The 115,343-nt window shown below is 56.1% G+C and carries 101 protein-coding genes (2 of these 101 cut by a window edge); 43 read left to right on the top strand and 58 right to left on the bottom strand.

Annotation, left to right across the window (positions count from 1 at the left end; translation table 11 throughout):
* The 8 genes from tolA to ruvC form a co-directional block, all read right to left on the bottom strand.
* A protein-coding gene (gene tolA / locus CFI10_RS08520) for a cell envelope integrity protein TolA (RefSeq protein ID WP_206841350.1) crosses the window boundary here: on the bottom strand, positions 1-447 show its 5' end (the start). Its footprint begins 453 nt before the window's first position; only the first 447 of its 900 coding nucleotides appear in the window; its start codon is at positions 445-447; its stop codon lies off the left edge, out of view.
* 10 nt (positions 448-457) lie between these two features.
* The gene (gene tolR / locus CFI10_RS08515) at positions 458-874 is read right to left on the bottom strand and encodes a protein TolR (RefSeq protein ID WP_091824478.1); all 417 of its coding nucleotides are present in this window, start codon (positions 872-874) and stop codon (positions 458-460) included.
* 11 nt (positions 875-885) lie between these two features.
* The gene (gene tolQ, locus CFI10_RS08510) at positions 886-1,563 is read right to left on the bottom strand and encodes a protein TolQ (protein ID WP_091824481.1); all 678 of its coding nucleotides are present in this window, start codon (positions 1,561-1,563) and stop codon (positions 886-888) included.
* Positions 1,563-2,027, bottom strand: coding sequence for a tol-pal system-associated acyl-CoA thioesterase (ybgC, locus tag CFI10_RS08505; protein WP_341868550.1), 465 nt, complete (start codon positions 2,025-2,027; stop codon positions 1,563-1,565). The genes tolQ and ybgC overlap by 1 nt, the downstream gene beginning before the upstream one ends.
* A gap of 41 nt (positions 2,028-2,068) precedes the next feature.
* A complete protein-coding gene (locus CFI10_RS08500) occupies positions 2,069-2,476 on the bottom strand; it encodes a TraR/DksA family transcriptional regulator (RefSeq protein WP_206841348.1) in 408 nt (135 codons plus the stop codon).
* Positions 2,477-2,539: 63 nt separating this feature from the next.
* Positions 2,540-3,547 (bottom strand): Holliday junction branch migration DNA helicase RuvB, encoded by a 1,008-nt coding sequence (gene ruvB / locus CFI10_RS08495; RefSeq protein WP_206841346.1) that lies wholly within the window; start codon positions 3,545-3,547, stop codon positions 2,540-2,542.
* 10 nt (positions 3,548-3,557) lie between these two features.
* Positions 3,558-4,187 (bottom strand): Holliday junction branch migration protein RuvA, encoded by a 630-nt coding sequence (gene ruvA / locus CFI10_RS08490; RefSeq protein WP_206841344.1) that lies wholly within the window; start codon positions 4,185-4,187, stop codon positions 3,558-3,560.
* Positions 4,188-4,210: 23 nt separating this feature from the next.
* Positions 4,211-4,723, bottom strand: a complete 513-nt coding sequence (gene ruvC / locus CFI10_RS08485) for a crossover junction endodeoxyribonuclease RuvC (protein ID WP_091824495.1) — start codon at positions 4,721-4,723, stop codon at positions 4,211-4,213.
* Between the two features lie 197 nt (positions 4,724-4,920).
* On the opposite strand from ruvC, the gene CFI10_RS08480 reads away from it, so the two are divergent.
* Complete coding sequence (locus CFI10_RS08480; RefSeq protein WP_206841342.1) at positions 4,921-6,072, top strand: IS4 family transposase; 1,152 nt, start codon at positions 4,921-4,923, stop codon at positions 6,070-6,072.
* A 62-nt stretch (positions 6,073-6,134) separates the two neighbouring features.
* On the opposite strand, the gene CFI10_RS08475 is transcribed toward CFI10_RS08480, so the two are convergent.
* The 3 genes from CFI10_RS08475 to CFI10_RS08465 form a co-directional block, all read right to left on the bottom strand.
* On the bottom strand, positions 6,135-6,872 hold the full coding sequence (locus tag CFI10_RS08475; protein ID WP_206841340.1) for a YebC/PmpR family DNA-binding transcriptional regulator: 738 nt from the start codon (positions 6,870-6,872) through the stop codon (positions 6,135-6,137).
* Between the two features lie 67 nt (positions 6,873-6,939).
* Complete coding sequence (gene aspS / locus CFI10_RS08470; protein ID WP_206841339.1) at positions 6,940-8,703, bottom strand: aspartate--tRNA ligase; 1,764 nt, start codon at positions 8,701-8,703, stop codon at positions 6,940-6,942.
* A 109-nt stretch (positions 8,704-8,812) separates the two neighbouring features.
* Positions 8,813-9,259 (bottom strand): HIT domain-containing protein, encoded by a 447-nt coding sequence (locus CFI10_RS08465; RefSeq protein WP_206841337.1) that lies wholly within the window; start codon positions 9,257-9,259, stop codon positions 8,813-8,815.
* 68 nt (positions 9,260-9,327) lie between these two features.
* Between CFI10_RS08465 and CFI10_RS08460 the strand changes: the two genes are divergently transcribed.
* Complete coding sequence (locus CFI10_RS08460) at positions 9,328-10,473, top strand: GNAT family N-acetyltransferase (protein WP_206841334.1); 1,146 nt, start codon at positions 9,328-9,330, stop codon at positions 10,471-10,473.
* 3 nt (positions 10,474-10,476) lie between these two features.
* On the opposite strand, the gene CFI10_RS08455 is transcribed toward CFI10_RS08460, so the two are convergent.
* Entirely contained in the window at positions 10,477-11,790 is a 1,314-nt protein-coding gene (locus CFI10_RS08455; RefSeq protein WP_206841331.1) for a Na+/H+ antiporter family protein, read from the bottom strand.
* Between the two features lie 85 nt (positions 11,791-11,875).
* A complete protein-coding gene (locus CFI10_RS08450) occupies positions 11,876-12,493 on the bottom strand; it encodes a flavin reductase family protein (protein ID WP_206841326.1) in 618 nt (205 codons plus the stop codon).
* A gap of 222 nt (positions 12,494-12,715) precedes the next feature.
* Between CFI10_RS08450 and CFI10_RS08445 the strand changes: the two genes are divergently transcribed.
* Positions 12,716-13,000, top strand: coding sequence for a hypothetical protein (locus CFI10_RS08445; protein ID WP_091824514.1), 285 nt, complete (start codon positions 12,716-12,718; stop codon positions 12,998-13,000).
* Positions 13,001-13,059: 59 nt separating this feature from the next.
* On the opposite strand, the gene CFI10_RS08440 is transcribed toward CFI10_RS08445, so the two are convergent.
* The 4 genes from CFI10_RS08440 to CFI10_RS08425 form a co-directional block, all read right to left on the bottom strand.
* Positions 13,060-13,863 (bottom strand): ABC transporter permease, encoded by an 804-nt coding sequence (locus tag CFI10_RS08440; RefSeq protein WP_206841323.1) that lies wholly within the window; start codon positions 13,861-13,863, stop codon positions 13,060-13,062.
* Positions 13,850-14,467, bottom strand: coding sequence for an ABC transporter ATP-binding protein (locus CFI10_RS08435; RefSeq protein ID WP_206841320.1), 618 nt, complete (start codon positions 14,465-14,467; stop codon positions 13,850-13,852). Before CFI10_RS08435 ends, CFI10_RS08440 begins: the two co-directional genes overlap by 14 nt.
* An 84-nt stretch (positions 14,468-14,551) precedes the next feature.
* Complete coding sequence (locus CFI10_RS08430; RefSeq protein WP_091824520.1) at positions 14,552-15,481, bottom strand: electron transfer flavoprotein subunit alpha/FixB family protein; 930 nt, start codon at positions 15,479-15,481, stop codon at positions 14,552-14,554.
* Entirely contained in the window at positions 15,481-16,230 is a 750-nt protein-coding gene (locus tag CFI10_RS08425) for an electron transfer flavoprotein subunit beta/FixA family protein (protein ID WP_206841317.1), read from the bottom strand. The genes CFI10_RS08430 and CFI10_RS08425 overlap by 1 nt, the downstream gene beginning before the upstream one ends.
* 265 nt (positions 16,231-16,495) lie before the next feature.
* Here CFI10_RS08425 and CFI10_RS08420 point away from each other — a divergent pair, with 265 nt between their 5' ends.
* Positions 16,496-18,130, top strand: coding sequence for an electron transfer flavoprotein-ubiquinone oxidoreductase (locus CFI10_RS08420; RefSeq protein ID WP_206842050.1), 1,635 nt, complete (start codon positions 16,496-16,498; stop codon positions 18,128-18,130).
* Between the two features lie 1,173 nt (positions 18,131-19,303).
* Positions 19,304-21,019 carry a group II intron reverse transcriptase/maturase gene (ltrA, locus tag CFI10_RS08415; RefSeq protein WP_206841315.1) on the top strand — a complete coding sequence of 572 codons (1,716 nt, stop codon included), beginning with the start codon at positions 19,304-19,306 and terminating at the stop codon, positions 21,017-21,019.
* A 181-nt stretch (positions 21,020-21,200) separates the two neighbouring features.
* Here ltrA and CFI10_RS08410 read toward each other — a convergent pair whose 3' ends face one another.
* The 10 genes from CFI10_RS08410 to CFI10_RS08365 all read right to left on the bottom strand — a co-directional run bounded on the left by CFI10_RS08410 (position 21,201) and on the right by CFI10_RS08365 (position 33,366).
* The gene (locus CFI10_RS08410) at positions 21,201-22,037 is read right to left on the bottom strand and encodes an ion transporter (RefSeq protein WP_206841312.1); all 837 of its coding nucleotides are present in this window, start codon (positions 22,035-22,037) and stop codon (positions 21,201-21,203) included.
* Between the two features lie 60 nt (positions 22,038-22,097).
* Positions 22,098-24,038 carry an alkaline phosphatase D family protein gene (locus CFI10_RS08405; protein WP_206841310.1) on the bottom strand — a complete coding sequence of 647 codons (1,941 nt, stop codon included), beginning with the start codon at positions 24,036-24,038 and terminating at the stop codon, positions 22,098-22,100.
* 59 nt (positions 24,039-24,097) lie between these two features.
* Positions 24,098-24,283 (bottom strand): hypothetical protein, encoded by a 186-nt coding sequence (locus CFI10_RS08400; RefSeq protein WP_091827026.1) that lies wholly within the window; start codon positions 24,281-24,283, stop codon positions 24,098-24,100.
* A gap of 119 nt (positions 24,284-24,402) precedes the next feature.
* Complete coding sequence (locus CFI10_RS08395; RefSeq protein WP_206841308.1) at positions 24,403-25,503, bottom strand: malate dehydrogenase; 1,101 nt, start codon at positions 25,501-25,503, stop codon at positions 24,403-24,405.
* Positions 25,504-25,741: 238 nt separating this feature from the next.
* Positions 25,742-27,631, bottom strand: a complete 1,890-nt coding sequence (locus tag CFI10_RS08390; RefSeq protein ID WP_206841306.1) for a propionyl-CoA synthetase — start codon at positions 27,629-27,631, stop codon at positions 25,742-25,744.
* Between the two features lie 94 nt (positions 27,632-27,725).
* Positions 27,726-28,619: a 3-hydroxyisobutyrate dehydrogenase gene (gene mmsB, locus CFI10_RS08385; RefSeq protein ID WP_206841304.1), complete on the bottom strand. Its 894-nt coding sequence runs from the start codon at positions 28,617-28,619 to the stop codon at positions 27,726-27,728.
* Positions 28,620-28,672: 53 nt separating this feature from the next.
* Positions 28,673-29,770: an enoyl-CoA hydratase/isomerase family protein gene (locus CFI10_RS08380; protein WP_091827022.1), complete on the bottom strand. Its 1,098-nt coding sequence runs from the start codon at positions 29,768-29,770 to the stop codon at positions 28,673-28,675.
* Between the two features lie 23 nt (positions 29,771-29,793).
* On the bottom strand, positions 29,794-30,570 hold the full coding sequence (locus tag CFI10_RS08375; RefSeq protein WP_091827021.1) for an enoyl-CoA hydratase: 777 nt from the start codon (positions 30,568-30,570) through the stop codon (positions 29,794-29,796).
* Positions 30,571-30,607: 37 nt separating this feature from the next.
* Positions 30,608-31,762: an acyl-CoA dehydrogenase family protein gene (locus tag CFI10_RS08370; RefSeq protein ID WP_206841301.1), complete on the bottom strand. Its 1,155-nt coding sequence runs from the start codon at positions 31,760-31,762 to the stop codon at positions 30,608-30,610.
* A 110-nt stretch (positions 31,763-31,872) separates the two neighbouring features.
* Complete coding sequence (locus CFI10_RS08365) at positions 31,873-33,366, bottom strand: CoA-acylating methylmalonate-semialdehyde dehydrogenase (protein WP_206841299.1); 1,494 nt, start codon at positions 33,364-33,366, stop codon at positions 31,873-31,875.
* Positions 33,367-33,575: 209 nt separating this feature from the next.
* On the opposite strand from CFI10_RS08365, the gene CFI10_RS08360 reads away from it, so the two are divergent.
* Positions 33,576-34,481 carry an AraC family transcriptional regulator gene (locus tag CFI10_RS08360; protein ID WP_206841295.1) on the top strand — a complete coding sequence of 302 codons (906 nt, stop codon included), beginning with the start codon at positions 33,576-33,578 and terminating at the stop codon, positions 34,479-34,481.
* Here the strand turns inward: CFI10_RS08360 and CFI10_RS08355 are convergent.
* From CFI10_RS08355 to CFI10_RS08325, 7 genes are all read right to left on the bottom strand, one after another.
* Entirely contained in the window at positions 34,464-35,756 is a 1,293-nt protein-coding gene (locus tag CFI10_RS08355; protein ID WP_206841292.1) for a sensor domain-containing diguanylate cyclase, read from the bottom strand. The two genes, CFI10_RS08360 and CFI10_RS08355, sit on opposite strands and share 18 nt — an antisense overlap.
* A 94-nt stretch (positions 35,757-35,850) precedes the next feature.
* A complete protein-coding gene (gene hemH, locus CFI10_RS08350) occupies positions 35,851-36,936 on the bottom strand; it encodes a ferrochelatase (RefSeq protein ID WP_206841289.1) in 1,086 nt (361 codons plus the stop codon).
* A 181-nt stretch (positions 36,937-37,117) separates the two neighbouring features.
* Entirely contained in the window at positions 37,118-38,044 is a 927-nt protein-coding gene (locus tag CFI10_RS08345) for a branched-chain amino acid ABC transporter permease (RefSeq protein ID WP_091827039.1), read from the bottom strand.
* Between the two features lie 10 nt (positions 38,045-38,054).
* Positions 38,055-38,942, bottom strand: coding sequence for a branched-chain amino acid ABC transporter permease (locus tag CFI10_RS08340; protein WP_206841287.1), 888 nt, complete (start codon positions 38,940-38,942; stop codon positions 38,055-38,057).
* Between the two features lie 114 nt (positions 38,943-39,056).
* Positions 39,057-40,256 carry an ABC transporter substrate-binding protein gene (locus CFI10_RS08335; RefSeq protein ID WP_206841284.1) on the bottom strand — a complete coding sequence of 400 codons (1,200 nt, stop codon included), beginning with the start codon at positions 40,254-40,256 and terminating at the stop codon, positions 39,057-39,059.
* Between the two features lie 48 nt (positions 40,257-40,304).
* Positions 40,305-41,015, bottom strand: a complete 711-nt coding sequence (locus tag CFI10_RS08330) for an ABC transporter ATP-binding protein (protein WP_206841281.1) — start codon at positions 41,013-41,015, stop codon at positions 40,305-40,307.
* Entirely contained in the window at positions 41,012-41,833 is an 822-nt protein-coding gene (locus CFI10_RS08325; RefSeq protein WP_206841277.1) for an ABC transporter ATP-binding protein, read from the bottom strand. The genes CFI10_RS08330 and CFI10_RS08325 overlap by 4 nt, the downstream gene beginning before the upstream one ends.
* A gap of 299 nt (positions 41,834-42,132) precedes the next feature.
* Here CFI10_RS08325 and CFI10_RS08320 point away from each other — a divergent pair, with 299 nt between their 5' ends.
* The 9 genes from CFI10_RS08320 to CFI10_RS08280 all read left to right on the top strand — a co-directional run bounded on the left by CFI10_RS08320 (position 42,133) and on the right by CFI10_RS08280 (position 52,381).
* Positions 42,133-42,534 carry a MerR family transcriptional regulator gene (locus CFI10_RS08320; protein WP_206841274.1) on the top strand — a complete coding sequence of 134 codons (402 nt, stop codon included), beginning with the start codon at positions 42,133-42,135 and terminating at the stop codon, positions 42,532-42,534.
* A 34-nt stretch (positions 42,535-42,568) separates the two neighbouring features.
* A complete protein-coding gene (locus CFI10_RS08315) occupies positions 42,569-43,735 on the top strand; it encodes an isovaleryl-CoA dehydrogenase (protein ID WP_091827010.1) in 1,167 nt (388 codons plus the stop codon).
* A 74-nt stretch (positions 43,736-43,809) separates the two neighbouring features.
* Positions 43,810-45,420 carry a carboxyl transferase domain-containing protein gene (locus CFI10_RS08310; protein WP_206841272.1) on the top strand — a complete coding sequence of 537 codons (1,611 nt, stop codon included), beginning with the start codon at positions 43,810-43,812 and terminating at the stop codon, positions 45,418-45,420.
* A 28-nt stretch (positions 45,421-45,448) separates the two neighbouring features.
* Positions 45,449-46,249 (top strand): enoyl-CoA hydratase/isomerase family protein, encoded by an 801-nt coding sequence (locus tag CFI10_RS08305; protein ID WP_091827008.1) that lies wholly within the window; start codon positions 45,449-45,451, stop codon positions 46,247-46,249.
* Positions 46,250-46,255: 6 nt separating this feature from the next.
* On the top strand, positions 46,256-48,250 hold the full coding sequence (locus CFI10_RS08300; RefSeq protein ID WP_206841270.1) for an acetyl/propionyl/methylcrotonyl-CoA carboxylase subunit alpha: 1,995 nt from the start codon (positions 46,256-46,258) through the stop codon (positions 48,248-48,250).
* Complete coding sequence (locus CFI10_RS08295; protein ID WP_206841267.1) at positions 48,250-49,176, top strand: hydroxymethylglutaryl-CoA lyase; 927 nt, start codon at positions 48,250-48,252, stop codon at positions 49,174-49,176. The genes CFI10_RS08300 and CFI10_RS08295 overlap by 1 nt, the downstream gene beginning before the upstream one ends.
* A gap of 16 nt (positions 49,177-49,192) precedes the next feature.
* Positions 49,193-49,771 (top strand): peroxidase-related enzyme, encoded by a 579-nt coding sequence (locus tag CFI10_RS08290; RefSeq protein WP_206841265.1) that lies wholly within the window; start codon positions 49,193-49,195, stop codon positions 49,769-49,771.
* Positions 49,772-49,824: 53 nt separating this feature from the next.
* Positions 49,825-51,513, top strand: coding sequence for an AMP-binding protein (locus tag CFI10_RS08285; protein ID WP_206841263.1), 1,689 nt, complete (start codon positions 49,825-49,827; stop codon positions 51,511-51,513).
* Positions 51,514-51,565: 52 nt separating this feature from the next.
* Positions 51,566-52,381, top strand: coding sequence for a class I SAM-dependent methyltransferase (locus tag CFI10_RS08280; RefSeq protein ID WP_206841262.1), 816 nt, complete (start codon positions 51,566-51,568; stop codon positions 52,379-52,381).
* A 77-nt stretch (positions 52,382-52,458) separates the two neighbouring features.
* Here CFI10_RS08280 and katG read toward each other — a convergent pair whose 3' ends face one another.
* The 3 genes from katG to CFI10_RS08265 form a co-directional block, all read right to left on the bottom strand.
* Entirely contained in the window at positions 52,459-54,645 is a 2,187-nt protein-coding gene (katG, locus tag CFI10_RS08275) for a catalase/peroxidase HPI (RefSeq protein WP_206841260.1), read from the bottom strand.
* A gap of 292 nt (positions 54,646-54,937) precedes the next feature.
* On the bottom strand, positions 54,938-56,134 hold the full coding sequence (fabV, locus tag CFI10_RS08270; protein WP_206841257.1) for an enoyl-ACP reductase FabV: 1,197 nt from the start codon (positions 56,132-56,134) through the stop codon (positions 54,938-54,940).
* A 100-nt stretch (positions 56,135-56,234) separates the two neighbouring features.
* Positions 56,235-56,888, bottom strand: a complete 654-nt coding sequence (locus tag CFI10_RS08265) for a TetR/AcrR family transcriptional regulator (RefSeq protein WP_175527657.1) — start codon at positions 56,886-56,888, stop codon at positions 56,235-56,237.
* A 205-nt stretch (positions 56,889-57,093) separates the two neighbouring features.
* Here CFI10_RS08265 and CFI10_RS08260 point away from each other — a divergent pair, with 205 nt between their 5' ends.
* Complete coding sequence (locus CFI10_RS08260; RefSeq protein ID WP_091826989.1) at positions 57,094-58,296, top strand: multidrug effflux MFS transporter; 1,203 nt, start codon at positions 57,094-57,096, stop codon at positions 58,294-58,296.
* A 1-nt stretch (position 58,297) separates the two neighbouring features.
* Here CFI10_RS08260 and CFI10_RS08255 read toward each other — a convergent pair whose 3' ends face one another.
* Both CFI10_RS08255 and CFI10_RS08250 read right to left on the bottom strand, forming a co-directional pair.
* On the bottom strand, positions 58,298-59,506 hold the full coding sequence (locus CFI10_RS08255) for a YbfB/YjiJ family MFS transporter (RefSeq protein WP_206841254.1): 1,209 nt from the start codon (positions 59,504-59,506) through the stop codon (positions 58,298-58,300).
* Positions 59,507-59,594: 88 nt separating this feature from the next.
* On the bottom strand, positions 59,595-61,373 hold the full coding sequence (locus CFI10_RS08250; protein WP_206841252.1) for an acyl-CoA dehydrogenase C-terminal domain-containing protein: 1,779 nt from the start codon (positions 61,371-61,373) through the stop codon (positions 59,595-59,597).
* 203 nt (positions 61,374-61,576) lie between these two features.
* Here CFI10_RS08250 and CFI10_RS08245 point away from each other — a divergent pair, with 203 nt between their 5' ends.
* The gene (locus tag CFI10_RS08245) at positions 61,577-62,008 is read left to right on the top strand and encodes a MaoC family dehydratase (protein WP_091826986.1); all 432 of its coding nucleotides are present in this window, start codon (positions 61,577-61,579) and stop codon (positions 62,006-62,008) included.
* A 37-nt stretch (positions 62,009-62,045) separates the two neighbouring features.
* On the opposite strand, the gene CFI10_RS08240 is transcribed toward CFI10_RS08245, so the two are convergent.
* Both CFI10_RS08240 and CFI10_RS08235 read right to left on the bottom strand, forming a co-directional pair.
* Positions 62,046-62,405, bottom strand: coding sequence for a hypothetical protein (locus tag CFI10_RS08240; RefSeq protein WP_091826985.1), 360 nt, complete (start codon positions 62,403-62,405; stop codon positions 62,046-62,048).
* A gap of 136 nt (positions 62,406-62,541) precedes the next feature.
* On the bottom strand, positions 62,542-64,179 hold the full coding sequence (locus CFI10_RS08235; RefSeq protein ID WP_206841249.1) for an acyl-CoA synthetase: 1,638 nt from the start codon (positions 64,177-64,179) through the stop codon (positions 62,542-62,544).
* Positions 64,180-64,334: 155 nt separating this feature from the next.
* Between CFI10_RS08235 and CFI10_RS08230 the strand changes: the two genes are divergently transcribed.
* Together CFI10_RS08230 and CFI10_RS08225 are read left to right on the top strand one after the other, a co-directional pair.
* Positions 64,335-65,852 (top strand): PAS domain-containing sensor histidine kinase, encoded by a 1,518-nt coding sequence (locus CFI10_RS08230; RefSeq protein ID WP_206841247.1) that lies wholly within the window; start codon positions 64,335-64,337, stop codon positions 65,850-65,852.
* A complete protein-coding gene (locus CFI10_RS08225; RefSeq protein ID WP_206841245.1) occupies positions 65,849-66,457 on the top strand; it encodes a response regulator transcription factor in 609 nt (202 codons plus the stop codon). Before CFI10_RS08230 ends, CFI10_RS08225 begins: the two co-directional genes overlap by 4 nt.
* 3 nt (positions 66,458-66,460) lie before the next feature.
* Here CFI10_RS08225 and CFI10_RS08220 read toward each other — a convergent pair whose 3' ends face one another.
* From CFI10_RS08220 to CFI10_RS08210, 3 genes are read right to left on the bottom strand one after another with little or no spacing between them, the layout of a single operon-like run.
* Complete coding sequence (locus CFI10_RS08220) at positions 66,461-67,264, bottom strand: alpha/beta fold hydrolase (protein WP_206841243.1); 804 nt, start codon at positions 67,262-67,264, stop codon at positions 66,461-66,463.
* Positions 67,261-67,680, bottom strand: a complete 420-nt coding sequence (locus CFI10_RS08215; protein WP_091826981.1) for a PaaI family thioesterase — start codon at positions 67,678-67,680, stop codon at positions 67,261-67,263. The genes CFI10_RS08220 and CFI10_RS08215 overlap by 4 nt, the downstream gene beginning before the upstream one ends.
* A gap of 22 nt (positions 67,681-67,702) precedes the next feature.
* Positions 67,703-69,349, bottom strand: a complete 1,647-nt coding sequence (locus CFI10_RS08210; protein ID WP_206841241.1) for an AMP-binding protein — start codon at positions 69,347-69,349, stop codon at positions 67,703-67,705.
* Positions 69,350-69,614: 265 nt separating this feature from the next.
* Here CFI10_RS08210 and CFI10_RS08205 point away from each other — a divergent pair, with 265 nt between their 5' ends.
* The 4 genes from CFI10_RS08205 (at position 69,615) to dmeF (ending at position 74,618) form a co-directional block, all read left to right on the top strand.
* A complete protein-coding gene (locus tag CFI10_RS08205) occupies positions 69,615-71,171 on the top strand; it encodes a methyl-accepting chemotaxis protein (RefSeq protein WP_206841240.1) in 1,557 nt (518 codons plus the stop codon).
* Between the two features lie 84 nt (positions 71,172-71,255).
* Positions 71,256-71,732 carry a 2-thiouracil desulfurase family protein gene (locus CFI10_RS08200; protein WP_091826977.1) on the top strand — a complete coding sequence of 159 codons (477 nt, stop codon included), beginning with the start codon at positions 71,256-71,258 and terminating at the stop codon, positions 71,730-71,732.
* A 76-nt stretch (positions 71,733-71,808) separates the two neighbouring features.
* Positions 71,809-73,521: a proline--tRNA ligase gene (locus CFI10_RS08195; protein ID WP_206841238.1), complete on the top strand. Its 1,713-nt coding sequence runs from the start codon at positions 71,809-71,811 to the stop codon at positions 73,519-73,521.
* Positions 73,522-73,643: 122 nt separating this feature from the next.
* The gene (gene dmeF, locus CFI10_RS08190) at positions 73,644-74,618 is read left to right on the top strand and encodes a CDF family Co(II)/Ni(II) efflux transporter DmeF (RefSeq protein WP_206841236.1); all 975 of its coding nucleotides are present in this window, start codon (positions 73,644-73,646) and stop codon (positions 74,616-74,618) included.
* Between the two features lie 52 nt (positions 74,619-74,670).
* Here the strand turns inward: dmeF and CFI10_RS08185 are convergent, their stop codons facing one another.
* Positions 74,671-75,222 carry a TetR/AcrR family transcriptional regulator gene (locus tag CFI10_RS08185; RefSeq protein ID WP_206841222.1) on the bottom strand — a complete coding sequence of 184 codons (552 nt, stop codon included), beginning with the start codon at positions 75,220-75,222 and terminating at the stop codon, positions 74,671-74,673.
* Between the two features lie 114 nt (positions 75,223-75,336).
* On the opposite strand from CFI10_RS08185, the gene CFI10_RS08180 reads away from it, so the two are divergent.
* Entirely contained in the window at positions 75,337-75,978 is a 642-nt protein-coding gene (locus CFI10_RS08180) for a glutathione S-transferase family protein (RefSeq protein WP_206841217.1), read from the top strand.
* A 70-nt stretch (positions 75,979-76,048) separates the two neighbouring features.
* Here the strand turns inward: CFI10_RS08180 and trpA are convergent, their stop codons facing one another.
* Together trpA and trpB are read right to left on the bottom strand one after the other, a co-directional pair.
* Positions 76,049-76,876, bottom strand: a complete 828-nt coding sequence (gene trpA, locus CFI10_RS08175) for a tryptophan synthase subunit alpha (protein ID WP_206841214.1) — start codon at positions 76,874-76,876, stop codon at positions 76,049-76,051.
* Positions 76,877-76,886: 10 nt separating this feature from the next.
* Positions 76,887-78,101: a tryptophan synthase subunit beta gene (trpB, locus tag CFI10_RS08170; protein ID WP_206841212.1), complete on the bottom strand. Its 1,215-nt coding sequence runs from the start codon at positions 78,099-78,101 to the stop codon at positions 76,887-76,889.
* A 106-nt stretch (positions 78,102-78,207) separates the two neighbouring features.
* Here trpB and CFI10_RS08165 point away from each other — a divergent pair, with 106 nt between their 5' ends.
* A complete protein-coding gene (locus tag CFI10_RS08165) occupies positions 78,208-79,095 on the top strand; it encodes a LysR family transcriptional regulator (RefSeq protein WP_206841211.1) in 888 nt (295 codons plus the stop codon).
* Here the strand turns inward: CFI10_RS08165 and CFI10_RS08160 are convergent.
* The gene (locus CFI10_RS08160; RefSeq protein WP_341868549.1) at positions 79,085-79,366 is read right to left on the bottom strand and encodes an acylphosphatase; all 282 of its coding nucleotides are present in this window, start codon (positions 79,364-79,366) and stop codon (positions 79,085-79,087) included. The two genes, CFI10_RS08165 and CFI10_RS08160, sit on opposite strands and share 11 nt — an antisense overlap.
* Positions 79,366-80,607 carry a YihY family inner membrane protein gene (locus CFI10_RS08155; protein ID WP_206841209.1) on the bottom strand — a complete coding sequence of 414 codons (1,242 nt, stop codon included), beginning with the start codon at positions 80,605-80,607 and terminating at the stop codon, positions 79,366-79,368. The genes CFI10_RS08160 and CFI10_RS08155 overlap by 1 nt, the downstream gene beginning before the upstream one ends.
* Positions 80,608-80,689: 82 nt before the next feature.
* Between CFI10_RS08155 and arsC the strand changes: the two genes are divergently transcribed.
* The 5 genes from arsC to CFI10_RS08130 are packed head-to-tail and all read left to right on the top strand — an operon-like array spanning position 80,690 to position 84,636.
* Positions 80,690-81,040 carry an arsenate reductase (glutaredoxin) gene (arsC, locus tag CFI10_RS08150; protein ID WP_091826967.1) on the top strand — a complete coding sequence of 117 codons (351 nt, stop codon included), beginning with the start codon at positions 80,690-80,692 and terminating at the stop codon, positions 81,038-81,040.
* Positions 81,037-81,639, top strand: a complete 603-nt coding sequence (gene wrbA, locus CFI10_RS08145) for an NAD(P)H:quinone oxidoreductase (RefSeq protein WP_206841207.1) — start codon at positions 81,037-81,039, stop codon at positions 81,637-81,639. Before arsC ends, wrbA (CFI10_RS08145) begins: the two co-directional genes overlap by 4 nt.
* On the top strand, positions 81,639-82,025 hold the full coding sequence (locus CFI10_RS08140) for a DUF2069 domain-containing protein (protein WP_206841204.1): 387 nt from the start codon (positions 81,639-81,641) through the stop codon (positions 82,023-82,025). The genes wrbA (CFI10_RS08145) and CFI10_RS08140 overlap by 1 nt, the downstream gene beginning before the upstream one ends.
* A complete protein-coding gene (locus CFI10_RS08135; protein ID WP_206841200.1) occupies positions 82,022-83,689 on the top strand; it encodes a SufS family cysteine desulfurase in 1,668 nt (555 codons plus the stop codon). The genes CFI10_RS08140 and CFI10_RS08135 overlap by 4 nt, the downstream gene beginning before the upstream one ends.
* Positions 83,690-83,721: 32 nt before the next feature.
* Positions 83,722-84,636 carry a LysR family transcriptional regulator gene (locus tag CFI10_RS08130; RefSeq protein ID WP_091826964.1) on the top strand — a complete coding sequence of 305 codons (915 nt, stop codon included), beginning with the start codon at positions 83,722-83,724 and terminating at the stop codon, positions 84,634-84,636.
* A 63-nt stretch (positions 84,637-84,699) separates the two neighbouring features.
* Here CFI10_RS08130 and CFI10_RS08125 read toward each other — a convergent pair whose 3' ends face one another.
* Both CFI10_RS08125 and CFI10_RS08120 read right to left on the bottom strand, forming a co-directional pair.
* Positions 84,700-86,133 (bottom strand): aldehyde dehydrogenase family protein, encoded by a 1,434-nt coding sequence (locus tag CFI10_RS08125; protein WP_206841197.1) that lies wholly within the window; start codon positions 86,131-86,133, stop codon positions 84,700-84,702.
* A gap of 90 nt (positions 86,134-86,223) precedes the next feature.
* Positions 86,224-88,173, bottom strand: coding sequence for a DNA topoisomerase III (locus CFI10_RS08120; protein WP_206841195.1), 1,950 nt, complete (start codon positions 88,171-88,173; stop codon positions 86,224-86,226).
* 228 nt (positions 88,174-88,401) lie between these two features.
* Here CFI10_RS08120 and CFI10_RS08115 point away from each other — a divergent pair, with 228 nt between their 5' ends.
* The 3 genes from CFI10_RS08115 to wrbA (CFI10_RS08105) all read left to right on the top strand — a co-directional run bounded on the left by CFI10_RS08115 (position 88,402) and on the right by wrbA (CFI10_RS08105) (position 90,514).
* Complete coding sequence (locus tag CFI10_RS08115; protein ID WP_206841193.1) at positions 88,402-88,848, top strand: DoxX family protein; 447 nt, start codon at positions 88,402-88,404, stop codon at positions 88,846-88,848.
* A gap of 64 nt (positions 88,849-88,912) precedes the next feature.
* On the top strand, positions 88,913-89,896 hold the full coding sequence (locus tag CFI10_RS08110; RefSeq protein ID WP_206841192.1) for a glutathione S-transferase family protein: 984 nt from the start codon (positions 88,913-88,915) through the stop codon (positions 89,894-89,896).
* An 18-nt stretch (positions 89,897-89,914) separates the two neighbouring features.
* Complete coding sequence (wrbA, locus tag CFI10_RS08105; RefSeq protein WP_206841190.1) at positions 89,915-90,514, top strand: NAD(P)H:quinone oxidoreductase; 600 nt, start codon at positions 89,915-89,917, stop codon at positions 90,512-90,514.
* On the opposite strand, the gene CFI10_RS08100 is transcribed toward wrbA (CFI10_RS08105), so the two are convergent.
* Positions 90,494-91,768 (bottom strand): YbfB/YjiJ family MFS transporter, encoded by a 1,275-nt coding sequence (locus tag CFI10_RS08100; protein WP_206841188.1) that lies wholly within the window; start codon positions 91,766-91,768, stop codon positions 90,494-90,496. The two genes, wrbA (CFI10_RS08105) and CFI10_RS08100, sit on opposite strands and share 21 nt — an antisense overlap.
* 116 nt (positions 91,769-91,884) lie before the next feature.
* On the opposite strand from CFI10_RS08100, the gene CFI10_RS08095 reads away from it, so the two are divergent.
* On the top strand, positions 91,885-92,676 hold the full coding sequence (locus CFI10_RS08095) for an AraC family transcriptional regulator (RefSeq protein ID WP_206841186.1): 792 nt from the start codon (positions 91,885-91,887) through the stop codon (positions 92,674-92,676).
* Between the two features lie 393 nt (positions 92,677-93,069).
* Positions 93,070-93,930 carry a LysR substrate-binding domain-containing protein gene (locus CFI10_RS08090; protein ID WP_206841185.1) on the top strand — a complete coding sequence of 287 codons (861 nt, stop codon included), beginning with the start codon at positions 93,070-93,072 and terminating at the stop codon, positions 93,928-93,930.
* Between the two features lies 1 nt (position 93,931).
* Here the strand turns inward: CFI10_RS08090 and CFI10_RS08085 are convergent, their stop codons facing one another.
* Together CFI10_RS08085 and CFI10_RS08080 are read right to left on the bottom strand one after the other, a co-directional pair.
* Entirely contained in the window at positions 93,932-96,436 is a 2,505-nt protein-coding gene (locus CFI10_RS08085; protein ID WP_206841183.1) for an APC family permease, read from the bottom strand.
* A gap of 78 nt (positions 96,437-96,514) precedes the next feature.
* Positions 96,515-96,994, bottom strand: a complete 480-nt coding sequence (locus tag CFI10_RS08080; RefSeq protein WP_206841181.1) for an Lrp/AsnC family transcriptional regulator — start codon at positions 96,992-96,994, stop codon at positions 96,515-96,517.
* 210 nt (positions 96,995-97,204) lie between these two features.
* Here CFI10_RS08080 and leuA point away from each other — a divergent pair, with 210 nt between their 5' ends.
* The gene (gene leuA / locus CFI10_RS08075; protein WP_425270436.1) at positions 97,205-98,917 is read left to right on the top strand and encodes a 2-isopropylmalate synthase; all 1,713 of its coding nucleotides are present in this window, start codon (positions 97,205-97,207) and stop codon (positions 98,915-98,917) included.
* A gap of 73 nt (positions 98,918-98,990) precedes the next feature.
* Here leuA and CFI10_RS08070 read toward each other — a convergent pair whose 3' ends face one another.
* Complete coding sequence (locus CFI10_RS08070; protein WP_206841179.1) at positions 98,991-99,869, bottom strand: DMT family transporter; 879 nt, start codon at positions 99,867-99,869, stop codon at positions 98,991-98,993.
* Between the two features lie 147 nt (positions 99,870-100,016).
* Between CFI10_RS08070 and CFI10_RS08065 the strand changes: the two genes are divergently transcribed.
* The 3 genes from CFI10_RS08065 to hmpA all read left to right on the top strand — a co-directional run bounded on the left by CFI10_RS08065 (position 100,017) and on the right by hmpA (position 105,498).
* Positions 100,017-101,207: an MFS transporter gene (locus tag CFI10_RS08065; protein WP_206841177.1), complete on the top strand. Its 1,191-nt coding sequence runs from the start codon at positions 100,017-100,019 to the stop codon at positions 101,205-101,207.
* A 91-nt stretch (positions 101,208-101,298) separates the two neighbouring features.
* Complete coding sequence (locus CFI10_RS08060; protein WP_206841175.1) at positions 101,299-104,229, top strand: transporter substrate-binding domain-containing diguanylate cyclase; 2,931 nt, start codon at positions 101,299-101,301, stop codon at positions 104,227-104,229.
* Positions 104,230-104,313: 84 nt separating this feature from the next.
* On the top strand, positions 104,314-105,498 hold the full coding sequence (gene hmpA / locus CFI10_RS08055; RefSeq protein WP_206841172.1) for an NO-inducible flavohemoprotein: 1,185 nt from the start codon (positions 104,314-104,316) through the stop codon (positions 105,496-105,498).
* Between the two features lie 78 nt (positions 105,499-105,576).
* Here the strand turns inward: hmpA and CFI10_RS08050 are convergent, their stop codons facing one another.
* The 3 genes from CFI10_RS08050 to CFI10_RS08040 form a co-directional block, all read right to left on the bottom strand.
* Entirely contained in the window at positions 105,577-105,774 is a 198-nt protein-coding gene (locus CFI10_RS08050; protein WP_091826950.1) for a putative motility protein, read from the bottom strand.
* Positions 105,775-105,863: 89 nt separating this feature from the next.
* Positions 105,864-108,725: an RNA polymerase-associated protein RapA gene (gene rapA, locus CFI10_RS08045; protein WP_206841170.1), complete on the bottom strand. Its 2,862-nt coding sequence runs from the start codon at positions 108,723-108,725 to the stop codon at positions 105,864-105,866.
* Positions 108,726-108,803: 78 nt separating this feature from the next.
* Entirely contained in the window at positions 108,804-109,379 is a 576-nt protein-coding gene (locus tag CFI10_RS08040; protein WP_206841168.1) for a uracil-DNA glycosylase family protein, read from the bottom strand.
* A 132-nt stretch (positions 109,380-109,511) separates the two neighbouring features.
* On the opposite strand from CFI10_RS08040, the gene CFI10_RS08035 reads away from it, so the two are divergent.
* The 4 genes in view from CFI10_RS08035 to CFI10_RS08020 are tightly spaced (at most 53 nt apart) and all read left to right on the top strand, a layout consistent with a single transcriptional unit that may run on beyond the window.
* Positions 109,512-110,144, top strand: coding sequence for a histidine phosphatase family protein (locus CFI10_RS08035; protein WP_206841167.1), 633 nt, complete (start codon positions 109,512-109,514; stop codon positions 110,142-110,144).
* 5 nt (positions 110,145-110,149) lie between these two features.
* A complete protein-coding gene (locus CFI10_RS08030; RefSeq protein ID WP_206841166.1) occupies positions 110,150-112,303 on the top strand; it encodes a putative bifunctional diguanylate cyclase/phosphodiesterase in 2,154 nt (717 codons plus the stop codon).
* A gap of 53 nt (positions 112,304-112,356) precedes the next feature.
* Entirely contained in the window at positions 112,357-113,406 is a 1,050-nt protein-coding gene (locus tag CFI10_RS08025; protein WP_206841164.1) for an efflux RND transporter periplasmic adaptor subunit, read from the top strand.
* Positions 113,403-115,343 carry the 5' portion of an efflux RND transporter permease subunit gene (locus tag CFI10_RS08020; protein ID WP_206841162.1) on the top strand. Its footprint extends 1,281 nt past the window's final position, so the window shows 1,941 of its 3,222 coding nt (coding positions 1-1,941); it begins with the start codon at positions 113,403-113,405; its stop codon lies off the right edge, out of view. Before CFI10_RS08025 ends, CFI10_RS08020 begins: the two co-directional genes overlap by 4 nt.

Here is a 115,343-nt window from a genome sequence, read left to right as displayed (position 1 = left end):
CTTAGCCTGTTCCTGCGCCTTGCGTTTCGCCGCTTCTGCCTCCGCTTTCTTGCGAGCAGCCAGCTCAGCCTGACGCTTTTGTTCTTCCGCTTTTTGTCGCGCCTGCTCTTGCTGTCGTTTCTGTTCGGCCTGCTGCTCCGCACGCTTACGTGCGTCGGCTTCTGCCTGCTTGCGTGCAAGTTCTTGCTGGCGCTGTTCAACCGCCTCACGTTCGCGACGCTGACGGGCCTCTTCCGCCTTGCGCTTTTGCTCAGCCTGCTGGCGAGCAATCTGCTCCTGTGCCGCCTGCTGCTGAGCCAGAGCCTTGAGGTCTATCATCTCCGCCTGGATATGACGGGGAGCTGAACGTACCGGCTCAGCCGGCCGATCCCAGTTCATGCTGATCAGTGAAAATGCTGCCGCATGCACAACAAAAGCCAGCATAAAGGGCAAAATATAGCTTCGCATCTCCACCGCGCTATTCCGTCACCAGGCCAACACTGGTTGCCCCTTCCTGCTGCAGCAATACCATCAGTTGCACTACCTGATCATAGCTTGCGTCCCGATCACCTCTTACCAGCAACAGTTTTCGTGGTGCGCTGGCCAGCACTTTTCCGACACGGCTGGCCACCTCCTCACGGCTAATTGGGACCCGGTCATCACCTCCCACGTTGATGTAATACTGTCCTTCACGATCAACCGTCAGCACCAGAGGCTCTTCGTCTTCCGTTTCCACTGGCTCGGCACCGGCCTGAGGCAGATTCACATCTACCCCTTGAGTCAACATTGGCGAAGTCAGCATGAAAATGACCAGTAGTACGGTCATCACCTCAATATAAGGGACAACATTGATTTCCGCGTTGATTTTGCGTTGCTTGCGTGGACGCCAATCCATAGATTAAAACCTCAGACGGAGTGCACACGCCGGTAGAGAATGCTGGAAAACTCATCGGCAAAGGTTTCATAGTTACTCAACAGAGACTCGGCTTGGGAGGCAAAACGGTTATAGGCCACCACCGCCGGTATTGCGGCAAACAGACCGATCGCAGTAGTGATAAGAGCCTCAGCAATACCCGGCGCCACTACCGAGATGGCGGCATGTTGAACGGTTGCCAGTCCACGGAAGGCGTTCATAACCCCCCAAACGGTACCGAACAGCCCCATATACGGAGCGGTTGAACCCACGGTGGCCAAAAACGGCAAATGACGCTCCAGCTTTTCTTCTTCACGCGCCATGGCAACACGCATGGCGCGCTGAACACCGTTCATCACTACATCCGGCTCACGGTTGGCCTTCTGAGTCAGCCGAGTAAATTCCTGCAGACCCGCACGAAAGATATTCTCCGCCCCACAGATCGTATTGGGAGACTGGTTCACATCACGGAACAGCTGAGCCAGATCCACTCCCGACCAGAAGCGATCCTCAAACTGACGCATGGAGCGGCGTGCCTTGCGCAGCACCTGGTGGCGCTGAAAAATCATCACCCATGAAATAAACGAGGCCAGGAACAGCAGCACCATAATGAATTGAACGGTGAGGCTCGCATTTTCAACGAGACTCCAGATTGGCAGTTTGCCTTCCATTATTTCTCCTCGACAGCAGGCAGTGACTTGGTAACAGTTTTCATGGATTGAAGCAGGTTATCAGGCCATCGTGTCGGCTTCATGTCTGAAGCGCGCACACAGGCAACATCCACATCAGCCTCACACAGCAGACGATTATCCGCCTGGCAGACAATACGCTGCTGAAAGGATACCCTCACCCTGCTCGCCCGTTCGATACTCACTTCGACCAGAAGTTCATCATCCAGACGTGCAGGGGCCAAGTAACGGCACTCGGTTCGTGTTACGACAAAAATGATATCGTCAGCCATCAGCGCCTGCTGAGAGCCACCACATTGCCGCAGCAGCTCAGTGCGCGCACGCTCCATGAACTTCAGGTAATTAACGTAGTAGACAATACCACCGAGATCGGTATCTTCGATGTAGACACGTAGCGGCCACTGAAACGGCATGCCGTCGACCTGATCAGGTTGCAGATGGCACACAACAATAGCAGCCGCAGATTTTAATACAAGGGGGGGAGGCGCTACTCCTGACAAGTCAGGCAGCACTCCGTGAGTGGATCAGCCCTGAGACGGTTCAGCTCGATTGTTTCGCCACAGCGACAGCAGCTGCCGTAGCGACCTCGATTGATACGCTCCAGTGCTTCGTTGCAGCGCCCAATGACATCGAGATGATGGCGCAGATGCTCCAAGTCCAATCGCCTGGCGACTTCAAGTGTAGCCTGCAGCTCGGTCTGCCCGGGAGGGATCGATCTAAGAAGCTGACGCACATGCTCGATATCATGCAACTCATCACGGACCTCTTCCTGCATGGACGTAAGCAGCTCATGCAGCTCCTCAGAGAAGCCTTCCAGCTCATGATGATTCAGTACGGCCGACATGATGATGATCTCCGCTAGTGGACTGTCATCATCGTAGACGGACAGGCACATTGCCGACTTGATCTTTATCAGTCAGTTGTTTGAGAGACTAAACACATCAATAAACTATTGATATCAGTCAGGCCTTTCAATCCCGAAGTGGACATAGGCATGGTCAGTGACTACGCGCCCACGCGGGGTGCGCATCATGAATCCCTGCTGGATCAGATAGGGCTCCAGCACATCCTCGATAGTATCGCGTTCTTCACTGATTGCGGCTGCAAGACTGTCGATCCCCACCGGACCACCACCGAACTTTTCGATCATCGCCAGTAAAAGACGACGGTCCATATGGTCAAAGCCACGCTCATCCACATTCAGCATGTTCAGCGCCAGATCGGCAATATCCTTGGTAATGCGGCCATCACCCTTCACCTCGGCAAAGTCGCGTGCCCGGCGCAACAGTCGGTTGGCGATACGCGGCGTGCCGCGTGATCGTCTTGCCACCTCTCGAGCTCCGTCTTCATCGATATGGGTACCCGACAACTGCCCCGAGCGCATTACGATACCGGTCAGATCCTGAATCGAGTAGTACTCAAGCCGTTGTACTATCCCAAAACGGTCCCGCAAGGGAGAAGTGAGCAAACCCGCCCGAGTGGTGGCACCCACCAGGGTAAAAGGCGGCAGATCCAGCTTGATTGAACGCGCCGCCGGCCCTTCACCGATCATGATATCCAGTTGGTAGTCTTCCATCGCCGGATAGAGTACTTCTTCAACATTGGGGCTTAGTCGGTGTATTTCGTCAATAAACAGCACGTCACCAGCTTCAAGGTTGGTCAACAAGGCTGCCAGATCACCGGCCTTCTCCAGCACCGGGCCGGAAGTGGTGCGGATCTGCGCGCCCATCTCATGAGCGATGATATTGGCCAGTGTAGTTTTACCAAGCCCGGGCGGGCCGAAAATCAGCGTATGATCCAGCGCTTCGTTCCGGTTGCGTGCCGCATGGATAAAAATTTCCATCTGCTCACGTACCACAGGCTGCCCTTCATAATCCTTGAGCAGCTTGGGGCGTATGGCACGATCCTGAACCTCTTCGGCAGGCGCCGCCATGGGCGTAATAAAACGGTCGGCTTCAATTCTCATAGCATTTGTCTCAACCCACCATAGTACGCAGGGCATGGCGTATCAGCGTTTCGGTGACCGCATCTTCTCCCAGTGCCTGTACTGCCTGTTCAATCGCGCGTGTGGCTTGCTGCGGCTTGTAACCCAGTGCGATCAGCGCGCTTTCGGCTTCCGCACGGTGGTCCGCTTCCGGAACCAAAACCGTCTCGGACTGGTTGCCACTGCTCAGCTCCAGCTCGGTCAAGGTCGGCAGCTGCAGCTGACTGAGGCGGTCTTTCATTTCAACAATCAAACGTTCCGCCGTCTTTTTGCCCACTCCCGGCACCCGCACCAGCGCCGTTGTGTCTTCGTTGTGCACACTGCGGATAAAGTCATTGGCACTGATACCGGACAGTATAGAAAGCGCCAGTTTAGGGCCTACACCGTTCACCTTGATCAATGAGCGGAACAGAAGTTTCTCCTGCTGATCGGCAAAGCCGTACAACAGCTGGGCGTCTTCGCGCACCACAAAGTGGGTGTGTAGTGACACTTCGGCTCCCACTTCCGGCAATTTGTAAAAGGTGTTCATCGAGGCTTCGACCTCGTAGCCCACACCGTTAACATCCAGCAGCATCCAGGGCGGCTGTTTTTCCAGAATTCGACCTCTGAGGTGTCCGATCACGCGCTTTGCATCTCCAAGATAAATCAGTAACGCCAGCGCCCGGCCGTTTTGCCGCGCGCTTGCTGAATTTGCCCCGCACAGGTATGAGCATGGCAGAGCGCGATGGCCAGCGCATCTGCCGCATCCGCCTGGGGCAGCCCCGGCAACTTCAGCAGGTGCATCACCATGTGCTGCACCTGCGCCTTGTCGGCACCACCATTGCCTACCACCGATTGTTTGACGCGACGGGCCGCATACTCGGATACCGGCAGCAGGCGGTTGGCACCGGCCACGATCGCCACCCCCCTCGCCTGGCCCAGCTTAAGCGCCGAATCCGCATTGCGCGACATGAACACCTGCTCAATGGCCATTTCCTGAGGCTGATAGCGCTCAATGACTTCAGTCACGCCGGCATACACCTGCTGCAGTCGATCTGCAAGAACGTCACCACTGATGCGGATGCAGCCACTGGCAACGTACTCGGTACGAGGACCCGCCACGCGAATGACACCATAGCCGGTAATTCTTGAGCCGGGATCGATCCCCAATATCAGCATGGACCTGCCTCGAAACTCCAGTAAAGGTTTAAGCGACTATATCTGTATATTTATACACCAAAGCAAGGTGTTTTGCTCAAAAAAAACCGGGGTTGCCCCCACTGCTGTCCCATAAATGGCAGCAAATGAGAAAGCCTGAATCCAAGTGAGTAAAATGAGAGTGCGACCAAACACTCTACTCACAAAGGATTCAGGCTTTGTCTCATCATAACACCGCGTTTCATCAGTTGCTCCAGCCTTTGTCCAGACACGATTTTGAGCGAACGGCTCGTGAGCATCATGTGGGGCAAAAGCTCCGTTCAGCTTCACGCTGGGATCAGTTCATTGGCATTGCGATGTCCCAGATTTCTGGCCGACAAAGTCTTCGCGACATCGAGTCTAGCCTCGCCAGTCAGCGGCATAAGCTCTACCACCTCGGAGCCAAGCCGATTGCTCGCTCAACCCTCGCCCGCCTCAATGAGCAGCAGCCTGCCGAGCTCTATGAGGCCATCTTTTATAAGCTTTTGCAGCGCTGTTCTGTGCGTTCAAATGCGCATAAATTTCGCTTCAAAAATCCACTTTATTCACTCGATGCCAGCACCATCGATCTGTCATTGAACATTTTCCCCTGGGCAAAAATCCATCAGTCAAAAGCTGGTGTAAAGCTGCATACTGGCCTGAACAACGCCAGCTTAATTCCCGAGTTCGTTGCGCTCAGTGATGGACGGGAAGGCGATTTGATTCAGGGGCGCCAGATCACCTTCCCGGCAGGCAGTATCGTGGCTTTTGATAAGGGCTATGTTGATTACCGCTGGTATGGAGAGCTAACAAAACAAAAGGTTAGCTTTGTCACGCGACTGAGACCCAAAGCTGTTTATCAGGTGCAGAAATCGAATCCAGTACGTGCCGAGACGTCGGTTGAGTACGATCAAGTGATTGAGTTGAGCAGTCAGCACGCGCAAAAACAGGGCGCACCCACGCTTCGATTGGTGGGGTATAACTGCCCGGAAAGCGGTAAACACTTCCGCTTTATCACCAACAACTTCAAGCTGGCCGCGACGACAATTGCGTCGATCTATAAGGATCGTTGGCAGGTGGAACTCTTCTTCAAAGCACTCAAGCAAAACCTGAAGATAAAGGCGTTTTTAGGTAACAGTAAGAATGCTGTGCTGACGCAGATCTGGATCGCCATGATCTGCTATCTACTGCTCTCGTTTGCTCGCCACAGCGCCCGGCAAGGCTGGAGCGTACAACGCATAATGCGAACACTTCAGGTGAGCTTGTTCGAACGCATACCCCTTTGGGCGCTACTTAATCCTCCTTCACTAAAGCCAGAAAAAAGGGACCCTCAAATGAGGATCCCTTTATGATCAAAAACTATGGGACAGCAGTGGGGTTGCCCCCGGTTTCCATCAGCCATCATGCTGCGCGTTTATTCCATCGCTTCTTCGGGGATTTCGGCATTGTGATACACGTTCTGGGTATCATCGAGATCCTCCAGCGCGTCGATCAACTTCAGCGCTTTCTGACCGCTTTCCACATCCAGCTCAACCGTAGTGGACGGAATCATGCCAACCTCGGCATAAACCGGCTCGAACCCGGCATCTACCAGCGACTGTTTCACGTCCATGAACTCCTGCCAAGGCGCAAACACGTCGATGGAGCCGTCTTCGTTGGTGACGACGTCATCAGCCCCCGATTCCAGCGCCGCTTCCATGATCGCGTCTTCATCAGCGCCTTCACCGAAGCTGATCTGACCTTTTTTCTCGAACAGATAGGCAACCGAACCGTTGGTACCCAGGTTGCCACCCGCCTTGTTGAAGGCAGCCCGCACCTGAGACACGGTACGGTTGACGTTGTCGGTCATGCACTCGACCAGAATGGCCACGCCGTTGGGGCCGTAGCCTTCGTAGGTCAGCTCATCGTAGTTGTCACCCTCGCCACCGCCTGCACCACGCTGAATCGCCTTTTCGATGGTGTCCTTCTTCATGTTGGCGCCCAGCGCCTTGTCCATCGCCGCACGCAGACGCGGGTTGTCTTCCGGAGTGCCACCACCCTCTTTGGCGGCGACGGTCAACTCACGAATCAGCTTGGTGAAGATCTTGCCGCGCTTGGCGTCCTGAGCCGCCTTGCGGTGCTTGATGTTAGCCCACTTGGAATGACCTGCCATACAACATCCTCAAATATCGGTCGTGTAAACAAATGGGGCGACACTGATGGTCGCCCCGGGTGCGCAATCAGGGAGTTTTGCGCAGCTTGATATTCAGTTCGCGCAGCTGCGCGGCACTCACCTCACCCGGTGCATCGGTCAGCAGACAGGCAGCACTCTGGGTTTTCGGGAAGGCAATCACTTCACGAATTGAAGTGGAACCGGTCATCAGCATCACCAGACGATCAAGACCAAACGCCAGGCCACCATGAGGCGGTGCGCCGTGCTTGAGTGCATTCAACAGGAAGCCGAATTTCTCGTCCGCTTCCTCATCGGAGATACCCAGCACCTTGAATACGGCTTTCTGCATGGTCTGATCATGGATACGGATGGAACCGCCACCCAATTCGGTGCCGTTCAGTACCATGTCGTAGGCACGGGAAAGCTTGCCTTCGGGCTCGGCGATCAGTTCTTCCGGGCTGCAGCTCGGCGAAGTGAACGGGTGGTGCAGCGCGGTCATGGAGCCATCGCTGTTCTCTTCGAACATCGGGAAGTCGACCACCCACAGCGGCGCCCACTCGCGTTCGATCAGGTTCATATCTTCGCCGACCTTGATGCGCAGCGCACCCAGGGCTTCGTTGACAACCGTCGCTTTGTCGGCACCGAAGAACACGATGTCGCCGTTTTTGGCTTCCAGGCGCTGCATGACCTTCATGGCCACGTCTTCACCCAGGAATTTCACAATCGGAGATTGCAGGCCTTCGGCACCCTTCTCCAGCTCGTTGACCTTGATCCAGGCCAGACCCTTGGCACCGTAGATACCGACAAAACTGGTGTACTCGTCGATGATCTTGCGGGTCAGTTCGGCACCACCCGGTACCTTCAGTGCCGCTACGCGACCTTTCGGGTCCTTGGCAGGACCGGCAAATACCTTGAATTCAATATCCTGAAGCAGGTCAGCAACGTCCACCAGCTCCAGCGGAATACGCAGATCCGGCTTGTCGGAGCCGTAGCGGTGCATCGCTTCTGAGTATGGCATGCGCGGAAAGTCGCCCAGATCCACGTCCAGCAGTTCGATAAACAGCCTGCGGATCATGCCTTCGGTCAGGCCCATGATCCCTTCCTCGTCCATGAACGAGGTTTCGATATCGATCTGGGTGAATTCAGGCTGACGGTCAGCACGCAGGTCTTCATCACGGAAGCACTTGGCGATCTGATAGTAGCGATCGAAACCGGACACCATCAACAGCTGCTTGAACAACTGAGGCGACTGCGGCAGGGCAAAAAAGCTGCCTTCGTGAGTACGGCTTGGCACCAGATAGTCACGCGCACCTTCAGGGGTTGCGCGGGTCAGAATCGGGGTCTCGATATCGAGAAAACCGTTGTCTTCCAGATAGTTGCGGATGTTATGCGTGATTTTGGAGCGAAACCGCAGCTTGCGCTGAATTTCCGGACGACGCAGGTCGATATAGCGGTGACGCAGGCGCACATCCTCACCCACTTGCTGGTGTTCGTCCAGCTGGAACGGCGGGGTTTCAGACTTGTTCAGAATGACCAGTTCCTTGCCCAGCACTTCGATTTCGCCGGTGCCCATCTCCTTGTTGATGGTGCCTTCCGGACGCCCACGCACGGTACCGCGCACTTCAACCACGTATTCGTTGCGGACGCTGTCAGCCAGATTGAAGCTTTCTTCACGATCCGGGTCAAACACCACCTGAGTGATGCCTTCACGGTCACGCAGGTCGAGAAAAATCACTCCACCATGGTCACGGCGACGGTGTACCCAGCCGCAGAGTGTGACATCTTCACCGATATGTTCTGATCTGAGATCGCCGCAATAATGGCTACGCATACTGTCCTGTTCCTGTATCCGGGTGCATCAAGGAAAATGAAAGGCGGGAATTATAACCGATTTAGCCGGGCCTGACAGGCCCGGCGGCAGGGATAAGACCGGTAAAAGCTCAGTTATGTGGTTCGAATGCCATTTCTCCGTCAAGCAAAGCTTCCAGCTTGCCTCGGACCCGATCAAGCTGTTCCTGCGTATAGGCAACAGCAGGGACCTTACCCCAGACGGGGCCGGGCCAGGCTGCATCGCTCTCCTTTCGGACAATCACATGCATGTGCAGCTGTGGCACCATATTGCCCAGGCAGGCGACATTCATCTTGCGTGCCTGAAACATATCCGCCAGTGTTTCAGCCAGGTCGCTGGCCTCATGCATGAGCTGTTGCTGCTCATTGGCCGGCAGATGGTACAGTTCCGTGACACCGGCCCGGCGGGGCACCAGAATGAACCAGGGGTACTGGCTGTCATTCATCAGCAGCAAGCGACAGAGAGGATAGTCACCAATGGCAATCGTATCGGTGATCAGACGGGGATCAAGCTCAAACTCCAGCTCCAGTTCATCCATTGCCCTGCTCCTTGAATCGTTAAATATGCTTTTTAATCCAACAGTTACACTGATTAGTATAGGTCGACATGGCTAAAGTCAATCTGCATCAAAGTATAGAGTCGATCGGTCAGCCGCGCTGGAATGCACTCTGCGGCATCCAATATCCGTTTCTGCGTTACGAGTTCCTACATGCACTGGAAGCCTCCGGCAGCGTCAGCACAGCTACCGGCTGGCAGCCCATGCATGCAGAACTGCTCGATGACGATGGTAATCCGCTGATGCTGATGCCGCTGTATCTGAAAACCCACTCCTGGGGCGAATATGTGTTCGATTGGGCATGGGCCGACGCCTATGAACACCACGGACTCAACTACTACCCGAAGCTGCTGACTGCAGTACCCTTCACGCCCGCCACCGGACCACGTTTTGGCACCCATCTCAGCCCCGCTGAAGTAATGCAGCAATTGCCCGCGCTGGTACAGTCGGTGTGCAGCCAGACACACGCCTCTTCATGGCATGGCCTGTTCTTGCCACAACCGGAGCTGCGGTGCGCACCGCAACCATTACTTCACCGTCTGGGTGTGCAGTACCACTGGTTCAACCGGGATTATCGTAATTTTGATGATTTTCTCGATCGTTTCAGCTCACGCAAGCGCAAGGCGGTTCGACGTGAACGCAAGAAAGTCGAACAACAGGGCATCAGTCTGCGGCGAATCCGGGGCAAGGCGATCACTCGCGAGCAACTGGATCTGTTTTACCGCTTTTACCAGATGACCTACCTCAAGCGTGGTCGACAGGGGTATCTGGCACCGGACTTTTTTCACCGCTTGCATCAGAGCATGCCCGAACAACTGCTGTTGATACTGGCCGAGCTTGAAGGCAATGCCATCGCCGCTGCACTCTGCTTCATTGGTGAAGATACGCTTTATGGCCGTTACTGGGGCTGCATGGAGGAATATGACTGCCTGCATTTCGAGGCCTGCTACTATCAGGGTATCGAATTTTGCATTGAGCAGGGCCTTGCTCGCTTTGACCCGGGCGCCCAGGGGGAGCACAAAATCCAGCGCGGCTTTGAGCCGATTGCGACCGGGTCATTGCACTGGATCGCACACCCGGGGTTTGAAGCGGCGATTCGTAACTTCCTGCAGCAGGAGTCTCCCGCCATGCAGGAACAGATGGAGGCATTGCACAGCTGGCTGCCATTCAAACAGCCTGACGTGCAAGCTCAGTAAGGCTCAGAGAATCATTGCTGCGGCCCAGCCCGCCGCCAGCAGCGGAAGGTTGTAATGCAAGAAGGTGGGCACCACCGTATCCCAGATATGGTGATGCTGACCGTCCACATTCAGCCCCGCAGTGGGTCCCAGCGTGGAGTCTGAAGCCGGTGAACCTGCATCACCCAATGCCGCAGCAGTACCGACCAGCGCCACAATGGCAAGCGGACTGAAACCCAACGACAACGCCAGCGGCACATAGATCGCCGCAATGATCGGAATGGTCGAAAAAGACGAACCAATGCCCAGCGTGATCAGCAGCCCCACCACCAGCATCAACAGCGCAGCCAGCGCTTTATTCTGGCCAATCAGCTCGGCGCTGCTGCTCACCAGCGTGGTAATTTCACCGGTTTGGCGCAGTACTTCGGCAAAACCCGCCGCCGTGATCATGATAAAGCCGATCATCGCCATCATTTTCATGCCGTCGATCAGTACTCCATCGGCTTGTTTCCAGCGCACGATACCGGTGACGGTACAGATCATATAGCCTGCCAACGCGCCCAATACCATTGAGCCTGTCCAGAGTTGAATACCAAATGCCGCCAGCATCGCGACAATGACCGCTACCAGGCGAGTGGAACTGTATTCAACCTTTACTCTCTCCACCTGCTCCAGTGGTGCCAGGTCATAATGACGCTTGCGACCATAACTGACCATCGCCAGCAGCAGCCCCGCTACCATGCCGGCTGCCGGGATCCACATGGCGGACATCACATTGATGCCTTCCATTGTGAGGCCATTATCGGCAATGTTTTTCAGCAGAATATTGTTGAGAAAAATTCCGCCAAACCCCACCGGCAGGAACATGTAAGGTGTCACAAGGCCGAAAGTCAGCACGCAGGCAATCAGACGGCGGTCCAGCTGCATTTTGCTCATCACCAGCAACAATGGTGGAATCAGCAGGGGAATAAATGCGATATGAATCGGTATCAGGTTCTGAGAGGAGATGGCTATCGCCAGAATCACCAGTACCAGTGCATATTTTATAACTCGCGTATTGCCATTATCTTGCCCCAGCTTGCGCTGCACCAGATCAGCCATGGCATGAGGCAAGCCCGACTGGGCAATGGCAACGGCAAAACCACCCAGCATGGCATAGCTCAGGGCCACTTCGGCGCCACCACCAATACCTCCGCTGAACGCTGCCAATGTCTGCTCAAGCCCCATCCCCGCCAACAGGCCCGCACTCAAAGCCCCCAGAATCAGCGCCACCACCACGGGTGTACGCACCAGACTCAGCACCAGCATCACCAGCACTGCGGCCACTACGGCATTCATCAGTCAGTTTCTCCTGCAGCGTTTACTGCTCAAGGTAGACGAAAAAAGCGCGCACTCTGCAGCAGTGACGGATTGATGTCAAACCTCAGCTGCGGCGGATGCTGAACAGCTCACCCAGTGTTGCGTACTCGGTACCGCCCAATCGTGCCAGCGGCTTGATTCTGTCTGCCTCAAATCTCATCCGCCCTTTCGCATCCCGTCCGCATACAGCGTCATCGATCCAGATTCGCTCCACTTCCACCAGCAACAGATTCTGGGGTCGATTGCCCACCTCAATGTGTTGATGCAGCCGACAGGCAAGCGCAACCGGCGCATCCGGCAATCGCATCAATCCGGTGCCATCGAAAGGCATTAGCGTCTGCCCCGTCAACGTCAGTTCCGACTCGCCTCGGGCCAGTTCAGCCGCGCTGTCGCTGACCATCTGCGCCTGATGATTGGCTGCGATATGAATCACACAACGCTTGTATTCCAACAGGTTATAACAGGTATCTTTCATACTGCCGTCACTTTTGCTGCCGATGGAAAGCATCAGGATGGGTGGATCACTGCACACCACATTGAAAAACGAAAACGGCGCAAGATTATGACTGCTGCCTGCCTCATCATTAGGGCTCAGCACCCAGGCTATAGGGCGCGGAATAATGACTTGGGTCAAGGTGTGATAGATCTCGGTCGAACTTACCTGATTTGCTTCGATGATCATTATTGCTCCTGCTCAAGCCGTTAAAGGGCCACAGCATACCATTCAGCGCCATTGGCACCCATTTTGATGCGCAGGTGCAACATGAACAACAGTGCAGAAATCGGCTTGAAGGATGAAAATCTTGCAGCCAGACACCCTCGTAAACCTGTGCCAAAAGCCTAAACTGAAACTCCCGCTATCGGGTGACCCCTTCATAAAACCTCAAATGCGAGGAGGATTGGTATGCTGACGTACGAAGAATGCCTGGAGATGAGTGACCTCTCGGCTGACGAAATCGCCGCCATCGCCGAACATGAACATATGGACCCGATGATAGCTGTTGCCCTTGGGCATTATCTCGTAACACATGATGGCGAAAAGCGTATTCAGAGTTTCATTCTGGATGATATTGAACGTGCACGCCGCTGTGGTGACCACCAAAAGCAGGCACTTCTGGCGGGCGCTTTGCGTCACTTCATCGCCAGCCACCCGGTAAAAAAGGCACAAGAGCAGATGCTGGCTTCCTGATCAGGTGATGCCAGAGCCTAAGTATTTCCTGCTGTGCAGGGCCACTTACCCACGAAGGGTTACTCGGCCCGCTTCACCAGTCGATCCATTCGCAAGCGCTGGCGCTGATCAAACAGGCGCCAGCTGCCTGCCACCACGGCCAACATCACCCCGAAGCCACTGCCCAGCGTTATGATCAGCATGATCAAAATCTGGTATTTGACCGCCAGTGCCGGTGCCGTACCTGCGAGAATCTGCCCCGTCATCATGCCCGGCAAGCTTATGACGCCCGCTGCCGCCATCGCATTGATGCTGGGCATCATGCCTGCACGCATTGCATCACGCTGAATGGGACCCAAGGCCTGCTTCCAGTTTTGCCCCAGCATCAGGCGGTTTTCAATCTGCGCACGTTGCTGCCACGCTGTTTCAGTGAGCCGATCCAGACTGAGCGCCACACCGGTCATGGTATTGCCCAGCAGCATACCCAACAGCGGGATGGCATATTGTGGCCGATACCAGGGATCTGGCCCCACTAGCACCAGAAGTGTGATCACCGCAACACTGAAGGATGATACAAACATTGACGCGGTGCCGATGCAATAAGCCCAGCCGCCGCTGAAGCGGCGCTGCTGCCTCGCCATTACCTCGCGCCCGGCCAACAACAGCATCACCAACGCCATCAAACTCACCCACAACAGTGTCCCAACAGAAAAAAGCAACTCCAGCACAAGGCCGATCAAAAACAGTTGCGCTACAGTACGTGCGCTTGCGACCAGCAAACTGCGACTGATCCCCAAGCGGGCCTGCCAGGCCAGTAATGCCAGCACCAGTACCAGCCCTGCGGCCAGTGACAGTTGCCACCAGCTGATATCAATCACGCTCATCGGTCACCTCAACCAACTGCTCATGCCTGATTTGGAACCGGTAATCCGCCACGCGTTGCATCTGGGCAGCATCGTGTGCGACCCAAAGTACTGGCCAGCCCTCTGTTTGAATGCGATCCAGCAGCATTGCCTCCACTCGCAGGGTGGTTTCAGGATCCAAGTTGGCGCAGGGCTCATCCAACAATAGTACCTGCAAGGGAAAAGCCAGTGCGCGCAGCAAGCCCAATCGCTGTTTCTCACCGGATGATAGTCGCATTACATCCCATTCCTGGGCTTCAACCGGCAGGCCCAAGGTTTCAAGATCCTCGCCATTAAACTCTGCAGGAAAGTGGTCCCCCACGCGCTCACTCCACCACTGGCTTTCGGCCGGGACGAGGCGTACCCGTTGCCGCCACAGATGTGCCGGCAGCTGCTGCTGTTCCAAGCCATCCAGCGACACCTCGCCTGAGTGTGGCTCCAAATCAGCAACGGCACGCAGCAGGCGGCTTTTGCCGCTGCCGGACTGCCCACTGATACAACATATTTCTCCGGGCCCGATCGAAAGATCGAACGGCTGAATCAGTTCATTTGAAAGTCGTTTGAGGTGTAGCGTAACGGGCGACAAAATCGACCCCCTGAAAGCAGAAAACCGGAGCCAGCTTAGCAGCTGGGCTCCGGTTTGGGCATTTTGGACTACGCTTTTCGTGGATTAAAGTGCACTGTCCAATTCAGGTAACGCGGTGAACAGATCAGCCACCAGACCATAATCAGCTACCTGGAAAATCGGTGCCTCTTCATCCTTGTTAATAGCGACAATTACTTTGGAATCTTTCATGCCTGCAAGGTGCTGGATTGCGCCGGAGATGCCTACAGCGATGTAGAGCTCTGGCGCAACGATCTTGCCAGTCTGCCCTACCTGCATATCGTTGGGTGCAAAGCCAGCGTCGACAGCCGCACGGGAAGCGCCAACAGCGGCACCCAACTTGTCGGCAACCTTTTCCAGCAGGTGGAAATGTTCGCTGTCTGCCATGCCGCGCCCCCCGGCAATAACGACACGCGCCGACGTCAGTTCAGGACGATCAGACTTCGCCATTTCTTCACCGATAAACTGGCTAAGTCCGGTATCTTCCACCTGGCTCAGAGTTTCAACGGCTGCACTGCCACCTTCCGCCGCCACCGCGTCAAATGCGGTACCGCGAACGGTGATCACCTTGACCACATCCAATGACTGAACGGTTGCAATGGCGTTACCGGCATAAATTGGACGGGCAAAAGTATCGGCGGACTCCACCTTGATGATATCCGAGATCTGCCCCACATCCAGCAATGCAGCAACCCGCGGCATAAAGTTTTTACCGTTGGCGGTCGCCGGTGCCAGAATATGCGTGAATCCTTCAGCCATGGATACGATCAGGGCTGCCATGTTTTCAGCAATTTCATGGTCATACGCCGGATTGTCCGCCAGCAGCACCTTACTGACGCCTGACGCCTTGGCTGCGGCATCAGCGGCAGCGGCACAACCGTTGCCAGCGACCAGCAGGGTAACGTCACCGCCGATCTGTGCGGCAGCAGCCAAAGTGCTTAGAGTGGAAGGCTTCAGCACCTGATTGTCATGTTCAGCAATTACCAGAATACTCATCAGATCACCTTCGCCTCGTTCTTGAGTTTATCGATCAGCTCGGCCACATCAGCCACTTTGATACCGGCTGAACGTTCAGCTGGCGGCTCTACCTTAAGCAGTTTCGTGTGAGCCTTGATCGCAACCCCCAGATCTGCCGGCGTAAGCGTTTCCAGCGGCTTGCGCTTGGCTTTCATGATGTTTGGCAACGAAGCATAACGCGGTTCATTCAACCGTAGGTCTACCGTCACCACTGCAGGTGTATTAACTGCAACGGTCTGCAGACCACCATCAACTTCGCGCGTGACAGTGACCTTGTTGCCATCAATTTTTACTTCGGACGCAAAGGTTCCCTGTCCCATACCCGTCAGTGCCGCCAGCATCTGACCGGTCTGATTATTGTCGGAGTCGATCGCCTGCTTGCCCATCAATATCAGATCAGGCTTCTCATTTTCGACTACCTTGGCCAGCAATTTTGCCACCGAGAGAGACTCCAGCGGATCATCGCTCTGAACCAGAATGGCCCGATCGGCACCAAGAGCCAGCGCCGTGCGCAGCTGTTCCTGAGCGGCCTGAGGCCCCAGAGAGACCACGACTACCTCGCTGGCTTGACCGGACTCTTTCAGGCGAACTGCCTCCTCGACTGCGATTTCGCAGAAGGGGTTAATTGCCATTTTTACATTATTCAGATCAACGTCGGACTGGTCGGATTTAACCCGGACCTTGACGTTGTAGTCGATAACTCGCTTAACCGTTACCAGCACCTTCATTGTCATATCCTTTGCTTGTTGTTATGGGTCACCGGAGGCGACTTCACCTCTTTTGGGCATTGTCACGCATGATAACCAGCCACACAGAATAAGCAATAACCCCTATCCAAAAGCCTCGCCAGACCGGATCAATATCGATAATTTCAGAAATAAGGGTTTTCACTTATACTAATTTACATACAATAGAGTCAGTCATAATGACTTACAATAAATAGAAGAATAAACCATCTGCACCGATGGAGGAGCAACCGTGAATCGCGAATCGATGGAATTTGATGTAGTAATCGTAGGCGCCGGGCCTGCCGGGCTCTCGGCAGCGTGCCGTCTGATGCAACAGGCCAAGTCAGCCGAGCAGGAACTGACCGTTTGTGTAGTTGAAAAAGGATCTGAGGTCGGCGCCCATATTCTTTCCGGTGCCGTGATGGAAACCCGCGCACTGGATGAGCTCTTCCCCGACTGGAAAGAGAATGGTGCCCCGCTGAAAACGCCTGTGACAGAAGATCAGGTGTTTCTGCTCAAGAATGAAACCGGTGCCATCAAACTGCCCAACGCCTTTGTGCCCAAGACCATGCACAATGACGGCAACTATGTTGTCAGCCTCGCCAATGTCACCCGCTGGCTGGGTGAACAGGCAGAACAGCTGGGTGTAGAAGTGTTCCCGGGCTTTGCCGCCGCCGAAGTACTGTACAACGAGGACGGCAGTGTTAAAGGGATCGCAACCGGTGATATGGGTGTGACCGCCAGCGGTGAACAGGGCCCCAACTACATGCCCGGCATGGAACTGCATGCCAAATACACGATTTTCTCTGAGGGCTGTCGTGGCCACTTGGGCAAACAATTGATCGAGAAGTACGCGCTCGACAAGGATGCTGACCCTCAACACTACGGCATCGGTATCAAGGAGCTGTGGGATATTGACCCTGCCAAACACAAGCCCGGCCTGGTCGTACACGGCTCCGGCTGGCCGCTGAGCGACGGCGCCAGTGGCGGTTTTTTCCTCTACCATGCCGAAGACAACCAGGTCGTTGTGGGTCTGATTATCGACCTGAACTATTCCAACCCATATCTAAGCCCGTTCGACGAGTTCCAGCGCATGAAACATCACCCCGAGATCAAGCAGTATCTCGAAGGTGGCAAGCGCGTGGCCTACGGCGCCCGAGCCATCACCAAGGGAGGCTTCAACACCCTGCCGAAGATGACCATGCCAGGTGCCCTGCTGATCGGCTGTGATGCCGGCACGCTGAACTTTTCCAAGATTAAAGGCATTCATACCGCCATGAAATCCGGCATGCTGGCGGCAGAGTCGATTGCAGCGGCACTGGTTAATGGCGATGCAGGCGGCAAGGACCTGACCGGCTTTACCGATGCTTACCAGGCCTCATGGCTGTATGACGAGCTGTATCGTGGACGCAACTTCGGCCCGGCGATGCACAAATTCGGCCCTTATCTGGGCGGTGCGTTCAACTATATCGACCAGAACTGGTTCGGCGGCAAAATCCCGGTGACCCTGCATGACCTGCATAAGGATCATGAGCAGCTTAAGCTGGCCAGTGAGAGTACGGAAATTCAGTACCCGAAACCGGATGGCGTCCTGTCGTTCGACAAACTCTCATCCGTGTTTCTTTCCAACACCAACCACGAAGAGGATCAGCCCTGCCACCTGCAGCTGAAAGACCCGAGCATCCCCATCAACCAGAACCTGCCCAAATATGCCGAACCGGCTCAGCGATACTGCCCTGCCGGTGTGTATGAAGTGGTGGAAGGCGATAGTGGCCCGCAGTTCCAGATCAATGCGCAGAACTGCGTCCACTGCAAGACCTGTGATATCAAGGACCCAGCCCAAAACATCAACTGGGTGGTACCTGAAGGTGCCGGTGGGCCGAACTACCCCAATATGTAGGTGCGACGAGAAGTCGCGTTTGCTGGCGTAAGTGCCTGTTTATAATAGGTATTTGCGTAACGTGGTGTCAAGCGTCAGTCAGCTGGATGCCACTCGGTCGAGCCTTGAATCGACCACTTATCTTAACACTGCCCGACTTGGGCACTCATATTGGAGGGCTGTAAATAGTCCTCCACAGGTCATAACCCTGCGCGATTGGCTGCCTTGGCTGTCGCGTGGGGCACGTATGCCAAGCCCATGATCAGGGCACGGTTGCGTGTTGGCGGCTTTCTCAACCGCTGATTTGACCTGCACCTCGTCCAATGAAGACCCTTCCTGACCCTCTCCACTCTGTGGAACTGACAAAACATCGTCGCGGCTGACACTGATCAGTCACTACATTTTAGTCATGTCTGGCCAACCTGTTCAGAGTTGGTTGGATGAGTAATGGAACAACGGTCCAAACAGACCATAGGTGATTGAGGTGTTGGGATCAAACGCCTAAGCGTTCAGAGGAATTGTCTCACCGACTGACCGGTAGTGAGACCCGCAGTGTGCCCTGCGGTAGCCTAGGGATAGTGCAGGACGGGTAACTGTTTTGTGCGAAGCTTCCTGACAATGTACCCCCTCCTCGGAGGTGGCGCTACCCGTGAGGGTGCGTCAGACGCTGCGAGTGACAATGCGGCTGAGGGGCTAGGCTGAGCAATAGGATGAACGTACGTGAACCGTTGATAAACGTCGTTATCGGGACGGAGCCAAAGTCACTGACAGGCTTCAACCAAAAGGTATCTGGTTGGCTCTGGTGCTCTATATTCACCAGACGGCACCCTTCAACCAGCGGCGAAAAGACGGCATCTACGTTGCTCGTGTTTCTTTGAATGAACTCGGTAAGCCCGTACCCCTGCCCATTGGGCAGGTTCATCGTGAGGAGAACTGTTGGGGATGCGGGTAGAGGAGGATGGAAAAAGCGAAGGCCGTGGTTAATCCTACGGATAGCAGCACGAAACATGGCTGCCAGCGAAAGCTGTGCCCACTTCCATCTGGTCTTGCGTGGCGAGACAACTGGGCAACCCTCGAAACGGGTCGCACGTTGAGGCTCGGCTGATACGTGTACCCAACAACTCAATTCCTGACGGGAACAGACCTCCCGTCAGGGCTGGTCCGTCTCCTGCTCAGGCTGTAAAGGAGATTAGCATGACCAGCAATCCAACTCCGGCGGATTCTGCACTCTCCGGCAGGCCTGAAGGCTGGCACCAGATCGACTGGCGTCATGTTGAAAGGACTGTCCGAGGGATACAGATTCGGATCGCCAAAGCAGCTCGTGAACGGAAGTGGCGCCAGGTCAAGGCCCTGCAACGCTTCCTGACGCGTTCGTTTTGTGGCCGAGCCTTGGCCGTGAAGCGAGTGACTGAAAACAAGGGCCGCAGAACTCCCGGCGTTGATCGGGAGCTATGGGGCACGCCCGAAGCCAAGTGGCGGGCGATTGGTCGATTGAAACGACGGGGATACAAGGCTTTGCCACTGCGCCGAGTCCGCATCCCCAAGGCAAATGGCAAGGAGCGCCTGCTGGGCATTCCAACCATGCAGGACAGAGCCATGCAGGCACTGTACCTGCTCGCCTTACAACCTGTGGCGGAAACCACGGCGGACCCTAACTCCTATGGATTCAGGCCGCAGCGTTCAACCGCCGATGCAATCACGCAGTGTCACCAGGTGCTGTGTAAACGCGGCTGTCCCGAATGGATTCTTGAAGCGGACATACAGGGGTGTTTTGACCATATCGACCACCAATGGCTGGTTGACCACGTCCCAATGGACAAAAAGGTACTGCGCAGCTGGCTAAAAGCCGGCGTTGTCGACATGGGCCGAGTGTGGAAAACGGATGAAGGCACACCGCAAGGTGGCATTATTTCACCCACACTTGCCAACATGGCTCTGGATGGTTTGGAGACATTACTGGCTGAGCACTTCGGTGCAAAAGGCAGCAAACGGCGGCGCAAAACCAAAGTAGGACTTGTACGCTACGCGGATGACTTTATTGTTACCGGCATCTCGAAAGAGCTGCTGGAACAGGAAGTCAAACCGCTGATCGAGGTGTTTCTGGCCACTCGTGGTCTGAAGTTGTCACCCGAAAAAACATGCGTAACTCACGTCAACCACGGCTTTGATTTTCTGGGATGGACCGTACGTAAGTTCGGCACCAAGGTTTTGATCAAACCCTCCAGAAAGAATACCAAGGCGTTTTTGCAGAAGTGCCGCGGTATCATCAAGGCCAGTAACGGAGTGGCTCAGGAATACCTGATCTGGCAGCTGAATCCGGTCATTCGTGGCTGGGTGAACTACCACAAGCATCAGGTGGCCAGTGATGCGTTTGCTTCGGTGGATGCAGCACTCTGGAAATCACTCTGGAAATGGGCACGACGGCGCCACAAAAACCGTCGACGCCGCTGGATTGCCAGACGTTACTGGCATACCGTCGGTAATCGGCAGTGGACGTTTGCCGTCCCTAAGGCAGGTGCGGAAGCAAGTGAGAAAGTAGTATCACTCACTTATGCCAGCGACACACGGATAAAGCGCCATATCAAGGTCAAAGCGGAAGCCAATCCCTTTGATCCGGCATGGGAGGTGTACTTTGAGGAATTGAGCCGGACACGCATGGAGGACTCGCTTCGCCATCGTCGACGGATCAACACACTCTATGCGCGCCAGAAAGGGAAATGCCTGCAATGCATGAACCTGATCACCCATGATACCGGCTGGCATGTGCACCACCTGATCCCTCGGGTACAAGGTGGGCCTGACACGCTGGAAAATCTGGTGTTATTACATCCGAACTGCCACTACCAAGTGCATAACTTGGCAACATCAGTCACGTTGCTGGTTCCCACCAGGGGCTTAGACGAGGCTTGAGCCGTATGCGGGGAAACTCGCACGTACGGTTCTTAGGGGGCTGGGGCGCAGCAATGCGCCTTGGCTACCCGACGTAAAGTAACAAGGCCGGCTTTAAGCCGGCCTTGTTACTTCAGAATCAGAATATGGTCAGCAGCTTTGACAAGCACGCTCCAGCTGCAAAGCAGTGACTACAGTTAACTCACCGGTTACGCATCCGTTCCTGTTCAAGTGCTGTCTCAATGCGCTGTAGTTGCTCGCTCATGGCAACCATATGCTCACGCATCCAGTGAATTTCGGCGGCCTCCCCCTCCCCGGACTCCAACTGCTCCGCGGCGCTCTCCTTCTGCATCACATCCAGCACAATACCAATCATCATGTTCAGGAATATGAACGCCGTGAGGAAAATGAAGCTCAGATAGAAGATCCAACTCAGCGGATACTCTTCCATGGTGGCGTACATGACATCGGTCCAGTCCTCAAAAGTGGCCACACGGAACAGCGTCAGCATCGAAATGGTGATATTACCCCACAGGAAGGGGTCGATGTTTTCAAACAGAAAACTGCCAATGGCCGCATATATGTAGAATATGATGAACATAAGCAAAGCCACATAACCCATGCGCGGAATGGATTTCACCAGCGCCGCCAGCAGCATACGCAACTCAGGGATCATGGAGACCAGTCGCAGAACACGGAAGACCCTGAGTAGACGTGCAATCAGGACCATTTCGGAGTCATTGATCGGTACCAGACTGGCCACAACAATCACGAAATCAAAGATGTTCCAACCTTTCTTGAAAAAGTCGAAGAACCGCTTTTCCGCTGCCATCCTGACGATGATTTCAAACAGGAAAAACAGCGTGACACCCAGATCGAGCCAGTTGATCAGTTGGTCAAACCTTGACGTTTCTTCGTAAGTCTTGGCCCCGATCAGCAGCGCCGAGGTAACAATGACCAGAATGACAAAGGTCTCGAACAGCTTATTGGCACGCAGCCGCTCAAGCCTGTCCTGAAGTCGAGTCCAGTAAATCCTCATGCGACGTACTCTCCGCAGCAAAATGGTAGATAGGCGCGCGGATTATACGTCAGCGCCCCCTCAGCCCCAATGCTCCTCTTCGTCGGTCAGATCAAAACGTACATCTCGGCCATCAGCCCCCAGCTGCCAGACCTCTTCCGGCTCACCATCTGCGGCAAAGCGAACCAGCCCTATACCCGCCTTATTGACCAACCGACAGCCCTCTGCTGCACCTTCCGGGCGCCGGGGGGATACTTTCATCAGGCGACGTCGCGTAAACCAGTTTAACGGCGATGAAGGGGCGTAGAGCCAACGATTGAGCCGGTCGAATAAAGTCAGCAAACGAGGCGGGAACTCGTTTTTCAGACCGCTGCTGGTGATCTGCCAGATTTTTGGTCCACCCTTGCGGAAACGGATCTCGATGTCGTACACAAATGAGTAGTGCACGTCCCCCGAGAGCACGACAAAATGCTCAGGTGTACGCGTATGGCGGAAAATGTTCAGGATCACGTTGGCTGCACCTGGGTGTGCCATCCAGTTTTCTGCATCCACCATCAGAGGCTGGCCGAAAGTGGTGAAAGTCTTTTGTACCGCCTCGATCAGTTTTACACCAAACACAGGGGCCGGGGAGACCAGAATCACGGCTTTTCGATCCAGCAGGTGCTGCTGTAACTCGGTGAGTGCCTCCCAGTCCATCAACCCTGAAGGGCTGTTCAGGTTGCGCTCGGCGCGCCAGCGGCGGGTACGCGTATCCAGCACCAGCACACCGGGATCAATGGGGATAAGGTAGTCCCAGCGCTGAAACGCTATCAGCTCATCGATCAGGCTGTGGTGATCTTCTTCATCGTGTGTTTTAAGCCAACGCTCCACATGCTCACTCAAATGTTTGCGGATCTTGCGTGGCGCGTTGCCACTGCCCTGACAAAGCAGATAACCGATCATCGCATTACCAATGATCTGTCGTGAGAAGGGATGACCATAGGCGGACAACTCCCATGCAGCCGACAAATTCCAGTCATCCGTAACATCATGGTCATCAAAGATCATGTACGTGGGTAAATGTGCCATCACCCGGCGAACCTGAGGCAACTGTGCACGAAACCCAAGAATGGCATCCAATTCGTGGTCATACAGCTCGGCATGACGGGGGGAAAGCGCTGGCGGGTTCAGATCAATCCCTTGCCAGGCCTTTGGCGACCAGATCAGACAATAGCTGGCGATCACCTCAGCAAAGGTAATCAGGTGATTATGTGCGGAGTCACTGGTGAAAATGGGCTTGCGTACCCCGGCAAAAAAACGTTCCCGAACATTTTCACTCAGCTGATCCTTGGGCAAAAGCTGTTCACGTTGATAGTAGCAATACGGGCTTTGCCTCAGCTCAATGCCACTGTCAGCCCCCCCTCCCTCGAGTGTTTCATCCCACAGCCCCAGACGATCACTGAGCTGATGAGCCGCCCTTAGCATTGGCCCTGCCACATCATCCGCGTAGAGCTGGTCACCACTGAGCATCAACACGGCCGGCCAGTCAGCCGGTGCAGCAAGATGCTGCTCCAGCCAGGCGTCGGCACGCGCCAGCCCATCCCTTGATGGATAATGCGGCTTGCGGCAAGAGCCATGCAGCATTGAGCGCAGCTGAGGCTGGATCACAAACCCGGGCAAAAGCTCACCAGGATAGAGAAGGTCCGGACCCCACTCCTGTATGGAGCACCAACGAGTATCGCCCTGAGCACGAATCAGCAGATCGTAATCAATGCGCTCCCCGGTAGGCAGTGGATTTTCCGGCTGCAGATTCAGCAGGCAAATCCAGGCATGCTCGCCAACTTGAAGTGACCAGCACTCGTCTTTCGTAAGAACCCTGTCAAGCACTCCCCCCTGAGTGGTTTTCAGCCGCAGGGAAAAGTCCAGCACCTCAGTGGTCAGGCACCAGATTGTCAGTTCATCAGGCGTGATTCGGCGCAGAATGGGGCCAACCAAAACGGGAAAACGTGCGTCGGAACTGGAGGGAGGCAGAGATATCGACATTGTTCAGATTGAGGCCAAACTCACATCGTTTGGCCCGGGTCTCCTGAGGTGGAAGGTTATCAGTGCAGAGGTTCCTCGTATTTTTTACGGATCGCCATTAAAGCAGGCTGAATATCCAGAGGCGCATAGTTCATCGCCTGCTCAAACAGCTCCTTGTTCTCTTCCGAAAGACGCTCTTCCTCGCTCATGGCCGAGAGCTGCTTCATGGCTTCAATGAATTTGGGGTGTGGAGTGTTCTGACTCATGGGATGCTCCTCCGCGCTGTTGGGGCAGAGATCAAGTGCTCTGCACGCCTATTGTGCCCGTCAAGGCGCATCAGAACCAGCCCGCAGGGCGCTAAAAACCTTGCGGGCCAAGTCTCAGGCTACATCACCCGATTGGTGGTCAGGTACTTGGAAGCAGCGTCCGGTCCTGTACCATCGGCATAGAGGGTAACGCCCGAGCGCAGGCAGATCGACAGGTTTTGATGAGATGCCTCGGTTTCAGGCGGCAACAGATGGTTGACTGCAGCCTTCTCTTCAAGCAGCTCTGCTTCCGTAACCTTCATCATCTCGCGGCTCCAGTCTGATATGTCCAGACCACGTACAATCTGATACCGCCCGTAGTCACAACGCACCGGGAAAGAGTAGAAAATGCCCTTTTCGATGCTGTAACTGCCATCGCTCAGAATCCCCATACTGACGATTTCACCCGGTTGTGTTCCCAGCATCCAGTCATGCATGTGATCCACCACCGCCTGAGCAGCAGAGGCGGCACTGGACACGCCACGGGCCGCAATAATCTCGCCACCCCGTGTCTGGATCTTGGGGATGAACACTTCACGATACCACCGCTCGTCAATCTGCTCCATCACAGGCTCATCCAGTACTGTAGCCTGATGCAGATCGGGAAACTGGGTGGTGGAATGGTTGCCCCAGATCACCACACGGCTGATGTTGCGCGGGTTGGCACCGGTATGGTTGGCCAGTATTCCCTTGGCACGATTGTGGTCCAGTCGCGTCAGCGCCGTGAACTGGGATGGACTCAGCTTGGGCGCATTGCGACTGGCGATCAATGCATTGGTATTGGCCGGATTGCCAACGACCAGGACCTTGACGTCGCGGTTGGCATGATTATTCAACGCCTGACCCTGACGCGTGAAAATTTCTGCATTGGACTCCAGCAAGTCACTGCGCTCCATGCCTGGTCCCCTTGGACGGGCGCCGATCAGCAGTGCGTAGTGCACATTATCGAAACCGTCTTCCACGTTGTCATGCAGAGTGATGGTATGCAGCAACGGGTAGGCACAGTCCTCCAGCTCCATTGCAAGACCACGCAAGGCTTCCATACGATCAGGCATTTCAATCAGCTGGAGAATCACCGGCTGGTCCTTACCGAACATCTCGCCGCTGGCGATTTTGAATAACAAGTTGTTACTGATAGCACCGGCAGCGCCGGTAACGGCTATTCGGACAGGTCTGCGCATGATGACTCCCTCAAGTTGGTCTGCGAAGCGAAACGAATACGACTAAAGTCGTACCATTCAACGAATCGGCACACAACATGGCAAGTGAATCAGGCGGAATCAGGCAATCCCGAAATTGAACAAGCAACAAAAAAGAGGGAGTCACTTCCCTCAAGCCCGAGAGACCATCCATGGCTTGGGTATGCAAGCATGGGGTCGGAGAAACAGAGTGATGGGCCCCACGACGGGGGCCCGGAGGTCAGGCAATACCTACCGCTTTGATCTTTTCTTCGATCTCCGGCAGGATGCTTTCGTCATCGATCGTCGATGGCATTTTGTACTCTTCGCTGGCCGCAATCTTGCGCAAAATGGCACGCAGGATCTTGCCTGAGCGTGTTTTCGGCAGTCGCTGCACCACGACCGCACGGCGGAAACAGGCCAGTGCACCCACCTGTTCGCGCACCATCGCAACCAACTCACTTTCTAGCTGGTCTTCATCGATTTCGACGCCAGCCTTGAGCACAATCAGCCCCACTGGAACCTGCCCTTTGAGTTCATCCGCCATGCCAATAACGGCACACTCAGCAACCGCGGCATGAGCGGAGACCACCTCTTCCATCTCACCGGTTGACAGGCGATGACCTGACACGTTGATCACATCATCTGTCCGGCCGGTGATATAAACGTAGTTATCTTCATCCTTATAGCCACCATCACCGGTATGGTAGTAACCCGGAAATGCAGTCAGGTACGAGCTGACAAATCGATCATTGTTGTTCCAGATGCTCCAGGCAACGCCCGGCGGCAGCGGCAGCTTAATGCAGATGTTACCGGCTTCCATCGCCCCAACAGGCTCACCGTCGCCATCCAGTACCTGAATATCGTAGCCGGGAATCGGTTTGTTGGTAGATCCAAGGCGAGGCTCTGAGGGGGAATCCCAACCCATCATTGGCGCGGTCACCGGCCAACCGGTTTCAGTCTGCCACCAGTGGTCAACGACCGGCACTTTTAACAGATCATCCAGCCAGTAGTAGGTTGAGGAATCCAGTTTTTCGCCGGCCACAAAGATCCAGCGCAGACTGCTCAGATCGTATTTTTTGGCCAGATCACCTTGCGCATCTTCCTTGCGCACCGCACGGAAAGCCGTTGGCGCACAAAACATGGAGTTGACCTTGTACTCTTCAATGATGCGCCAAAAGGCACCGGCATCCGGTGTCTTGATCGGCTTGCCTTCATAGAAAATCGCACTGCAGCCACCCATCAGCGGGCCGTAGACGATGAACGAGTGTCCCACCACCCAGCCAATATCCGAAGCACCCCACCAGACATCACCGGCTTCCATGCCATAGACGTTGTTCAACGCGTAGCGCAGTGCAACGGCATAGCCACCATTGTCGCGAACGATCCCCTTGGGCTGACCGGTAGTACCGGATGTATAGAGAATATAGAGCGGATCGGAGCCCTTGACCGGCACGCATTCGGCCGGCTCTACACCTTCCTGTGCCTGATACCAGTCCAGATCACGACTGGGATCCATTTCAGCCTCCAGCATTGGACGCTGGCAGACCAGCGTGTGCGGGGGCCTATGGCTGGCCAGTTCAATTGCCTTATCGACTAACGGCTTGTATTCGATTTTTTTATCGAATTCAACACCGCAGGAGGCGGTCAGAATCACCTTGGGTTTGGCATCGTCAATGCGAATTGCCAGTTCATGCGGCGCAAAGCCGCCAAACACCACTGAGTGAACCGCTCCCAGACGAGCACATGCCAGCATGGCAACAGCGGCTTCAGGGATCATCGGCATGTAGATGACGACGGTATCACCCTTTTCAACACCCAAGTTTCGCAGGGTGCCAGCAAAACGACTGACACGTCCCTTCAGGTCGTTGAAGGTGATCGCTTCCTTGGTATCGGTGACAGGAGAGTCGTAGTAAAGCGCTACCTGATCCCCACGCCCCTGCTCCACTTGATGATCAACCGCCAGATAGCAGGTGTTCAGCTCGCCATCGGCGTACCAGCTGTGCGTACCCCAGTCGGTGGTGGTCAAAGTGGTTTGCGGTGCCTTGTACCAGGCAATATTTTTGGCCTGCTTTGCCCAGTAGGCCTCGGGGTTGGCGATAGACGCGCGGTATTGTTCGTTGTAATCCATGCTCCACCTCATTTTATTCTTGTTATCGTGCGCAGCACTTAACTTCAGAACCGAGTCAAGAGCCGCGCCGCAGACCGGAACCGGTCCGTCCGGCTTATTCGGCGTCCTGATAGAGTCGAATCAGGCTGGAGAAATCCAGCGCACCGTTACCGGCTGACTTGTGAAGGTTAAACAGTGCACGGGCTGCCGACCCCATCGGGGTAGCCGATGCACTCTGTTGACTAACTTCCATCGCCAGCCCCAAATCCTTGAACATCAAATCCACCATGAAGCCACCCTGGTAGTCACGCGAAGCTGGCACGCCATCCATCACACCCGGAACCGGGTTGTATACCTGAAGCGCCCAGTTGTTGCCGGAGCTCTGCTTCATGATGTCAGACAGCACCTTCGGATCCAGGCCGTTTTTCATGCCCATGTTCAAGGCTTCACACGTGCCGGCCATCAGAATGCCCAACAGCATGTTGTTACATACCTTGGCCACCTGGCCTGCGCCATGATCGCCGGCATGGAAGATGTTCTTGCCCATGCACTCAAGCACCGGTTTTGCCTGTGCAAACTGGGATTCGGACCCACCAACGATAAAGGTCAGCGTACCGGCCTGGGCACCGCCCACCCCACCGGAAACCGGTGCATCGATAAAGCCAATACCCTTGGCGGCACCGGCCGCGGCCACACGACGTGCCGTATCGGCATCGATGGTTGAGCTATCGATCACCAGCGTATTGCTGTCGATCAGATCAAACAGAGGTTGGTCGCCTGTTACAAAAAGCCCTTCAACATGCTTGCCGGCAGGCAGCATGGAAACGACAAAATCCACGCCTTTTACTGCGTCCTGAGCAGACCCGGCAGTCTGACAGCCCGCTTCCGCAGCCTGTGCCAGTGCCTGAGCGGACAGGTCAAACGCCTTGACGCTGTGACCCGCCTTGGCGAGATTGGCAGCCATTGGGCCGCCCATGTTACCCAGACCAATAAATGCGATTGTTGCCATAATGCTATTCCTTGTTTTTATTCTAAAAAGTCAAAGATGTGGATGATCGGTAATTACAGGTCTGCCAGTGGATGCTGCTGCCAGGGCGACTGAAACATACCCTCCAGAAACCGTGACTCAACCTCTTCAATGGAGGCAAAAGTCCAGTTCGGCTGTCCGTCCTTGTCGATCAGCAGCGCACGCACACCCTCCTGCAGCTCACGATGACGGCAGCACTGTACTGACAGGATCAGCTCATGCTGGAACACTTCCTTGAGTGACAGGTGGCGACAGCGGTGCAGCTGCTCGTGGATCATCTTGATGGACAGTGGACTGCCGTGACTGATCGCCTTCTGTGCCCGCTTGATCCACTTGTCGTCGGACTCAAGCGCCAGCAGTGATTCAACCATCTCCTCAACGGAGTCATGGTCGGTCACTTCACGGATCAGGGCTTCATGGGCACGTATCGGCGCTGGCATCGCTTCAAAGATTTCACTGCATTCCTCTTCCAGTTCACGCAGCACTCGGCTGACAACGCCTCCGGCATCTTCACCCCAGTGCTCGCTCTGCAACCGCTCAAGCATGCCGTCACGCATATCTGCACTCAGGGCACGGTCGGCCAACCCCAGAAACAGCGCATCGGCCGCGTTGATCGGGTTGCCAGTGAGGCCGAGGAAGAGGCCAGTCCTCCCGGGCATGCGGTTGAGAAACCAGCTGCCACCGACATCCGGATAGAGACCGATGGTCACTTCCGGCATGGCGAGGTGCGAGGTTTCGGTCACGACGCGGTGACTGCAGCCGTTCATCAGGCCCATGCCCCCCCCCATGACAATGCCGCTGCCCCAGCAAATCACAGGCTTAGGGTAAGTGTGCAGGGTATAGTCAAGGCGATACTCACGGGTAAAGAACTGCTCCGGGAAGTCGGTATCCTCGGCCACCATTGCCTTGTAGAGATTGACGATATCACCGCCGGCACAGAACGCCTTGTCGCCGGCACTGTCCAGCAGCACCGCGACCACATTGGCATCATCACGCCACTCGTCAAGTTTCGGCTGGATCAGATCGATCATGTCCAGCGTCAGTGCGTTCAGTGATTTCTCCGCATTGAGGCGAATCTCTCCGATGATCTGGCCATCTTTTGTCGCGTGTTCAGTAAAGAGTACACAGCTCATACTTGGGCTCCCTTGGCACCGACTCAGCGGTTTTTCCATTCGGCCTTGCGTTTTTCAAGAAACGCGTTGACCCCTTCACGTTGATCTTCGGTATGGAACAGGTCCACGAAGAGTTCACGCTCGATGATGTAGCCCTGATCCAGCGGACGACTGCGACCGGACTGAATCAGCGTCTTGCAGGCCGCTACTGCGGACGGGCTCTGCTCGCCTACCTGCTCGGCCAGATGCAAGGCACGCTCCAGTGCCTGCCCCTGCTCGACCACCTCTTCGACCAGTCCGATCTCAAGCGCCTTGTCAGCCTTCAGTCGCTCGCCGCAGAGGATCATGCGCTTGGCCCAGCCTTCACCCACCAGCCAGGTCAGGTTTTGGGTGCCGCCAGCACAGGGCAACAGACCGACTTTTGCTTCGGGCAGAGCCATCTGGGCTTGAGTTTCGGCAATGCGAATATCACAGGCCAGCGCCACTTCCAGACCACCGCCCATGGCAAAGCCGTTGATCGCTGCGATGGATACGCCACGGAAACGGCTCAGGGTTTCAAAGGCCTCACCAAACAGTCGCGCCATATCACGAGCCACGCTGCGATCGCCATCGGCGAACAGCTTAAGATCGGCGCCAGCTGAGAAGAATTTTTCACCCTCTCCGGTCAACACCAGACTCCAGATATCACGGTCTTCATTCAGCTCGCCAACAATGCGCACCAGCGCCTGCAGACTATCGGCGGTCCAGGTATTGGCCGGCGGATTGTTCATGGTCAGCAGCGCAACATGGCCACGCTTTTCAACTCGAATCAGTTCAGACATTACCCTGTTCTCCTTATGCTGGACTTGTCAGTAGGGCTTAGAGCTCGGCAGCACCTTCCGCCAGTACGCGGCGGGAGATGATCAGACGCATCACTTCGTTAGTACCTTCCAGGATACGGTGCACACGGGTATCACGCAGATAACGCTCCAGCGGATACTCCTTGATGTAACCGTTGCCGCCATACAACTGCAGCGCTTCATCACAGATGTTGTAACACACATCCGTGGCGAAACGCTTGGCCATGGCACAATAGGTCGTAGCATCAGGATGCCCCTTATCCAGCTTACTGGCCGCCAGACGCACCATTTGACGTGCCGCGATCAGCTCGGTCTGCATATCGGCAATGCGGAACTGCAGCGCTTGAAAGTCAGCCAAACGCTTGCCAAACTGCTTGCGCTCCAGCATGTATTCGGTGGCCTTGTTCAGCGCCTGCTGAGCGGTACCGACGGAGCAGGTCGCGATGTTGATACGACCACCGTCCAGTCCCTTCATGGCGATTTTGAAGCCGTCACCTTCCTTGCTGAGCAGGTTCTCGGCCGGAACATGCACGTCTTCGAAGGTGATCATGCGGGTTGGCTGGCAATTCCAGCCCATCTTGTCTTCCTTGCGCCCGTAGCTGATACCGTCGCTTTTGGCATCAACCGCGAAAGCGGAAATGCCGGAGGCACCCTCGTCTCCGGTACGCGCCATCACCACCAGCACATCCGTGCTGCCGGCACCGGAGATGAAAATTTTGCTGCCATTGAGTACATAGTGATCGCCGTCAAGGCGGGCCGTGGTTTTCAGGGACGCCGCATCGGAGCCGGCATTGGGTTCGGTCAAACAATAGGAACCCAACATCTGGCCGGTCGCCAGCCCCTCGCCCCACTGTTCGATCACGGCAGGGCCACCGAAACTGGCGACCATCCAGCTCACCATGTTATGGATCGTGATGTAAGCGGTGGTGGAAGTGCACCCCATGGCCAGCTGTTCGAAAATGATACTGGCATCCAGCCGGCTAAGGCCCAGGCCACCCACCTCTTCGGGGGTATAGAGAGAGCAGAAACCCAACTCGCCAGCCTTTTGCAGCACCTCGATCGGAAAAATCGCCTCCTGATCCCACTCGGCTGCGTTGGGTTCCAGTTCATTCTGTGCGAACGCCCGCGCCATGTCGGCAAAGGCGATCTGGTCTTCGTTCAGTTCAAAATCCATTCCATACCTCGGACGCACTCTGTTTATTGTTATGGTCACGGCGACCGGATCAATGATGCCTGCGCCGCCATGACTCGGTTATTGCAACAGCGTGTTCTGTTAGCCTCGCATTATTTCAACTGGATCGTCATGTTCGGGCCTGACGCGATGTCATCCTCGAACCAGCGAGCGGTCACTGTCTTGGTTTCGGTGTAAAACTTCACTGCCTGCTTGCCGTAAGCATGCTGATCACCGTAGAACGACTTACGCCAGCCGGTGAAGGAGAACATCGGCAGAGGCACGGGTACCGGTACGTTGATGCCCACCTGACCCACCTTGATCTCGTGCTGGTACTTGCGAGCCGCCGCGCCGGACGACGTGAAGATAGAGGTGCCGTTGCCGTACGGGTTTTCGTTGATCAGTGCGATCGCTTCCTCAATCGTATCCACTTCCAGTGCGATCAGTACCGGACCAAAGATTTCTTCCTGGTAGATCGACATGTCACGGCTCACGTTGCGGAACATGGTCGGACCAACCCAGTTGCCATCAGGATAGCCTTCCACCACACACTCGCTACCATCCAGAATGCAGTCCGCGCCAGCATCCTTGCCTTCCTGAATCAGTCGCAACACACGCTCACGCGCCTGCGGATTGATCAATGGGCCATAACCGGCTTCGGGATCATTCCAGGCACCCGGGCGCACTTTTGCCAGCGCATCACGCACTTCCGGAATCCATTCACGAGCTTCACCCACGAATACCGCTACGGAGATGGCCATGCAACGCTGACCACCGGCACCGACGGACGCGCCCGCGATGTTATTGATCACCTGGTTCTTGGAGGCGTCGGGCATTACTACCATGTGGTTCTTGGCACCGGCGAAGGCCTGTACACGCTTCATGTGGTCGGTACCGGTGCGGTAGATGTGCTCACCCACGGTCACGGAGCCAACAAAGGAGATCGCCGGGGTATCCTTGTGGGTGAGAAGTTGATTCACCACATCCTTGGTACCGTGTACGATCTGCAGCAGGCCTTCAGGGGCACCCGCCTGTTGGAACAGCTCAGCAAGGCGCATCGGCGTCAGCGGGTCTTGCTCGGAAGGTTTGAGCACGAACGTGTTGCCGCAGGCGATTGCCATCGGGAACATCCACAGCGGAATCATCGCCGGGAAGTTGAACGGCGTAATGCCGACACATACACCCAGCGGCTGGGTGATGCTGTAGCAATCGATCTTGCGAGCAACGTTTTCGACAGTCTCACCCATGCTCAGAGACGCGATGTTGCACGCGTGCTCAACTACCTCGATACCGCGCCACACATCACCTTTGGCGTCTTCAAAGGTCTTGCCGGTTTCTTGAGCCAGCAGTTCAGCCAGTTCATCGTGATGCTCTTTCAGCAGATGCTGGTAGCGCAGCATAAGACGGGCACGGTCACCAACGGAGGTTTCCTTCCAGGTCTCGAATGCAGTCTTGGCGGCTTCGATGGCGCGCTCAACCTCTTCGGGAGTCGCACAGGGAACCTGCGCCAGCACTTCCTGAGTCGCGGGATTGGTGACCGGCAGCCACTGGCTGGTTTCACTCTGGACAAATTCGCCACCGATCAGGAGTGGTACATGCTGAGTCATTCGTTTCACCTTCACTGTCAGATTTATTGTTGTTATCTGTTCAGAAAGCAGCCAAACCACCTTCTGTTTACGTTAACGTTAATTCCTTGTCCATTTTGTAACACAGCCCGAAGGTCCTCAGGATTGATAATGTTGCTCACATGATGGACTATATTGTTGCCAAGTAAGGGTTTTCACTAAAGCATATAAAACCAAAGACTAAGGATTTCATGAGCACCCCATCCAGCTGGCCCCTGCCCCCGGAAAGCATCCGTTTCGTCCTGCCCCGGCAGATGGTTTCGAAACTAGCGACACACCCACTCAGCGAGCAGTTGTATCCGCTTGGGATCGGTTATTACCAGCTCGCACGGGGACACGAAATGCGCCGTGAACAGCATGATGACTTTCTGCTGATCTACTGTCTTGAGGGCAGCGGACGCGTCGAGTACGGCACCGACCGCAAACGCCGAATCATTCGTGCCGGGGACCTGCTGGTGCTGCCACGTGGCACGCCTCATCATTACTGGACCGACCAGCGCGACCCCTGGAGTATCTACTGGATCCATTTCGATGGCGCGCTCTCCCAGGCGTTCATTGATCAACTGGCGCTGGACCCCGGCTCCCCCTTGCTGCCACTGGGGATCCATTCACGATTGGTATCGGATTTTGAAGCCTTGCTGGACACACGCCAGGCACGTCACCATCTGGCGTCTTACCTGCACAGCGCCAATCAAATGCGCCAGCTAATGACACATATTGCGCTGTTACGCCCTCTGGCGCGGCAACAGCAGGAGGAGTCGCTTGATCTGGAGAAAATTCACAGCTTGATGCAGGCGCGGCTGCATGAACAGATCGATGTAGATACCCTGGCAGCCGCCGTCAGCTTGTCCAAATATCACTTCATCAAGAAGTACAAGGCATTGACCGGTACGACTCCGATTAACCATTTCATTCAGCTCAAGATTGAACGAGCCTGCCACTTGCTGGATGTAACCAACAAGGGCATCAAAGAGATTGCATGGGCGGTAGGGTATGAAGATGCCTATTATTTCTCACGCATTTTCAGAAAAATGATGGGGATTTCTCCCAGTCAGTACCGTGCGATACGACTGGGGCGTTCATCGTACGTTGGCTGAACAGCCTTCACAGCATCGGGGGTCGTCATAAAGCACAACCTGATTCTTGCCTCCATGCTTTGCCGCGTAGAGGGCCGAGTCAGCACGAGCGACCAGGTCCACAAGACTGGTCGCATCTCGCGGATAGAGGGAGACACCAATACTGGCTGTCAGATCCAGTGTTTTCAGCGCGTCGGGCAAACTTACGCGAGCAATGCCGTGACAAAGCTTCTGCATCAGGCTTTTCATGCCATCGGCATCAGTATCAGGACACACCAGCACAAATTCCTCCCCGCCCCAGCGGAACAGAACATCCGAGCGTCGGGTAAACTCATCGATATAGGCAGCAACATGCTGGAGCACTTGATCACCGGCCAAATGCCCATGCAGATCATTGATCTGTTTGAAGTCATCCAGATCGACCAGAGCCAATCCCAGTGGCCGACGCTGACGCCGCATTAGTGCTATCTGCTGCTCGGCCAAACCTTCACCACGACGCCGATTGAACAGCCCCGTCAAGACATCGTAGTCGGCCTGCTTCTGCAGCTCCAGCTCCTGCATTTTGAGATCGGTCAGGTTGAACACCATTCCGATCACACGGACAGGTTTGCCCTGCTCGTCACGCTCGCGTACCTGGCCACAGTCTCGCACCCACAAGTAGTGTCCGTTGCGGTTCTTGAGCCTGTATTCCGCCTCAAACAGATGACGCCGTCCCTGCAGGTGTTCTTCAAGAATGCTCAGCACAAGGGGGGCATCTTCCGGGTGGATGTTACTTTTCCAGCTTTCCAGCCGCGGCTGCATCTCATCCGGGCCATAGCCCAGCAAACGCTTGAGATTGGGGCTGAAATACAGCTGCCCACTGTCCACCTGCCAGTCCCACACGCCATCTGCCACATCATGAAGGCCCTGCCACACATTTTGCGGCGCCTGTTGTACCAGACAGAACTGCTGCATCCGATTGCTGATATCGCGCGCAACAGAAATAAACACTTCACGTCCATCGACCTGATCAATCGAAACACGAATTTCAACCGGCAATTCATAGCCATCAGAACAGATATGATGGCCTATAAACACAAACGAGCCATGCTCCCGTGCACTTGCAACAATCTTGTGCCAGTGATCCATACCTGTCACATCTCGCTGCAGGGTCAGTACCGAATGGCCCAGCACCTGCTCCCGGCTATAACCCAGATCAGTACAGGCCGCACGGTTGCAGCCGATGATCTCCGAGGTTTCGGAATCGACAATATAGACGGCGTCGGGAAGGTGTTCGTACAGTTGTGCCAAATCCATAAAAGGCTCCTGGCTCCGGATCATCCTGTCATACCGGAGCGGTCAATCAATCCATAATATTGAGACCATTCCTGTTGTGAAGCATTGCCTGCGCCTATCGCTCCGCCCCCTGATCCTGCGCAAGTTTCTGACACTTTTTGCCTTCATCGGCAGGTGACAAATCCCAGCCCTGCAGATGCTTCAGGATCAGTTTTTCCAATGCGTCGATGTGAGTCGGTTCTGCATTCAACGCAGGGATGTATTCATAGCGCTCGCCACCAGACTCCATGAAGTACTCCCGGTTCTCCTGTCCGATCTCTTCGATGGTTTCCAGACAATCGGCCGAGAAGCCGGGGCAGATCACCTGTACCGATTTGACTCCCTGTTGTGGAAAGCCCTTCAACGTTTCATCCGTATAGGGTTTGAGCCACTCTTCTCGACCAAAACGTGACTGAAACGTGGTCATCCAACTGCCGGGCTCCAGCCCAAGCCGCTCGGCAAGCAAACGACTAGTCTTGTGGCACTCGCAGAAGTAGGGATCGCCCTGCAGAAGATAGCGCTTGGGTATACCGTGGTAGGACATTAACAGACGGTCAGCCCGACCATGACGCTTCCAGTGCGCCTCAACCGAAGCCGCCAACGCATCGATATAGGCTGCTTCATCATGATAGTGATTCACCATCCTCAATTCCGGTAACCATCGACGGGTACGAAAATCCTCGGCAACAGCATCAAAGGTTGAAGCTGTAGTGGCACCGGAGTACTGCGGGTAAAGAGGTAACACCAGCAGACGCCTCACACCGGCCTGTTGCATGCGCTCTATCACGCTGGTAATGGAAGGATTTCCATACCGCATGGCGAATTCAATCATGACATTTTCGCCAAAACGATGGTGCATTCGTTCCTGCAGTGCTGCCGTCTGCGCCTGTGTATGCAGCAGCAGCGGAGACCCCTGGTCGGTCCAGACCTCTTTATAGGCTGCGGCCGAACGGCGCGGTCTGATGTTCAGAATGACGCCATTGAGAATACACCACCAGATCGGTCGTGGCACTTCAACCACACGAGGGTCCCAGAGAAACTCTTTCAGATATCGCCTCAAGGCCTTGGGTGTAGGCTCATCCGGTGTCCCCAGGTTGGTGACCAGCACCCCGGTCAATTCTTTCTGGTCGTGACTGAAGCCCTTTACTCCGCGATAGCCCATTACAGCTCCCTGAATAACAAAAGCCCTGATGCTTTGCGATCAGGGCAAATAGACGAGACTTGATGTCACGTGATCCTAGTTGATACGTTGCCTCACGCCAAGCGGATCACCGCTGAAGAGTGGCAACAAAAAACGCCCGCCGGGGGCATCTCCGACGGGCGAATCGCTCGACACTCTCGACTTAGCCGAAATTGCGTTTCCACATTTTCTGCAACTCGCCAACGATACCGCTGCGGAACGCCAGCACACAGATTACGAAAATGAAGCCCATGATAATATGTACATAGTTCCCCAACTCACCACCGGACAGGTAGTTCTGCATGGTCACGATCACACCGGCACCGACAACCGGACCCAGAATGGTGCCGACACCACCTACCAGCGTCATCAGTACCACCTCACCGGACATGTGCCAGTGCACATCGGTCAGTGACGCCAGCTGAAATACCAGAGTCTTGGTCGAACCGGCCAGACCGGCCAGTGCGGCTGAAATGGTAAAGGCAACCCATTTGTAGTCATTGACGTTGTAGCCCAGGGAAACAGCACGCGCTTCATTCTCACGAATCGCTTTCAGCACCTGGCCAAAAGGCGAATGGATGGTGCGATGAATCACCCAGAAACCAATCAGAAACACGGCCAGTACGAAATAATACATGTTCATGTTGTCGGACAGATCAATGAATCCGAACAGATTTCCACGCGGTACCCCCTGCATACCATCCTCGCCACCGGTAAACGGCGCCTGCAGGTATATAAAGAAGACCAGCTGTGCCAATGCCAGTGTCACCATGGCGAAGTAGATCCCCTCACGCTTCACCGACAATTTGCCGAATACCGCCCCCAAGGCACCTGCCGCAACAGTTCCCAAGATGATCGCCAGCTCAGGCGTCATGCCGGAGTTCATCATCAGCCAGCCTGTAATATACCCCCCCGTACCCAGAAAGGCAGCATGACCGAATGACAGCAGCCCTACATACCCCAGCATCAGGTTGAACGCACAGGCAAAGAGCGCAAAACAGAGCAGCTTGGCCAGAAATACCGGGTAGAGGAAAAAGGGAGCCACTACCGCCAGCACCAGAAGTGCTACATAGAGTTTGTTTACTTTCATCATAACCCCCTCAGGCTTCCTTACCGAACAGACCGGCCGGTTTCACCAGCAATACAACCACCATGACCAGAAAGATGACGGTATTGGACGCTTCCGGGTAAAAATACTTGGTCAAGCCTTCGATGACCCCCATGCCGAGACCCGTCAGTATTGCACCACCAATGGAGCCCATACCGCCGATCACCACAATGGCGAACACCACAATCAGAATGTTGGAACCCATATCCGGTGACACGGAGTAGATCGGGGCAGCCATGACACCGGCAAGGCCGGCCAGACCCACACCGAAGCCAAAGGTCAGTGTCACAATCAAGGGAACGTTAATACCAAATGCCTGCATCAACTGCGGGTTCTCGGTACCGGCACGCAGATAGGCGCCCAGTTTGGTTTTCTCAATCATCCACCAGGTCAGGCCACAGACCACGACCGAGGCACAGATAATCCAGAGACGATAGTCCGGCAAATACATGAATGGCAGCTTGGTACCCCCACGCAATGAGTCAGGAATGGTATATGACATACCTGAGGAGCCGTAGAGATGGGTAAACAGCCCCTGCAGAATCATCGCAACCCCAAAGGTCAGCAGCAGACTGTAAAGATGATCTTCATTGGCAATGGGACGGATCAAAAACCGCTCCATCAAGATACCGACAAAGCCAACCACCAGCGGCACTATCACCAGTGCAGCCCAATAGTTGATGCCGAAGTAGTTTAGCGCCATCCAGGCAGCAAAGGCACCCAACATGTACATGGCACCCTGAGCAAAATTGATGATCTTGAGCAGACCAAAGATGATTGCCAGCCCCAGGCTGAGCAGAGCATAGAATGACCCGTTGATCAGACCGACCAGCAGCTGGCCGAAAAGACCAAAGAGATTGATACCGAGAAATGTCGCCATAGCCTTGTCCCGTTCTCACCTGCCTGATCCTGCGGCCAGAAGCAGCCGTCAGGCTGCCCTGCCGCCCGATTCAGGGCAGCAGGGCAGAGTTGTTGCAGGGTTTAACTCTTATTGTTATTTGAAGTCGCACTCAGGCAGTACCGGAGCAAAAGCCTGATCACCCGGGATCACACTGATGACCTTGAAGATATCATCGTTATCACTGCGCTCCTCAGGCTTCTTGATTTCAACATAGTACATGTCGTGAACCATGCGACCATCGCTGCGCAGCGTTGCATTGCGGGAGAAAAAGTCATCCGGCTTCATCTCTTTCATTTTCTTGATAACGGCATCGGACTCATCCGTACCGGCAGCTTCAATCGCCTTGAAGTAGTGCATCGCCATGGAGTAGGCACCAGCGTGGCCCATGGCCGGAATGGAACCATGACGCTCCTTGAAGCGCTTGCTCCAGGCACGGGTTTCATCATCGTAATCCCAGTAGAAACCGGTGGTGGTTCGCATGCCACCCGCTACAGTCGGATCCATCGCTTGGGCGTTTGGCGTAAATACCAGCAGACCGGCCACATCTACCATTTGCGTCAGACCAAATTCGGCCGCCGCTTTCAGCGAGTTCACCGTATCGTTACCTGCGTTGGCCAGCGCCACTACGTCAGCTCCGGAAGACTGCGCCTGAAGGATATAGGAAGAGAAATCAGTCGTAGACAGAGGCGCACGGGCCGACCCGACCACTTCACCGCCATTATCGGCGATAACCTTCGACGCCACCTTCTCCAGTGCATGACCGAAGGCATAGTCCGCAGTGATGAAGAACCACTTTTTCTTGCCGCTATCGACCATCGGTTTGACCGTACCGTTGGCCAGTGCCTGGACGTTATAGGTCCAGTGTACGTTGTAGGGTGAGCAGTGTGAGGTGGTGGGTGCGTTGGAGGCCGCCGTGGAGATCATGGCGATCCTCTTGGCATCAGTGGTCACTTTGGTCGCCGCGAGTACCACCGAAGAGGCCACCAGACCGCCTACGGCATCCACCTGCTCATTCTCGAGCCATTTGCGCACGATGGCAGAGCCCACATCCGGCTTGAGCTGATCATCGGCGCTGACGATTTCAATCGGCGCACCCAGAACGCTGCCACCGAAGTCCTCGGCTGCCATCTTGATCGCGGTCACACAGCCTTCGCCACAGATATCCGCATACACACCGCCCATGTCAGCCAGCACACCGATCTTGACCTTGCCATCAGAGACATTGGCCATGGCAGCTGAAGACGCAAAAGCGGCAACGGACGCAGCGAGAAGGGTCTTTTTCATCATTTTCATCGTTACTCTCCTGTCGAGCATTGTTATTTTTATTTCTCAGTTAAGGGATCAAACCCCAAGATAGGTGTTCAGGAGCTCTGTTTTGGCTTCAAGCTCATTGGCTTGAATTTCCTCAACGATATGACCGTGTTCCATAACGTAGTGACGGTCGGCGATGGGGGCAGCAAAACGGAAGTTTTGCTCCACCAGCAGGATGGTCAAGCCTCGCTCCTTAAGCTTGACCAGTACCTCACCCAGCTTCTGCACGATTACCGGGGCAAGGCCTTCGGTAATCTCATCCAGCAACAGAATATTGGCACCCGAGCGCAAAATACGCGCCAGAGCCAGCATCTGCTGCTCCCCGCCAGAAAGGCGGGTCCCCTGACTGTATCGACGTTCGTACAGATTGGGGAACATTTCGTACAACTCTTCAACACTCATGCCATCGGAGCGCACTGCCGGCGGCAGCAAAAGATTCTCTTCCACGTTAAGGCTGGAAAAGATGCCCCGCTCTTCAGGGCAATAACCCAGCCCAAGGTGTGCAATCTTGTGCGCTGGCATATTGAGGGTTTCATTCCCATTGATATTGATCGAACCGGTACGGCGTCCCACCATATTCATAATGGCACGCAAGGTGGTACTGCGTCCGGCACCGTTTCGACCCAGCAGCGTAACCAATTCGCCCTGCATGATATTCATGTCGATGCCATGCAGAATATGGGATTCACCATAAAAGGCGTGCAGGTCATCGATGCGCAATTTCTCGCCATAAGTACTCATGCCCGAGTCTCCTCTGCCGCTGCCGCATCCTTGGCTGCCTGTTCGTTGGCTCGATCCTGTTCCTCACTGGCAGCCGTACCCATATAGGCCTCTCGAACACGCGGATCAGCCGAAACAGTCGCGTAATCACCTTCCGTAAGAATGGCACCGCGCTGAAGCACCGTGATTCTGTCCGCAAGTTTGGAGACAACATGAAGGTTATGCTCAACCATCAGAATGGTTCGACCTTCAGATACTTTCTTGATGAGGTCGGCGACCAGCCCCACATCTTCATGGCCCATACCCTGAGTCGGCTCATCAAGCAACATTAACTCAGGTTCAAGCGCCAGCGTGGTAGCAATTTCCAGGGCGCGCTTGCGACCATAGGAAAGATCAACCGTTTGTGCGTCCGCAAACTCCGCCAACCCGACAGAATCAAGCAGCTCAACTGCTCGATCATTGAGCTTGTTGAGTACATTTTGGGAGCGCCAGAAATGAAAGCTATTGCCTTCCTTGCGCTGCAGCGCAATACGCACATTCTCCAGTACCGTAAGGTGTGGAAACACCGCGGATATCTGAAATGAGCGCACCACACCCGCACGAGCGATGGCAGCCGGTCTCATGGACGTGATGTCACGGCCATTGAATAGAATCTGACCCGTTGTGGGGATCAAAAACTTGGTTAGCAGGTTAAAAACTGTAGTCTTACCGGCTCCGTTGGGGCCGATAAGGGCGTGTATGTTTCCGCGTGTCACCTGAAGGTTGACGTCATCTACCGCGGTGAAACCCTTAAACTCTTTTACAAGGTTACGAGTTTCGAGAACGTAGTCTGCACTCATGTGTAAACCAAGCCTCTTTGTTGTTTTTATGCTGGCTTTCGCACTAGGCGTCGGATTCTTACTTGAACGTAAGGTATGGACGCAAACTAGCAATTTACCTTAGGGGAATACAATTACTACTTTAGTCTAAACAAGCAGTTCGAATACAGATAAAACTACAACATATATCAATATTTTCAATAGGTTAACCATAAAGCTCTGTACACATTGCGCAATAAAATTAATTTCTCGACACTTTACGTTAACGTAAACTTCATTTAGCCTGCATATACACGATAAGCAACAGGATTCAGAGCCACATGAGTAGGACCTACTCCATCAGCGAACTGGCCAGCGAATTTGATGTAACAACTCGCAGCATCCGCTTCTATGAAGACCAGAGGTTGCTGCACCCAACACGTCGTGGACAGACGCGCATTTACAGCAGTAAGGATCGGGTAAGGCTGAAACTGATTCTGCGCGGCAAGCGCCTTGGGTTCTCTCTTGCCGAGACCAGGGAGCTGTTTGATCTCTGGGATGAAACACTCAGCGGCAGCGAGAAACAGCTCAACTTGATGCTCAAGACCATCACGACCAAACGTGCGGAACTGGAGCAACAGCTGAATGACATTGCAATGGTACAGCTTGAACTGGACAGCGCAGAAACCCGCTGCCGCGAAGCACTAACCGAACTACAACAAAAAAAGATGACGACCGAGTGACTGGATCACGGCATCATAATCAAAGGTGGACATAATGATCTCTGCATATTCTGAACTGAACTTTGGACTGGGCGAAACCATCGACATGCTGCGCGAACAGATCAACAGTTTCGCCGCTCAGGAAATTGCTCCCCGTGCCGAAGCGATTGACCACGAAAACCTGTTCCCGAACGATCTCTGGCGCAAGTTTGGCGACATGGGTCTGCTTGGGATTACGGTAAAGGAAGAATGGGGTGGCGTTGAGATGGGCTACCTGGCCCATGTTATTGCCATGGAAGAGATCAGCCGTGCTTCCGCCTCCGTTGGCCTGTCTTACGGTGCTCATTCCAACCTGTGCGTCAACCAGATTCACCGCAACGGTAACGATGAGCAGCGCGCCAAATATCTACCCAAACTGATCAGCGGTGAACATATCGGGGCCCTGGCGATGTCCGAGCCCAACGCGGGTTCCGATGTGGTGTCGATGAAACTCACCGCGCGCGATGCCGGTGACCATTATGTGCTTAACGGCAACAAAATGTGGATCACCAACGGCCCCGATGCCAACGTCTATGTGATCTACGCCAAGACCGACCCGGCTGCCGGCCCCAAGGGTATCACCGCCTTTATTGTTGAGCGTGATACCGAAGGTTTCACCCAGGCACAGAAGCTGGACAAGCTGGGCATGCGCGGCTCCAACACCTGCGAGCTGGTATTCCAGGACGCCAAGGTACCCAAGGAAAACATCCTCGGTGAATTGAACGGCGGCGTTAAGGTGCTGATGAGCGGGCTGGACTACGAGCGTCTGGTACTGTCCGGTGGCCCGCTGGGCATCATGCAGGCGGCGATGGACATCGTGGTGCCTTATATCCGCGATCGCAAGCAGTTCGGTCAGGCCATCGGCGAGTTTGAGCTGGTACAGGGCAAGGTGGCTGACATGTATACCCAAATGAACGCTGCCAAATCCTACGTTTATATGGTGGCCCAGTCTGCCGACCGCGGCGAAACCACCCGCAAGGATGCCGCCGGAGCCATTCTCTACTCAGCCGAAATGGCTACCAAGGTGGCACTGGATGCCATCCAGCTGCTGGGCGGCAACGGCTACATCAATGAATTCCCGACTGGTCGTCTGCTGCGCGATGCCAAGCTGTACGAGATTGGTGCCGGCACCTCCGAGATTCGCCGCATGCTGATTGGCCGTGAGCTGTTCCTCAACAAATAAGCTTTCCTCAACCAACAAGAATAATCGACACCGTCCGGGCAGCCCGTCTGCCCGGCAAAACGGGGAGCGACCTGATGACTCAATTGCACAGTAAAGTTAACCCACGCTCGGACGAGTTCCGTGCCAATCACGACGCCATGGCGGCAGCCATCACCGACCTGCGCGACAAGGTATCCATGATTGAACAGGGAGGCGGCCCTAAAAACCAGGAACGCCACCTGTCACGCGGCAAGCTGCTGCCCCGCGAGCGTATCAACACCCTGATCGACGAAGGTTCACCCTTCCTTGAGCTGTCTCAGCTGGCCGGTTACAACGTGTATGAGGAAGAGGTACCGGCCGCCGGTATCATTACCGGTATCGGTCGCGTCAGCGGTGTGGAATGCATGATCATCGCCAACGACGCCACGGTAAAGGGCGGCACCTATTACCCGGTCACGGTGAAAAAACACCTGCGCGCTCAGGAAATCGCCGAACAGAACCACCTGCCCTGCATCTATCTGGTTGACTCCGGTGGTGCCAACCTGCCCCGTCAGGATGACGTGTTTCCGGATCGTGATCACTTCGGTCGCATCTTCTTCAATCAGGCCCGCATGTCCTCCAAGGGCATTCCGCAAATCGCGGTAGTAATGGGCCTGTGTACCGCCGGTGGCGCCTACGTTCCTGCCATGGCGGATGAATCGATCATCGTGCGCAACCAGGGCACCATCTTTCTGGCCGGCCCTCCTCTGGTGAAAGCCGCGACCGGTGAAGTGGTCAGTGCCGAGGACCTGGGTGGCGCTGATGTGCACTGCAAGGTCTCCGGTGTTGCCGACCATTACGCTGAAAATGATCAACACGCGCTGCAGATCGCCCGCGATTGTGTAAAAAACCTCAACCACCGCAAGCAGCTGAGTGATCTCAACCTGCGCAAGCCCGTCGCCCCACTCTACTCCGCAGACGAGCTCTATGGCGTTGTCGGCACCGACCTGCGCAAACCCTACGATGTGCGTGAAGTCATTGCCCGCATCGTGGATGGCTCCGAATTTGATGAGTTCAAGAAATACTATGGCACAACGCTGGTGACCGGTTTTGCTCATATCCATGGCTACCCGGTTGGCATCGTCGCCAACAACGGCATTCTGTTCGGTGACTCAGCGCAGAAAGGCGCCCACTTCATCGAGCTCTGCTGCCAGCGCAAAATTCCTCTGCTGTTCCTGCAAAACATTACCGGCTTCATGGTAGGGCAGAAGGCTGAGTCCGAAGGTATCGCCAAACACGGTGCCAAGATGGTAACAGCCGTTGCCTGTGCCAATGTGCCCAAGCTCACCGTACTGATCGGTGGCAGTTTCGGTGCCGGCAACTACGGCATGTGCGGACGCGCCTACAGCCCCAACTTCCTCTGGATGTGGCCCAACGCCCGTATCTCGGTCATGGGCGGCGAGCAGGCCGCCGGTGTGCTGGCAACCGTTAAGCGTGACGGCATGGAACGCAGCGGCGAAACCTGGTCAGCGGATGAAGAGAAGGCATTCAAGAAACCGATCATCGACACCTATGAGCACCAGGGCCATCCCTATTACGCCAGTGCCCGCCTCTGGGATGACGGCGTCATCGATCCGGCCCAGACGCGTGACGTGATCGGCATGGGACTTTCAGCAGCATTGAACAAGCCGATTGACGACACCCGTTTCGGCGTCTTCCGCATGTAACCGGTCGAGACATAATAAGGAAAGCGCTATGGACAATAACAATAACGCCGTATTGCTGCAGATCTCAGACCAGGGGGTTGCAACCCTGACGCTGAACCGGCCAGAGGTACACAACGCCTTTGACGACAGCATCATTGCGGCCCTGATCGAGGCACTGGAATCCACTGACCGGAGTCCCGAGGTACGGGTACTGGTACTGCGATCCAATGGCCGCAATTTTTCTGCTGGAGCTGATCTGGGCTGGATGAAACGGATGGCGCAGAACAGCCATCAGGAAAATCTTGAGGATGCTGGCCAGCTGGCCCGACTGATGGAAGTGCTGAATAATCACAGTAAACCCACCATCGGGCTGGTTCAGGGCGCCGCTTACGGCGGTGCCGTTGGGCTTGCCGCCTGCTGCGATATCGTCATCGCCACTGAGCAGAGCTCGTTTTGCCTCAGCGAAGTCAAAATCGGCCTGATCCCGGCCGTGATTAGCCCCTATGTGGTGCGGGCTTTGGGCGAGCGGCTGTCCCGCCGCTACTTCCTCACCGCTGAACCCTTCAGCGCCAAAATCGCGGCTGACGCCGGACTGGTGCATCAGGTTGTGCCCCACGCCGATCTGCTCGATGAAGCCTGCAGCCGCTTCATTGCCCAGCTGCGCCGCAACAGCCCTCAGGCGATGCATGCCGCAAAAGAACTGATTTTTGCCGTCAGCCAGAAAACCATTGACCAGTCGGTCATCGATGACACGGCCTGCCGCATTGCCGATATCCGTGTCAGCGCAGAGGGTCAGGAAGGGCTTAGCGCCTTCCTCGACAAACGCACACCGAACTGGATCGAGGATTAATTTGCCATGTTTAACAAGATTCTGATTGCCAATCGCGGCGAGATCGCCTGCCGAGTGATTCAGACCGCCCACCGCCTCGGCATCCGTTGTGTTGCCGTCTATTCGGAAGCGGACCGTCATGCGCGCCATGTTGCCATGGCGGACGAAGCCTTCCTCCTGGGCCCGGCCGCGAGCAGTGAAAGCTATCTGCGTGCCGACAAAATCATCGAGATCGCCAAATCCAGCGGTGCTCAGGCCATTCATCCGGGTTACGGTTTTCTGTCCGAGAACACCGACTTCGCCAAGGCCTGTGAAGCCAATGATATCGTCTTTATCGGTCCGCCCGCCTCTGCCATCGCTGCCATGGGCTCCAAATCTGCCGCCAAGGCGATAATGCAGGATGCCGGTGTTCCTCTGGTACCGGGTTACCACGGCGACGACCAGTCTCCGGAGCTTCTGCGTGTCGAAGCCAAGAAATGCGGCTTCCCGCTGCTGTTGAAAGCGGTCGCCGGTGGTGGCGGCAAAGGCATGCGCGTGGTTGAGGCAATGAGCGAATTCGACGATGCCTTGGCCGCTGCCCAGCGCGAAGCGAAAAACGCGTTTGGCAACCCGGACATGTTGATCGAGAAATACCTGACCCAGCCCCGCCACGTCGAGATTCAGGTGTTCTGTGACAGTAAAGGCAACGGTGTGTACCTTGCCGAACGTGACTGCTCTGTTCAGCGCCGTCACCAGAAGGTACTGGAAGAGGCACCCGCTCCGGGACTCAGCCCCGAGACCCGCAAAGCAATGGGTGAAGCCGCCGTACGCGCCGCCCAAGCGATCGACTACGTGGGTGCCGGTACTGTCGAGTTCCTGTATGACGTGGATGGCTCCTTCTACTTTATGGAGATGAATACGCGTCTGCAGGTCGAACATCCTGTCACCGAGATGATAACCGCTCAGGACCTGGTGGAATGGCAGCTGCGTGTTGCCAATGGCGAGCCGCTGCCGTTGCAGCAGGATCAGATAAAGCTGCGGGGTCATGCCCTGGAAGCCCGTATCTACGCCGAAGACCCGGACCATGACTTCCTGCCGGCCACCGGCACCCTGCGTTACTTGCGCACTCCGGATGAAAATGCCCACGTGCGTGTGGATACCGGTGTGGTCGAGGGTGACGAGGTCAGCATCCACTACGACCCGATGATTGCCAAACTGATCGTATGGGATGACAGTCGCGAACGCGCCATCAACCGTATGGTGCAGGCGCTGGAGGAGTATCGGATCGGCGGCGTCAAGACCAACATCCGCTTCCTGCATGCACTGGCCGACTCGGCGCCCTTCCGCAACGAAGAGCTGGATACCGGCTTTATCGGCAAGCATGAAGCCCTGCTGTTCCCGCCTGCACGTCTGGACGAGAACCTGGGACTGGTACTGAGTGCCTGCTTCTTCCTGTTGCGCAACAAGGCTGAACAGACCCTGCCCGCGGACCCCTTCTCACCCTTTGCGCGTCAAAACAGCTGGCGTTTGAATTCACGCTATGCACGACCAATGAACCTGCTCAGCGATGATGTTCAGCACAGTCTGAGCATTCTGGAACAGGACGATCATTACGAAATCCGCATTGGTGACAGCTGCTACGACGTCCGCGCCAGCCTTGACGATGATCGCCTGCAGGCGACCGTAAACGGTCATCGCTTCAGCATCTGTGGCGATCTGCATCAGGATCAGCTGGCGCTGTTCCATGAAGGTGAAACCTTCCACTGTGCGTTGCACCGTGAGCAGTTCGGTCTCGAAGATCAGGCCAGTGAAGGCGGACTTCAGGCACCCATGAACGGCTCGGTGGTTGCGGTGATGGTGAAGGCCGGTGATCGCGTCAAATCGGGCCAGACACTGGTGATCATGGAGGCAATGAAGATGGAACACGCAATCAAGGCGCCGGCTGATGGCAGCGTCAGTGAGGTGTTCTTTGCCGAGGGTGATCTGGTGTCGGAAGGTGCAGAGCTGATCGCACTTGAACTCGACTCAGAGGAGGCCGCCTGATGGCATTCCCGCAACAGGTCCGCATCGTCGAGATGGCACCACGGGACGGCCTACAGAATGAGCCGGGACCGGTGATCGCCACCGAGGTCAAGGTTGAATTGATCAACCGGCTCAGTGCCACCGGCCTGATCCATATCGAAGCCGCCAGTTTTGTCTCTCCCAAGTGGGTACCACAGATGGGTGATGCCAGCGCGGTCATGGCGGGCATTCAGCGCAAGCCCGGTGTCACCTATTCGGCCCTGGCCCCCAACCTGAAGGGGCTGGAAGGCGCCATCGCCGCCGGCGTTGAGGAGGTTGCGGTATTCAGCGCAGCCTCCGAGGCCTTTACGCAGAAGAACATCAACTGCTCCATCGCCGAAAGTCTTGAGCGCTTTGCCCCGTTGATTGAACAGGCGCGGAGCGAAGGAATTCGCGTGCGTGGCTATGTTTCAACCGTACTGGGCTGCCCCTATCAGGGCGATATTGACCCGGTCCAGGTGGCCCGGGTCAGCCGTGACCTGATCGACATGGGCTGCTACGAGATTTCGCTGGGTGACACCATCGGTACGGGCACGCCACTCAAGGCCAAGCGGATGCTGGAAGCGGTCACAAAAGTTGTCCCGATCAGCCAGTTGGCCGCGCATTTCCACGATACCTACGGTCAGGCACTGGCCAATCTGTATGCGGTGCTGGAAGAAGGCATCGCCGTGATCGACAGCTCCACTGCAGGCCTCGGAGGATGCCCCTACGCCAGAGGCGCATCCGGCAATGTGGCAACCGAAGATGTGCTCTATCTGCTGCAGGGGTTGGGCATTGATACTGGCGTAGACCTTCAGGCTGTGGTCAATACCGGTCACTGGATTACACAGCAGTTGGGACGTCACAACGGTTCCAAGGTTGCACAAGCGATGGGCGACTGCACCCCAAGGTCAGCCGCATCACAATAACAGGAGGATAAACAGGATGTCTCAGCCCGATCATATTACCGCGCTCGAACTGCCGATCCCCGAGCGACACCAACTGCCGGAAGACGTACAGAAATACTTTGGCAAGTGTGATGAAAAACTGGGATTGATACCTAATGTTTTACAGGCCTACAGCCAAAACATGGCTCAGTTTGATGTTTTCACTCGCTTTTATAACGAGTTGATGTTTGGTGAAAGTGAGCTCAGCCCACTGGAACGAGAAATGATCGCCGTCGTCGTCTCATCACATAATGGCTGCTTTTACTGCATGACAGCCCACGGTGCCGCAGTACGTGAATACTCGGGTAACCCGACCCTGGGTGAATTGATGGTGATGAACTATCGCGTTGCCGACCTTGAGCCACGTCAGCGTGCCATGCTCGACTTTGCCCATAAACTGACCGTAACCCCTGCCGAGATCCTGGAATCGGATCGGCAAGCACTGCGTGATGCGGGTTTCAGCGAGCGTGGCATTTGGGATATTGCCAATATTGCCGGTTTCTACAACATGACCAACCGCGTTGCGAGCGCGGTGGACATGCAGCCAAACCCTGAATACCACGGACGATTCCGCTAAGCGGTTACACCTATTCATCTGTCCGGATAACAACAAAAATCGGAGTCATAGCGATGAGCAAACCACTACCAAGTTACACCAGCAGCACCGCTGAAAAACCGCTGATCGGCATGACCATCGGTGACAAGTTCGATGAGATTGCCAATACTTACCCGGATAACGACGCACTGATTGTGCTGCACCAAAATGTGCACTGGAGCTACCGCGAGTTGCAGCAGCGCGCCAATCAGTGCGCCCGTGCACTCCTGTCCATGGGGGTCCGCAAGGGGGATCGAGTCGGCGTCTGGTCGCCGAACTGCTCCGAGTGGACGGTCAGCCAGATCGCCACGGCCAAAATCGGTGCGATCCTCGTCAACGTCAACCCGGCCTACCGTACCCATGAGCTGGAATATGCCCTCAACCAGTCAGGCGCTCGCTTCCTGATCACCGCTGACAGCTTCAAAACTTCTGACTATCGCGGCATGCTGTACGAGCTGGCACCTGAGCTTAAAGCCTGTGCCGATGGCAAACTGAAGTCACAGAAACTGCCTGATCTGGAGTGCATCATCAACCTGTCAGACGAGAAACACCCTGGCATGTGGCGCTGGGCCGACATGCTGGAACTGGCGGATCATGTCAGTGAAGACGAGCTGGCCGACCTGCAGGCCACACTGCAGTTTGATGATCCGATCAACATTCAGTACACATCAGGCACCACCGGTTTCCCCAAGGGTGCCACCCTGTCGCACCACAATATTCTGAACAATGGCTTTTTCGTTGCCGAGAGCATGGGCTTTACCAGCGAAGACCGACTGGTGATTCCGGTGCCGCTGTACCACTGTTTTGGCATGGTGATGGGTAACCTGGGTTGCATCACCCACGGTGCGACCATGATCTATCCAGACGAAGGGTTCGATCCGACTTCGGTGCTCAAGGCAGTCCACTCACAAAAAGCCACCGCTCTTTACGGCGTGCCAACCATGTTCATTGCCGAGCTGGATCACCCCGAATTCGACAGCTTTGACCTGTCGACCCTGCGTACCGGCATCATGGCGGGTTCCATCTGTCCCACCGAGGTGATGAAGCAAGTGATCAGCAAAATGAACATGAAGGAAGTTCAGATCGCCTACGGCATGACCGAAACCAGCCCGGTATCAACCCAGACCGGTGCCAAGGACAGCATTGAAAAGCGCGTATCAACTGTAGGGCGGACTCAGCCGCATCTGGAGAGCAAGATTGTAGACCCGGGTAACGGACAGATCGTACCTCGCGGCGAAATTGGTGAGCTTTGCACCCGTGGCTACAGCGTCATGCTGAAATACTGGAACAACGAAAAGGCCACTGCCGAAGCCATTGATGAAGCCGGCTGGATGCACACCGGTGACCTGGCCACCATGGATGACGAGGGCTATATCCAAATCGTTGGCCGTATCAAGGATATGGTGATTCGCGGCGGTGAGAACGTTTACCCGAAAGAGATCGAAGAGTTCCTCTACACCCACCCGGCCGTGTCGGAAGTCCAGGTTACGGGCGTACCGGATAAGAAGTACGGTGAAGAGCTGATCGCATGGGTCAAGCTTCACCCGCATGCCGATGACGTCACAGCCGAGGAGCTGCGTGAGTTCTGCAAAGGCAAAATCACTCACTTCAAGATTCCGCGTTACTTCAAGTTTGTCGATGCCTTCCCGATGACGGTCACCGGCAAGATACAGAAGTTCAAGATGCGCGAAATGTCCATTGCCGAGCTGGGTCTGGATGATTGATTCAGCTACCTGAAGGAGACCCAACGCCGGCCACTGGCCGGCGTTTTCAGTTATGAGTATCGACAAGCACTACGATCAGTCACTTGATCCTTCATGGATACTGGAGCAGGTTTATTCAGCGTACCCCGCAGGAGCGGACCTGTTTCAGCTGGCACCACTGGATCAATTGCACATCGGCGGCATCAAGGCTTCAGAGCGCCTGCTGCGTCATCTTGATCTGGACAGGCACCGTCACATTCTTGATATCGGTTCCGGCGCCGGTGGGCTGATGCGTCAGGCGTCCGCCATGGGTTTCAGCATGATCGGGCTGGATATCACCCACCGCTTCAACCAACTCAACCTTGGCCTGAATGACTGTTTCTCCGCTCCGGTCAGCAATCCGATTATCACCGGGGATGCTCACCACCTGCCTTTTGCCGACCAAAGTCTGGATCTGGTTCTGTTTCAGCACAGCTTTCTCAACATGCCGGACAACTCCAGGGTTCTGAGCGAATGTTGGCGTGTATTGAAGCCCCGCGGGACATTGCTGATGCACGAAGTGGTCTGCGGCCCACAGCCCGAGCAGATGCGCTACCCGGTCCCCTGGGCCGAGGATGCGGTACATTCACATCTGGTGACTGCACAGACACTGCAGCAGCAATTGCAGCAGGCTGGTTTTGCCAATATCCAGCTTGATGACTGGAGCGATGAGGCACTGGCCTGGCGACAACGTCAATTGCAAAAAGAGGATTCGGGGCATGTGGGCCGAGCGGCGCTTTCGCCTGCATTGATATTGGGTTCACGGTTCGCAGATATGGGCAAAAATCTGGTATTGAATCTTGAAGCGGGTGCCATTCGGGTGATTGAGCTGGTTGCGGCGCGCAGTTGAGTGCCGCCACAAAAAACCACGGGCAGTATGACTGGCCGTGGCTTTGGCACTTGATCCGGCCCTGGCGGGCCAGACAATTATTTCAGATCAAAGCGATCCGCGTTCATCACTTTGGTCCATGCATTGACGAAGTCCTTGATGAACTTCTCCTTGTTGTCATCCTGAGCGTACACCTCGGCGTATGCGCGCAAAATGGAGTTTGAACCGAACACCAGATCCACTCGGGTCGCTGTCCATTTCGTCTGACCGGTGTTGCGGTCAACGATGTCATAGCTGTTCTTGCCGGTCGGTTTCCAACTGTTGCTCATGTCGGTCAGGTTGACGAAGAAATCGTTCGTCAGTACACCCTCACGATCCGTGAACACGCCATGCTTGCTGCCACCGTGGTTGGTACCCAGTACACGCATGCCACCGACCAGTACGGTCATCTCAGGAGCTGTGAGCCCCATCAACTGGGTACGATCCAGCATCATCTCCTCGGGAGAAACCACATAATCCTTCTTCAGCCAGTTGCGATAGGCATCATGCAGGGGCTCAAGCACGTCAAACGCATCCCCGTCAGTCATCTCCGGCGTGGCGTCACCACGGCCCGGCGCGAACGGCACTGTTACATTTACACCGGCATCCCGGGCTGCCTTTTCAACCGCTGCGGTACCGCCAAGAACAATCAGGTCAGCCATGCTGACCGGCTTGCCAAGATCTGACTGAATGCCTTCCAGCACCTTGAGCACCTTCTGCAGCCGCTCCGGCTCATTGCCCTCCCAGTCCTTTTGCGGTGCCAGACGAATGCGTGCACCGTTGGCACCGCCGCGGTAGTCGGAACCACGGAAGGTACGAGCGCTGTCCCATGCGGTGGCAACCAGTTCGGATACACTCAGGCCGCTGGCCAGAATTTTCGCTTTCAGATCGGTAACTTCGGCATCGTCCAGGGTGTAATCCACGCTTGGGACCGGGTCCTGCCAGATCAAATCCTCGGCCGGTACATCCGGCCCCAGGTAACGGCTCTTCGGCCCCAGATCACGATGGGTCAGCTTGAACCAGGCACGAGCAAAAACCTCGTCGAAGTATGCCGGGTCCTTCTGGAATCGCTCGGAGATCTTGCGGTATTCCGGGTCCATCTTCATCGCCATATCGGCATCGGTCATCATCGGCATGCAGCGGATGGAAGAATCTTCTACATCCACCGGCATGTCCTCTTCCTTGATGTCCACCGGCTTCCACTGCCAGGCACCGGCCTGGCTTTTGGTCAGTTCCCACTCATGGTTGAGCAACATGTCGAAGTAGCCGTAGTCCCACTTGGTCGGCTCGCTGGTCCAGGCCCCTTCGATACCGCTGGTGACTGAATCACGACCAACACCGCGGGTTTTGTGGTTCATCCAGCCAAAACCCTGTTCCTCAATTCCGGCTGCTTCTGGTTCGGGACCCAGATTGGCGGCATCGCCATTACCATGTGCCTTACCCACGGTATGACCACCGGCGGTCAGGGCAACGGTTTCCTCGTCGTTCATCGCCATGCGCTCGAAGGTAACCCGTACGTCATGTGCAGTTTTCAGCGGATCAGGCTTGCCATCAACGCCTTCCGGGTTAACGTAGATCAGACCCATCATTACAGCTGCCAGCGGGTTTTCCAGATCACGCTGACCGGAGTAACGGCTGCCCTCACTGCCGGAGGGTGCCAGCCACTCTTTCTCAGAGCCCCAGTAGGTATCCTTCTCAGGATGCCAGATATCCTCACGACCACCGGCAAAACCGAAGGTCTTGAAGCCCATGGACTCGTAGGCCATGTTACCGGCCAGGATTATCAGGTCGGCCCAGGAGAGCCTGTTGCCGTATTTTTTCTTGATTGGCCAAAGCAGACGACGCGCCTTGTCCAGGTTACCGTTGTCCGGCCAGGAGTTGATCGGTGCAAAACGCTGGTTGCCGGTACCTGCACCACCACGGCCATCGGCGATACGGTAAGTACCGGCCGAGTGCCAGGCCATACGGATCATCAAGCCGCCGTAGTGGCCCCAGTCAGCCGGCCACCAGTCCTGACTGTCAGTCATCAAAGCCTTGAGATCGTTTTTAACCGCTTCCAGGTCCAGCTTTTTGAATTCTTCGCGGTAATTGAATTCTTCACCAAGAGGGTTGGTCTTGCGGTCATGCTGGTGCAGGATGTCGAGATTCAGTGATTTGGGCCACCACTCCATGACGCTGTCAGACGCTCCCGTGTTGGCACCATGCATCACCGGACATTTGCCGGTGGAATTATTATTCTGGCTCATATCAGTCTTCCCTTTGGATTTGATGTTGAGTGTTGCCTTGATATTGTCTGTCTTACAACTTAGCAGCCTAAACCGACTCTGTACGGTTGATTATCTTTATGTTCACCATAGCAGGCGCCTATAACAGCCGTATTGAATATAGGGTTTACGTTCGATAGCCTGATTCAAGCTGGCCTTTACCGGCCTGTCCTCCATGTACGCCAGACATTGCAGAGCGCAAAAACAAAAGCCCCCGCTGTGATCACTCACAGCGGGGCTTGAAAAGTCTGTTACCGACAAACGGGTATTGAAATCAGATATCGTCCACGTCGAACTGTACATCCGGATTCACATCAGCATCGTAGTCTATGCCATCAATGCCAAAACCAAACAGCTTCAGGAATTCATCCTTGTACAGCTGATAGTCGGTCACATCAAACAGGTTCTCGGAGGTGACCTGCGGCCAAAGATCACGGCACGCCTGCTGCACGTCTTCACGTAGCTCCCAATCATCCATGCGGAAACGGTTGCCTTCATCAATCTGGGCAGTGTCACCGTACAGGCCGGTATTGAACAGGCGATGCACCTGCTCCATGCAGCCTTCATGCACACCCTGCTCACGCATCACTTTGAACACCATGGACAGATAAAGCGGCATGACCGGGATTGCAGAACTGGCCTGAGTAACCACCGACTTCAACACAGCCACGTTGGCCTGCCCCTGATGCGCCGAAGAAAGCTGGCTGTTCAGTTCGGTAGCGGCGCGGTCCAGATCCTGCTTGGCTTTGCCAAGGGCGCCGTGCCAGTAAATCGGCCAGGTGATATCGGTGCCAATATAACTGTAGGCAACGGTCTTGCAGCCTTCGGCCAACACACCGGCCTCTTCCAGAGCTTTGATCCAGAGTTCCCAGTCTTCGCCGCCCATCACCTTGACGGTGTTATCGACTTCTTCCTGGGTAGCCGGCTCAATCTCGGCCTCGGTAATCACGTCCTTGTTGGTATCGATGGCGGTCGAGCGGTAAGGCTCACCGATCGGCTTCAGCGCAGAGCGAATCACCTCACCGGTATCCGGCAATTTACGCACCGGTGACGCCAGCGAGTACACCACCAGATCAATCTGACCCAGATCCTGTTTAATCAGGTCGATCACTTTCTGTTTGGCTTCGTGTGAGAAGGCATCACCGTTGAGGCTCTTGGCATAGAGTCCGGCTTCCTTGGCCAGCTTGTCGAAAGCGGCTGCGTTATACCAGCCGGCCGTGCCAGTCTTGCGTTCGCTGCCCGGCTTTTCAAAAAACACCCCGATGGTCGCGGCGTCACTGCCAAAGGCCGCTGCGATGCGAGATGACAGGCCGTAGCCACTGGAAGAGCCGATGATCAGCGCACGCTTGGGGCCGCTCTCAATCTTGCCCTGTGCCTGAGTGTATGCGATCTGTTCACGTACATTGGCCTCACAGCCGACAGGATGGGTAGTAGTGCAGATAAAGCCACGGATTTTCGGTTTGATAATCATATGCGGATTCAGTGTCCATCTGTGTTCGGGTACAAATTGCGCCTAAGATACCCTATTCGAGGTTTTGGCAACAGCATCAGGGCGGGCCTGTGCGAAAGGATCAGCGCGGAGTAGTTCCGCGCAGAAATATATCCACTGCCTGCTCTACAGCTGCATCGAGTTCGCCATCGGTTATCGTCATGCCCAGCATCGCTCTCAACTGGAACTGGCCCTTCACCATGTCTACAAACTGAAAGGCAGCCAGTTCCGGATTATTAATCTGCAGCACACCCTGCTCAACCTGAACACGCAGGTAGCCGGCGAGCTTCTCGTTGATACGCTTGGGGCCCTGGGCATAGAAAAGCTGCTGTATCTGCTCTCGCTCGCTACTGCAGTCGGTGGTGATCAGACGATATAGGCCGACAGCCTCAGGTGAGAGAACACGCTCCAGCAGCAGTCGCGCATAACGCTTGAGTGCCTGCTCGGGAGTTTCCTGCCGTTTGATTGAGCATTCAAATGCCTGAAAGGCAGCAAACACCTGGTTTGAAGTCTGTTCCATCATCGCTTCAAACAACCCCAGTTTGCTGCCAAACAGCCTGTAGAGCGTACTCAACGAACCACCGGCCCGACACATGATGTCGTTGATGCTGGCATTGTCGTATCCCTGCTCCAGAAACACTTCCCGAGCGGCGTCGAGAATGCGCTTCTGTCGCTCCAGCCCTTTTGGGGTCAGCCCGCACGCCGTTGTTTTTTCATCCTGCTGCATTTTGTTCATGGCAAATTCTGCGTCTGAATGTGGGGCCATTATATCAGGCCTGCTGCCCTGTCAGCACGACCGAACGCAATGGACAGGTCAATATTGTGTAATGTATATTACACTACACTTTCCGAGTACACACGGATTGCTTCCCTTGCACGGTTTCACATCTCACTAAGACCCATGTGCAAACACGCCGCTATTGCAGTTATGAGGATCTTCAATGACACCCAAGACCACCCATATTCCGGGTTTGATATTGATGCTTGCTGGACTGACTGCGCTCGCCCCGCTGTCAACGGATGCCTATCTGCCCGCCATTCCTGCGATTGCAAGTGATCTTGGCGTCATTGTTCATGATATCGAACTGACCGTCGGTCTTTTCCTGGCAGGATTTGCCGTTGGTCAGCTCTTCGGCGGCCCCTACTCTGACCGTTTCGGCAGACGCACAGCGGTCTTTACCGGCCTGAGTATTTTTATGCTGGGCGCCTTCTGGGCCATGCTGGCAGATTCCGCGCATGCACTCTGGCTGGCCAGGATTCTTCAGGGCTTTGGCGGCGGCATCAGCGTGGTCAACTCAATGGCAATCATTCGGGATCGCCATTCCGGCCGCGAAAGCGCTCAGGCGATGAGCCGCATGGCCAGCATCATCATGGCGGCACCATTGCTGGCGCCCGTGATAGGGGCGCTGATTCTCAAGATCAGCGACTGGCGCAGTATTTTCATGTTTTTGTTTGGTTATGGACTGATTCTCTCCGTGGCACTGTTCATGCGCCTGCCTGAAACATTGGCACCCCGCGAAGGCCCATTGTCAAACCCGTTGCGCAACTATCTGAGTGTGCTGCAAAACCGAAATGCACTGGGCTACCTGTGTTCGGTTGCGGCCAGTTACGCTGGCATGTTTGCCTTTATCACGGCCTCACCCGGGATGTATATCGGCTACTACGGCATATCACCCAGCGTGTATCCAATTCTGTTTGGAGCGAATATCGTCACTCTGCTGCTGTGCAATCGCATCAATATTCGCTTGCTGCACCGCTTTAGCCCTCAACAGTTGCTGCAAGGTGCACAAAAGGTTCAACTGTTGGCAGCGACCGCTCTGTTGCTGGGGTATCTGTTGACACCCGCCCCCGTCTGGATGGTGTTGGTCCTGGTGATGCTCTTTATCGGCATGCAGGGATTTGTGATGTCGAATGCGATGGCGGGTACCAGTGAGTTTTTCCCCCACACGGCTGCAACCGCTACGGCTCTGATCGGGGCCTGCGGTTTCGCGACCGGCGCGGTTGGCGGGATTCTGACCGGGTTGCTGGGGGACGGCACTCCCCTGCCCATGGTGTCCATCATGTTTGCCGGCGCCGTCAGCGGCTTTGTGCTCGGCCGCTGGCTGCTGCCGCGGCAGTCAGCCTGCGACAGCACAAGCGCCTGAATCAGCCACGGACCAAGCGGTTGCTCTGATCCAGCTCAGCGGCAGTACGGTCGGTGAAACGCAACAGCAGTATCAGCACGGCACCCAGTGTTACGAACCCACCGGCCAACCAAAGGCCGGTGTTGTAATCCCCGCTCTGCGCGGCCAGCATACCGGTCAGCGCCGGAGCGATAATCTGGGCTGCGCCGTAGGACAGGGTCATTTTGCCCATTAACTTGGCCGGCTTCGATGGGTATAACCGGCCCGCCATGGTCAATACCAGGCTGACACAACCGATGAAGGTTCCTCCATAAAGCACTGCGCTCAGCAAAATAGCAGCCAGACTCTCACTCAGAGCCGGTATGACAATGCCCACAACCTGAATCAGGTAGGCCAGCAACAGCGCCCCCAGATAGCCCATTCGGCGCGCAATCAGGTCCCACACCATTACGGCAGGGGCCGCAGCCAGTCCCACCACCAGAAATACCAGCTGCCCCATGCCGGCCAGTGCGGGCTCTCGCTCAACAATGGTGACGATAAAGGTCGCACTGATCACATAACCGTAACCGGCACAGAAGTAGGCCATCATCATCAGCCACATGAAGCGTTTACCCGGCGGCTGATCCAGCATTGATGGGCCACTGCCGCCCAGGCCAAGGGGTTCAGGTCTTGGCATCCAGTGCCAGGCCGGAGCAGCCAGCACTACCCCAAGCACTGCAAACCAGAGCCACTGTTCATCCCATCCCAGAGACAGCCTGAGCATGATCTCCACTACTATGGCAGCGAACATGATACCCAGACCAATACCGGCAAAGTGAATACCCAGCTCGCTGCGATGGTTATTGCGAATCAGCCAGTTCAGAATCAGGCCGGATGCGATCAGCATGGAGCCGGCACTGCTGAGACCGGAAAGAAAACGCAGCAAGGACCAGAGCAGCATGTTTTCTGTCAATGCCATGGCTGCCGTAGTCACAACGGCCATGACAAGGCCAATGCGGTAAAGTCTGTCCTTGAGCTGAAGGTCGCTCAATGAAGCCGCAATCAAGGCACCGCACATGTAGCCGGCGTAGTTGATGGCAGCCATCCAGCCACCTTCGGCATCGCCGATCCAGGTCTGCTCCTGCATCACGGGCAACAGTGGGGTATAGGAGAATCGGGCAATCCCGATACAGAGGATCTGACTGAAAATTCCGGCAAACAGAACCTTCAGACGTTGGGCCTGATGAGACATCGTGGTTCCTTATCGTTATATCCACAAGTGTCAGATTGTGCCCTGCAGCAAGAGGCAGATCCAGCCGGATCTGCCTGCAGGATGAAATTTATTCCCAGGCGCTGGCGAACAGCTCCTCAGACAATGCCATGATGGAACGACTGCCGTCAGCCACCATGTCGGCATGCCCTTTCCAGCGTGGCAGCACCTGTGCCATGTAGAAACGGACACTCTCCAGTTTTGCCTGCAGATAGGGGTCATCTTCACCTTCAGCCATCAGGCGAACCACAGCGTTCCCTTGACGCAGAAGCTGCCAACCACCGCAGACGTAGCCTGCCAGCATCATGAAGTTGTACGCCACGGCACCGGCCCACTGCTCGTCATCCACCGAACCCTTGAGCAGTTGTTCACGGGCACGATCAAGCCCCGCGATCGCTTCTTCAAGCTGTTTTGCCTGAGGTGTCAGAGACGGGTCGCATGCGGCCACGCTACTGCGCATCTCCTGTACCAGTGCTGACAGTGCCTCGCCCTTGTCCATCAAGGTTTTTCGACCCACCAAGTCCAGTGCCTGGATACCGTTGGTTCCCTCATAGATCGGCAGGATACGGGCATCGCGGAAGTGCTGTGCGGCGCCGGTCTCTTCCACATATCCCATCCCACCATGTACCTGTACACCCAGTGAGGTCACCTCCTGAGCCACTTCGGTACACCAGCCTTTGACGATGGGCGTGAGCAGAGCGGCACGAGCCTTTTCAAGGACCTTCTGTTCTTCGGTATCCGCCTTGAGCGCGAAATCAAGACTGCCGCAGGCATCGTAGGCAATGGCTCGACCAGCTTCGGTCAGGGTCTTCATGGTCAGGAGCATGCGTCGCACATCAGCATGCCGAATGATCGGGCCAGGTTCTTTCGTCCCGACGGCCGGTCCCTGTATACGCTCAAATGCATACTGCAATGCCTGTTGGTAGGCGCGCTCCGAGATGGAAACACCCTGCAACCCCACGCTCAAACGCGCGTTGTTCATCATGGTAAACATGCAGGCCAGACCCCGGTTCGGCTCACCAACCAGATAGCCAACGGCATTATCAAAACCCATGACACAAGTCGGCGAGGCATGAATGCCCAGCTTGTGCTCGAGCGACAGAGGGCCAGCCGTATTCAGCTCCCCCAGGGAGCCATCTTCATTGACAAGATACTTGGGCACCAAGAACAGGGAAATACCGCGCACGCCAGCGGGAGCATCAGGCAAACGTGCCAGCACCAGGTGAATGATGTTTTCAGCCATCTGGTGGTCGCCCCAGGTGATGAAAATTTTCTCCCCGCTGACGCGATAGTGATCACCCTCTGGTTCCGCCTTGGCACGTACAACCGACAGGTCAGAGCCCGCATTGGACTCGGTCAGGTTCATGGTACCTGTCCATTCGCCGCTAACCAGTTTGGGCAGGTACTTTTCCTTAAGTTCATCACTGCCATTCAGGTCCAGACATTCAACCGCCCCCTGACTCAGCATCGGACACAGGCCCCATGCCATGTTGGCAGAGTGCCACATTTCCATCACCGGAATAGACAGAAGAAACGGCAAGCCCTGACCGCCGTATTCCGGGTCAAATTGGAGTGATCCCCAGCCCCCCTCGGCATATTGCTGATAGGCCTCCTTGAACGATTCCGGGCAGACGACACTTCCATCCTTCAGCTGCACACCCTGTTGGTCTCCTTCCCAGTTACTCGGAGCCACAACATCCCGTGCCACACGAGCAGCCTCATCCAGAATTGCATCGACCATATCGGCCGATGCATCTTCAAAGCCCGGTTTCTGCGCCAGCTCAGGCATACGCGCAACATGGTCAAGCGTCAGCTTCATATCTTTCAGTGGTGCGTTGTAATCAGCCATTGGATACCTTCTCGTTAATCGTTTGAAGCAGCCATACCGGTTTGTGCCTCACAGGCAGTGGCACCGGTCCTTATAAGGGAATACACTTATTCTAGCATGTAGCACGGGTTTGATAAGCAGGAAAACTTTCATATGGTCCTTTTATACTGTCAACCCGGGTTTACAATCAGCCTCACTCCAAAAGCCAACAAGAGAATCATGAGATGCAGGAATTGCACGGTTACTATCTGGAAGACCTCGAAGTGGGTATGAGCGCCTCCTATGCCAAGACCATCACCGATGCGGATGTGATTTTGTTTGCCGGTATTTCCGGTGATAACAACCCGATTCACATCAATGATGAATACGCTAAAACCACACCGTTCAAGCAGCGTATCGTACACGGCATGTTCAGTGCAGCACTGATCTCCACCGTAGCAGGCACACGACTGCCAGGGCCAGGGGCGATCTACGTGGATCAACAGTTGAAGTTTAAGGCGCCGGTCCATATCGGTGACACGGCGCGTGCAAGCCTGACTGTAACCGAAATTGATGAACGTCGTCGTCGTGTCAAGTGCAGAACTGACGTGCATGTAGGCGAAACACTGGTTGCCACGGGCGAAGGCACCTTCATGGTTGATCGCCGGGAAAGCTGAAAACATGAGGGCGCTTGATCAGAGTCAGGCGCCCTCATTAAACAGTGAAACGGTAGGTTTGCTCGGTTTCATAGTCATACAGATTGATCAGACGGCCGTGCACTTGGCCATTAAATGCGGTTTCGGTTGCGAGGTCATAACCGAGTATCTTGCTTCCGACCAATTTCAAATGCACATGAGCCTTCGCCTCGTAGTCATAAAAATTCATCGAATGGCTGCTCATGCCCTTGAAATGGTGCTCCGAGTGGCAATCAAACCCATCAACACGTCCATGGCGCATCAGGGCGCGAATGCGATAAACAGTCCCCTCATCCAAGTCAGTCACCTTGAGTACTTGGGTATTGAGAGTGGCGGCGGCAACGGTTGCCGCAACCTTAGCTCGGGTTCTTTCCTTCATTTGGCACTCCCAAAATCCCTTTTCTAATCGCCATATTGGACCTTACCGAGCACGGCGGGTTCAGGGAAGGGCCAACATTATCAGAAAAGCCGCCAAAAGGCGGCTTCAATCTGCTACAGCTTTTTGATCCTGCTCATTATTTTTGATTTGCTTGTGAACGCAAAACAAATTTCTGGATCTTGCCGGTTGAGGTTTTTGGCAGTTCGCAGAACACCACGCATTTGGGTGCCTTGAAGTGCGCCATATTGTCACGGCAGAACTGAATGAGTTCTGCTTCAGAAAGCTCACCAGCATTTGCTTTAAGAGTGACGAAGGCACAGGGGATTTCACCCCATTTCTCGTCTTGCTGCGCTACGACGGCCGCCTCCATCACTGCAGGATGACGGTAGAGTACATCCTCGATCTCAATGCTGGAGATGTTTTCCCCGCCCGAAATGATAATGTCCTTCGAGCGGTCCTTGATCTCGACATAGCCGTCGGCATGCCAGACAGCCAGGTCCCCGGAGTGGAACCAGCCACCTTCGAACGCCTTATCAGTGGTTGTCGGATTTTTCAGATAGCCCTTCATCACCAGGTTGCCGCGCATGAAAATTTCGCCGATGGTTTCACCATCCTGCGGCACAGGCTCAAGGGTATCGGGGTTGGCGACCATTAACCCTTCAAGCATCGGTGCCTTCACGCCCTGACGGGATTTCAATCGGGCACGTTCGTTAACCGTTTTTTCATTCCACTCATCATGCCAGGCACATACCACACAGGGGCCATAGGTTTCGGTCAAACCGTACACATGAGTCACACTGAAACCCATGTTTTCCATACCTTCGATAACCGAGGCAGGCGGCGCTGCACCTGCCGTCATCACTTTCACCTGATGCTCAATACCGGATTTGAGCTCATCAGAGGCATTGTTCAGCATGTTCAATATGATGGGGGCGCCGCAGAAGTGGTCCACCTTTTCTGTCTTGAGAAGGTGGTAGATATCATCTGCCCGTACATGACGCAGGCAGACACTGACACCGGCAGCCGCGGCAATGGACCAGGGGAAACACCAGCCATTGCAGTGAAACATCGGCAGGGTCCAGAGATAGATGGGCTGGTCGCCCATGTTCCATGACACCACGTTGCTGATCGCATTGAGGTAGGCGCCACGGTGGTGATAGACCACGCCCTTGGGATCGCCGGTGGTGCCAGAGGTATAGTTCAGCGTGATGGCATCCCACTCATCGGCGGGCAATTGCCATTCATACTCGGCGTCACCTGTGCCAATGAAAGCCTCATAATCGCATTCGCCGATCAACTCGCCACCCTCGTAGGACGGATCATCGATATCGATCAGGATCGGATTGATGCGTGCGATTTTGATAGCTTTGGCAATGACGTCCGAGAACTCACGGTCCACGATGATCACCTTAGCTTCACCGTGCTGCAAAATGAACGCGATCGCTTCAGCATCAAGACGAACATTCAGTGCGTTCAGCACTGCGCCACACATGGGCACTCCGAAGTGAGCTTCAAACACCTCCGGTAGATTGGGTGCCATGACGGCAACCGTATCACCCTTGCTGATGCCGCGCTGGCTCAGTGCGCTGGCGAGACGGCGACAGCGGCTGTAAGTCTCGGCCCAGTTGCGGCGCACTTTATGATGCACCACAGCGGTTCGGTTTGGATAAACTGCAGCAGTGCGAGCAATGAAGCTCAGCGGGCTGAGTGTGGCGTAGTTGGCCGGGTTTTGATCCAGTCCCAGCGCGTAAGGATTATGGTTATTCATTGTCATTATAGGTTCCTCTCCACCAGTGCTTTGGGGAGCCATCCTCGGTTGATTTGATTCCATCCAGTCATCTCATGATACGTATTTTCCCTTATTACACAATAGGACCTAAAATCATAAGATTGTGCCGGCCAAGATGCGCAAAATGATAAGGAAAATGCATGCAACCACTTGAGCAGGAACTGCAGCGTTGTCTGCAGGAAGCGGACCGTTATCGTCTGCTGGCCGAACAGTCCACCGACATGATTTCGCGCCATACACCCACGCCCGAGTGGACCTTCATCGATGTTAATCCTGCCATCGAGCGCATGCTGGGCTATCGTGCGGACGAAATCATCGGCACCTCGGGTTATGACCTGTTTCACCCGGACGATGCCGACAACCTGAAGAAACGAGCCGATTCAGTTCGCTATCGCCGCGGCATGTATACCAATGTATACCGCTTTCAGCACCGGGACGGCCACTACATCTGGCTGGAAACCACCAGTCGCACCATTCGTGATGAGCTTGGACACCCTGTCGAGATTATCTGCGTATCCCGCGATGTCACCGAGCGTGAGTTGGCACAGCAAGCGACCCGACGACTGGCGCGAGTCGTGGAAGCATCCTCGGACATTATCCTGTTCTGCAACCACCGCACGCTGCAGCTTACCTACATGAATGAAACGGCCTACCGCACCTTCGGTGCCGAACGCGAAAATCTGGCGGTGTTCTACCTTAACCAGCTGTTCCCGCAGGATGTGCTGCACACACTGGTAGAGCCTGCGCTGCAACATGCTGCCCTGTACGGGACCTGGTACGGCAGCATCCCGCTTTACCCGGCCGGCAACCCCGGTCGCATCGCTGAAATTCGTGAAATCATTGCCCACCGCAACCGTGCCGAAAACATGCAGGTGGAGTACTACTCCATCATTGCCCGCGACATTACGCTCAAGCGCAAGGCGGAAGAAAAGGCAAAGCGCCAGCAGCTGGAAATGGCTCACATGTCACGCCTGCTGTCGGTCGGTGAAATGGCCACCGAGCTGGCTCACGAGATCAACCAGCCGCTGGCGACCGTTATCAATTACTGCAACGGCACCTTCCGCAGGCTCGAAGAAGGCCAGATCACAGAGCTGACTCAGGTTACTCGCTCCATGGAACTGATATCGGCCCAGGCCAGGCGCGCTTCCGAAATCATCAAGCGCATGCGTCGATTTGTCCGTCGCACCGAGTTCCAGCGTGTCAGCTTCCCAGTCAATGAGACCTGCATCGAGGTAACTCGATTCCTCAATCAGGAAGCGCTCGACAACAGCATCCGCTTCGACTTCGACCTCGACCCCGACAACCCCATACTTGAAGCCGACCGCCTTCAGATCGAGCAGGTTTTGCTCAATCTGGTTCGCAACGCGATCGAAGCCTACAGCGACTCTGACATCAGCCCCAAGCCGGTTACCATTCGGACCCGAGTCGAAGGCAAACGTATTACGGTCAGCGTCATCGACCAGGGGCCAGGCATCGACCCGGCCCAGTTGGACAACCTGTTTGAGCCGTTTATCACCTCGAAGGAAAACGGGCTTGGCATGGGGCTGTCCATTTCACATACCATTATCGAAAGCCACTGTGGCCGGCTCTGGGTTGAGAGCGATGGTCAAAGTGGCACCCGGTTTCACTTTCAACTCCCGCTCAAGGGGCAGGCATGACCAACTCACAGGCAACCGTTTTTATCATCGATGACGATGCGGACTTCAGAGATTCCATGCAGTGGCTGCTGGAGTCCACCCCATACAACGTCGAGAGCTTCGCGTCGGCGCAACTCTTTCTTGACCAGTACGACGGCCGCTCCGGCTGCATGCTGCTGGATGTTCGCATGCCGGAAATCAACGGTCTGGCATTGCAGCAACTGATGCTGGAGCGTGACATTCGTCTGCCGGTCATCATCATTACCGGCCACGGTGATGTACCCATGGCCGTCAACGCCATGAAAAACGGCGCTCTCGACTTTCTTGAGAAACCATTCGATGACGAGGTGCTGCTACGCCTGGTCGACAAGGCGATGGCCGAAGCCGGCAAGCGTTTCAGCGAACAGAACGAACAGCGAGAGCTGCAGGAGCTGTATGAAACGCTGAGCCGGCGCGAGCGTGAGGTGATGGAGCTGGTGGTGACCGGTAACTCCAACCGTGAGATTGCCGAAACCCTCGGAATCAGCCCGAAAACAGTGGAAGTTCACCGCTCCCGTGTAATGAGCAAGATGAGGGCAGAAAGTCTGGCACAGCTGGTGCAGATGCACAGCCGACTGGCGCTCTAGGGCTCAGACCAATCCAGCTTCAGCCAGAAAGACGCGCGTGCGATCGATCACCGCCTGAGGGTGCTCCAGGTGGGGCACATGGCCGCAGTCAGCTATGAACGCAGCTTCGGCCTGCGGGCCAATGGCCGCACAGCTGTCAGTCACCTGCTCTGGCACACCATACTCATCCCGATCGCCCTGCATAATCAGTGACGGGCAGCGGATCTCGGCCAGCTGCGGTCGCAGATTCAAGGCCTGATAACAGGACGGGCGCTGCCAGGTTTCGCACCATGCGCGGAAAATAAGATCTGTCCGATCACCATGATAGCGCGCCAGGCGCTCCGGCAGATCGGTGCCATGGTAACGTTTCACCGCTTCTTTTATTCCGGCCAGCGTCAGGTGATCCACATAGATATGAGCCGCCAGCGTAACCACTGCCTTTACCTGCTCGGGACAGCTGGCGGCACCAATCATGGCAATGGAGCCGCCATCACTGTGACCAAACAGAATCACCTGATCAAGCCCAAGCCGGTCCAATAGTTGCGGCAGCCATTTTTGTCCTTCCTGCAGCAGATAATCATCCGGGCGCGGCAACGTAATGGGTGTTGAGCGGCCATACCCCCGACGCTCAAACACCAGCAGATCCAGCCCCGTCGCTTCAGCCAACTGCTGTGGAAACCGTTTCCACATGTCGATACAACCCAGCGCCTCATGCAGAAGCACAAGTACAGGCCTTCCTTTACCGGATGGCTGGCGTCCCCAACGCAGCTGCAGCTTCACACCTTCACTCAGCTCGACCTGCTCATCGTGCCATTGAATTGAACTCATGCCCCCTCCGGAATCGAGTAGGTAATGGTCGCGTGGGCCACCGGGTCATCTTCACCGGCGGAGCGGATATAAACTTCACCCACCCCCAGCCGCTTGCCCACCTTCAGCATTTCGGCACGGGCCAACAGATCCACATTGGCTTTGGGCTTGCGCAGAAAATTGATATTGAGATTGATGGTCACAGCCAGGGCGACCGGGCCAATTCGGCTGAGCAGTGCCGCATACAGCGCCACATCCGCCAATCCCATCATGGTCGGGCCTGAAACCGTACCACCGGGTCGCAAATGATCATCACCCACTGCCAGTCTCATTTCGGCCCAACCATCGCCCAGAGAATCCAACCGACCATACTGCTCTCCCTGCGGAAAATGGTCACGCAGGAACAGCTGCATCTCATCAAAATCCATGACCTGCATCGGGTCACTCCTTATCATATTCTTATTGATCAGCCTCTTCCCGCGCCTGGTTACGCAGAATAAAGCGCTGTATTTTGCCACTGGGCGTTTTCGGCAGCTCCTGCACAAACTCTATTTCACGCGGGAAGGCATGGGTCGACAGCCGATTTCGTACCAGCTCCTTGAGTTCATCGGCCAGTGTCTCATCGGGGTCGTACTGCGGCTTAATCACCACATAGGCCTTGATCACGGACCCGCGAGAACTGTCTGGCTTGCCTACCACGCCGGACTCCGCCACCGCTGGGTGTTCCAGCAAGGTACTCTCCACATCCGCCGGCCCCACACGGTAGCCAGCCGTCGTGATGATGTCATCGTCACGCCCGGTAAAGGAGTAACTGCCATCGCCGTGGCTGATCACCACATCACCGGTCAGATAGTAACGACCATGGAAAGGATCCTTCTCGCCCCAGGTGTAGCCCTGGAAGAAAAACAGCGGGGAGTGCTCAACATCAACGGCCAGCTGACCGGTTTCATCCTGCCCCACCTCTTCATACTCACCGTTGAGTGCAACCACGCGATGGCCGGCCAATGAATAGCCCATGGACCCTACCCGTACCGGGTGCTCCAGAGCATGATGGTTACAACAGGTCATCCCGGTTTCAGTCTGGCCATAATGATCCATTACCGGGCAACCCAGACGGCGCCCCACCCAACTAATCACTTCGGGGTTAAGTGGCTCGCCGGCACTGCTGGCTACCCTGAGTCCCAGCTGCTCATCTTTGGCCAGGACATGATCGTTCGCCATTAACATGCGATAGGCCGTTGGAGCGGCCGCGAGATTGGTGATGCCGTACTCACGGATCATGCGATAGGTGGTCTCGGGGGTGAAACCATTCTCATTGAAGTGCGTGGTCGCGCCCAACAGCAGTGGGCCGATTACCGCATAATAGAGCCCATAGGCCCAACCCGGGTCAGCAACATTCCAGTACTGATCCTCAGGTTTCAGATCAATCGCCCAGGTCATGTAGACATGAAATGAAAGCAGCGCACGCGCCGGCACAGCAACCCCCTTGGACTTGCCAACCGTACCGGAGGTAAACATCTGCAGCATCGGATCGTCGGCGCTCACCAGCACAGGCTCAAACTGTTCCGACTGGGCCGCCAGGCTGCCGTGATAGTCAATATCCTGATGATTGTCAGGCCCGGCAGCTGTTACGCGCACAATGGGCGGGCAGTTTTTAACGTCATCAAGCTTGAAACGGTTCTGGTCATCGGTTACGACCAGACGGGTTGAGGCCTTGTCCAGACGGTATTCGATGGCGCCGGGGCCAAAGGCTGTAAACAGCGGCTGATATACCGCTCCTGCCTTGAGCGTGCCAAGAATCACCACCAGCAGCTCCGGCGTACGCGGTAACAGCGCGGCCACTCGGTCTCCCTTGCCAACACCCTGTTGCAACAGCAGGTTGGCAAAACGGGCCGACTCAGCCTTCAGCCTGGCAAAGCTCCAGCTTTCGGGGGGGCGCTCTACACCCTGGTAGTTCAGCGCAATTCGGTTGGGATCAGACGCCCATTTGTCGCAGATTTCGACACAGACATTGATCCCCTGGGTCAAGTCGCCCTGAAGAATCCGGGCGGCCAGCTGTTGGGCATCAAACTGGTCATAGAATGGCTTGTAAGCCTGGTTACTCATGGGTATTCCCCTCTTTTTATCTTTATTATCGGAGCCGGGAAGCAGCAGTTTCCCTTAAGGGATATCCCGAATATATAACTGCTTGTCGTTGACGTAAACCTTCCTGACCAAATTGATCAAATCATCATTATGCAACTGCATGAAGTGACCAAATGCTGCACTGAATGGCTATTTTTCGTTGCAATCAAGGGTCAAAATCGATCTTCAGGGTGGCCTGTAATTTGCAGGGTCCGTACCCCAATCGACCAGCCAACAGCGGATCAATATGGAACAGAATAATAAGACCCAGCCCCAGGATAATAACCTGATTCTCGTCACCGGCCCCGAGGGTGAAATTCGTGAAGCCAGCCACGCCTTTATCGAATACAGTGGCCATGAGCGCCCGTCATTAACAGGGCAGATGCTCCAATCCCTGCGCCACAATGAAATGCCCGAAGGACCGATCAAGGACCTTTGGAGTACCGTTGGCAAAGGCAAGCCCTGGATGGGAATGCTGCAGCTTGCTCGCCGTGATGGCTCCCCTCTCTGGCTCGATGCCTACGTTATCCCGGTCATTGAACAGGGCCGCATTATCGAATGCCAATGCATTTTCCGTATTCCACCCAGAATCGCGACCGAACGAGCCGCCACCATCTATCGCCTGCGCCGCCAGGGCAAAATGCCCCTTGCACTGCGCTGGCCTCTGCCGGATCTGCGCGGACGGCTCTGGATCACACAAAGCCTCTGCCTGTTGCCCATGCTATTGGCTGGACTCTGGCAGTATATGTCCGAGCCTCTCTACTGGGCTGCAGTCGCCACTACCCTGCTGCTGCTCTTTATCAGCACAACCTGGCTATGCAAGCCGCTGCGAGCCCTGGTACGACAGAGTCGTACACTGGTCAACCACCCTATCAAGCAGTTGATCTATACCGGCACCCATGACGATATTGGTCAGCTGAACCTGAGCCTGCAGATGCTGCAGTCTCAGCTGGACTCGGTTTTGATGCGGATGCAAAACGCTTCGGGAGAAGTCCTCAGTGGGGCGCATCAAAGCATCGATGTGATGAGCCGCACCTGCAATGAAATCGAGGAGCAGCAATCTTCACTTATTCAACTGGCAACCGCCATGAATCAGATCAGCTCCACGATTCAGGAGATGACCACCAGCACCGCCAACACCGCCGATCAGACCCAGGCTGCACAGTCCAGCGCCCGCCAGGGGCAACAGGTCGTAGATGCAGCGGTCTCCGGCATCCGCAGCCTGGCTGACTCGATTGCGGACACAACCCATTCTGTAGCGGCCCTGCAGCAGCAGAGCCAAGGGATCGGCTCCATCATCAATGTGATTCGTGATATTGCCGAACAGACCAACCTTCTGGCCCTGAATGCCGCGATTGAGGCCGCACGCGCTGGTGAGAACGGCCGTGGTTTTGCCGTTGTAGCCGATGAAGTTCGCCAGCTGGCACAGCGTACCCAGCAGGCAACCGGGGAAATTCAAAAAATGATAGGCGCTTTGCAACAACAAACAGGCGCCATTGTCTCCGCCATGGATGCAAAGCGCACCCTATCGGAACAGAGTGTTGAACAGATCGAGGGGACCGGTGCTGTATTGGCAAAAATTCTTGGGGCGATAGAGCTGATCAGTGACATGGCCACTCGCATTGCCGGTGCCAGCGAAGAGCAAAGCAGTGTCGTGCGTGAGGTTAGCCAACAGATCGAGCTTATCAGTGAAGGCGCTCAGCGTACGGTGGCTGACGCCGCGCTAACACTGAAACTGAACAACGATGCGGTCAGACTTGCGGAGCGACAGCGCTACCTGGTGGACTGCATCATGCAGTCCTGACTTTGGTGGTATTGGCCCTGACTGCAACAGAGCGGTAAAATACGCGCGCTAAAATAACAATAAACACGATTGTGCAGAGTATTTATGAGTAAAGTTTTGATCAGCGCCTGCCTGCTCGGGGCCAAGGTGCGCTATGACGGCCGCGACAATCTGCTTGACCACCCGATCCTCAAGCGCTGGCAACAGCAGGGAAAACTGGTAACCGTCTGCCCAGAAACCCTTGGTGGCCTGCCCACTCCCCGGCCCCCGGCTGAGACCCAAACCCGCTTTCCCATCCTGATCACAACCAGCACCGGGGACGATGTAACTCCCGAGTTTCTCAGCGGGGCCGAGAAAACGCTTGAACTGGCACACAAACATGACTGTTGCTGCGCCTTGATGAAAGCCCGCAGCCCTTCCTGCGGCAACCAGGAAATTTACGATGGCAGCTTCACGGGCACGCTCACAAACGCCCCCGGTGTGGCGGCCGATGAGCTGATTCGCAACGGCTTGCCGGTGTTTAACGAACACCAGCTTGACGCTCTTATCCAGTTTGTCGAACAACACTGTCAGGCCGCCTGACACCAGAACACTTGTTAGCCTGCGTCCGGCCCCCTAAAATGGGGGCCATTTTCATTCTGAAACGGACTGCATATCGATGCGAGCTAGCCAATACCTGATTGCAACCCTGAAAGAGACTCCCTCTGACGCCGAGGTGATCAGCCACCAGCTGATGCTGCGTGCCGGGCTGATTCGCAAAGTCGCCTCCGGCCTTTACAGCTGGCTGCCGCTGGGCCTGCGCACCCTGCGCAAGGTGGAGCGCATTGTGCGTGAAGAGATGGACGCTGCCGGTGCTCAGGAAGTGCTGATGCCCGCCATTCAACCTGCTGAGCTATGGCAGGAATCAGGCCGCTGGGAACAGTATGGCCCCGAACTACTGCGTCTGCGTGACCGTCATGACCGCGAGTTCTGTGTCGGCCCGACACACGAAGAGGTGATTACCGACCTGATTCGCCGCGAAATCAAAAGCTACAAACAGCTGCCAACGAACTTCTATCAGATCCAGACCAAATTCCGTGATGAAATCCGTCCTCGCTTCGGTGTCATGCGCTCGCGTGAGTTCATCATGAAGGATGCCTACTCCTTCCACGCCGATATGGATTCATTGGTCGATACCTATAAAATCATGCACCAGGCATACACCAACATTTTCACCCGTCTGGGTCTGGACTTCCGCCCCGTGCTGGCCGACAACGGCTCTATTGGCGGTGATTCGTCACACGAATTCCATGTTCTGGCTCAGTCCGGAGAAGACGACATCGCCTTCTCCGACAGCAGTGATTATGCCGCCAACATCGAGATGGCTGAAGCACTGGCACTGGGCCAGCGTCAGACCCCAACGCAAGAGATGCAGCTGGTCGACACACCCAACGCCAAAACCATTGCTCAGCTGGTAGAGCAGTTCAACCTGCCGATTGAGAAGACGGTCAAGACACTGATCGTGGCGGCAAGCGATGAGATTGATGCTGACTTTGTCGCACTGTTGGTGCGAGGCGATCACGAGCTGAACGAAGTGAAAGCCGAAAAACTGCACGGCGTTGAGGCTCCCCTGCGTTTCGCCACAGATGACGAGATTCGTGGCGTCATTGGTGCTGGGCCCGGCTCACTTGGACCGATCAACCTGCCGATTCCCTGCATCATCGACCGCAGCGTTGAAACACTGTCTGACTTTGGCGCCGGCGCCAATGTTGACGACAAACATTACTTCGGCATCAACTGGGAACGTGACCTGCCCACCCCGCAGGTGGCTGACATCCGTAACGTGGTCGAAGGTGACCCAAGCCCATGTGGCCAGGGCCGCATCCAGATCCGTCGCGGTATCGAAGTTGGACACATTTTCCAGCTGGGGCGCAAATACTCCGAAGCGATGAGCGCAACCGTGCTGGATGAAAACGGCAAGGCCACGGTGATGAGCATGGGCTGCTACGGCATCGGCGTAACACGCGTGGTGGCTGCTGCTATCGAGCAGAATCATGACGATAACGGCATTATCTGGCCAGAGGCATTAGCGCCCTTTAGTGTGGCACTGGTTCCGCTGAACTACGACAAGTCGGAAGAGGTGCGCGCCAAGTCGGATGAGCTCTACGATGCGCTGCGCAAGGCGGGTGTTGATGTACTACTGGATGACCGCAAGGAGCGCCCAGGCGTCAAGTTTGCCGATATGGAGCTGATGGGACTGCCTCACCGACTGGTAATCTCCGATCGTGGCCTGAAAAACGGCACACTGGAATACAAGGGTCGCCGTGACGCCGAGTCTCAGGATATTGCGGCCGATACCGCGCTGGAATTCCTGCTCAGCCGCATGAGCTGATTCCTTGGGTGCCCGAATTGCGTTCGGGCACCCGATTTCCCCTCCTGCTACCGCCTCTCGCTTTACCCGAATCCCTGATACACTCGTGAGCTTCACCTGTGTAATCGACTTTCGGAGTTGTCATGTCCAAACAGACCCCCTCCTCCCTGGAATGTCAGACGGCAGATCAACTTCAGTATCCGCACGACTTCGGTCAAGGACACAAGCGCAAGGCCGAACAGCGCGCCACTCTGGTCACTCTGCTAACACTGGTCACCATGCTGGCAGAAGTGATCGCCGGTCTTGTTACCGGCTCCATGGCACTGCTTGCTGACGGTATTCACATGGCGGGGCATGCAATGGCATTAGGCCTGGCTGCACTCGCCTACTATCTATCGCGCCGCCATGCTCACGATCGCCGTCTGAGTCTGGGCAGCGGCAAGATTGCCGACCTGGCCGCCTATACCAGTGCTTTGCTACTGGGTGTCTCAACACTCTGGCTGATTTACGAGTCGATTCATCGACTGCTGAAACCAACCGAACTCATGCCCCAGGAAGCGATGATCGTGGCGATCATTGGTCTGGCAGTAAACCTGGTCTCTATCTGGCTGCTGTCCGGCCAGCACGAGCACCATCACAGCCACAGCCACAGTGAACATGCACACGAACACCATGAGGACACGAATCTGCGTGCGGCTCTGGTACACATCATGGCCGATGTCCTCACCTCCGTTGCCGCCATTGCGGGCTTGGCCGCTGCCTGGCTATGGGGGTGGACCTGGCTGGACCCGGCAATTGCACTGGTCGCGTCGTTGATTATTCTGCGTTGGTCATGGGGGCTGCTGCGCCAGACTTCCGGCGTGTTGCTGGATCGGGAAGGTCCCGATACGATCCGCCATGCAGCACTCGAACAACTGCGCAAACACGACGATACCACCATCGTCGACTTGCATGTCTGGTCGGTCGGACAGGGAGCATGGACACTGGTTGCCGCCGTGGTGACCCATGGCAATACGACGCCGGAAGAATACCGTGCCGACTTGTGCGCGATTGAAGACCTGTACCACCCCATTATCGAGGTCAACTACTGCCGGAACTGTGCCCACGCAGTAGACTGACCCCACATTCGCCCGGGTCGGAGCCCTTCGGGAGCCAGCCGGGGACACCATTTTAGAGCGGCACGGACGCCGTCTCCGACAAGGCACCCTCACGACAGGCTGCCAGCACCCTCTCCACCAGTATCGGATCATTTAGCGCCCGCGCAACCGCCACACCACCCACCATCAGCACCAAAGCCCTCAACGCAGCTGCATCGGGCTCCGCATCAGGTACGCCAGAAACCTTGGTAGCCAATGCACTGAATACTTTTGTGTAGCTGTCCCGTACCGGCTGATCGCGCTGACCAATATCCGATACCAGAAACGCCAGCGGACAGCTTCCTTTCTTCTGCCCAAGGTGCTCGGGGCTCAGATAAGCCCGAATCAGCGTCTCGACATCGGTCGGATGCTGAGCGCCCATACGCCATGCAGCCGATAGAATCGCTTCGGAATACAGCTCCTGTTTGGAACGAAAGTGGGCATAAAAGGCACCTCGGGTCATACCTGCATCCTGCATCACCTGGTCGATGCTGACTTGGTCAAAGCCGGACTTGGTGAACAACCTTTCGGCACTGAATAATATCCGATCACGACTCTCGGCACGGCGCGTGCTAGGCCATGGCATGTCAATTCTCCTGCTGGACTCCGATACAGCATGCCACAGGACAACAATATGTTCTTTAACATATTTTGAGTTCGTACCAGACTGCAGTCTTTCACAACACGAAGGAGACACCCAATGGAAAGCAGCGTCTACATCTTTGCCCCAACATTCAGCAGCTTTGCCCGTTCGGTCATGCTTTGCTGCGAGGAAAAAGGTATCCACTATACCTGCGGCATGGCTCCCGCCAGCACGGAGATCCGTTCCAAAAGTCCCGAGCATTTCGCAATCCATCCCTACGGCAAGCTGCCGGCTTTGCTGCATGACGGTCAGATACTGATAGAAACCAGTACCATCTGTCGATACCTGGATGCACGCTTTGATGGCCCTGCCCTGCAGCCTGCCGATCCTCTTGAGCGCGCACGTGTAGATGAACGCAGTGCCGAAATTGCACTTTATATTGACCAGGCGCTGTTACGCGATATCGTGCTGGAATTTGCATTTCCCAAGGGGGCAGACGGCCAGGTTCGTCTGGACAAGGTACAGGAAAGGTTGCCGGCTGCCCGCTCCGTGCTTAAACGTGTGCGCGAGCTGCTGGCAGACAACCCGTTTATCTGCGGTCGGGACTACAGCATGGCTGATGCACTGCTGACACCGATTCTGGACTATGTCGCCAGGCTGCCGCTGGGTGACGAACTGATCGGGAGCGGAGCAGTAAAGGAATATCTGGAACGGATGCGTCAGCGCCCCTCGGGGCAGAAGGTGTTGAATATGGCGTGAGCCAAACACAAAAATCCCGGACCGGCAGCTGTTGACTGCAGATCCGGGATTGAAGATCCGTTAAACCGTTTTACTGTCGAGCTGTGCGCACGGCGGTAGACAGCTCACGTGTCAGCGCAAGCACGGCCTGAGTACCCGCTTCCGGCGTTTCGGCCTGCGCGATGCAGTCAACCAGTGCCGAGCCCACCACTACACCATCAGCGAAACCCGCGATCCGCGCAGCCTGCTCCGGTGTACGGATACCGAACCCCACAGCCACAGGAATTTCGGTATGTGCCTTGATTGCTTCCACCTCTTTCTGCACCTTCTCGGGTGTAGGAGCGGCGGCACCGGTTACACCGGTACTGGAAACGTAATACAGGAAGCCGGAGGTATTGTTCAGTACACCCGGCAGGCGCTTGGCATCGGTGGTCGGTGTTGCCAGACGAATGAAGTGGATACCCACTTCACGGGCAGGAATACAAAGCTCATCATCATGCTCCGGCGGCAAATCGACCACAATCAGTCCATCCACACCGGCTTCAGCCGCCTCCTGCAGGAATTTTTCCACGCCGTAGCGGTAGACCGGGTTGTAGTACCCCATCAGCACCACAGGCGTATCCTGATCCTGCTTGCGCAGTTCGCGTACCATCTGCAGGGTCTTGACCATGTTCTGGCCACCGGCCAGTGCACGCTGGCTGCCCAACTGAATGGCCGCACCGTCTGCCATTGGATCGGTAAACGGCATGCCCAGCTCAATAATGTCCGCACCGGCGCCCGGCAGTCCGAGCAGCGTTTTGAGGCTGTTGTCATAGTCAGGGTCACCACCGGTAACAAAGGTGACCAGCGCCGCACGGTTTTCCTGTTTCAGCGCGGCAAAGCGGCGCTCCATGCGACTGGCGGTATTGCTTGCTGTCATTCTATACCCCTTACTGCGCCAGCTCGGCTGCCAGATGTTCGGTTACGGTTGCCATGTCCTTGTCACCACGGCCACTCAGGTTGATAACGATGATATGGTCCTTCGGCAGCGTCGGTGCCAGTTTGGTGACATAGGCGATGGCATGGGATGACTCCAGCGCCGGGATGATGCCCTCGTACTTGCACAGTGCCTTGAACCCTTCCAGCGCTTCCTGGTCAGTGATGGCCACATATTCAACACGCTTGATGTCATGCAACCATGCATGTTCAGGACCGATGCCCGGGTAATCCAGACCGGCCGAGATCGAGTGTGCATCCTGAATCTGGCCGTCTTCGGACTGCAAGAGGAAGGTACGGTTGCCGTGCAGCACACCCGGCTCACCGCCCTTGAGGCTGGCCGCATGACGCTTGTCGAGCCCTTCACCACCGGCTTCCACGCCGATCATCTTGACCGATGCGTCATCCAGGAACGGGTGAAACAGCCCCATGGCGTTGGAGCCACCGCCAATACAGGCGATCAAGGTATCCGGCAAGCGCCCTTCCTTTTCCATGACCTGGCGCCGGGTTTCTTCACCGATGACAGCCTGGAAATCGCGTACCATAGCCGGATAGGGGTGCGGACCCGCTACCGTGCCGATGATATAAAAAGTGCTGTCGACATTGGTCACCCAGTCACGCAGCGCTTCGTTCATCGCATCTTTCAACGTGCCGGTACCACTGGTCACGGGAATGACCTTGGCGCCCAGCAGTTTCATCCGCTGCACGTTGGGCTGCTGACGATGAATGTCAGTGCTGCCCATGTAGATCACGCACTCCATGCCGAAACGAGCTGCAACGGTTGCGGTGGCCACACCGTGCATGCCGGCACCAGTCTCGGCAATGATGCGCTTTTTGCCCATGCGGCGGGCGAGCAAAATTTGCCCCAGGCAGTTATTGATCTTGTGTGCGCCGGTATGGTTAAGGTCTTCGCGTTTGAGGTAAATTTTGGCTCCACCCAACTCCTCGGTCAGGCGCTCGGCAAGGTAAAGCGGGCTTTCGCGACCGACATAATCCTTCTGCAAATTCTCCAGCTCGGCGTGAAAGGCCGGGGCCTGCTTGGCACGCTCATACTCCGCCTGCAATTCGAGTATCAGCGGCATCAGGGTTTCGGCTACAAAACGACCACCAAAACGGCCAAAAAAGCCGCTGGCGTCGGGACCCTGCCTGAGAGTGTTGTCTGTGCTCATGTGTGTTACTCCAAAAAGCCTGGATTTGACGGCAAGTCTAGTACATGCAATGACGATTAAAAAACGATAAGATCACACATATTTGTGAGAAAAAGTAACAGATAAAATGACACGATCCCTGCATTCCCTGCCTTCGCTCAACGCCTTGCGTGCCTTCGATGCGGCTGCACGCGAGTTGAGTATCACGCGCGCCGCTGAGTGTCTGCACGTCACCCATGGTGCGGTCAGCCGTCAAATCCGGCAACTTGAAGAGCAACTCGGTGTACAGCTGTTTCGGCGCGTTGGCCGCGGCATTGAACTGACCGACAGCGGACACCGCCTCTACCGTACAACGCAGGAGTCATTCTCACAGCTTGAACGCGCCTGCAATGCGCTGCAACGTGAGGCCGCCGGCGCTCCACTGGTACTCAGCTGCAGCGGCAGTTTTCTCGCCCGCTGGTTCATCCCACGCCTTGATCAGCTCAAACAGGACTGCCCTGAGCTTGAGCTGCATCTGACCGCCAGTGAAGAAGAGCAGACTCTGAGGCCCGGGATAGATGCAGCGCTGAGATTTGCCAGCCCGCCCTGGCCATCCGATCAGTTGGTGATTGATCTGGCTCCGGAGCGAATCGGTCCGGTGATGCACCCCAAACTGGTACCATCAACCTCACAGCCGGACCCAGCTGCCCTGCTGCAGCTGCCACTGCTGCAAACCCTGTCGCGGCCACAGGCGTGGCCGCTGTGGTGCCATGCGCAAAATCTGGCCGTATCTGAATTGACCATTGGGCAATCATTCGAGCATCTCAACTACATGCTAGAGGCCGCACTGGTGGGGTTGGGCGTTGCGATTGCACCTGAATATCTGGTGGAAGAGGATCTGCGAACCGGCCGGCTGGCAGCCCCGTGGGGCTTTATTGAGACCGATGCCAGACTCAGCCTCTGGCTGCCCGGCGAGACCGCATCGCCACGGGCTCTCCAGCTGGCACAATGGCTCAAGAAAGCGCTCAGTCGATAATCTCGAACGCCTGCAGGCTGTCATCGAAAGACTGATCATCAGAGCTGACATCCGCCACATTGGCCAATTCCGGCCCAGTGTTGAGCCAGGCCTCTACGTGACGTACTGCCTTTTCCTCACCGCACAGCAGTGCCTCGACACACCCGTCCGGCAGATTTCGGACCCAACCGGTCAGACCGTTTGCCTCCGCCTGTTCGCGGGTAAAATGACGGAACCATACACCCTGTACCCGGCCGGTTATCCGCGCATGCACACAGATTTTTGCCATCATCACTCCCGTGTTTCCAGTTCGTGTTGTCTGTCATTGTCACGAAACAGTGACTGCAGGCTAAGGTTAAGCGCTTCGCCCCGCTGCACCTGCAACTGACGCAACCTTAGCTGAAGTTCTCGCTGCCAGTGCTCACCCTCTTCGGGCAACGGGTCCGGCAGTGGCCAGGGCAGCTCCTGCTGCAATTGCAACAGGGTATAACTGCCAAGATCACGACTGAGCAGATACTGCCCACCCTCTGTACGCCGAATCAGTCCGGCGCCACTGAGCAACTGTACGTAATCATCCCAGCGCCCTTGATCAAGCCCGGGAACCTCTTTGAGCAACACCCGATCAGGTACGGGCTCACCTTCCTGCTGCGCGCGCCAGAGGCGCTGCAGCACGGCCAAAATAGTATACAGGTGAGGCTCATTGGTCCGGTACTTATTGACCTGACTCACCGTCAGCAACCGTGTAAGTTCAGCCCCCAGCAGAATGATTCCCCAACTGATATAGATCCAGACCAGAAACAGAGGCACTGCCGCAAAAGCACCATAAATAAGCTGATAGGACGGCGATAGAGTGACGAACTGGACAAAGCCACGCTTGGCGATTTCGAACAGGACAGCCGCAAAAAGACCACCAAGAGCCGCATTTCGCAACGGTACGCGACAATTGGGTACTGCCGCATACAGCAGCATGAACGCCAGGGCCGAAAATATCGGGGGCAAGACTGACAGCAGTCGTGCCCGTCCAACCACCTCGGTGGCACTGGTGATAATGGACAGGCTGGCGATATAGGAGGTCAGCAGCAGTCCCAGACCAATCAGGACAGGACCCAGGCTCAGCACGGCCCAGTAGAGCAGAAAGCTCGACAGTCCCTTGCGCGGCTCGGCCACTCGCCAGATCCGGTTGAAGGCCGCCTCGATGTTTTTCATCATCATGATTGAGGTAATGACCAGAAACACGATACCGATTACGGTCAGACTTTGCGCTTGCGAGGCAAAGGTACCCAGATAGTCCTGTACCACTTCACCGGTAGCAGGCACAAAATTGGCAAAGATCCAGGCTTGAACCTGCTCACCAACCCCTTTGAAGTTCGGTACAGCTGCCAGCATCGAGTAAGACACCGTCATCAAGGGAACAACGGCAAACAGCGTGGTATAAGTCAGGGCCGCCGCATTCAGGATGCCCTGATTGGCCTGAAACTGACGTGCCAGTGAACGAATGAATACCAAAACCACAGGCAGGGATCCCTTCTGCATACACTCTCTCTTAACTAAACAAGGTTATGCCCTATACAATAGGGCCCCAGAGACTGTATTGAAAGCCCGAAACGGAGCCCTTATGTCGATTAGCATCTATCACAATCCACGCTGTTCCAAGTCACGCCAGACCCTTCAACTTCTGCAGGAACAGGGTATCGAGCCTGAGGTGCGGGAATATTTGAAGGATGTCCCAACGGCTGACGAATTGAAACAAGTACTGGCAGCATTGAACATAAGCCCGCGGGAGCTGCTACGCGTAAAAGAGGCCGAGTACAAAGAGGCCGGTCTGGACAACCCGGAGCTGGATGATGCCGCCATTATCAAGGCGATGACCCAGCACCCCAAACTGATTGAGCGCCCGATCGTCATCAACGGCGATCGCGCCCGCATCGGTCGCCCGCCGGAAGCGGTACTGGAGATTTTGGCGTGAGTCAGCCATACGTTCTGGTGCTCTATTACAGCCGCAGTGGCGCGACCCGTGCCCTGGCTCATCAGATAGCCCACGGTATTGAAGCGGCCGGGATGGAAGCAAGGCTGCGCACGGTCCCGCCTGTATCGACCGTGTGCGAGGCGACTGCGTCCGACATCCCCGACAGTGGCGACATCTACTGTATCGAAGCCGACCTCGCCCACTGTTCAGGCCTTGCGCTGGGCAGCCCCACCCGCTTTGGCAATATGGCAGCGCCACTCAAGTACTTTATCGACTCCACCAGCAGCCTTTGGCTCTCCGGTGCCCTGATCGACAAGCCAGCCTGCGTTTTCAGCTCCAGTGCCAGCCTGCATGGTGGACAGGAAACCACATTGATCAGCATGATGCTGCCTCTTTTGCATCACGGCATGGTGCTCGCTGGGCTGCCCTACAGCGCAACCGAGCTGCTGGAAACTCAGACTGGCGGCACACCCTACGGGGCAACCCACGTCAGTGGTCAGAGTGAGCGCTCTGAACTCGATGAACATGAAAAGGCGCTGGCGGCCAAGCAGGGCCGACGCCTGGCTCAGCTGGCACTCAAACTGCATCGGGAGGTCTGATGAGCACCTTGGAACTGAAAACCCGCATCAGCCGCATACTGGTTCTACTGAGCTATTTCGGCCTGCTGTTGCTGTTCACTCTCTGGTATCTCTGGCTGTCACCTTCAAAGGGCGACAATCCATGGGTTATCTGGCTGGTGCACTTTCTGCCGCTTGCAGCCTTTGCACCGGTTGTGATTTCAGGAAAGCCGCGTGGTCATGCCTGGCTATGCTTTGTGCTTCTGCTCTACTTCCTTGAAGCCGTAATTGCCGCATTGGTGCCACCCACTCGCTGGCTCGGCATCATCGACTGTGTACTGCTGGTAACGCTGTTTAACGCGGCCATGCTATATGCGCGCTGGCGCAGTCAGCTTGACCGATCTCAGGCAGCAGAGGCAACGGCTTGACCCATTCCCGCCCTTCTGACCCTGTGCGCTGGCGGCGGGATTTCCCGCTGCTGTCGCAGCGAGTACATGGCCAGCCACTGATCTACCTCGATAATGCAGCCACGACCCAAAAGCCTCGTGTCGTCATCGAAGCCATCAGTCGCTTTTACAAGACGAGCAACGCCAATGTACATCGCGGCAGCCATGCGCTGTCAGCACAGGCCACAACTGCCTTCGAGCAGGCCCGCACCACCCTGGCTAACTGGCTCGGCATTGACGATCCTGCCTTCCTTATCTGGACACGCGGCACCACTGAAGCGATCAACTTGGTCGCCCAGAGCTGGGGTCGTAACCAGTTGCGCGCCGATGACCTGATTCTGCTGCAGCAGAGTTCCCATCACGCCAATATCGTACCCTGGCAGATGTTGGCCGAAACGGTGGGCGCACGCATTGAAGTGATCCCATTGCAGCCTGATGGTGATCTGGATCTTGAAGCCTATCAGCTGCTGCTGCAGAAACGCCCAAAACTAATTGCGTTGAGTCATGTCTCAAATGCGTTGGGCACGCGCTATCCCGTTGAACAGCTGTGCAGGCTTGGCCGCGATGCCGGTGCTGTCACGCTGGTGGATGGTGCACAGGCCCTGCCTCACTTTGATATTGATCTGACCAGGTTCGGATGTGATTTCTACGCCTTTTCTGGCCATAAATTGTTTGGACCCAGCGGCATCGGCGCCCTTTGGGGACGCCGAGAATTGCTTGAGCAGATGCCCCCATGGCAAGGTGGCGGCGAGATGATCCGCGATGTCAGTTTCAGCGGAACAACCTATGCCGATCTGCCGTTTCGCTTTGAGGCCGGTACGCCCAATATCGAGGGCGCCATAGGGCTGGCAGCCGCCATTGAATACCTGCAGCAGCAGGATCGTACGGCCATGGAACGGCATGAACAGACACTTCTACAGCACGCACGAGACTGCTGCTCGCAACTTAAAGGCTTCCGTGAGCTGCCTTTTGGCAGTGATCGAGTCAGTCTGCTGTCGTTTGAACTTGAAGGTTTCCACCAGCAGGATGTGGCCCACTGGCTTGATCGTCACGGTATTGCCATTCGCGCCGGTCACCACTGCGCCATGCCGCTGATGCGATCATTAGGACTGCCGGGTTCACTGCGTGCATCCTTTGCCTTTTACAACCGACTGGATGAAGCCGAACAGCTCGCCAGCTGCCTCGATCAGCTGATACAGAGCCAGACAACCTCAACCACCGTTGCATTTATCGAACAAAAAACCTCCCAAAACCTGATTAAGAGGGTATACTCTGCAACAGACTGGAACGCCCGCTATCAAGCCCTGATGCACATTGGTCAAAGCCTGCCGGGGCTCCCCGACGCTCTCAAGCAGGACTGCTACCGTCTGCATGGCTGTGAATCGCGTGTATGGCTTGTCCCGGCACTGGATGACGCTGGCCGGCTGGCCTGTCAGGCCGATGCGGATGCCCGTATTCTGCGAGCTTTGCTGGCGCTTCTGCTCGACCGTATCAACGGCCTTACACCGGCCGAGCTGCTGAGCACTGATCTCGGTGCTGTTCTGGATCAGCTGGATATTCGCCGTCACCTGAGCCCATCCCGCGGCAATGGAGTGGCGGCCATTATTCAGGCCATCGAGGCCTTCGCGCGTGATCCGCGAGGCTAGGTCCGGGTCTCTTTTCTGTTCTGGAGAGTTTGATGAATCTGAATGACCTCAGCCTGTTTATCCGTGTTGTCGAAACCGGCAGTTTTACCGCCGCAGCCGACAGCCTGAATGTACAGAAGTCCACCATCAGCCGCCGTATCGCGCAGCTGGAGGACACCTTGGGTATCCGGCTGATACAACGCACCACCCGCAAACTCAAGCTCACGCCGGAAGGTGAGGAGCTGTTCAACCGGGCGCAGCCTTTGGTGGATGATCTGGAAGCCGTTCAGGACGACATCAGTGCATCCAAAACCGAGCTGCGTGGCCGTCTGCGCCTGACCATGCCCACCGAGATCGGTGTGTTCATGATGAACGAAGTGATCACCAGCTTCATGCAGACCTACCCAAAACTGGAAGTGGATGTCGAGCTGAGCACCCGGACCGTTGACCTGATTGAGGAAGGGGTCGACTTGGCTCTGCGACTTGGCCCTTTGCCTAACTCCAGCCTGATTGCACGTCATATTGCCGGGTTGCACCGGGGACTTTTTGCAACGCCTGAATACCTGGAACAGCACGGCATGCCCAAGACACCGGATGACCTCGCTCATCACCAGTGCATCAGCCTGCTCAAGCCCTTTGATCACCTGCGCTTTACCAACTGGAATGACAACGAACCGGTCACCATGGGCGGCCGACTGAGAACGAACAGCATGAGTTTCGTGCGGGAAATGATCCTGCAGGGAATGGGAATTGGGCGTCTGCCTGAGGTGTTCTGCGGTGAACTGGTCAAGACCGGTCGCATCGTGCGCGTGCTTGATGAGTTCACCCTAGACCCACTGGAGATCAACGCACTGTACGCCAGCCGCCGCAACCTTAACCCACGGGTGCGCGCATTTCTTGACCATATGTCAGAGCGCTTGCGCGATCACCCCTGGGTACAGAATCGACTGGTACACCTGGACGGTTGAAACAACAGCCCTGTTCCGTCTTACCGGTACAGGGCTGCCGTTTGGCCAGTGGGGCCAGAAAAATCAGCTCCAGCCGGTCACGACCTTCACTTCCAGATACTCCTCCAGCCCCCAGGGGCCGCCCTCGCGACCATTGCCGGACTGCTTGTAGCCACCAAAGGGCGCTCCGCCACCCAGCGATTCACCGTTCATCTGTACCATACCCGAACGCAACTTGCGCGCCACACGCTTGGCCTTGTCGGCATCCTGTGTCTGCACATAATGCGTCAGACCATAGGGGCTGTCATTGGCGATGCGCAGCGCTTCTTCTTCGCTGTCAAAGGGGATGATCGACAGCACCGGGCCAAAGATTTCCTCACGGGCAATGGTCATCTCGTTGGTAACATCGGCAAATACGGTGGGGCGCACAAAGTAGCCTTCGCTCATTCCGTCCGGTCTGCCGGTACCACCCGCCACCAGCCGTGCACCCTCATCGATGCCCTGCTGAATCAGCCCCTGAATCTTGTCGAACTGGGCTTTGGAGACCACCGGTCCGATATGCTTGCCCTCCAGTGACGCCTGATTGACCTCGGTTTTGGCTGCCACCTCAATGGCCGTTTGTACCGCGTGATCATAGATGGATCGCTCAACCAGCATACGGGTCGGCGCATTGCACGACTGCCCCGAGTTCATGAAGCAGTGGCGAACACCACGCACTACCGCCTTCTCATCCGCGTCGGCAAAGATGATATTGGCCCCCTTGCCGCCCAGCTCAAGACTGACTCGCTTAACCGTGTCAGCCGCATTTTTGGAGATGGCGATACCGGCACGGGTCGAGCCGGTGAACGAGATCATATCGATATCGGGATGTCCGGACAGCTGAGTCCCGACACCGGCACCATTACCGTTCACCAGATTGAACACACCGGCCGGTAAACCGGCTTCATCGATCATCTCGGCAAACAGCATGGCCGAAAGCGGCGCAATCTCGGACGGCTTGAGCACCATGGTACAACCCGCTGCCAGTGCCGCCGCCACTTTCAGAGTGACCTGGTTCATCGGCCAGTTCCAGGGCGTAATCAGACCACACACGCCGATCGGATCTCGAAGAATCTGGTTGCCCGGTGCATGCTCACCCAACGGGGTCTCGAATTCATATTCGCGCAGCACGCGAATGAAATTTTTCAGGTGGCCGGCACCCGCCCCCCACTGAGCACTCTGGGCGAGGGCAATCGGCGCGCCCATCTCCAGCGAGATCGCCTCGGCCATCTCCTGAGAACGGGCCTTGTAGCGGCTGTACAGCTTTTCCAGCAGCGCCAGCCGCTCCTCTTTGGTGGTCTGACTCCAGCTTTCAAATGCGGTGCGGGCCGCGGCCACAGCGGCATCGGTATCGGCCTGAGTGCCCAGGGATATGACGGCACAGACATTTTCAGTGGAGGGGTCAATCACCTCAAGGTCATTGGCCTGAGTCGGTGCCACCCATTGGCCGTTGATATAGAAGTCGCGTTTTTCCAGCATGCTCTGTGTCTCGCTTGTTATCACGTGGCTGATACTTAATCTGTTAAGGGTAGCGGCTCAAGCACCCAAAATCACGCTCTGCCATATAACTCAGCCGGCTTTTGCCGTCTTGCGCCGAGCAGTGGGTGATCCCTTCCTGCGCGGGCTGCCGCTTCGCTTGCCTCGGTTTGCACCACCCTTGCGTCCAGCCGGAGCCTTGATGCCGTTCATTGCCTGGGGCCGGATCTGCTCGATCAGCTGCGGTAGCGCCTGCTCCAGCGGCTGCATGAACCCTTGATAGCTGAATGCCTTGCGGCTGATCGCATCCAGCTGCGATTCCCAGTGTGCGGTCATGTCCGGTCGGCTCAGCTCCTCCGGCAATGCCGCGATCAGTGCCTTGCCCGCCTCGGTGGCGTGAATCTGCTTGCCCTGACGCTGTAGAAAACCGCGCTTGAACAACAATTCGATAATACCGGCACGGGTAGCCTCGGTGCCAAGGCCATCGGTATCGCGCAGCACCTTGCGCAGCTCTGCATCCTGCACAAAGCGCGCAATGCCGGTCATGGCCGCCAGCAGGCTGGCATCGGTGAACGCCTTGGGCGGCTGGGTCATTTTTTCCAGCAGCTCACCACGTTCACAGTGCAGTGACTCGCCCACCGTGAGCGCGGGCAGCTGACCTTCGTCCTCCTCCTGCGCCTCCTTGCCCATCAACGCCTTCCAGCCCGGATCGGTGATCTGACGCACCTTGGCCACAAACTGGCCACCGGCAATCTCCACCTCGACACGCCGATCGGCATAGCGACAAGGCGGGTAGAACTGCATCAGATACTGACGGGCGATCTGGCTGTACACCTGCAGCTCGGCACGGCTCAACCGATCCGAAGCCGCCGCCTTGCTGGTGGGGATGATCGCATGATGCACTTCTACTTTTTTGTCGTTCCACGCCTTGGACCTGAGGCTCAAATCGGCCTTCTGTACCGCTCCCGCCAACTCCGGCAGGGTACGAGCGATCGCCTGAGTGACACGAGGCGCTTCGGAAAAGTGTTCGGCAGGCAGGTAACGGCAGTCGGACCGAGGATAGGTGATCAGCTGATGTTTTTCATACAGTGCCTGGGCCGCATCCAGCACCTGCTGGGCATTGAGACCAAAACGTTTGGCACAGTCGATCTGCAGCGACGACAGGTTATAGGGCAGCGGCACTGCCTGCTGGCCGGTCTTGCGTTCATCCTTGGTGACCACACCTGGCTGGCCGGTAATGCGCTGCACCACGTTTTCGGCCAGCGGCTTTGACAGCACCCGCCCCTCTTCGTCCTGAAAACGAGCGCAGGCTTCACTGGGTTGCCAGCGGGCGGTAAAACGCTCGCCCCGCTCGGTGAGCAGATGAGCATCCACTTCGTAATAGGGCTTGGGCACAAAGGCGGCAATCTCGGCATCACGCTGTACCACCAGCCCCAGCACCGGTGTCTGTACCCGTCCCACGGACAACACGCCGTCATAGCCGGCACTGCGACCCTTGATGGTCAGCGCCCGGGTCATGTTGATACCGAACAGCCAGTCGGCGCGGGAACGGGCTAATGCGGACACCGACAGCGGTACAAAGTCCTGATTAGGCTTAAGCCGCGCAATGGCACGGCGCACCGCCTCGGGGTTCAGGTCCGAAATCAGACAGCGCTGCATCTGTGCCCGCTTGGTAGCCGGTACCTTGAGAAAGTCGATCACTTCATCCACCAGCAACTGGCCTTCGCGGTCCGGGTCACCGGCATGGACGATCTGGTCCGCCTGTTTCACCAGCTTGCGTAGCACCGCCACCTGCTTGGCCACACCGCTGCGCGGCTTCAACTGCCATTCACCGGGTACGATGGGCAGATGTTCCAGTCGCCACTGTTTGTAGGCCGGATCGTAGGCATCAGGCTCGGCCTGCTCCAGCAGATGGCCGATGCACCAGCTCACCACCTGATCACCGCCACAGCGGATCAGCCCCTCCTCCTTCTTCTGTGGGCCGGGCAGAACAGCGGCGATGGCACGGGCAAGACTGGGTTTTTCGGCGATGTAGAGCTTCATGATATTCGGGGCATTGGCCTGGGAATGCCAAGAGTAAGAGATCAGACAACACATGTCGATAAAGACTGTATATAAGAACAGTTTATTCAGATATTAGCCTTAACCTGAGACAGAACAGCCCACTAAATTATCTATAAATTTGATCAATACGAGCTAATTTTAGTCATTTTTAATCAATCGCATGACAACTATAGTTAACTCAACCTATCAAACACGTGGAGAAACACGATGAACGCCTCACTGATCACCCGCCTGCTGAATACATCCGACAGTTTTGCTCCCCTGGCACTGCGTGTCCCGGCAGGCATTATTTTCATGGCACACGGCGCACAGAAACTGTTCGGCGCTTTCGGTGGTTACGGTCTTGAAGGCACAGGTCAGTGGATGGCGTCCATTGGACTTGAGCCAGGGTATCTGATGGCACTGATGGCGGGTAGTGCGGAATTCTTCGGTGGTCTGGCGATTCTAATTGGTTTGCTGGTACGCCCGGCAGCAGCAGCTTTGGCCTTTGCCATGCTGGTCGCCATTTTCGCCGTACATATTGGTCACGGACTGTTCGTCTCAAACAACGGTTACGAGTTTGCTCTGTCTCTGCTGGCCATGTCCGTTTCCCTGCTGATCAGCGGCGGGGGCAACCTGTCTCTGGACCGGATGCTTCATCAGCGTCAGAGCTAGGCTCTGAAGTCGATCTAGCCAGGACATTCAATTAACCGACCTCACTGACAATCAGGAGATTATCATGGGCTTACTGCTTGATGGCCGCTGGGTTGACCAGTGGTATGACACCGAATCCAATCAGGGTCGCTTCATGCGATCGGAGTCACAGTTCCGTAACTGGATTACTGCCGACGGCCAGCCTGGCCCCAGCGGCGAAGGCGGTTTTCAGGCAGAGCCCGGGCGTTACCACCTTTACGTATCGCTGGCCTGTCCCTGGGCGCACCGGACATTGATTTTCCGCCACCTGAAGGGCCTGGAAGAGATGATTTCGGTATCGGTGGTCAACAGCTACATGGGTGACCACGGCTGGACCTTTGCAGCAGAACCGGGGGCAACCGGTGATGAGTTGTATGGGTTGGATTACCTCTACCAGCTCTATCTGAAAGCCGATCCGAACTACTCCGGCCGCGTCACTGTTCCGGTACTCTGGGACAAACAGCGTCAGACCATCGTCAACAACGAGTCAGCGGAGATCATCCGCATCCTGAACTCCGCCTTTGATGAGATTGGTGCCGCCCCAGGGGATTACTACCCTCAACTGCTGCGCAGTGAGATCGACACGCTGAACAGTGAGATTTACGACCGCATCAACAACGGTGTATACAAGGCAGGGTTCGCAACCACTCAGGAAGCCTACGAACAGGCTGTTCACCCCCTGTTTGAAGCCCTGGACGCACTGGATACCCGGCTTGGCTCCCATCGCTATCTACTGGGCGACCAGATCACCGAGGCAGACTGGCGTCTGTTCACGACCTTGATTCGATTTGATGCCGTCTACCACGGTCACTTCAAGTGCAACCTGAAACGGATCGTCGACTACCCTAACCTCTGGGGATACGTACGTGAGCTTTATCAATGGCCCGGTGTGAGCGAGACGGTCAACATGCAACACATCAAGCACCACTATTACCGCAGCCATCACACCATCAATCCGACCGGTGTGGTGCCTGTCGGCCCGACTCTGGATCTTAACCAGCCACATCAGCGTGAAGCTGTCAGTCAATAAAACTCAGGAGATGCAATCATGAGCAAAATTCTTGTACTTTACTATTCATCCTATGGCCACATTGAAACCCTGGCCCGGGCCATTGCAGAAGGCGCCCAGTCAGTTGAGGATACCGAGGTGGTCATCAAGCGCGTTCCTGAACTGATGCCGGAAGAGGTTGCCCGCAACGCCGGCGTTAAGCTGGATCAGGCGGCCCCCATCGCCGATCCCAAGGAGCTGGACCAATATGATGCCATCATCTTCGGCACGCCGACCCGCTTCGGTAACATGGCCAGCCAGATGCGCAACTTCCTAGACCAGACCGGTGGGCTGTGGGCAAAGGGAGCGCTGGTCGGCAAGGTGGGCAGTGTTTTCACCAGTACCGGCACCGGTGGCGGCAACGAAACCACCATCCAGTCATTCCACACTACCCTGTTCCATCACGGCATGGTCGTGGTAGGGCTGCCCTATGCGCTGCCGGAGATGACTGATATCAGTTCCGTACATGGCGGTTCACCGCTGGGGGCTGCCACCATTGCGGGTGCCGACGGCTCACGCACACCTTCAGAGCAAGAGTTGACCATGGCCCACTTTCAGGGCGCACACGTTGCCCGAATCTCAGCTAAACTCAGTGCCTGAAGCTGAATCTCTGCGGGTTGCCACAGGGCGCCCGCATCGTCCCTCATAGTCCAACACATCTACGGACGACTGTGCCGTATCGTCAGACTCCATGCCTTGCTGTTGCACAAACCAGGCCCCTGCCAACAACACTGCACCGACAATAATCACCACCAGCGTGATGAGCAACCCACTCTTGTAGCTGCCTTCCGACTGCGCCAGATAACCGACTATCATGGGCGCCAGCATCTGCGCGATGCCGTAGCCGTAGGTGAGCCGTCCCATCGGCCGCGAGGGATTCTCCGGGTAGAGCCGCCCCACCATTGCCAGCGTCATACTGACAATACCGATAAAGCTGACGCCGTAGATGATCGCACTCAACATGACACCTGCCAGCCCGGTTGTCATCAGCAACAACAGCACACTGGCCGCATTGAGCAGGTAAGCCAGCAGCAGTGCCAGCCAGTCTCCCTGCCTGCGCACCAGCAAATCCCACAGCCAGCACGCAGGCGCCGCCGCAATGCCGGTCACCAGCCAGATCAGCCAACCACGGCCTTCCAGCAGGGGCGAAGCTTCCGCAATGGCGACCAGAAACGTCGCCGTCACCACATAGCCCACACCGGCACAGAAATAGGCCAACTGAAGCAGCAACATGAATGGACTGATCCTTCGTGCTTCGTAAGTTGGCGCGGCTGCACTGGCGGGCAGGCAGCGGCGGTAGTCCGGGCTCCACCACCAAACCGGCAACAGCAGGATCAGGGCGGAAAACCCGTAGATCATCCATTGCTGGTCCCAGCTGAAGCGGAGTCGAATCATCTCCGCCAGCAGTGCCGTCATGACAATACCGATTCCCAGCCCCGAAAAGAAAATACCCAGTTCGGGCTTATGCCCCTGTCGCAGAAGCCAGCTCATCAACAGGCCAGCACCGATCAGTACGCCAGCAGAACTGCTCAACCCCGACAGAAAACGCAGCAGATACCAGAGCCACTCCTGGCTTGTGCACCCCATCAGGCCAGTGGTCAGAACCGCGCCCAACAAGCCGGCCTTGTACAGCCATATTTTCAGGCCCGACGAGCGGATAAACGAGATCAACAAGGCACCACTGAAGTAGCCCGCATAATTGGCCGTGGCCAGCATACCGGCCAGAGCATTGTTCAGCCCGGCACCTGACATCATTTCCGGAATCATCGGGGTATAGGCAAAACGTGCTATCCCTACCGTGATGACCACAGCCATCACGCTGGCAATCAGGACCTTTACCTTCTCGGTCAGCATTCTCCACCCTCCTGTTTTCTGATGTTCATCAGATTAGAGGACAGAGATAGTCTATTCTTCATATAAAATGACAGATTACATATGAAACTCGACAACCATGAATACAGGCCTGAGCGATGAATAATACAATCACACAACTCTCGCCACCCGAGATGCACTCACTGCCACGCCAGGTCTATGTTCGCCAGCAGCTGATGCCGCCTCAACACCTGTTCCCGCCACATACACACGACTGGCACCAACTGCTCTACGCCACCTCAGGTACTTTGGTGACAAACCTTGAAGGCCAGCGCCTTTTCGTTCCGTCGGGCACAGCCGTATGGCTGCCGGCAGGGGTCGAGCACAGTACCTATACCGAATTCGGTGCCGAGCTGAAAAGCCTCTATATCGAAACAGGATTTAACGCACTCGACACAGCGATACCTCTGGTACTTGAGGTTTCCCCGCTGATGCGTGAACTGATGCTGGCTGCGGCCAACTTTGAGGTGGAATACCCACTGCACGGCTATGAGCACAATTTAATCCAGTTGATGCTGCAAACCCTGGGACGTCTGCCACAACGCGGGCACACCCTGCCCTGGCCCGCCGATACCCGACTGGCCAAACTCTGCACTCGGCTCTATGCACGCCCTGGAAAACGACCCGGTCTGAATCAGATTGCAGCCGAAATGGCGATGTCGACCCGCACACTGGAGCGGCACTTCCGTCGTGAAACAGGACTCACTCTGCAAGGCTGGTATGCTCGTCTGCGCCTGATGAAAGCCATAGAGATGCTGGGCACGGAGATGAGCGTCACCCGGATTGCGCTGGAGCTGGGGTACAGTGCTCCAGCCCCTTTCATCCTGATGTTTCGAGAACACTTGGGCGTCAGCCCCAACCGTTACCGTACCCAAAAGCAGCCAAGTTAACGGAACTTAGCACCCCACACTGTCACACATACATCAACGAGAAGAGCTATACCGACCCGGTGGTGCTTTAACTGTTTCTGCAGGTGCTCGCCAGCGGTCAGGCGGGGCTGGCACTGTGCGGCTTACTGCTTTAAAGATGCCTGTCACCCCCAGTACACAGCTTTTAAGCAGTCGCATGCACGCAACAGCGCGAAGTCGACGGCCTCGTGGCAGGTAGAATGACATATCAATACTGCCATTGTGACAGCGGCGAACCTTGCGTGTTTGCGAATCTGTAGCGGCAACCATCATCAAAGCCTCCCTGTGATCCTTGATGACAGCTTAGGCCCGCCCTTGTATTATGAATAACGATTAATTTAGATCGTATTGATCGTTATTCATAATGGATAGACCATGCCCCAGCCTAACTTGAGTACCGAGCTGCTGCGCACATTTGTCACAGTGGTCGATGAAGATGGTTTTATCCGCGCTGCCGAACGCCTGCACAAAACCCAGTCCACCGTCAGCCAGCAGGTTCGCCGTCTGGAGCAGGAACTGGATGTGGCGCTCTTCCGTACCGAGGGGCGCAAGCGCGTGCTGACCTCAACCGGCGAGACCATGCTGGGCTATGCGCGCCAGTTGCTTGCGCTGCAGGAAGACGCACTGGCCGCCATCACCGAGCAAAGTGCAGAAGGCGAGCTGCGTATAGGAGTGTCTCTGTCGCTGACCGAAAGCATGCTGCCCTCCATTCTGGCCCGCTTCAAGCAACACAACCCCGGCATTCGCCTGAATGTGCAGACCGACTACAGCAACAGCGTCTGTGAGGACTACGACGACGAACAGTACGACCTGGCCCTGATTCTCCGCCGTGATCGCAGTCAGGTGCGCGGTGAGCTGTTGGGCTACGAACAACTCATCTGGATTGGGCCGGCAGGCTATCAGTGGTCGAAAAACCGCCCTCTGCCACTGGTGCTGTTGAATGTGCCCTGTCTGTTCCGTGAGGCGACTTTGCAGGCGCTGGATGCCACCAATATCAGCTGGCGTACCGTGTATTCAACCACCAGCTTTACCAGCCTGATGGCAGCGGTGCGGGCCGGACTGGGTGTGACGGTCAGGACTCAGGGCGCGCTTGCAGAAGGGATGGAGAGCATTGGTTCGCAGCTTGGCCTGCCGGAATTGCCCCCGGTCTACATCGAGCTTCGCTATCGCAGCAAAGTACCCGGCTGCGAGCAGCTGGCACAGCTGATCCGCCATGAGCGGCTACAAGCCTGGTAAATCAGACCTTCAACATCTCTTCTGGCACCCCCGCCTGTACTGCGAGTTGGTGAGCTGTCTCAACTCGGGCACGAGCCTTGAGCGCCCGGCGCCGAGCCTGTTCCAGATCGTTTTGCCGTTGCGCCCACTCAGCCTGATCCAGAGTGGTATCGACTTCAGCAGCAGCCAAATCGGCCTCCATCTGCTCCAGATCGCCGGCAGTTAATTCGGCCAAGCGACGCGCATCATTCAGGACGTCCAGAGCACGAGCCCGCTCGGCCGCTTCCCCCTCTTCCGGTTCGGCATCCAGATCAATATCCTCGGCGGCCAGTACCGCCACACTGAGCGGCAGGGGTTCAAGCGCGACATTAAGGGGCTGCCCGTAACGGTCAACCGGTTCGTTGCGCTGCAGCCTGAACGGCAGAAACACCAGAGATGCATCCAGCGAATAGCGCTCCCGTGCGCCGGGGTCGGTATGATCAATCAGTACAGCCCGCGCATCAATGCGACTCTGCTCCAGGTAGTGGCGCACATCATCCGGTGTCGCGGTTGGGTCGTCCTCATCGCTGCGGGCGATCAGAATCCGCAGGCTGGCACCTTCCCATTCGGGCGTGCGCAACATGAGATGGCCCAGTAACAGCATCAGGTGACTGGACGCATCGCCCCACCACCATATATCGATGCGGCGCTGATCCGGCGGGATCTGTTCCAGTTGAGCCCAGCGATTTTCATCACCATCAAACACCAGCAGGCTGCAGCCCTCATGGAAAGCGGTCCAGAGGTGACGGGCAAAAATATGTGTGGCCTCAGCTGATAACGTGCGAGGATCATGTTCCAGCCAGTTAAGCAGTATCAGGTTGGCTCTGAGGCTGCCGAGACCAAAGCCTTGCAGCAAGGTCCGCAGCCCCGCATCGAATGTATTCACTGTCAGCGCCAGCGGCCAGGCATCGACCCTTGCACGCTGGATATCGTCAGCCAGCACTTTTTCTACCTCATCACGCTGGCGGCGCAACCGGAGTCCTTCACCCTCCAGCATTTTCACGGCAGTGACGAAACCACTGCCACCTTCCAGCCCTGCCGCCAGTTTCAACAGTGGCAAGCGGCGATGACTGCTGTCAGAAAACAGCAGAATATTCGGGCGCCAGTCACGTGGACTGTCAGGGCCATTGCGAATCGCAAGCAGATGCTGACGTATCTGCCGGGTGTGATACGAACGCCGTCCGTCCGCCCAGCGTGGCAGGGGCGCTTTCAGCTGAAGATAGCGATAGATCAGCGCCATGATACCCAATGCCACCATTCCGGCCAGCAGGTCAATTGCCAGCATGGCCACAAGACAGGCCAGCGCCCCCGCCAGACTGAGCAAGGGATGATAGAAACGAAAACGGGGACGGAACGATGGGCTCGCGGATTGTGCTTCAAACCAGGTCGCGTAGTTGATCAAGCCATAGGAGATAAGAAAGAACATCGACACCACAGGTGCAATGAGGTCAAGTTCACCCAAGCCGATGGTCATCAACGCAACCACGCCCGACAGCAATAACGCGCGGCGTGGATTGTCACTGGCACCACTGCCCTTGGAAAAAGGGTTGAGCAGCGGGAACAAACGGTCCTGCGACACCGACTGCAGAATGCGTGGCGCTCCCATGAACGAGGCCATGGCTGACGAGAGCGTTGCCGCCAGCACACCGGCCAGAATCAAGGGCGCAAACACCGCCACTTGCTGCATGGCGGCATAGTCCTGGCTCAGCACCTCTGCCGGCAACGCTCCGGCAAAGAGAAAGGCCGCCAAGAGATAGACCAGTATCGACAGTGCCACAGCACTCAAAGTGCCATTGGGAATGCTGCGCCCGGGATCACGCAGTTCACCCGACATGCTGACCCCTTGCGTAAAGCCGGTAACAGCCGGGAAGAAGATTGCGAAGAGCAGCCAGAAATCAACCTCACCCGGTGCTGACCAGTTGGCCGACAGCTGTTCGGCATCGAAACGCTCTACGCCTCCTATGAAGAAGGATACCAATGCCAGAGCCAGGATCACCATAATGCCGAACTGCAACCGAGTGGCCCAGTCGGCGCCTTTCCAGGCAAAGCCGAACAGCAGCAGTGCCGCCAGTGCAGCAATCAGCTGAACACTCCAGCCCGGCGCGCCCGGGATCATCCCGACCACTGCCTCGGCAAACCCGATACAGTAGAACCCCACCGAAACCGCTTGAGCCAGAAACAGCACCAGTCCGATCGCCCCGCCAAACTCCTGTCCCAGCGTGCGCGAGATCAGGTAGTAGTCGCCACCCTTCTTGACGTGCAGATTGGTAGCCACCGCCGACAGCGACAGGCTGGTCAGCACCGAGATCAGATTCGCTGCCAGCAGAATCAGCAGCATCAGTCCAAGCCCCGCCGCCCCGACTACATAGCCAAGGCGGAGGAACAGAATAATGCCGAGAATGGTGAGGATGCTGGGGGTGAAGACGCCTGCAAAGGTGCCCATGCGCCCGCCCGTCTCTGTCGCGGAACGTGACTCGGTGGTTCGCATCGTCAGACTCCTGTCGGATGGCGCCCATGTAAGACATCAGCATAACGGGACAGACGGCGACTTAACAGCATCCCCGTATCAACAGGCAACGCCACGCTCCAGTACCTTGCGCAACACGAAACTGGAGTGCACCCCCGTAACCCCCTCAATACGTGTAATGTGGTGAAGCAGAAGGTCATGGTAGGCGTCCATGTCCTCCACCAGCACCCGAAGCTGATAGTCGGCATCCTGGCCGGTGATGATCAGGCACTCCAACACCTGCGGCAGTTCGGCGATCCTGCGCTCAAAGTTCTCGAACCGCTCTGGCGTGTGCCGATCCATGGAAATATGCAGGATTACGGTGAGGTTCAGCCCCAGTTTTTTGGCATCAACCAATGCCCGATAGCCACGAATCAGACCATTCTCTTCCAGCGCCCGCACCCGCCGCAGGCAGGGTGACGGCGACAGACCGATACGGTCGGCCAGCTCCTGATTACTGATGCGGCCTTCCTGCTGCAAAATTCGCAAAATGGCATGATCATAGCGATCCAGTGTCGCCCTCTCTTCATGTATCGACATAAAATTGCTCTATAAAATAAATTTGAGATTTATATTGCCAAAAATAGACCAAAATAGCGCAATTTAGCAATCGCCTGACATCATAAATCCCCTATCATGTGTCCCATATTCAGTTTCGGTCCGCGCAGGCGCCAACGGGTTCTACCCGAGCCCTGACGGCGATGACAGTCCTACCCGGAATGTCTAATGCAGCGGCCCACCCCACAACCAATGGAGAGCAAAACCATGGCAAGTGCCAACTTTAACCATCGCAAATATCAGCCGGTTGAACCCGTCACCGGCTTTACCCGTACCTGGCCCGACCGTCAGGTGACCGAAGCCCCAATCTGGGCCAGTGTCGACCTGCGCGATGGCAACCAGGCCCTGCTGGAGCCGATGAACGTGGCCCAGAAGCAACGCCTGTGGCATTTGCTGGTCAAGCTCGGCATCAAGGAGATTGAGATCGGCTTTCCGTCCGCCAGTCAGCCGGATTACGACTTTACCCGCTGGTTGATCGAGGAAAACCAGATCCCTGATGACGTGCGCGTACAGGTATTGGTGCAGGCGCGTGAAGAGTTGATTGCTCGCACCTACGAGGCACTCAAGGGTGTGAAGCAGGCGGTGGTGCATGTCTACAACTCTACATCTCGCATCCAGCGTGAGCGTGTCTTCGGCATGAGCCAGGACGAGATCAAGCAGATCGCCGTGCGCGGTGCGCGCTGGGTAAAAGAGTATGCCTCTAAATACCCGGAGACGGATTGGACCTTCCAGTATTCACCGGAGAGCTTCACCAGCACAGAAGTGGATTATGCCGTTGATGTCTGTGAAGCGGTGATGGACGAATGGCAGCCAACGCCACAGAAGCGCTGCATTCTCAACCTCCCGACAACCGTCGAAGTTGGTCCGCCGAACCACTTTGCCGATCAGGTGGAGTATTTCTGCCAGCATTTGAGCCGCCGCGACAGCGCCATCATCTCGGTGCACACCCACAACGACCGTGGCGGTGCCGTGGCGTCCGCTGAGCTGGCCCTGATGGCTGGTGCCGACCGGGTGGAAGGGACTTTGCTTGGCAACGGTGAGCGTACCGGCAACATGGATATCGTCACGCTGGCGTTGAACCTGTACAGCCAAGGTGTGGACCCGCAGCTTGATCTGTCCAACCCGGACGAGATCATTCAGGTCTGCACCGAATGCACCGGCCTGCCGATTCACCCGCGCCACCCCTGGATCGGTGAGCTGGTCTACACGGCGTTTTCCGGCAGCCACCAGGATGCGATCCGCAAGTCACTCAAGCAGCAGCAGGATGACGAGCCCTGGCAGGTCGCCTATCTGCCGATCGACCCGGCGGATCTGGGCCGTGGCTATCAGGCGGTGATTCGCGTCAACAGCCAGTCCGGCAAGGGCGGCATGACCTTCCTGCTGGAGCGCGATTTCGGCATCAGCATCCCGCGCTGGCTGCAGCTGGAGTTGGCCCCGATCGTACAGAAAAAAACCGAGGAGCAAGGCGGTGAGCTGGACAGTCAGGTGATCCATGACCTGCTTGTCCAGCACTTCGTACAGGACAAGGTACCGGTGAGTCTGGACGGCTACCGCATCGAGCGTAGTGGAGATGCCGAAACCCTGGCGGCCGACATCAGCGTCGACGGCGAACAGGTGTGCATCGAGGGCAAGGGCAAGGGGGCCATGGCGGCCTTCATCAGTGCCTGGCAGACCCGCACCGGGCTCAGTATCCATGTGGTCGACTACGCCGAGCACGCCATGGGTGAAGGTTCGGACGTTGCAGCCGCCGCCTATGTCCAGCTGAACGTGGAGGGCCAGCGCGTCTGTGGCATGGCCGTGGATGCCGATACTGTCAGCGCCTCACTCAAGGCAGTGGTATCCGGCCTGAACCGCTGTGGTCAAGCAACTCGGATTGCCACCGCTAAGCAGACTCAACAGGCATGATTTTCAGGGGGCATCGTCAATCGGTGCCCCCTCCCCTTGCATACTGACGAATATCTGCTCACAGCAGGATCGATCAAGCCAGCATCACGCAGAGGGCACCGACTACGATCAGCCCCAGCCCCGCCAGATCACGACCATTGAGTTTCTCCCGGAACCAGCGCGCCGAAATCATCAAGGTAAACAGCACCTCAATCTGCCCCAGCGTTTTGACCAGCGCCACGGTTTCAAGGCTCATGGCCGTAAACCAGCCCAACGAACCGATACAGCTGAACAGCGAAATTGCAAACACCAGCTTTGGCCGCTGCCACAGCACGATCAGCGTATACGGCTCACGCAACAGCAGCCACGCCAGCAGCATAAGCGTTTGTGTGGCGATTACACAGAGCAGCACCCAGGCTGCGCTGTACAGAAACGGCAGTCCCAGCAACAGGCTGGCTTCACGCACCCAAAGAGTGGTCAACGCAAATGCCAGCCCACTGCCAAGCCCGGTTAGCAGGGTGCCAAATGACACATCTCGAAGGGCACCGGGATTGGTCATTAGCCAGAATGCCAGCGCGCCGATCAGTACACCGGCCCAGGCCAGCGGTGACAGCGGCGCGGCAAAAAACAGCGCTCCCAGTACCGCTGCAATCACGGCCTCGCTTTTGGCCAGTCCGACTCCGATGGCGTAATTGCGCTTGCGAAACAGTACCACCATCAAGGCTGTAGCAATGATCTGAGCAATGGAGGCCAGTACGATCAGCAGTATGAATGATCCAGTGAACGCGGGCATGGGCGCCGTTTCCCAGCGATACAGCAGCCAGAGATAAAACCCGGCCAAGGGGCTGGCCCAGATGAAACGTGCCAGCGTAACCCCAGCGGTACTTACATCTTTGCTCAGGCGGTTCTGAAAGGCGTTGCGCCAGGCCTGCATAAACGCGGCCAGAATGGTAAAGGGTATCCAAAGCCCCATGGGGCATCACCTATATGTGACAGAAGAGACAGGGAGACGCATTCTAGTGAATGTCCCGCTACTTTGGTACCAGCTCGGTGGCAGCCTCTTTCCAGCAACCGACGGCACCGGTAAAGTAAAAGCCATAAAAATAACGGATATTACACAATGAGCGAGATACAAAGGCCTGCACGCATTTTGCCGCTGCTGGTACTGGCGCAATTTCTGGGTACCGTAAACTGGTTGGCCGGCAACGCCATCATGCCGGCGCTGCAGAAGGACTGGGGCTTGCCCGACAGCGCGGTCTCCAGCCTGACTAACTCGGTACAGCTGGGTTTCATCAGCGGTGCATTATTGTTTGCCGTGATCGCACTGGCTGATCGCATCTCGCCGCGCATTCTGTTTTCACTTTGTGCCGGCAGCAGTGCCCTGATCGGTTACCTGCTGGGCTGTCATACCCATAGCTATGACCAGCTATTGTTGTTGCGTTTTCTCAGCGGCGTGATGCTGGCCGGAATCTATCCGGTGGGCATGAAACTGGCAGCCAGCTGGTATCCACAAGGACTGGGGCGTGCACTCGGCTATCTTGTCGGCGCACTGGTGTTGGGCAGTGCGTCACCGCACCTGCTGTCCGGTGTATTGGGCGATCACTGGCAGCTGGTTATTCTGGCTTCCGGTGCTGCTTCCGGTATCGCCGCGCTGATGATTTTGCTGGGGGTACCTGATGGCCCTGCACTGTATCGCGGCGCACCATTGCGCTGGCATGCACTGAGTCTTGCCCTGCGCCATCGTCCGCTGCGGCTTGCCGCCGGCGGCTATTTTGGCCACATGTGGGAGCTGTATGCGGTTTGGGCCTTTGCTCCAATCTGGCTGCTGGCCTGGAGCCGGGAGCATGAGACCGATCTCAATATCGGCCTGCTCAGCTTTTTGGTGCTGGGTGCCGGCAGTATCGGCTGCATTATTGGCGGCAAGCTGTCTGTCAGCTTGGGCAGTGGCCCGGTCGCCCGCGGCATGCTGATGCTGTCAGGATTCTGCTGCCTGCTTTCGCCGCTGATGTTCGCAATGCCGTTCCTGCTGGTGTTTGCGTTCTGGCTGCTCTGGGGCCTGAGCGTATCCGCAGACTCACCTCAACTATCGACGCTATCCGCCCAGAATGCACCGGCAGAGGTTATCGGCAGCGCCCTGACGCTGATGAACTGCATGGGCTATACACTCTCGGTACTGTCAGTGGCACTGCTCAGCCAACTGCTGGTCATGATCCCGGTACACTGGCTGCCCTGGCTGCTGCTCCCCGGACCAATTTTGGGCCTTTGGAGTCTGGCTCGACTGCGTCAGTCACAGCCAGAACCTACGCAATAATTGATCCGTTCAGTGCAACGATGCTTGCCTCAGGTCGACTGATCATGTCAACTTGATCAATATCTGATACGAACTGACAGGGATAGAAACAGTGACGCGTATACTTTCAGCCTGCCTGGCAAGTCTGTTTCTACTGGCACTGCTTATTGCATCAACAGCACGGGCTGACAATCTGACGCTGGACCAGCATGAACAAGCGCTTATTGACAGCGGCGAGCCCATTACACTGGCCGCCATGTATGACTTTGTGCCGTTTTCCTTTATTGAGGATGGCCAACACAAGGGGTTTGTCGCTGACCTGACTAAGCTGCTGGAACAGAAAACCGGTATGCGCATCGACGTGCATACCGGCGAGTGGTCCAACAACCTGCGCATGCTGCGCGAACAGCAGATCGATGTCATTGCCGATATCTCATTCAAACCCGAGCGCACCCCCTACACCCTCTACACCACGCCCTACTTTGAAATTCCCACCGTTGTGTTCACTCAAAAACACTTTGGCGAATACAAAAGCCTTGCCGACCTGTCCGGCAAGCGTGTTGGCGTACTGCAGAATATCTTTTACCTGCCTGAGCTTCGCTCCCACAACGATATTGAAGTGATCGAATTTGATGATTACGAGCGCCTTGTACGAGCGCTGGCCTTTGGCGAGGTGGATGCGGCAATCCAGAACCTGACCAGCGGCTACCACTATGCCTCACGTAACGCCTATACCAACATCAAGGTGGCGGGCGAATTCCAGTTGCGCAACGTGGGCCGCGAAGACCTACGCTTTGGAGTCCGCGTCGACAGGCCGGAGATCCGCTCACTGCTGCAGAAAGGAATGGACGCAATCACTGACAGCGAATGGGATAAGCTGATTGACCTCTGGGTTGGCAGTGAATCCCTTGGCTTTATTCGAAATGCCCGCACCGTTGCACTGACACCTGAAGAGCGCGAGTTCGTCAAGCAAATGCCAGCAATCCGGGTTCATAACGAAGAAAACTTTGAACCCTACAGCTTTTACGAAGACGGCAAGCCCCGCGGGCACTCGGTTGACCTGGTTCGACTTCTGGCCGAGCGGGCAGGCCTGCAGGTGGAGTTCGTCAGCGGCAAGCGCTGGGACGACTACCTGCAGATGATTCGCAGCGGCGAACTGGACGTCATGACCAATATCGTACGCTCACCCGAACGTGAGCAGTACATGCATTTTACAACTCCTTACCTGCGACTTGCGCAGGCGTTGTATCAGCACAGTGACAGTCAGCCCATCAACACCCTGGAAGAGCTGAAAGGCAAGTCACTGGTATTGCCCGACGGTTTCTTTCTGTACGAGCAGTTCAGCCGTGTGCCCGGAGTCAACCTGGTTGCGTCATCAGACAGCCTTGAGTCACTGATGATGGTCAGCACAGGCCAGGCAGATGCCACCATTGAGCTGATGAGTGTCGCCGATCATCTGAGTCAGAAGTATGGTGTTCCCAACCTGAAAACCCTCAGCACCCTGAACATCAAGGGTGGCGAACCGCTGTCACTGCATTTAGCTGTGCGCAAAGACCTGCCGCTGCTGCGCGATATTCTCCAGAAAGCGATGAACAGCCTGACCGAAAAAGAAAAGCGGGAACTGCAGCAAGAGTGGATTGCGCGCACCAACAACCCAACCCACTATGTTCACCTGACTGGCCAGGAGCTAGCTTGGCTCGAATCCAGAGCAGCACTGCGTATTTGCGTCCAACGCCACCGAATGCCATATGAACAGATCACCGAAGACGGCCGCCATGTAGGCGCCTTTGCCGACATGCTGGAAAAAATCCGCAACCATTCGGGTCTTAGTTTCCGCCTGGTGCCGGTAGACAACTATGCTACCGCCCTCAGCGCGCTGCAACAGGGGCACTGTGATCTGATCTCCAAATCACCCTTGTTGCCCAAGCAGCAAAGCCTTAGTTTCACCCAGCCTCTGTTCAACACCTCATTGGTGATCGCCACCCGGCTCGACGAGGTGTTTGTCAGCAGTGCCGAACAGCTTGAGCAGAAAACCATCGGCGTCGTCATGAATGACGACCCTCATCTCTGGTTGCAGCAATCCTACCCTGAACTTCAGTTGCATACTTATCCGGACCTGCCCACAGCGCTGAATGCCTTGAACGAAGGCGATATCTTTGCCGTGGCAGACACCTTGCCAGCCATGGCCCGCGGGCTGGGACAAAATTTCTTTGCCAATCTGAAGATCTCCGGCCAGATAGAGCCGAACTACACCGCCCGATTTGCAATGCGCGCAGAAGACGCAACTCTCAACCAGATTATGAACAAGGCCTTGATGTCGGTCACGGACGATCAGCGTGAATCGATCGGCAACCGCTGGATGACAGCACCCACCTATGCCGAGCGAACCGACTACACGCTGGTTGGCCAGATCACCCTTGCCACAGCCTTTGCACTTGTACTGATTCTGCTCTGGAACCGCAAGTTGTCACGGCTCAACAACACCATCCGCGAAAACAACCTTCAACTGCTGGATGCACATGAAGAGCTGAAGCTGAAAAACCGTATGCTGGAGCAGCTGTCAGTCACTGACCGACTGACCCGATTGAAAAACCGGCTCTATATAGAGCGGGTTTTTGACCAGGAGATCGCCCGCGCAGAACAGGGCGGGCAGTATGATTTTGCCGTGTTACTGCTGGATATCGACCATTTCAAACGCATCAACGATCACTTCGGTCATGCCGCCGGGGATGCCACCCTGACCGACTTCGCTACGATACTCAGGGGCAACTGCCGCGAACATGATGTCATTGCCCGCTGGGGTGGTGAAGAATTCATGGTGATCTGTCCCAACACGAACGCGGAAAGTGCCGAAACACTTGCCCAGAGCTTGTGTCGTGCGATCCGTGAACACAATTTTCCCCTGATTGGCCACTGCACTACCAGTATCGGAGTCACTGTCTGGCGCCCCGGTGATCGTCAGAAAAGCATGAGTATCCGTGCTGATACGGCACTTTATGCCGCCAAGGAAAGTGGCCGGGACCGCGTCTGCCATGAATTCTAGACCGACTTAAACGCTTTGCATTAAAGATGCTTTCAAGATACTCTTTATAAAGATGTTAAATTTATACACTTATAAGGAAGCATCATGCTCAGCCAAAACACCATCGAGATCGTTAAATCCACGGCACCCGTGATCGCCGAAGCCGGCCCCGCTATGACCGCTCATTTCTACGAGCGCATGTTCAGTCACAACCCTGAGTTGAAAGACATTTTCAACCTCACGCATCAGCAGTCCGGCCGCCAGCGCGAAGCGCTGTTCAATGCGGTCCATGCCTATGCGGCCAACATCGACAACCTGGAGGCGCTGCTGCCGGCCGTTGAAAAGATTGCGCAGAAACATACCAGTTTCCAGATCACGGCCGCACAGTACGATATCGTGGGGACTCACCTGCTGGCGACCATCGATGAGCTGCTCTCCCCCGGACAGGCCGTGATTGATGCCTGGGCCGAAGCCTACGGCGTGCTGGCCGGCATTTTCATTGACCGTGAAGAAGCCATCTACCAGGAAAGTGAGCAGCAGGCCGGTGGCTGGCGTGGCAAGCGCGCGTTTGAGTTGGTGGAAAAGTGCCGTGAAAGTGATGTGATCACCAGCTTCGTGTTCAAACCGGTGGATGGCGGTGCCGTAATGCCATTCAAACCCGGCCAGTATCTGGGGATCTATTTGAAGCCTGAAGGGTTTGACTATCAGGAAATTCGCCAGTACAGCCTGTCGGCTGCACCCGCCAGTGACCGTTACCGCATCTCGGTCAAGCGCGAGCCGGAAGGCAAGGTGTCCAACTACTTGCATGATCATATGCAAACAGGTGACCGCGTGGAGCTGGTGCCGCCTGCCGGAGACTTCTACCTGCAGGCACAGGCAGACACTCCAGTGACTCTGATCTCAGCTGGTGTTGGCCTGACACCAATGCTGGCCATGCTGGAGAGCCTGACCAAGCAGAGAGCCAGTGTGAACTGGTTCCATGCGGCCGAAAACGGTAGTCATCACGCGTTTGCAGAACATGTCAGTCAGCTGTGCAAGCAGCATGAGCATTTCAACAGCCAGGTCTGGTATCGGATTCCAGACGCGGCAGACAAGGCCGAATCACGCTTTGATCATGAAGGCCTGCTGGATTTGAACGCCGTGAAAGACACGATCAGTGACCCTCGCATGCAGTTCTACTTCTGTGGTCCGCTTGGCTTCATGCAGTATATTGCCGGCCAGCTGAAAGCCTTGGGGGTGGATGACAGCCGCATTCATTATGAGTGCTTTGGCCCGCACAAGGCACTTTGAAGACGTGTATCATTACCCCCTGAAACAATCAAGGCGCCCATGGGCGCCTTGATTGCTGGATGCGAGGCAATTCAGCAATCAGACACGAATATCGATATTCTGTCCAACTGAACTGGTCGGATCGACTGTAGGCACGGGTGCTGCACTCTGTATCAATTGCAGAGCCTGCTGCCCGGTTGCCTCAATCTGGTCCTTCACCATCGAGTTGATCTTGGTGGCATGGCTCGCCTGAGTCTGCATGTTACTCATGGCGGTGCTCATTGAAGCGATATCCATGGATACCCTCCTTTACTTAAAGAATATGACACCATACTACGACATCTGTGTGTGACATAACAGCTTAGGGCCCATCCCGCTGATGAAGATTATTCACGCACAAGAATCAGCCTTATGGCATCCAGCCTTAGCTCGGCACTTTCCAGCGCGGCAGCCATCTGCTCGGTATCTGACTGCAATGCGGCAAGCTCTTCAGGACGCACCATAGGATTGACCTCTGCCAAGGCTGCCAGCCGCTGATATTCAGCACTGCGTTGCTGTTTCAGCTGCTCCAGCGCTTCGCCACGCAGCTTCACCAGCGCATTTGCTACCAGTGGGTCGGCCTGTTTCAACTGGGCACTGATCTGTTCCCGCGCCAGGCGGACCATTTTCTGACCGGTATTGCGGGTCACTGTTTCCAGCAGCTGATTCAATGGCTGATGTCCGATCATGCCTGCCAGATCACGCCCTTCCTGATCCAGCAGCAGACGCACGCTGCCACTGGGCAGATAACGTTCCAGCTGCAGCTGGCGTGGTGCCGGACAGCTCAGCTCATATACAAGTTCCAGCAGTAAAGTGCCCGCCTGCAGCGGCGGCAGTTTAAGGGTGCACACCGCGCTGTTGCCCAACTCACCACGACCGATCAGCTCCATGGTGCCGGTCAGCAGAGGATGCTCCCAGCTCATGAACTGGATATCTTCCCTTGCCAGCGCACGCTCACGACTGAACGTGAGGGTCAGTCCCTCCTCGGGCAGGCCCGGCAGCTGACACAGCATGTGATCACCAGGGTGCAACACCAGCCCGTCCGGCCCGTGCGGTTGAGTATCAACGCCAAAACGGTCAAACAGTTTTTCCGCAAACGCCTGCAGCTCACGACTGTTTTCTGCCGCAGCCACTTCATCCAGCAGCTGCTGGGCCTGCTCCGGCCGACAACTGCTTAACTCGAGCAGCCGGTCACGACCGTTCGACAGGTCGAGTTCCATTGACTCACGTTCGTGTCGGGTATCATCCAACAGCGCCTGCAATGCCTCAGCATCCTCTGGCTGCTGCAGGCACCGCAGCAGTCGAGGAGCAAAGCGGCGGTAAAGTGCATCACCCACGGCACAGACACGGCTAAAGGCGTTGAGTCCTTCGTCATACCAGCGCAGCAGCACCTCACTGGTACCGCCGGTATAGACAGGCACATGGATCTGAATATCATCACACTGACCAATACGGTCCAGACGCCCGATGCGCTGCTCCAGCAGGTCAGGCGTCAGTGGCAGATCAAACAGCACCAGATGTTGGGCAAACTGGAAATTGCGGCCTTCACTGCCAATTTCAGAGCAGACCAACACCTGAGCACCCAATTCCTCTTCGGCAAAATAGGCCGCTGCACGGTCTCGATTGACCAGACTCATGCCTTCATGGAATACGGCAGAACGCACACCTTCACGCAGATTGAGGTGATCTTCCAGCGCTACAGCCGTAGCGGCATGAGCACATATCACCAATACCTTGCGGTTGCGATTCAGGCTCAGCCACTCGACCAGCCATTCAACCCGCGAGTCCACTTCGAGCCAGTCATCACCGATGATTTTTTCCGGATGCAGCCAGGCCTCGGGAGCCACCTCCTCATCAAACAGGGCCAGCTCGGGTGGCATTTCCAGTGAATGCACCTGCAACTGGCGTTGAGGAAAACCACTGACAGTATCGCGGGTGTTACGAAACAGAACCCGCCCTGTGCCCTGACGATCAATCAACTGACGGATCAGTCCATCCAGCGCCTGTGACTGCTGGGCTTCGGGCAGCTGCAACCAATCCTCTACCGCCGCGTTGCCAAGGCGCTCAGCCAGAGCCTGACGCAGGTGCACATCAGCCCGCAGGACACTGGCCCCGTCATCACCCAGCAAGGGTTCGATCAGACTATTCAGCTGCAGGTAACGGTGTTCCTCATCAAGAAACTGCTGCAAATCAGGATAACGGGCCGGATCAAGCAGGCGCAGACGGGCAAAGTGGCCTTCAGGCCCCAGCTGCTCAGGCGTCGCCGTCAACAGCAGAACTCCTGGCGTCTTCTCTGCCAGTGCTTCGATGGAACGATAGGCATGGCTTGGCGCTTCCTGGCTCCAGCCCAGATGGTGAGCCTCGTCAACCACCAGCAAGTCCCAGCCGGCTGCCTGGGCCTGCAGCTGGCGCGCATCCGAGCGTGTCAAAAGCGACAGCGGGCAGATCACCAGCTGGCTGGACTCAAACGGGTTAGCCTGACCGCTCAGTTCAATATCAACGCAGCGCGCCTCATCCAGCAGCGTGAACATCAGGTTGAAGCGGCGCAGCATCTCTACCAACCACTGGTGTACCAGTGAGTCTGGTACTACAACCAACACACGGCTGGCACGCCCACTGATCAGACGCTGATGGATTACAAGTCCGGCTTCAATGGTCTTGCCAAGCCCCACTTCATCCGCCAACAACGCTCTCGGCGCCAGGCGCTGACTCAGCTCACTGGCAATATAGAACTGATGCGGCAGCAGCTGTACACGAGCACCCAACAAACCGTGTGCAGCCGAAGCTCGAAGCCGATGCTGTTGCTCAAGTATTGCGACGCGCAGCTTGAACAGGCCATTGCGGTCAATCTGACCGGCAAACAGCCGCTCCTGTGGTCGGCTGAAATGAACGGCACTGTCAAGCTCCAGTTCAGGCAAAATGACTTCTTCGCCCGCCTCATCAACGCCACGGTAGATGAAGCACTGGTTATGCTCCATCCGCTCAACCACCTCCATCGCATCTCCCAGCATATTGCAGACCCGGTCTCCGGGTTCATAGGCAACACGACTGAGAGGGGCGTTATCGGCGGCATAGGTACGAGTTTCTTCTGCAGCCGGAAAACGGATCTCGACACGGCGGTTGGCATATTCGACGACGATGCCCAGACCAAGCTCTGCTTCACTGTTACTGATCCAGCGCTGTCCGGGTACAAATGGCGGTAGTGACAAAATGTGGCTCCCTTGAATTCAGGTCGGCAATTTTAGGCGCTTGGCGGACAAGACTCAAAGCCTGATCACCAAAGTGGCTCAATCCGGCACAATTAAGGCTATTCTCTGCTGCAATTGAGGCAATAATTCCTGCTCGAACCAGGGGTTGCGCCGCAACCACAGATTATTACGCGGGCTTGGGTGGGGTAAGGGTATGCGGGCTGGTCCAAATTCCTGCCAACGACTGACCCGCTCGGTGAGGTTCATACCCTTGCCCAAATGCCATTCCTGAGCATAGCGCCCCACCAACAGGGTCAACTCAATGTCAGGCAGTTCCGCCAGCAACTGTGCTCGCCAGGCCGGGGCGCACTCAGGCCGAGGAGGGTTGTCACCTGACTTGCCGCGGCCGGGATAGCAAAAACCCATGGGCACAATCGCCACCCTGGATGGATCGTAGAACTGGTCACGGGTCAGACCAAGCCAATCTCGCAGGCGATCACCACTGGCATCGTTGAACGGTATACCGGTCTCATGCACCTTCACTCCAGGTGCCTGCCCGACAATCAGCAACCGTGCCCTGCTGTCAGCCTGCACCACTGGCCTGGGGCCAAGCGGCAGCTGGTCAACACAGATACGACAGGCACGCACTTGCCGCAGCAATTCAGGCAGTGACATCAGCAAAGTCCTCCACTTTGTTCTCCACAGCCCCGTTGTATCATATTGATACCCGTGTAGAAGCCATTTTAAATACGTGGGTTTTGTTGTACTGTCCGATAATACAAACATGTCTGTCGAGAGGGATCTTTCATGAAACAGCAGATTCACCGGCTGCTGGGTCTTGTACTTGTGGCACTGGCCACACTGTCACAGGCCGAACCTTTCACTCCCTCACCCGCCACTCCAGCCCAGCTGGAGGCCATTCGTGAGGGTGGGTATGTCCTGTTCATTCGTCACGGCCCAACCGACTCCAGCCAACCGGATCAGGTGCCGATTGATCTTGACGATTGCAGCACGCAGCGCCCGCTGTCCGATGCTGGCCGTGACATCATGCGTGATGTCGCCCACCAGTTTCATCTGGCCGACATCCCTTTCAGCGAGGTGTACAGCAGCCCACTGTGCCGAGCCTACCAGACAGCCGCCATTATCTTCGGTGACGACGGTTATCGCGTAGATCAGAATTTGATGTATGTTGCAGCGCTGACCAGCCGTGAGAAACAGCCAATCATTGCGCGCACGCATGAACTTATGAGTACGCCGGTAATACCGGGCAGCAATCGCATTATGGTTGCCCACGGCCCGAACATGGTTGAAGTGATGCAGTACTTCCCGGTCGAAGGCACCCTGGTCATTATTCGCCCCCATGCCGATGGCAGTGGCTTTGATTATATTGCCAGCATCGAACCCGACCACTGGGCCCACCTGCTGAAAACGGCGGACTGAGCCTCATGCGCGCGGGCAAAACCATTCTGATGATGTTCCTCCTGCCCGCCCTGCTGGTACTGTTCATGGGGATACTGCTGGGCTACCTCTCCCTGAACAGTCTACGCCAGCAACAACAGGACAGCAGTGCAGCCCTGGCACTGGACCTTGCCACCATCCACCAGGAAGCCAGCTTTAATCGTGATATCGCCCACCTCCATAGCCGTGTCATCAAGGTCCTGGACGGGGCTCGCAAGCGTGAACTGACTGAGGTCGAAGTCTATTACGCCCACCGGGATTTCGTGGATGAATTGGCCGAAATAAACACCCGGGTTGAAACCCTGCGACAGTCCAGCCTGCTCAAGGAGGTCAATCACAATTCGGTCACTCGGCTGGCAGAAGAGTTCGAAGCCTATCGCAACATGGTGATCATGGCCACGGAGATTGCCGCCATTGATCCGGATACCGCCAATCGTTTCTTCGCCACGGCACAGCAAAGTTACAATGAATTTTCGCAATTTACCGGCCGAATCTCGGTACTGCTGACGGAGCGTGCCCTGCAACGAGAGCAGGAAAGCCAAACCCGTTACGACCAGACATTCCTGCGCATTCTGGTCATGAGCTTACTGGCGGCACTGGTGATTACCCTGATCGTGATTGTGGTGGCCCGCATGATCAGCAGCCGAGTAAGGGACATCGCCGACGCACTAAGCCAACTGGCGTACAACCAGAATGCCAGCCTGAAGCTACCCGCCATTGAGCGCCTGCAGCGCAAGTCCAAGGGCGAGTTTGGCCGCATTGCGGGCGTGCTTTTGGGCTTTCGTGATGATCTGGTGCGCCGCATCCAGGCCGAAGAGGCCAATCATCGTCTGATCTTTTACGATGCACTCACCGAGTTGCCCAACCGCCGCATGCTGCAGGAGCAGTTGATACACTTGACCAGCAGCGAGAGGATGAAGAACTACTACGCTCTGTTATGGGTCGATCTGGACCGTTTCAAGCTCCTTAACGACCTTCGTGGCCACCAGGCAGGCGATAGATTTCTGATTGAACTTGCACGAAAAATACGCACTCTATTGCGAGAAGGCGACCTGCTGGCACGTGTCGGCGGTGACGAATTTGCCATTCTGGTCGAACTGCCACAAAGCAATCGCTCGCTGGCGGCAAGGGAAGCAGAGCAGATCGCACAGGAGTTGCGCTGCGGCCTTGAAGGCGAGTACTCAATCGAGGACTTCAATCATTTCCTCAGCGTCAGCATCGGCATTGCACTGTTTACCGACCGCCAGTTTGAGAGTGAAGCTCTGCTTGGGCAGGCGGAGCTGGCCAAGTATCAGGCCAAGGCTGCCGGTCGCAACACTGTCAGCTTTTACGACCCACAGATTCAGGCCGAAATCAGCCAGCGTGCCGAACTTGAAAACGAACTGCGCCAGGCGATCGACCGCAACGAATTGGAACTCTTTTACCAGCTGCAGTTCGATCATCGCAGCCAGCCAATCGGTGCAGAAGCGCTACTGCGCTGGCGTCATTCGGAAAAGGGACTGGTATCTCCTGCACAGTTTATTCCTCTGGCAGAAGAAACCGGCCTGATTGTACCGATTGGCAGCTGGGTTCTGAAAACCGCCTGTGAACAGCTTTGTCGCTGGCAAGGCAACCCGCTCACCGCTCACCTGCAACTCGCGGTTAATGTCAGCGCACGCCAGTTCCGACAGCCCGACTTTGTAGACGAGGTTGAGTCCACATTGGCACAAAGTACAGTACCGCCCGGCAAGCTCAAGATTGAACTGACCGAATCCACCGTTCTCGACTACGTTGAGGAAACCATCAGCAAGATGGCTCGGCTCCGAGAGCATGGAGTTAAGTTCTCGATGGATGACTTCGGCACGGGATACTCATCACTTCAGTACCTGAAGCGATTGCCACTGGACCAGATTAAAATCGATCAGTCTTTTGTGCGTGATATAGATACGGACAACGACGATGCCATGATCATCAAGACCATCATCGCCATGGGCCACGCCCTGTCTCTGGACGTTATCGCAGAAGGTGTCGAAACCGAGCAACAGCGCACCATCCTTGAAGCCTATGGCTGCCAGCACTATCAGGGCTATCTGTTTGCTCGCCCCCTGCCACTGACTGAATGTGAACAGCTCCTGCAAGCAGGACCGAAACCCGTCCATTGACGATCTGCCACTTTGTATTTAGATTTATCTAATATACTCAAAGGGGCTTTCTCATGTTACCTGCATCGCTGCAACGCCTGCTTACTGTTCTGCTGTTGGGCCTCGCAAGCCATGTCACCGCAGCCGAATCTATTGAGACCGTCTTAGTCGAGCGACGTGCCCTGGAAGAAAAAGTTCAGCTCGATGGTGTTATTGAAGCGGTGCAACAGAGCACGGTTTCGGCTCAAACCAGTGGTCGCGTCATCGCTCTGCCCTATGACGTGGACGATTCAGTACCCGCCGGAGCCTTGATCGTACAGCTCGAAGACAACGAGCAGCAGGCGCGGCTGCAGCAGGCCCAGGCTGCTCTCACTGAAGCCGAAGCGAGCCTTGCCGATGCGCGCCAGCAGTTCAGTCGCAGCCGCTCGCTGCATGAACGACGTCTGATCGCGGACCAGGCACTGGATCAGGCTCGCAACAAGCTCAGCGCCAGCGAAGCACGTCTGGCTGGTGCTCAGGCAGCAGTTGCCGAAGCCCGCAAGCAACTGGACTATACCCGTGTTACCGCTCCCTATGGGGGTATTTTGACGGAGCGCCATGTAGAACTGGGTGAAAGCGTCAATCCTGGTCAGCCTCTTCTTAGCGGACTTTCACTGGAACAGCTGCGTGTAGCGGTAGACCTGCCACAACAATATGCCGGTATTGCCCGCGAGCAACGAATGGCCCGCGTGACCCTGCCCGATGGCGATATGCTGTCTACCGGCAAAATGACTTTCTACCCCTATGCGAACCCGACAAGCCACAGCTTCCGCCTGCGCATGACACTGGATGAACCCGATGCACGTCTGTTTCCGGGCATGCTGGTCAAGGTCAGCCTCCCGGTTGCCACTCGTGAAGCGCTCTGGATTCCAGTCACCAGCCTGCTGCATCGCAGCGAGCTGAGGGCTGTGTTTGTGCTCGATGGCAGTGATAATCCTCGCTTGCGTCAAATACGCACCGGTGTTCGTAACGGTGGCCTGGTCGAGATTCTCGCGGGCCTGAGTGAGGGAGAGCGCTTAGTGGCCAATCCGTTGCAACTCAGCGGACAGCCTGCATTGAATATGGGCGAGGAGTATCGGCCTTGAGCACTTCACTGCCTCCTGTCGGCCCTTCGGGCGCGATCGCCCGTGTATTTCAGAACTCGCGCCTGACACCTTTGCTGGCCCTGCTGGCCATACTGCTCGGTATTCTGGTACTGGTGTTCACTCCCAAGGAAGAAGAACCCCAGATCGACGTGACACTGGCCGATATTCTGGTCGCCCTGCCCGGAGCCAGTGCCGCAGAGGTCGAGAACCTGATTTCCACGCCCGCCGAACAGGTGATGAGCGAGATCGAAGGCGTCAAACATGTCTATTCGGTATCACGTCAGGGGCAGGCCGTGATCACTGTGCAGTTCAAGGTCGGCGTCAGCCGTCAGGAGGCACTGGTTCGACTCTATAATCAGGTGTATTCCAATCAGGACTGGCTGCCTGCCGACCTTGGCGCCAGCCCGCCTCTGGTCAAGCCCAGAAGTATCGACGACGTACCGATCATGACGCTGACCCTGTACGACCCGCAGCAGCGATACGGTGGCGAAGAGCTGACCCGCCTGGCGCACATGCTGGAGGTGGCACTGAAGCGGATACCCGGTACGCGAGATATCTACACCGTTGGCGGTGTGCCTGATCGGGTTGACGTGCACTTCGATCCTGCCCTGTTGGCCGGCTATAGCCTTGGACTGGATGATATCGCGCTTGCACTGCAGGCCGCCAACAGCAGCTCACAGCCCGTCAGAATTACCCGTGACAACCTCTCCATTCCGGTGCAGGCAGGCCTGCTGCTGGAAGATGTCGAAAGCATCCGCAGCCTGGTGATCGGCATGCATCAGGGAGCCGCCGTTTTCCTGCGTGATGTCGCCAAAATCAGCAGGGGCAGTACGGTACCCGATCGCAGCGTCATGCTGGGCTTCGGTCCGGGCAAAAGCGCGGCAAAGTCCGGCACTGTCGGGCAGGTCTATCCCGCCGTAACACTGGCCATTGCCAAGCAGCCCGGTGAAAACGCGATTAACATCACCGAAGCCATTGAAGCAAGGCTACAGCTGCTAAAAAACCGCGCACTGCCTGATGACATTGAGGTGGTAATCACACGCAACTATGGCGAGACCGCCTCGGTCAAGGCACGCAAGCTGATTACAGACCTGATCTCAGCCACTCTTTGCGTAATGTTGTTGGTGCTGGCTGCCATGGGCTGGCGCCAGGCCACTATCGTTGGTGCTGCTGTACTGGTAACCCTGCTGCTGACGCTAGTGTTTTCATGGGCCTGGGGTTTTACATTGAACCGGGTCTCTCTGTTTGCACTGATCTTTTCAATCGGGATACTGGTGGATGACGGCATCGTCATCACCGAAAACATCAACCGGCGCATACAGAACTCCCTGCATCCGGTGAAGGATATCATTCCGGTTGCTGTAGACGAGGTGGGGGCGCCAACGATAATGGCCAGTCTGACCATTATGGCGGCCCTGCTCCCCATGGCTTTTGTCAGCGGTCTGATGGGACCATACATGAGCCCTATCCCGATTAATGCATCAGCCGGCATGGTGATTTCACAGGTTGTTGCCTTTGTGGTTGCCCCCTGGCTGGCCCTGCGTCTGCTGCACCATCGCCGGGGCGCACAGGCCAATGAAACCGGCAGCTCGGGTGATGGTGTCAACCCGACTACACTCCGGCTTTTCAGCCGACTGCTGACTCCGTTCTTGGGGGCTCACCGGGGCCGCCGGGCACTGCTGGCAATGGTGGTAATCGGCCTGACCTTACTGGCCGTCGCCCTGCCGGTGTTCCAGCTGGTGATTCTGAAGATGCTGCCGTTTGACAACAAGTCGGAGCTGCAGGTCGTTGTCGATATGCCGGAAACCGCTCCGATGGAAGAAACCCAACGCCTGCTGCTGTCACTGGGGCAACACCTTGAGACGGTACCTGAAGTTGCAAACTGGCAAAGCTATGCCGGCATCTCGGCTCCGATCAACTTCAATGGGCTGGTACGC

The sequence above is a fragment of the Marinobacterium iners genome (assembly GCF_017310015.1).
GTDB classification, from domain to species: Bacteria; Pseudomonadota; Gammaproteobacteria; order Pseudomonadales; family Balneatricaceae; genus Marinobacterium; species Marinobacterium iners.
This window is presented reverse-complemented; position numbering and strand designations above follow the sequence as displayed.

Excerpts from the sequence above, each read along its gene's own strand:
- tolR (WP_091824478.1), bottom strand. The coding sequence starts at position 874 with ATGGATTGGCGTCCACGCAAGCAACGCAAAATCAACGCGGAAATCAAT.
- tolQ (WP_091824481.1), bottom strand. The coding sequence starts at position 1,563 with ATGGAAGGCAAACTGCCAATCTGGAGTCTCGTTGAAAATGCGAGCCTC.
- CFI10_RS08500 (WP_206841348.1), bottom strand. The coding sequence starts at position 2,476 with ATGTGCCTGTCCGTCTACGATGATGACAGTCCACTAGCGGAGATCATC.
- ruvB (WP_206841346.1), bottom strand. The coding sequence starts at position 3,547 with ATGAGAATTGAAGCCGACCGTTTTATTACGCCCATGGCGGCGCCTGCC.
- ruvC (WP_091824495.1), bottom strand. The coding sequence starts at position 4,723 with ATGCTGATATTGGGGATCGATCCCGGCTCAAGAATTACCGGCTATGGT.
- CFI10_RS08475 (WP_206841340.1), bottom strand. The coding sequence starts at position 6,872 with ATGGCAGGTCATTCCAAGTGGGCTAACATCAAGCACCGCAAGGCGGCT.
- aspS (WP_206841339.1), bottom strand. The coding sequence starts at position 8,703 with ATGCGTAGCCATTATTGCGGCGATCTCAGATCAGAACATATCGGTGAA.
- CFI10_RS08465 (WP_206841337.1), bottom strand. The coding sequence starts at position 9,259 with ATGGATGAACTGGAGCTGGAGTTTGAGCTTGATCCCCGTCTGATCACC.
- CFI10_RS08460 (WP_206841334.1), top strand. The coding sequence starts at position 9,328 with ATGGCTAAAGTCAATCTGCATCAAAGTATAGAGTCGATCGGTCAGCCG.
- CFI10_RS08455 (WP_206841331.1), bottom strand. The coding sequence starts at position 11,790 with ATGAATGCCGTAGTGGCCGCAGTGCTGGTGATGCTGGTGCTGAGTCTG.
- CFI10_RS08450 (WP_206841326.1), bottom strand. The coding sequence starts at position 12,493 with ATGATCATCGAAGCAAATCAGGTAAGTTCGACCGAGATCTATCACACC.
- CFI10_RS08445 (WP_091824514.1), top strand. The coding sequence starts at position 12,716 with ATGCTGACGTACGAAGAATGCCTGGAGATGAGTGACCTCTCGGCTGAC.
- CFI10_RS08440 (WP_206841323.1), bottom strand. The coding sequence starts at position 13,863 with ATGAGCGTGATTGATATCAGCTGGTGGCAACTGTCACTGGCCGCAGGG.
- CFI10_RS08430 (WP_091824520.1), bottom strand. The coding sequence starts at position 15,481 with ATGAGTATTCTGGTAATTGCTGAACATGACAATCAGGTGCTGAAGCCT.
- CFI10_RS08425 (WP_206841317.1), bottom strand. The coding sequence starts at position 16,230 with ATGAAGGTGCTGGTAACGGTTAAGCGAGTTATCGACTACAACGTCAAG.
- CFI10_RS08420 (WP_206842050.1), top strand. The coding sequence starts at position 16,496 with ATGGAATTTGATGTAGTAATCGTAGGCGCCGGGCCTGCCGGGCTCTCG.
- ltrA (WP_206841315.1), top strand. The coding sequence starts at position 19,304 with ATGACCAGCAATCCAACTCCGGCGGATTCTGCACTCTCCGGCAGGCCT.
- CFI10_RS08410 (WP_206841312.1), bottom strand. The coding sequence starts at position 22,037 with ATGAGGATTTACTGGACTCGACTTCAGGACAGGCTTGAGCGGCTGCGT.
- CFI10_RS08405 (WP_206841310.1), bottom strand. The coding sequence starts at position 24,038 with ATGTCGATATCTCTGCCTCCCTCCAGTTCCGACGCACGTTTTCCCGTT.
- CFI10_RS08400 (WP_091827026.1), bottom strand. The coding sequence starts at position 24,283 with ATGAGTCAGAACACTCCACACCCCAAATTCATTGAAGCCATGAAGCAG.
- CFI10_RS08395 (WP_206841308.1), bottom strand. The coding sequence starts at position 25,503 with ATGCGCAGACCTGTCCGAATAGCCGTTACCGGCGCTGCCGGTGCTATC.
- CFI10_RS08390 (WP_206841306.1), bottom strand. The coding sequence starts at position 27,631 with ATGGATTACAACGAACAATACCGCGCGTCTATCGCCAACCCCGAGGCC.
- mmsB (WP_206841304.1), bottom strand. The coding sequence starts at position 28,619 with ATGGCAACAATCGCATTTATTGGTCTGGGTAACATGGGCGGCCCAATG.
- CFI10_RS08380 (WP_091827022.1), bottom strand. The coding sequence starts at position 29,770 with ATGAGCTGTGTACTCTTTACTGAACACGCGACAAAAGATGGCCAGATC.
- CFI10_RS08375 (WP_091827021.1), bottom strand. The coding sequence starts at position 30,570 with ATGTCTGAACTGATTCGAGTTGAAAAGCGTGGCCATGTTGCGCTGCTG.
- CFI10_RS08370 (WP_206841301.1), bottom strand. The coding sequence starts at position 31,762 with ATGGATTTTGAACTGAACGAAGACCAGATCGCCTTTGCCGACATGGCG.
- CFI10_RS08365 (WP_206841299.1), bottom strand. The coding sequence starts at position 33,366 with ATGACTCAGCATGTACCACTCCTGATCGGTGGCGAATTTGTCCAGAGT.
- CFI10_RS08360 (WP_206841295.1), top strand. The coding sequence starts at position 33,576 with ATGAGCACCCCATCCAGCTGGCCCCTGCCCCCGGAAAGCATCCGTTTC.
- CFI10_RS08355 (WP_206841292.1), bottom strand. The coding sequence starts at position 35,756 with ATGGATTTGGCACAACTGTACGAACACCTTCCCGACGCCGTCTATATT.
- hemH (WP_206841289.1), bottom strand. The coding sequence starts at position 36,936 with ATGGGCTATCGCGGAGTAAAGGGCTTCAGTCACGACCAGAAAGAATTG.
- CFI10_RS08345 (WP_091827039.1), bottom strand. The coding sequence starts at position 38,044 with ATGAAAGTAAACAAACTCTATGTAGCACTTCTGGTGCTGGCGGTAGTG.
- CFI10_RS08340 (WP_206841287.1), bottom strand. The coding sequence starts at position 38,942 with ATGGCGACATTTCTCGGTATCAATCTCTTTGGTCTTTTCGGCCAGCTG.
- CFI10_RS08335 (WP_206841284.1), bottom strand. The coding sequence starts at position 40,256 with ATGAAAATGATGAAAAAGACCCTTCTCGCTGCGTCCGTTGCCGCTTTT.
- CFI10_RS08330 (WP_206841281.1), bottom strand. The coding sequence starts at position 41,015 with ATGAGTACTTATGGCGAGAAATTGCGCATCGATGACCTGCACGCCTTT.
- CFI10_RS08325 (WP_206841277.1), bottom strand. The coding sequence starts at position 41,833 with ATGAGTGCAGACTACGTTCTCGAAACTCGTAACCTTGTAAAAGAGTTT.
- CFI10_RS08320 (WP_206841274.1), top strand. The coding sequence starts at position 42,133 with ATGAGTAGGACCTACTCCATCAGCGAACTGGCCAGCGAATTTGATGTA.
- CFI10_RS08315 (WP_091827010.1), top strand. The coding sequence starts at position 42,569 with ATGATCTCTGCATATTCTGAACTGAACTTTGGACTGGGCGAAACCATC.
- CFI10_RS08310 (WP_206841272.1), top strand. The coding sequence starts at position 43,810 with ATGACTCAATTGCACAGTAAAGTTAACCCACGCTCGGACGAGTTCCGT.
- CFI10_RS08305 (WP_091827008.1), top strand. The coding sequence starts at position 45,449 with ATGGACAATAACAATAACGCCGTATTGCTGCAGATCTCAGACCAGGGG.
- CFI10_RS08300 (WP_206841270.1), top strand. The coding sequence starts at position 46,256 with ATGTTTAACAAGATTCTGATTGCCAATCGCGGCGAGATCGCCTGCCGA.
- CFI10_RS08295 (WP_206841267.1), top strand. The coding sequence starts at position 48,250 with ATGGCATTCCCGCAACAGGTCCGCATCGTCGAGATGGCACCACGGGAC.
- CFI10_RS08290 (WP_206841265.1), top strand. The coding sequence starts at position 49,193 with ATGTCTCAGCCCGATCATATTACCGCGCTCGAACTGCCGATCCCCGAG.
- CFI10_RS08285 (WP_206841263.1), top strand. The coding sequence starts at position 49,825 with ATGAGCAAACCACTACCAAGTTACACCAGCAGCACCGCTGAAAAACCG.
- CFI10_RS08280 (WP_206841262.1), top strand. The coding sequence starts at position 51,566 with ATGAGTATCGACAAGCACTACGATCAGTCACTTGATCCTTCATGGATA.
- katG (WP_206841260.1), bottom strand. The coding sequence starts at position 54,645 with ATGAGCCAGAATAATAATTCCACCGGCAAATGTCCGGTGATGCATGGT.
- fabV (WP_206841257.1), bottom strand. The coding sequence starts at position 56,134 with ATGATTATCAAACCGAAAATCCGTGGCTTTATCTGCACTACTACCCAT.
- CFI10_RS08265 (WP_175527657.1), bottom strand. The coding sequence starts at position 56,888 with ATGAACAAAATGCAGCAGGATGAAAAAACAACGGCGTGCGGGCTGACC.
- CFI10_RS08260 (WP_091826989.1), top strand. The coding sequence starts at position 57,094 with ATGACACCCAAGACCACCCATATTCCGGGTTTGATATTGATGCTTGCT.
- CFI10_RS08255 (WP_206841254.1), bottom strand. The coding sequence starts at position 59,506 with ATGTCTCATCAGGCCCAACGTCTGAAGGTTCTGTTTGCCGGAATTTTC.
- CFI10_RS08250 (WP_206841252.1), bottom strand. The coding sequence starts at position 61,373 with ATGGCTGATTACAACGCACCACTGAAAGATATGAAGCTGACGCTTGAC.
- CFI10_RS08245 (WP_091826986.1), top strand. The coding sequence starts at position 61,577 with ATGCAGGAATTGCACGGTTACTATCTGGAAGACCTCGAAGTGGGTATG.
- CFI10_RS08240 (WP_091826985.1), bottom strand. The coding sequence starts at position 62,405 with ATGAAGGAAAGAACCCGAGCTAAGGTTGCGGCAACCGTTGCCGCCGCC.
- CFI10_RS08235 (WP_206841249.1), bottom strand. The coding sequence starts at position 64,179 with ATGACAATGAATAACCATAATCCTTACGCGCTGGGACTGGATCAAAAC.
- CFI10_RS08230 (WP_206841247.1), top strand. The coding sequence starts at position 64,335 with ATGCAACCACTTGAGCAGGAACTGCAGCGTTGTCTGCAGGAAGCGGAC.
- CFI10_RS08225 (WP_206841245.1), top strand. The coding sequence starts at position 65,849 with ATGACCAACTCACAGGCAACCGTTTTTATCATCGATGACGATGCGGAC.
- CFI10_RS08220 (WP_206841243.1), bottom strand. The coding sequence starts at position 67,264 with ATGAGTTCAATTCAATGGCACGATGAGCAGGTCGAGCTGAGTGAAGGT.
- CFI10_RS08215 (WP_091826981.1), bottom strand. The coding sequence starts at position 67,680 with ATGCAGGTCATGGATTTTGATGAGATGCAGCTGTTCCTGCGTGACCAT.
- CFI10_RS08210 (WP_206841241.1), bottom strand. The coding sequence starts at position 69,349 with ATGAGTAACCAGGCTTACAAGCCATTCTATGACCAGTTTGATGCCCAA.
- CFI10_RS08205 (WP_206841240.1), top strand. The coding sequence starts at position 69,615 with ATGGAACAGAATAATAAGACCCAGCCCCAGGATAATAACCTGATTCTC.
- CFI10_RS08200 (WP_091826977.1), top strand. The coding sequence starts at position 71,256 with ATGAGTAAAGTTTTGATCAGCGCCTGCCTGCTCGGGGCCAAGGTGCGC.
- CFI10_RS08195 (WP_206841238.1), top strand. The coding sequence starts at position 71,809 with ATGCGAGCTAGCCAATACCTGATTGCAACCCTGAAAGAGACTCCCTCT.
- dmeF (WP_206841236.1), top strand. The coding sequence starts at position 73,644 with ATGTCCAAACAGACCCCCTCCTCCCTGGAATGTCAGACGGCAGATCAA.
- CFI10_RS08185 (WP_206841222.1), bottom strand. The coding sequence starts at position 75,222 with ATGCCATGGCCTAGCACGCGCCGTGCCGAGAGTCGTGATCGGATATTA.
- CFI10_RS08180 (WP_206841217.1), top strand. The coding sequence starts at position 75,337 with ATGGAAAGCAGCGTCTACATCTTTGCCCCAACATTCAGCAGCTTTGCC.
- trpA (WP_206841214.1), bottom strand. The coding sequence starts at position 76,876 with ATGACAGCAAGCAATACCGCCAGTCGCATGGAGCGCCGCTTTGCCGCG.
- trpB (WP_206841212.1), bottom strand. The coding sequence starts at position 78,101 with ATGAGCACAGACAACACTCTCAGGCAGGGTCCCGACGCCAGCGGCTTT.
- CFI10_RS08165 (WP_206841211.1), top strand. The coding sequence starts at position 78,208 with ATGACACGATCCCTGCATTCCCTGCCTTCGCTCAACGCCTTGCGTGCC.
- CFI10_RS08160 (WP_341868549.1), bottom strand. The coding sequence starts at position 79,366 with ATGATGGCAAAAATCTGTGTGCATGCGCGGATAACCGGCCGGGTACAG.
- CFI10_RS08155 (WP_206841209.1), bottom strand. The coding sequence starts at position 80,607 with ATGCAGAAGGGATCCCTGCCTGTGGTTTTGGTATTCATTCGTTCACTG.
- arsC (WP_091826967.1), top strand. The coding sequence starts at position 80,690 with ATGTCGATTAGCATCTATCACAATCCACGCTGTTCCAAGTCACGCCAG.
- CFI10_RS08140 (WP_206841204.1), top strand. The coding sequence starts at position 81,639 with ATGAGCACCTTGGAACTGAAAACCCGCATCAGCCGCATACTGGTTCTA.
- CFI10_RS08130 (WP_091826964.1), top strand. The coding sequence starts at position 83,722 with ATGAATCTGAATGACCTCAGCCTGTTTATCCGTGTTGTCGAAACCGGC.
- CFI10_RS08125 (WP_206841197.1), bottom strand. The coding sequence starts at position 86,133 with ATGCTGGAAAAACGCGACTTCTATATCAACGGCCAATGGGTGGCACCG.
- CFI10_RS08120 (WP_206841195.1), bottom strand. The coding sequence starts at position 88,173 with ATGAAGCTCTACATCGCCGAAAAACCCAGTCTTGCCCGTGCCATCGCC.
- CFI10_RS08115 (WP_206841193.1), top strand. The coding sequence starts at position 88,402 with ATGAACGCCTCACTGATCACCCGCCTGCTGAATACATCCGACAGTTTT.
- CFI10_RS08110 (WP_206841192.1), top strand. The coding sequence starts at position 88,913 with ATGGGCTTACTGCTTGATGGCCGCTGGGTTGACCAGTGGTATGACACC.
- wrbA (WP_206841190.1), top strand. The coding sequence starts at position 89,915 with ATGAGCAAAATTCTTGTACTTTACTATTCATCCTATGGCCACATTGAA.
- CFI10_RS08100 (WP_206841188.1), bottom strand. The coding sequence starts at position 91,768 with ATGCTGACCGAGAAGGTAAAGGTCCTGATTGCCAGCGTGATGGCTGTG.
- CFI10_RS08095 (WP_206841186.1), top strand. The coding sequence starts at position 91,885 with ATGAATAATACAATCACACAACTCTCGCCACCCGAGATGCACTCACTG.
- CFI10_RS08090 (WP_206841185.1), top strand. The coding sequence starts at position 93,070 with ATGCCCCAGCCTAACTTGAGTACCGAGCTGCTGCGCACATTTGTCACA.
- CFI10_RS08085 (WP_206841183.1), bottom strand. The coding sequence starts at position 96,436 with ATGCGAACCACCGAGTCACGTTCCGCGACAGAGACGGGCGGGCGCATG.
- CFI10_RS08080 (WP_206841181.1), bottom strand. The coding sequence starts at position 96,994 with ATGTCGATACATGAAGAGAGGGCGACACTGGATCGCTATGATCATGCC.
- leuA (WP_425270436.1), top strand. The coding sequence starts at position 97,205 with ATGGAGAGCAAAACCATGGCAAGTGCCAACTTTAACCATCGCAAATAT.
- CFI10_RS08070 (WP_206841179.1), bottom strand. The coding sequence starts at position 99,869 with ATGGGGCTTTGGATACCCTTTACCATTCTGGCCGCGTTTATGCAGGCC.
- CFI10_RS08065 (WP_206841177.1), top strand. The coding sequence starts at position 100,017 with ATGAGCGAGATACAAAGGCCTGCACGCATTTTGCCGCTGCTGGTACTG.
- hmpA (WP_206841172.1), top strand. The coding sequence starts at position 104,314 with ATGCTCAGCCAAAACACCATCGAGATCGTTAAATCCACGGCACCCGTG.
- CFI10_RS08050 (WP_091826950.1), bottom strand. The coding sequence starts at position 105,774 with ATGGATATCGCTTCAATGAGCACCGCCATGAGTAACATGCAGACTCAG.
- CFI10_RS08040 (WP_206841168.1), bottom strand. The coding sequence starts at position 109,379 with ATGTCACTGCCTGAATTGCTGCGGCAAGTGCGTGCCTGTCGTATCTGT.
- CFI10_RS08035 (WP_206841167.1), top strand. The coding sequence starts at position 109,512 with ATGAAACAGCAGATTCACCGGCTGCTGGGTCTTGTACTTGTGGCACTG.
- CFI10_RS08030 (WP_206841166.1), top strand. The coding sequence starts at position 110,150 with ATGCGCGCGGGCAAAACCATTCTGATGATGTTCCTCCTGCCCGCCCTG.
- CFI10_RS08025 (WP_206841164.1), top strand. The coding sequence starts at position 112,357 with ATGTTACCTGCATCGCTGCAACGCCTGCTTACTGTTCTGCTGTTGGGC.